The organism is Clostridium sp. LIBA-8553, assembly GCF_057782465.1.
The window spans coordinates 2,249,192-2,364,534 of sequence record NZ_CM173489.1 but is presented as its reverse complement, the minus strand read 5'-3'; the positions used below and the strand labels follow the sequence as shown (position 1 = coordinate 2,364,534).

104 protein-coding genes and 1 other RNA gene (2 of these 105 running past the window's edge) are annotated in these 115,343 nt (G+C 27.8%); 89 read left to right on the top strand and 16 right to left on the bottom strand.

Annotation, left to right across the window (positions count from 1 at the left end; translation table 11 throughout):
- From AC2JAQ_RS10425 to AC2JAQ_RS10325, 21 genes are all read left to right on the top strand, one after another.
- Window positions 1-583: the 3' portion of a hypothetical protein gene (locus AC2JAQ_RS10425; RefSeq protein WP_488456403.1), read on the top strand. 20 nt of this gene lie to the left of the window's left edge; only the last 583 of its 603 coding nucleotides appear in the window; its start codon lies off the left edge, out of view; its stop codon occupies window positions 581-583.
- Entirely contained in the window at window positions 483-2,159 is a 1,677-nt protein-coding gene (locus tag AC2JAQ_RS10420; protein ID WP_488456402.1) for a B12-binding domain-containing radical SAM protein, read from the top strand. The genes AC2JAQ_RS10425 and AC2JAQ_RS10420 overlap by 101 nt, the downstream gene beginning before the upstream one ends.
- Before the next feature lie 258 nt (window positions 2,160-2,417).
- Window positions 2,418-2,744: an ATP synthase archaeal subunit H gene (gene ahaH, locus AC2JAQ_RS10415; protein ID WP_488456401.1), complete on the top strand. Its 327-nt coding sequence runs from the start codon at window positions 2,418-2,420 to the stop codon at window positions 2,742-2,744.
- Window positions 2,731-4,677 (top strand): V-type ATP synthase subunit I, encoded by a 1,947-nt coding sequence (locus AC2JAQ_RS10410; protein WP_488456400.1) that lies wholly within the window; start codon window positions 2,731-2,733, stop codon window positions 4,675-4,677. Before ahaH ends, AC2JAQ_RS10410 begins: the two co-directional genes overlap by 14 nt.
- A 67-nt stretch (window positions 4,678-4,744) precedes the next feature.
- On the top strand, window positions 4,745-5,239 hold the full coding sequence (locus AC2JAQ_RS10405) for a V-type ATP synthase subunit K (RefSeq protein ID WP_011592554.1): 495 nt from the start codon (window positions 4,745-4,747) through the stop codon (window positions 5,237-5,239).
- A 30-nt stretch (window positions 5,240-5,269) separates the two neighbouring features.
- A complete protein-coding gene (locus tag AC2JAQ_RS10400; RefSeq protein ID WP_003449544.1) occupies window positions 5,270-5,866 on the top strand; it encodes a V-type ATP synthase subunit E in 597 nt (198 codons plus the stop codon).
- 12 nt (window positions 5,867-5,878) lie between these two features.
- Window positions 5,879-6,886: a V-type ATP synthase subunit C gene (locus AC2JAQ_RS10395; protein WP_488456399.1), complete on the top strand. Its 1,008-nt coding sequence runs from the start codon at window positions 5,879-5,881 to the stop codon at window positions 6,884-6,886.
- Entirely contained in the window at window positions 6,873-7,190 is a 318-nt protein-coding gene (locus AC2JAQ_RS10390; protein WP_003449642.1) for a V-type ATP synthase subunit F, read from the top strand. Before AC2JAQ_RS10395 ends, AC2JAQ_RS10390 begins: the two co-directional genes overlap by 14 nt.
- 16 nt (window positions 7,191-7,206) lie before the next feature.
- On the top strand, window positions 7,207-8,982 hold the full coding sequence (locus tag AC2JAQ_RS10385; protein ID WP_488456398.1) for a V-type ATP synthase subunit A: 1,776 nt from the start codon (window positions 7,207-7,209) through the stop codon (window positions 8,980-8,982).
- Entirely contained in the window at window positions 8,975-10,357 is a 1,383-nt protein-coding gene (locus AC2JAQ_RS10380; RefSeq protein WP_003449785.1) for a V-type ATP synthase subunit B, read from the top strand. The genes AC2JAQ_RS10385 and AC2JAQ_RS10380 overlap by 8 nt, the downstream gene beginning before the upstream one ends.
- A 2-nt stretch (window positions 10,358-10,359) precedes the next feature.
- On the top strand, window positions 10,360-11,004 hold the full coding sequence (locus AC2JAQ_RS10375) for a V-type ATP synthase subunit D (protein WP_003449608.1): 645 nt from the start codon (window positions 10,360-10,362) through the stop codon (window positions 11,002-11,004).
- Between the two features lie 217 nt (window positions 11,005-11,221).
- Window positions 11,222-11,788: a helix-turn-helix domain-containing protein gene (locus AC2JAQ_RS10370; protein WP_488456397.1), complete on the top strand. Its 567-nt coding sequence runs from the start codon at window positions 11,222-11,224 to the stop codon at window positions 11,786-11,788.
- Between the two features lie 149 nt (window positions 11,789-11,937).
- Complete coding sequence (locus AC2JAQ_RS10365; protein ID WP_322502641.1) at window positions 11,938-12,897, top strand: MraY family glycosyltransferase; 960 nt, start codon at window positions 11,938-11,940, stop codon at window positions 12,895-12,897.
- Between the two features lie 153 nt (window positions 12,898-13,050).
- Window positions 13,051-13,518: a peptide deformylase gene (gene def, locus AC2JAQ_RS10360; RefSeq protein ID WP_488456396.1), complete on the top strand. Its 468-nt coding sequence runs from the start codon at window positions 13,051-13,053 to the stop codon at window positions 13,516-13,518.
- Between the two features lie 139 nt (window positions 13,519-13,657).
- Window positions 13,658-14,590, top strand: a complete 933-nt coding sequence (gene rbsK / locus AC2JAQ_RS10355; protein WP_488456395.1) for a ribokinase — start codon at window positions 13,658-13,660, stop codon at window positions 14,588-14,590.
- Window positions 14,591-14,592: 2 nt separating this feature from the next.
- Window positions 14,593-14,988, top strand: a complete 396-nt coding sequence (gene rbsD / locus AC2JAQ_RS10350; protein WP_488456394.1) for a D-ribose pyranase — start codon at window positions 14,593-14,595, stop codon at window positions 14,986-14,988.
- 88 nt (window positions 14,989-15,076) lie between these two features.
- Window positions 15,077-16,582, top strand: a complete 1,506-nt coding sequence (locus AC2JAQ_RS10345; RefSeq protein WP_488456393.1) for a sugar ABC transporter ATP-binding protein — start codon at window positions 15,077-15,079, stop codon at window positions 16,580-16,582.
- 13 nt (window positions 16,583-16,595) lie between these two features.
- A complete protein-coding gene (locus tag AC2JAQ_RS10340) occupies window positions 16,596-17,531 on the top strand; it encodes an ABC transporter permease (RefSeq protein ID WP_488456392.1) in 936 nt (311 codons plus the stop codon).
- Window positions 17,532-17,552: 21 nt separating this feature from the next.
- Window positions 17,553-18,458, top strand: a complete 906-nt coding sequence (gene rbsB / locus AC2JAQ_RS10335) for a ribose ABC transporter substrate-binding protein RbsB (RefSeq protein ID WP_488456391.1) — start codon at window positions 17,553-17,555, stop codon at window positions 18,456-18,458.
- A gap of 75 nt (window positions 18,459-18,533) precedes the next feature.
- Window positions 18,534-19,535: a LacI family DNA-binding transcriptional regulator gene (locus AC2JAQ_RS10330; RefSeq protein WP_488456390.1), complete on the top strand. Its 1,002-nt coding sequence runs from the start codon at window positions 18,534-18,536 to the stop codon at window positions 19,533-19,535.
- Between the two features lie 197 nt (window positions 19,536-19,732).
- Window positions 19,733-22,987 (top strand): SNF2 helicase associated domain-containing protein, encoded by a 3,255-nt coding sequence (locus AC2JAQ_RS10325; protein WP_488456389.1) that lies wholly within the window; start codon window positions 19,733-19,735, stop codon window positions 22,985-22,987.
- A gap of 46 nt (window positions 22,988-23,033) precedes the next feature.
- Here AC2JAQ_RS10325 and AC2JAQ_RS10320 read toward each other — a convergent pair whose 3' ends face one another.
- A complete protein-coding gene (locus tag AC2JAQ_RS10320; protein ID WP_488456388.1) occupies window positions 23,034-24,191 on the bottom strand; it encodes an FUSC family protein in 1,158 nt (385 codons plus the stop codon).
- A 481-nt stretch (window positions 24,192-24,672) separates the two neighbouring features.
- Between AC2JAQ_RS10320 and AC2JAQ_RS10315 the strand changes: the two genes are divergently transcribed.
- Window positions 24,673-24,834 (top strand): hypothetical protein, encoded by a 162-nt coding sequence (locus AC2JAQ_RS10315; protein ID WP_488456387.1) that lies wholly within the window; start codon window positions 24,673-24,675, stop codon window positions 24,832-24,834.
- A 231-nt stretch (window positions 24,835-25,065) separates the two neighbouring features.
- Here the strand turns inward: AC2JAQ_RS10315 and AC2JAQ_RS10310 are convergent, their stop codons facing one another.
- On the bottom strand, window positions 25,066-25,731 hold the full coding sequence (locus tag AC2JAQ_RS10310; RefSeq protein WP_488456386.1) for a hypothetical protein: 666 nt from the start codon (window positions 25,729-25,731) through the stop codon (window positions 25,066-25,068).
- 144 nt (window positions 25,732-25,875) lie between these two features.
- Here AC2JAQ_RS10310 and AC2JAQ_RS10305 point away from each other — a divergent pair, with 144 nt between their 5' ends.
- Together AC2JAQ_RS10305 and AC2JAQ_RS10300 are read left to right on the top strand one after the other, a co-directional pair.
- On the top strand, window positions 25,876-27,138 hold the full coding sequence (locus AC2JAQ_RS10305) for a hypothetical protein (protein ID WP_488456385.1): 1,263 nt from the start codon (window positions 25,876-25,878) through the stop codon (window positions 27,136-27,138).
- A gap of 238 nt (window positions 27,139-27,376) precedes the next feature.
- On the top strand, window positions 27,377-28,183 hold the full coding sequence (locus AC2JAQ_RS10300; protein WP_488456384.1) for a cation diffusion facilitator family transporter: 807 nt from the start codon (window positions 27,377-27,379) through the stop codon (window positions 28,181-28,183).
- Window positions 28,184-28,225: 42 nt separating this feature from the next.
- Here AC2JAQ_RS10300 and AC2JAQ_RS10295 read toward each other — a convergent pair whose 3' ends face one another.
- Entirely contained in the window at window positions 28,226-28,696 is a 471-nt protein-coding gene (locus AC2JAQ_RS10295; protein WP_488456383.1) for a ferritin-like domain-containing protein, read from the bottom strand.
- A 187-nt stretch (window positions 28,697-28,883) separates the two neighbouring features.
- On the opposite strand from AC2JAQ_RS10295, the gene helD reads away from it, so the two are divergent.
- The 4 genes from helD to ssrS all read left to right on the top strand — a co-directional run bounded on the left by helD (window position 28,884) and on the right by ssrS (window position 32,119).
- A complete protein-coding gene (gene helD, locus AC2JAQ_RS10290) occupies window positions 28,884-31,175 on the top strand; it encodes an RNA polymerase recycling motor HelD (RefSeq protein ID WP_488456382.1) in 2,292 nt (763 codons plus the stop codon).
- A 16-nt stretch (window positions 31,176-31,191) separates the two neighbouring features.
- Window positions 31,192-31,449, top strand: a complete 258-nt coding sequence (locus AC2JAQ_RS10285) for a DUF1292 domain-containing protein (protein ID WP_488456381.1) — start codon at window positions 31,192-31,194, stop codon at window positions 31,447-31,449.
- Window positions 31,450-31,467: 18 nt separating this feature from the next.
- Window positions 31,468-31,863, top strand: a complete 396-nt coding sequence (locus tag AC2JAQ_RS10280) for a hypothetical protein (protein WP_488456380.1) — start codon at window positions 31,468-31,470, stop codon at window positions 31,861-31,863.
- 59 nt (window positions 31,864-31,922) lie between these two features.
- A non-coding RNA gene (gene ssrS / locus AC2JAQ_RS10275) (6S RNA) lies at window positions 31,923-32,119 on the top strand.
- Window positions 32,120-32,245: 126 nt separating this feature from the next.
- Here the strand turns inward: ssrS and AC2JAQ_RS10270 are convergent.
- Window positions 32,246-32,434 carry a hypothetical protein gene (locus tag AC2JAQ_RS10270; RefSeq protein ID WP_488456379.1) on the bottom strand — a complete coding sequence of 63 codons (189 nt, stop codon included), beginning with the start codon at window positions 32,432-32,434 and terminating at the stop codon, window positions 32,246-32,248.
- Window positions 32,435-32,940: 506 nt separating this feature from the next.
- Here AC2JAQ_RS10270 and AC2JAQ_RS10265 point away from each other — a divergent pair.
- The 3 genes from AC2JAQ_RS10265 (at window position 32,941) to AC2JAQ_RS10255 (ending at window position 35,171) form a co-directional block, all read left to right on the top strand.
- Window positions 32,941-33,153, top strand: coding sequence for a hypothetical protein (locus tag AC2JAQ_RS10265; protein WP_488456378.1), 213 nt, complete (start codon window positions 32,941-32,943; stop codon window positions 33,151-33,153).
- Window positions 33,154-33,362: 209 nt separating this feature from the next.
- Window positions 33,363-34,679, top strand: coding sequence for a murein hydrolase activator EnvC family protein (locus tag AC2JAQ_RS10260; RefSeq protein ID WP_488456377.1), 1,317 nt, complete (start codon window positions 33,363-33,365; stop codon window positions 34,677-34,679).
- A gap of 129 nt (window positions 34,680-34,808) precedes the next feature.
- Window positions 34,809-35,171: a hypothetical protein gene (locus AC2JAQ_RS10255; RefSeq protein ID WP_488456376.1), complete on the top strand. Its 363-nt coding sequence runs from the start codon at window positions 34,809-34,811 to the stop codon at window positions 35,169-35,171.
- Between the two features lie 144 nt (window positions 35,172-35,315).
- Here the strand turns inward: AC2JAQ_RS10255 and AC2JAQ_RS10250 are convergent, their stop codons facing one another.
- Entirely contained in the window at window positions 35,316-35,969 is a 654-nt protein-coding gene (locus AC2JAQ_RS10250; protein ID WP_488456375.1) for a TVP38/TMEM64 family protein, read from the bottom strand.
- Between the two features lie 101 nt (window positions 35,970-36,070).
- Here AC2JAQ_RS10250 and AC2JAQ_RS10245 point away from each other — a divergent pair, with 101 nt between their 5' ends.
- Both AC2JAQ_RS10245 and AC2JAQ_RS10240 read left to right on the top strand, forming a co-directional pair.
- The gene (locus AC2JAQ_RS10245) at window positions 36,071-36,340 is read left to right on the top strand and encodes a hypothetical protein (RefSeq protein WP_488456374.1); all 270 of its coding nucleotides are present in this window, start codon (window positions 36,071-36,073) and stop codon (window positions 36,338-36,340) included.
- Between the two features lie 239 nt (window positions 36,341-36,579).
- Window positions 36,580-37,569, top strand: a complete 990-nt coding sequence (locus AC2JAQ_RS10240; RefSeq protein ID WP_488456373.1) for a polysaccharide deacetylase family protein — start codon at window positions 36,580-36,582, stop codon at window positions 37,567-37,569.
- Window positions 37,570-37,622: 53 nt separating this feature from the next.
- Here AC2JAQ_RS10240 and AC2JAQ_RS10235 read toward each other — a convergent pair whose 3' ends face one another.
- A complete protein-coding gene (locus tag AC2JAQ_RS10235; protein WP_488456372.1) occupies window positions 37,623-37,922 on the bottom strand; it encodes a hypothetical protein in 300 nt (99 codons plus the stop codon).
- Window positions 37,923-38,168: 246 nt separating this feature from the next.
- Here AC2JAQ_RS10235 and AC2JAQ_RS10230 point away from each other — a divergent pair, with 246 nt between their 5' ends.
- From AC2JAQ_RS10230 to AC2JAQ_RS10185, 10 genes are all read left to right on the top strand, one after another.
- Entirely contained in the window at window positions 38,169-39,119 is a 951-nt protein-coding gene (locus AC2JAQ_RS10230) for an ABC transporter permease (RefSeq protein WP_488456371.1), read from the top strand.
- Window positions 39,112-40,074 carry an iron chelate uptake ABC transporter family permease subunit gene (locus AC2JAQ_RS10225; RefSeq protein ID WP_488456370.1) on the top strand — a complete coding sequence of 321 codons (963 nt, stop codon included), beginning with the start codon at window positions 39,112-39,114 and terminating at the stop codon, window positions 40,072-40,074. Before AC2JAQ_RS10230 ends, AC2JAQ_RS10225 begins: the two co-directional genes overlap by 8 nt.
- Window positions 40,074-40,829, top strand: coding sequence for an iron ABC transporter ATP-binding protein (locus AC2JAQ_RS10220; RefSeq protein WP_488456369.1), 756 nt, complete (start codon window positions 40,074-40,076; stop codon window positions 40,827-40,829). Before AC2JAQ_RS10225 ends, AC2JAQ_RS10220 begins: the two co-directional genes overlap by 1 nt.
- A gap of 334 nt (window positions 40,830-41,163) precedes the next feature.
- Window positions 41,164-42,123 (top strand): siderophore ABC transporter substrate-binding protein, encoded by a 960-nt coding sequence (locus AC2JAQ_RS10215; protein WP_488456368.1) that lies wholly within the window; start codon window positions 41,164-41,166, stop codon window positions 42,121-42,123.
- Between the two features lie 111 nt (window positions 42,124-42,234).
- Window positions 42,235-42,885, top strand: coding sequence for an alpha/beta hydrolase family protein (locus tag AC2JAQ_RS10210; protein WP_488456367.1), 651 nt, complete (start codon window positions 42,235-42,237; stop codon window positions 42,883-42,885).
- A 35-nt stretch (window positions 42,886-42,920) separates the two neighbouring features.
- The gene (gene msrB / locus AC2JAQ_RS10205; protein ID WP_488456366.1) at window positions 42,921-43,364 is read left to right on the top strand and encodes a peptide-methionine (R)-S-oxide reductase MsrB; all 444 of its coding nucleotides are present in this window, start codon (window positions 42,921-42,923) and stop codon (window positions 43,362-43,364) included.
- Between the two features lie 16 nt (window positions 43,365-43,380).
- Window positions 43,381-43,689 (top strand): DUF6483 family protein, encoded by a 309-nt coding sequence (locus AC2JAQ_RS10200; protein ID WP_488456365.1) that lies wholly within the window; start codon window positions 43,381-43,383, stop codon window positions 43,687-43,689.
- A 43-nt stretch (window positions 43,690-43,732) separates the two neighbouring features.
- A complete protein-coding gene (locus tag AC2JAQ_RS10195; RefSeq protein WP_488456364.1) occupies window positions 43,733-44,539 on the top strand; it encodes a RelA/SpoT domain-containing protein in 807 nt (268 codons plus the stop codon).
- Window positions 44,540-44,806: 267 nt separating this feature from the next.
- Complete coding sequence (locus tag AC2JAQ_RS10190) at window positions 44,807-46,510, top strand: MFS transporter (RefSeq protein ID WP_488456363.1); 1,704 nt, start codon at window positions 44,807-44,809, stop codon at window positions 46,508-46,510.
- 214 nt (window positions 46,511-46,724) lie between these two features.
- Window positions 46,725-47,153: a DUF3783 domain-containing protein gene (locus AC2JAQ_RS10185; protein ID WP_488456362.1), complete on the top strand. Its 429-nt coding sequence runs from the start codon at window positions 46,725-46,727 to the stop codon at window positions 47,151-47,153.
- A 45-nt stretch (window positions 47,154-47,198) separates the two neighbouring features.
- Here AC2JAQ_RS10185 and AC2JAQ_RS10180 read toward each other — a convergent pair whose 3' ends face one another.
- A complete protein-coding gene (locus AC2JAQ_RS10180; RefSeq protein ID WP_488456361.1) occupies window positions 47,199-48,062 on the bottom strand; it encodes a ComEC/Rec2 family competence protein in 864 nt (287 codons plus the stop codon).
- A gap of 426 nt (window positions 48,063-48,488) precedes the next feature.
- Between AC2JAQ_RS10180 and AC2JAQ_RS10175 the strand changes: the two genes are divergently transcribed.
- The 5 genes from AC2JAQ_RS10175 (at window position 48,489) to AC2JAQ_RS10155 (ending at window position 56,446) form a co-directional block, all read left to right on the top strand.
- Window positions 48,489-51,788 carry a M14 family metallopeptidase gene (locus AC2JAQ_RS10175; protein WP_488456360.1) on the top strand — a complete coding sequence of 1,100 codons (3,300 nt, stop codon included), beginning with the start codon at window positions 48,489-48,491 and terminating at the stop codon, window positions 51,786-51,788.
- 278 nt (window positions 51,789-52,066) lie between these two features.
- Window positions 52,067-53,002 carry an acetylxylan esterase gene (locus AC2JAQ_RS10170; protein ID WP_488456359.1) on the top strand — a complete coding sequence of 312 codons (936 nt, stop codon included), beginning with the start codon at window positions 52,067-52,069 and terminating at the stop codon, window positions 53,000-53,002.
- Window positions 53,003-53,095: 93 nt separating this feature from the next.
- Window positions 53,096-53,419 carry a thioredoxin family protein gene (locus AC2JAQ_RS10165; RefSeq protein WP_488456358.1) on the top strand — a complete coding sequence of 108 codons (324 nt, stop codon included), beginning with the start codon at window positions 53,096-53,098 and terminating at the stop codon, window positions 53,417-53,419.
- Window positions 53,420-53,597: 178 nt separating this feature from the next.
- Window positions 53,598-55,307 carry a phosphatidylglycerol lysyltransferase domain-containing protein gene (locus AC2JAQ_RS10160; RefSeq protein ID WP_488456357.1) on the top strand — a complete coding sequence of 570 codons (1,710 nt, stop codon included), beginning with the start codon at window positions 53,598-53,600 and terminating at the stop codon, window positions 55,305-55,307.
- Window positions 55,308-55,678: 371 nt separating this feature from the next.
- Window positions 55,679-56,446, top strand: coding sequence for a hypothetical protein (locus AC2JAQ_RS10155; protein WP_488456356.1), 768 nt, complete (start codon window positions 55,679-55,681; stop codon window positions 56,444-56,446).
- Window positions 56,447-56,537: 91 nt separating this feature from the next.
- Here AC2JAQ_RS10155 and AC2JAQ_RS10150 read toward each other — a convergent pair whose 3' ends face one another.
- The 3 genes from AC2JAQ_RS10150 to AC2JAQ_RS10140 form a co-directional block, all read right to left on the bottom strand.
- On the bottom strand, window positions 56,538-57,023 hold the full coding sequence (locus AC2JAQ_RS10150; protein WP_488456355.1) for a threonine/serine exporter family protein: 486 nt from the start codon (window positions 57,021-57,023) through the stop codon (window positions 56,538-56,540).
- Window positions 57,020-57,790 carry a threonine/serine exporter family protein gene (locus tag AC2JAQ_RS10145; RefSeq protein ID WP_488456354.1) on the bottom strand — a complete coding sequence of 257 codons (771 nt, stop codon included), beginning with the start codon at window positions 57,788-57,790 and terminating at the stop codon, window positions 57,020-57,022. Before AC2JAQ_RS10145 ends, AC2JAQ_RS10150 begins: the two co-directional genes overlap by 4 nt.
- Before the next feature lie 368 nt (window positions 57,791-58,158).
- Window positions 58,159-58,908 (bottom strand): threonine/serine exporter family protein, encoded by a 750-nt coding sequence (locus AC2JAQ_RS10140; RefSeq protein WP_488456353.1) that lies wholly within the window; start codon window positions 58,906-58,908, stop codon window positions 58,159-58,161.
- A 197-nt stretch (window positions 58,909-59,105) separates the two neighbouring features.
- On the opposite strand from AC2JAQ_RS10140, the gene AC2JAQ_RS10135 reads away from it, so the two are divergent.
- The 4 genes from AC2JAQ_RS10135 (at window position 59,106) to AC2JAQ_RS10120 (ending at window position 66,055) form a co-directional block, all read left to right on the top strand.
- On the top strand, window positions 59,106-59,789 hold the full coding sequence (locus tag AC2JAQ_RS10135; RefSeq protein ID WP_488456352.1) for a hypothetical protein: 684 nt from the start codon (window positions 59,106-59,108) through the stop codon (window positions 59,787-59,789).
- A 112-nt stretch (window positions 59,790-59,901) separates the two neighbouring features.
- Window positions 59,902-61,899: a 1,4-alpha-glucan branching protein GlgB gene (glgB, locus tag AC2JAQ_RS10130; RefSeq protein ID WP_488456351.1), complete on the top strand. Its 1,998-nt coding sequence runs from the start codon at window positions 59,902-59,904 to the stop codon at window positions 61,897-61,899.
- A 102-nt stretch (window positions 61,900-62,001) separates the two neighbouring features.
- A complete protein-coding gene (gene pulA / locus AC2JAQ_RS10125; protein WP_488456350.1) occupies window positions 62,002-65,205 on the top strand; it encodes a type I pullulanase in 3,204 nt (1,067 codons plus the stop codon).
- Window positions 65,206-65,731: 526 nt separating this feature from the next.
- On the top strand, window positions 65,732-66,055 hold the full coding sequence (locus AC2JAQ_RS10120) for a hypothetical protein (protein WP_488456349.1): 324 nt from the start codon (window positions 65,732-65,734) through the stop codon (window positions 66,053-66,055).
- Between the two features lie 46 nt (window positions 66,056-66,101).
- On the opposite strand, the gene AC2JAQ_RS10115 is transcribed toward AC2JAQ_RS10120, so the two are convergent.
- Window positions 66,102-66,566 carry a rhodanese-like domain-containing protein gene (locus AC2JAQ_RS10115; protein ID WP_488456348.1) on the bottom strand — a complete coding sequence of 155 codons (465 nt, stop codon included), beginning with the start codon at window positions 66,564-66,566 and terminating at the stop codon, window positions 66,102-66,104.
- Between the two features lie 230 nt (window positions 66,567-66,796).
- Here AC2JAQ_RS10115 and AC2JAQ_RS10110 point away from each other — a divergent pair, with 230 nt between their 5' ends.
- The 14 genes from AC2JAQ_RS10110 to AC2JAQ_RS10045 all read left to right on the top strand — a co-directional run bounded on the left by AC2JAQ_RS10110 (window position 66,797) and on the right by AC2JAQ_RS10045 (window position 84,011).
- Entirely contained in the window at window positions 66,797-67,354 is a 558-nt protein-coding gene (locus AC2JAQ_RS10110) for an ECF-type riboflavin transporter substrate-binding protein (protein WP_488456347.1), read from the top strand.
- Window positions 67,355-67,443: 89 nt separating this feature from the next.
- Window positions 67,444-69,150 (top strand): ABC transporter ATP-binding protein, encoded by a 1,707-nt coding sequence (locus AC2JAQ_RS10105; protein WP_488456346.1) that lies wholly within the window; start codon window positions 67,444-67,446, stop codon window positions 69,148-69,150.
- Window positions 69,150-69,980 (top strand): energy-coupling factor transporter transmembrane component T family protein, encoded by an 831-nt coding sequence (locus tag AC2JAQ_RS10100; protein ID WP_488456345.1) that lies wholly within the window; start codon window positions 69,150-69,152, stop codon window positions 69,978-69,980. Before AC2JAQ_RS10105 ends, AC2JAQ_RS10100 begins: the two co-directional genes overlap by 1 nt.
- A gap of 351 nt (window positions 69,981-70,331) precedes the next feature.
- Entirely contained in the window at window positions 70,332-71,153 is an 822-nt protein-coding gene (locus AC2JAQ_RS10095) for an alpha/beta hydrolase (RefSeq protein ID WP_488456344.1), read from the top strand.
- Window positions 71,154-71,807: 654 nt separating this feature from the next.
- Complete coding sequence (locus AC2JAQ_RS10090; protein ID WP_488456343.1) at window positions 71,808-72,917, top strand: BMP family lipoprotein; 1,110 nt, start codon at window positions 71,808-71,810, stop codon at window positions 72,915-72,917.
- A 155-nt stretch (window positions 72,918-73,072) separates the two neighbouring features.
- Window positions 73,073-74,608, top strand: a complete 1,536-nt coding sequence (locus AC2JAQ_RS10085; RefSeq protein WP_488456342.1) for an ABC transporter ATP-binding protein — start codon at window positions 73,073-73,075, stop codon at window positions 74,606-74,608.
- Window positions 74,598-75,695, top strand: coding sequence for an ABC transporter permease (locus AC2JAQ_RS10080; RefSeq protein WP_488456341.1), 1,098 nt, complete (start codon window positions 74,598-74,600; stop codon window positions 75,693-75,695). The genes AC2JAQ_RS10085 and AC2JAQ_RS10080 overlap by 11 nt, the downstream gene beginning before the upstream one ends.
- A complete protein-coding gene (locus tag AC2JAQ_RS10075) occupies window positions 75,695-76,648 on the top strand; it encodes an ABC transporter permease (RefSeq protein ID WP_488456340.1) in 954 nt (317 codons plus the stop codon). Before AC2JAQ_RS10080 ends, AC2JAQ_RS10075 begins: the two co-directional genes overlap by 1 nt.
- Window positions 76,649-76,823: 175 nt before the next feature.
- A complete protein-coding gene (locus AC2JAQ_RS10070) occupies window positions 76,824-77,192 on the top strand; it encodes a CoA-binding protein (protein ID WP_488456339.1) in 369 nt (122 codons plus the stop codon).
- A gap of 252 nt (window positions 77,193-77,444) precedes the next feature.
- Window positions 77,445-78,734: an NCS2 family permease gene (locus tag AC2JAQ_RS10065; RefSeq protein WP_488456338.1), complete on the top strand. Its 1,290-nt coding sequence runs from the start codon at window positions 77,445-77,447 to the stop codon at window positions 78,732-78,734.
- Window positions 78,735-78,889: 155 nt separating this feature from the next.
- Window positions 78,890-79,813: a patatin-like phospholipase family protein gene (locus tag AC2JAQ_RS10060; protein ID WP_488456337.1), complete on the top strand. Its 924-nt coding sequence runs from the start codon at window positions 78,890-78,892 to the stop codon at window positions 79,811-79,813.
- A 73-nt stretch (window positions 79,814-79,886) separates the two neighbouring features.
- Window positions 79,887-80,888: a PTS sugar transporter subunit IIC gene (locus AC2JAQ_RS10055; protein WP_488456336.1), complete on the top strand. Its 1,002-nt coding sequence runs from the start codon at window positions 79,887-79,889 to the stop codon at window positions 80,886-80,888.
- A 465-nt stretch (window positions 80,889-81,353) separates the two neighbouring features.
- Window positions 81,354-83,690, top strand: coding sequence for a bifunctional glutamate--cysteine ligase GshA/glutathione synthetase GshB (gene gshAB, locus AC2JAQ_RS10050; protein WP_488456335.1), 2,337 nt, complete (start codon window positions 81,354-81,356; stop codon window positions 83,688-83,690).
- A 48-nt stretch (window positions 83,691-83,738) separates the two neighbouring features.
- Window positions 83,739-84,011: an ArsR/SmtB family transcription factor gene (locus AC2JAQ_RS10045; RefSeq protein ID WP_488456334.1), complete on the top strand. Its 273-nt coding sequence runs from the start codon at window positions 83,739-83,741 to the stop codon at window positions 84,009-84,011.
- 60 nt (window positions 84,012-84,071) lie between these two features.
- Here the strand turns inward: AC2JAQ_RS10045 and AC2JAQ_RS10040 are convergent, their stop codons facing one another.
- On the bottom strand, window positions 84,072-84,737 hold the full coding sequence (locus AC2JAQ_RS10040) for a hypothetical protein (protein WP_488456333.1): 666 nt from the start codon (window positions 84,735-84,737) through the stop codon (window positions 84,072-84,074).
- A 144-nt stretch (window positions 84,738-84,881) separates the two neighbouring features.
- Here AC2JAQ_RS10040 and AC2JAQ_RS10035 point away from each other — a divergent pair, with 144 nt between their 5' ends.
- The 14 genes from AC2JAQ_RS10035 (at window position 84,882) to AC2JAQ_RS09970 (ending at window position 96,549) form a co-directional block, all read left to right on the top strand.
- A complete protein-coding gene (locus tag AC2JAQ_RS10035; protein WP_488456332.1) occupies window positions 84,882-85,592 on the top strand; it encodes a hypothetical protein in 711 nt (236 codons plus the stop codon).
- 85 nt (window positions 85,593-85,677) lie between these two features.
- The gene (locus AC2JAQ_RS10030; protein WP_488456331.1) at window positions 85,678-86,391 is read left to right on the top strand and encodes a PspA/IM30 family protein; all 714 of its coding nucleotides are present in this window, start codon (window positions 85,678-85,680) and stop codon (window positions 86,389-86,391) included.
- A gap of 305 nt (window positions 86,392-86,696) precedes the next feature.
- Entirely contained in the window at window positions 86,697-87,527 is an 831-nt protein-coding gene (locus AC2JAQ_RS10025; RefSeq protein WP_488456330.1) for a Cof-type HAD-IIB family hydrolase, read from the top strand.
- Between the two features lie 83 nt (window positions 87,528-87,610).
- Complete coding sequence (locus tag AC2JAQ_RS10020) at window positions 87,611-88,225, top strand: PH domain-containing protein (protein ID WP_488456329.1); 615 nt, start codon at window positions 87,611-87,613, stop codon at window positions 88,223-88,225.
- Window positions 88,226-88,530: 305 nt separating this feature from the next.
- Window positions 88,531-88,935: a DUF3785 family protein gene (locus AC2JAQ_RS10015; RefSeq protein ID WP_488456328.1), complete on the top strand. Its 405-nt coding sequence runs from the start codon at window positions 88,531-88,533 to the stop codon at window positions 88,933-88,935.
- Window positions 88,936-89,122: 187 nt separating this feature from the next.
- Entirely contained in the window at window positions 89,123-89,755 is a 633-nt protein-coding gene (locus AC2JAQ_RS10010; RefSeq protein WP_488456327.1) for a peptidylprolyl isomerase, read from the top strand.
- Window positions 89,756-89,864: 109 nt separating this feature from the next.
- Window positions 89,865-90,944, top strand: coding sequence for a DNA polymerase IV (gene dinB / locus AC2JAQ_RS10005; RefSeq protein WP_488456326.1), 1,080 nt, complete (start codon window positions 89,865-89,867; stop codon window positions 90,942-90,944).
- A 132-nt stretch (window positions 90,945-91,076) separates the two neighbouring features.
- Window positions 91,077-92,072 (top strand): calcium/sodium antiporter, encoded by a 996-nt coding sequence (locus AC2JAQ_RS10000; protein WP_488456325.1) that lies wholly within the window; start codon window positions 91,077-91,079, stop codon window positions 92,070-92,072.
- A 217-nt stretch (window positions 92,073-92,289) separates the two neighbouring features.
- A complete protein-coding gene (locus AC2JAQ_RS09995; protein WP_488456324.1) occupies window positions 92,290-92,778 on the top strand; it encodes a TVP38/TMEM64 family protein in 489 nt (162 codons plus the stop codon).
- Window positions 92,779-92,948: 170 nt separating this feature from the next.
- Window positions 92,949-93,515 (top strand): DUF5317 domain-containing protein, encoded by a 567-nt coding sequence (locus AC2JAQ_RS09990; protein ID WP_488456323.1) that lies wholly within the window; start codon window positions 92,949-92,951, stop codon window positions 93,513-93,515.
- A gap of 16 nt (window positions 93,516-93,531) precedes the next feature.
- Complete coding sequence (locus AC2JAQ_RS09985) at window positions 93,532-93,993, top strand: hypothetical protein (RefSeq protein WP_488456322.1); 462 nt, start codon at window positions 93,532-93,534, stop codon at window positions 93,991-93,993.
- Window position 93,994: 1 nt separating this feature from the next.
- Window positions 93,995-94,639, top strand: coding sequence for an accessory gene regulator ArgB-like protein (locus AC2JAQ_RS09980; RefSeq protein ID WP_488456321.1), 645 nt, complete (start codon window positions 93,995-93,997; stop codon window positions 94,637-94,639).
- Window positions 94,640-94,662: 23 nt separating this feature from the next.
- A complete protein-coding gene (locus tag AC2JAQ_RS09975; RefSeq protein WP_283704608.1) occupies window positions 94,663-94,797 on the top strand; it encodes a cyclic lactone autoinducer peptide in 135 nt (44 codons plus the stop codon).
- Between the two features lie 60 nt (window positions 94,798-94,857).
- Window positions 94,858-96,549: a diguanylate cyclase gene (locus tag AC2JAQ_RS09970; RefSeq protein ID WP_488456320.1), complete on the top strand. Its 1,692-nt coding sequence runs from the start codon at window positions 94,858-94,860 to the stop codon at window positions 96,547-96,549.
- Between the two features lie 217 nt (window positions 96,550-96,766).
- On the opposite strand, the gene AC2JAQ_RS09965 is transcribed toward AC2JAQ_RS09970, so the two are convergent.
- Window positions 96,767-98,263: a phytoene desaturase family protein gene (locus tag AC2JAQ_RS09965; RefSeq protein WP_488456319.1), complete on the bottom strand. Its 1,497-nt coding sequence runs from the start codon at window positions 98,261-98,263 to the stop codon at window positions 96,767-96,769.
- Between the two features lie 33 nt (window positions 98,264-98,296).
- Window positions 98,297-98,938, bottom strand: coding sequence for an undecaprenyl diphosphate synthase family protein (locus AC2JAQ_RS09960; RefSeq protein WP_423238747.1), 642 nt, complete (start codon window positions 98,936-98,938; stop codon window positions 98,297-98,299).
- A 151-nt stretch (window positions 98,939-99,089) separates the two neighbouring features.
- Between AC2JAQ_RS09960 and AC2JAQ_RS09955 the strand changes: the two genes are divergently transcribed.
- The 4 genes from AC2JAQ_RS09955 to AC2JAQ_RS09940 all read left to right on the top strand — a co-directional run bounded on the left by AC2JAQ_RS09955 (window position 99,090) and on the right by AC2JAQ_RS09940 (window position 103,886).
- Window positions 99,090-100,040 carry an aromatic acid exporter family protein gene (locus AC2JAQ_RS09955; RefSeq protein WP_488456318.1) on the top strand — a complete coding sequence of 317 codons (951 nt, stop codon included), beginning with the start codon at window positions 99,090-99,092 and terminating at the stop codon, window positions 100,038-100,040.
- Window positions 100,041-100,516: 476 nt separating this feature from the next.
- On the top strand, window positions 100,517-102,538 hold the full coding sequence (locus tag AC2JAQ_RS09950) for an LTA synthase family protein (protein WP_488456317.1): 2,022 nt from the start codon (window positions 100,517-100,519) through the stop codon (window positions 102,536-102,538).
- Between the two features lie 160 nt (window positions 102,539-102,698).
- Window positions 102,699-102,965, top strand: a complete 267-nt coding sequence (locus AC2JAQ_RS09945; RefSeq protein ID WP_488456316.1) for an ATP cone domain-containing protein — start codon at window positions 102,699-102,701, stop codon at window positions 102,963-102,965.
- Between the two features lie 93 nt (window positions 102,966-103,058).
- Window positions 103,059-103,886, top strand: coding sequence for a hypothetical protein (locus AC2JAQ_RS09940; protein WP_488456315.1), 828 nt, complete (start codon window positions 103,059-103,061; stop codon window positions 103,884-103,886).
- A 207-nt stretch (window positions 103,887-104,093) separates the two neighbouring features.
- Here the strand turns inward: AC2JAQ_RS09940 and lepB are convergent, their stop codons facing one another.
- Window positions 104,094-104,630: a signal peptidase I gene (gene lepB, locus AC2JAQ_RS09935; protein WP_488456314.1), complete on the bottom strand. Its 537-nt coding sequence runs from the start codon at window positions 104,628-104,630 to the stop codon at window positions 104,094-104,096.
- Between the two features lie 181 nt (window positions 104,631-104,811).
- On the opposite strand from lepB, the gene pulA (AC2JAQ_RS09930) reads away from it, so the two are divergent.
- From pulA (AC2JAQ_RS09930) to AC2JAQ_RS09920, 3 genes are all read left to right on the top strand, one after another.
- Entirely contained in the window at window positions 104,812-106,776 is a 1,965-nt protein-coding gene (gene pulA / locus AC2JAQ_RS09930; protein WP_488456313.1) for a type I pullulanase, read from the top strand.
- 184 nt (window positions 106,777-106,960) lie between these two features.
- Window positions 106,961-107,953, top strand: a complete 993-nt coding sequence (locus AC2JAQ_RS09925; RefSeq protein WP_488456312.1) for a polysaccharide deacetylase family protein — start codon at window positions 106,961-106,963, stop codon at window positions 107,951-107,953.
- A gap of 167 nt (window positions 107,954-108,120) precedes the next feature.
- Window positions 108,121-109,182 carry a PRK06851 family protein gene (locus AC2JAQ_RS09920; RefSeq protein WP_488456311.1) on the top strand — a complete coding sequence of 354 codons (1,062 nt, stop codon included), beginning with the start codon at window positions 108,121-108,123 and terminating at the stop codon, window positions 109,180-109,182.
- Between the two features lie 48 nt (window positions 109,183-109,230).
- On the opposite strand, the gene AC2JAQ_RS09915 is transcribed toward AC2JAQ_RS09920, so the two are convergent.
- Entirely contained in the window at window positions 109,231-110,325 is a 1,095-nt protein-coding gene (locus AC2JAQ_RS09915; RefSeq protein WP_488456310.1) for a ribose-phosphate pyrophosphokinase, read from the bottom strand.
- 595 nt (window positions 110,326-110,920) lie between these two features.
- Between AC2JAQ_RS09915 and AC2JAQ_RS09910 the strand changes: the two genes are divergently transcribed.
- Together AC2JAQ_RS09910 and AC2JAQ_RS09905 are read left to right on the top strand one after the other, a co-directional pair.
- Window positions 110,921-112,951: a molybdopterin-dependent oxidoreductase gene (locus AC2JAQ_RS09910; protein ID WP_488456309.1), complete on the top strand. Its 2,031-nt coding sequence runs from the start codon at window positions 110,921-110,923 to the stop codon at window positions 112,949-112,951.
- A gap of 98 nt (window positions 112,952-113,049) precedes the next feature.
- Window positions 113,050-115,343, top strand: the 5' portion of a protein-coding gene (locus tag AC2JAQ_RS09905) for an AAA family ATPase (RefSeq protein ID WP_488456308.1). Its footprint extends 1,108 nt past the window's final position; only the first 2,294 of its 3,402 coding nucleotides appear in the window; it begins with the start codon at window positions 113,050-113,052; its stop codon lies beyond the right edge, outside the window.

The window sequence follows — 115,343 nt, the reverse complement described above, 5'->3', positions numbered from 1 at the left end:
GGATATGAGTAACATAAACTTTAAAGGTAACACTTTAGATGTTGGTATAAATAATTATGGAATCATTTATAATATTTTAAAACAAACAAAAAATGAGATAAGTGTGGATTATTATGTTGAGAATTTTAGTGAGGAGTATAGAAATCAATATGATAATGGTGTTTTATTTTTTTCTCTAAGTCAACTAGATAAAAGTGAAACTGAAAATGTTATAAAAAATATATGGAGTAATGTAAGGTTTGGAGGAAATATTTATATATGGGATAGAGAAAAGAAGAGGAGAGAAACAGTAAATGATAAGATTAAAGTTTTAATGCCAAATGAAAACGAGAAGGAAATTGAATTTATAGATAACAGTATTTCAAGTGAGTTTACGATAAACAGTTCAAAAAAAGTACTTGAAAAATACTTTGAAATACAGGAAACTAAAGTTTGTGATAAAATAATATTTATTAAAGGAATAAAGAGAGGAAGTATAAAGAATGAAGATACTGCTAACAGCAATAAACTCCAAGTACATTCACAGCAATCTAGCAGTGAGGTACCTGAAGGCATTTACAAAGGATTTAGATTTCCAAGGTGATATAAAAGAGTTTTCAATCAATGATAGAGTTGAGAATATTTTAGAAGGTATTATTGAGGAGAAACCAGATGTTGTGGCTTTCTCCTGTTACATATGGAATATGGAGTTCGTAAATAGATTAGCTGAGCTTATAAAACTTGTAGATCCTAAAATAGAAATACTTTATGGGGGACCAGAGGTTTCTTATGAGGGAAAAGAATTTTTAGAAAATCATCCAGGTGAATATGTAATAGTTGGAGAGGGAGAAAAAACTTTTAGAGAATTTGTTCTTTATAAGCTTGGAAAAGGAAAAGTAGAGGACATAAAAGGATTAAATTATAAGAGAGATGGAAAAGTTTTTGAAAATCCACTTAGACCTGAAATGGATATGAATGAATTAATATTCCCTTATACTTATGAAGAGGATATAAACAATAAAATTGTTTATTATGAAGCTTCAAGAGGATGTCCATTTAAATGTAAGTATTGTCTTTCTTCTGTAATGCATGGAGTTAGATTTTTAGATGTGGAAAGAGTAAAAAAGGAACTTAAATACTTCATGGAGAGAGGATTAAAATTAGTTAAATTCGTCGATAGAACATTTAACTGTAATAGAGAGTATACAGTTGAACTTCTTAAGTATTTAAGTGAACAGGATACTGATACAAGATTCCATTTTGAAGTTGCAGCAGACCTTTTAACAGATGAACAAATAGAAATATTGAATAATGCTCCAAAAGGAAGGTTCCAATTAGAGGTAGGAGTTCAAACTACTAATAATGAAGTTCTACATAATATAAATAGATATATTACATATGAAAATATAAAAGAGAAAGTTTTAAAAGTTGCTGCAGGGAAAAATGTAATGCAACATTTAGATTTAATTGCAGGACTACCAGGAGAGGACTTAGAATCATTTAAAAAATCTTTCAACGATGTTCATGCTATAAGACCAGATGAAATTCAATTAGGTTTCTTAAAATTATTAAAAGGATCATCAATGAGAGAAGAAGCAGAAAAATGGGGAATAGTTTATTCACCATATGCTCCATATGAAATAATAAGAAGTAACAATATAAGTTACGAAGAACTTCTATTATTAAAGAAGGTTGAAGCTATGGTTGATAAATATTATAATTCATGCAAATTTAATAATGTAATTAAATTCTTTTTAAATATATATGAGAAGCCTTTTGATTTCTATTATGATTTAGCTATGTTCTTTGAAGAGAAGGGAAATTTTAAGAGAAGTATAGGAAATGTTGAATATTATAAGATATTATTGGATTTTTATATTGAGAAGCTACAAGGTAAGGATGAGAGTCTTTTAAAGGAAGTTTTAAAATTCGATTATTTGTGCTTTAATAAAAAGAGATGGTTACCAGATTTTCTAATTAGAACTATAACTAAGGAAGACGAGCAAAGAATAAAGGATAGTTTTGATAGACAAATGCCATTTAAAAAGTCTCATATAGAAAAATTTGAATTAGATATAATTAATTACATAAAAAATGGGGAAATTAAATCTGGACCAAAGTATATTATATTTGATGAAATGAATTTTGATTATGATTCATACATAGAAGTAGAAAATTAATAAGTATATTAGTCGTATTAATAAACCCCTAAATATATATTAATACGACTTTTTTTACAAATGTAAATAAAATTAAATTTTTGTTCAAAAAAATATAATGTGGATTTTTGAATAAAAACCTGTGAAAATGTATACAGGAGTAAAATTATGTTGAATTAAGTTGATTTTCATGTATAATTAATATTAAGGGTTAATTAATACTATATAAAGTATTAATATATATTTTATAAAAATTCCTTATATAAAGGTGGTGAAACTTTGGCAATAGAAGCAATAAAAGAAATTAAAAAAGTTGAAATGCAAGCTGATGAAATGATTAAAAAAGCTCATGAGCAAAGTAAAAAAATAATTTCAGATGCAACAATCCAAGCTGACGAAAGATATAACTCCATCATAGAAGAAGCTAGAAATGTTGCAAAAGGAATTATTAGCAATGCAGAAGATGCCGGAAGAAAAGAGGCCGAGGTCATACTTTCAGAAGGTGAAAAACAATGTGCTGATGTGTCAAATCTTACAGGTTCTAAGATTGATTCAGCAGTAAATTTAGTTATTGAGAGGATTGTGAAAACTAATGGCAATAGTTAAGATGAATAAATTCACCTTACTTGCCTTTGAATCAGAGAAAGAGAAGCTTCTTAAAAAAATTCAAAGTTCTTCAGAGGTTGAATTCATAAACCTACAGGATGAAGAAAAAGTGGAAAGCAATGAAGTCTTTGAATCTCTTAACAAAGATGATTTAGATTCTGAAACAACTCTTATAGAGGAAAATGTTTCAAAAACAAGATCAGCTTTAGACTTCTTAAAAGAGTTTGTTGCTGAAGTTGGAGGACTCAAGGCTTTAAAAGCTGGTAAAGAAAGCTTAACTTTGGATGAGCTAGAAGTAAAGGTTGAAAATAGCAACTGGGAAGTCGTTTATTCAGAGGTTAAGAAAATGGAGAGAGAGCTTGCTACTCTAGAAAACGAAAAGACAAAACTTTTAGGTGAAATAGAAATCTTAGAGCCATGGCAAAGTTTCGATGCTCCACTAGGTGAATTAAATAATTTTGAAAAAGTAGTTGCATTCTTAGGAGTTATTTCAAGTCAAAATCTTGAAAATATGAAGAATGAAATTGAAAGCGAATTCAAGGAAAGTTATATAGAAGTTATTTCTAACACTGACCAAGATTCATATGTCTTTGTAATGACAATGAAAGAAAGAGCTGAAGAAATGGATGAAGTTTTAAAGAACTTTGGTTTTTCAGCATTTCAAACTAAGTATAAAGAGAAAGCTTCAGTTCTTGTTGAAGAGTTTAAATTACAAATAAAAGAAATAGAAGCTAAAAAAGCAGACTTAAGAGGAATACTTTCAAATTACAGAGAAGAAAAAAGAACTCTAGAATTAGCTTATGAATACTATAGCAACATACTTGTTAGAAAAGAAGCAAGTGAAAACTTCTTAAAAACTGATAGAGTAGTTGTTATTCAAGGATGGGTTCCAAAAGATGAAAACTTTTCTCTAGAGGAAATCATAAAGAGTTCAGTAGGAGATATGTATTATCTTGAGTTTGAAGAAGTTAAAGAAGAAGAGATTGCAGATGTTCCAGTTAAATTACATAACAAGGGTCCAGCATCAGCCTTTGATTCAATAACTGAAATGTATAGTTTACCAAGATATGACGAAATAGACCCTACACCACTTTTAACACCTTTCTACCTAGTATTCTTTGGTATGATGGTTGCAGACTTAGGATACGGACTAGTATTATTTGCAGGATCATTATTAGCTATGAAATTACTTAATTTAGATGAGGCACAAGAAAAGTTTGCTAAATTCTTTATGTATTTAAGTATAGCTACAACTGTAGCAGGAGCAGTATTTGGTACTGCCTTTGGATTTGAATTACCATTTGGACTTATAAATCCAAGTAAAGATACTAATCTATTATTGATTTTATCTGTTGGATTTGGGGTTATACAAATATTCTTTGGATTATTTATAAAAGCTTACATGTTGATAAGAGATAAGCAATATTTATATGCTTTATTTGATGTAGGATCATGGGTAATGCTTTTAATAGGTCTTCCAATGATATTCTTTGGTGGAACTATAAGCTTAATAGGTAAAGTATTAGCTATAGTTGGTTCAATATTAATAATATTTACACAAGGTAGAGATGAAGAAACAAAAGGTGCTCAAATAGGTCAAGGGTTATATGCCTTATACGGTATAACAGGATACGTAGGAGACTTAGTATCATATACAAGACTTATGGCGTTAGGTATTGCAGGTGGATCAATAGCAGCTGCACTTAACTTAATAATAGGTATGTTCCCAGGAATAGCAGTTATAATAGTAGGACCTCTATTCTTTATAGCAGCTCATACATTTAACATGCTTTTATCATTATTAGGAGCATATGTTCATACAGCGAGATTACAGTACGTTGAGTACTTCTCAAAATTCTATGAAGGTGGCGGAAAAGCATTTACACCATTCAGAACAATAAATAAATTTATAACAATAAAAAGAAATAAATAATAAAAATAAATAATAATAGTTAAAATTAAATTAAAATAACATTATATTTTTCAGGAGGAATTAAATTATGGAAAACTGGATTTCATATTTTATGGCAAATTACGGAGGATTAATATTTGGAGCTTTAGGAATCGCTTTAGCTGTAGGTATGTCAGGTATAGGATCAGCTAAAGGTGTTGGTATAGTTGGGGAAGCAGCAGCGGGATTAGTTACTGAAGAACCAGAAAAGTTTGGTAAAGCATTAGTTCTTGAATTATTACCAGGTACACAAGGTCTTTATGGATTCGTTATAGGTTTCTTAGTATTTAACCAAATCAGTAATGGTGATGCATCATTAGCTAAAGGATTATACTTATTATTTGCTTGTTTACCAATAGCTATCGCTGGATTATGGTCAGGTATATCTCAAGGTAAAGCTGCTGCAGCTGGTATTCAAATCTTAGCTAAAAGACCAGAGCACAACACTAAAGGTATCATATTCGCAGCAATGGTTGAAACATATGCATTATTAGGATTCGTTATATCATTCTTATTAGTAAATGGTGCAAGCGTAATAAAATAATAGTAAGCAAAGATTGGAGAAGTGAAGGGAATGTCAAATTTAAACAATTTAACTTCCAAGATTCTAAATGATGCTGAAGAAAAGAAAAAGTATATATTAGCTGATGCTGAAGCCCAAAAAGATAAAATAATATCTAAGAAAACTAATAGAGCAGAAGCGGATAAAGAAGAAATAATAACTAAAGCTAATATAGAAGCAGAAGTTAAAAAAGCAAGAATAATTTCAAATGCTAAATTATCAGTAAGAAATGATATGTTAAGAGCTAAGCAAGACGTTATATCAAAAGTATTTAACGAAGCTATAGAAAAATTACAAAATCTTTCTAATGGAGATTATAAATATTATGTTATCTCAACTTTAGATTCTTTAGAGTTAGAAGGAACAGAAGTTATTATAATCAATGAAAAAGATAAAGATATATTTAGCAATGAGTTCTTGGAAGCATTAAATAAAGAACTTGAATCTAAAGGAAAAAAAGGAAGTATTACATTAAATATGGAAGGCAAATTTAATGGTGGCTTCATATTAGATAGAAATGGAATACAAATAAATAATACCTTTGAAGCTTTAATTAACTCTTTAAGAGGAGAGTTAGAGTTTGAGGTGAATAAAGTATTATTTGATTAAGGAGGATGAAGAATGGATTCAATGCAATTTTTGCAATTAATTCCTAGAATCAGAGTATACGAAAAGAAACTCCTTGATAAAGCTCAAATAGAAAGAATGATAGATGCAAACACTTCAGAAAGTGCATTAAAAGTTCTACAAGAAACAGAGTATGCAGCATTTATGAATGAAGTAAGAAGACCAGATGATTATGAAATACTTTTATCAAATGAACTAGTTAGATTATATAAAACTATGTATGAGGCTAGCCCATTAAAAGAAATCATAGATGTTATGGCTTTAAAATATGACTATCATAACATAAAAGTGTTAGTTAAGGGGAAAATCTTAGATAAAGATTTTTCCCAAATGCTAATACCAGTTGGTATGATAGGAGTAAATGATTTAAAATCTGCAATAAATGGAGAAGATTTTGGTAGACTTCCCAAGAAAATGGAAGAGTGCTTAAGAAAAATATTTGAAAAATTTGAGGAGACTAATGACCCTCAATTTATAGATTTAATTGCAGATCAATACTTATATGCTCATATTCATGAAATTGCAAACAAGAAAAATATAAAAGATAAGGCTTTAGATAGATATCTTACGAATCTTATAGACTTAAATAATGTTAAGACATTATTAAGAGCTAAAAAGCAAGATAAAAATGTTAACTTCTTTTTAGATGCTATAGTACCAGGCGGTAGTATAGATGCAAGTAAGTTTAGAAGTTTATACTTAGATACAATCGAAAATATTCCTAACAACTTAAGTAGTAAGGAATACTCACAAGTATTAAGAGAAGGTATAGCTAGTTACATAGAAACTTCATCAGTTAGTGAATTTGAAAAGCTTATTGATAATCACATAATGAGTATAATGAAGGAAGCTAAAATAGTAACTAAAGGTTTAGAGCCAGTTCTAACATATATGTATGTTAAAGAGAATGAAATAAAGCAAATAAGAACTATCATGGTTGGTAAATTAAACAATATTACTAAGGAAGTAATAAGAGAAAGGCTGCGTGATGGATATGTATAAGAAAATAGGAGTTGTAGGTGATAAAGATTCAGTTTTAGCTTTCAAAGCTCTTGGAATAGATGTATTCCCTGTAGTTGAAGATGAAGAAGCTAGAAAAACAATTGATAAGCTTGCAATGACAGGTTATGCAGTAATCTTTGTTACAGAGCACGTAGCTAAGAATATAGAAGAAACTATCGAAAGATATACAAGACAAGTACTTCCTGCTGTAATATTAATTCCAAGCAATCAAGGAACTCTAAATATAGGAAAACAAAGAATATCAGATAACGTTGAAAAAGCAGTTGGCGTTAACATTTTATAGAAAGTAGGTAGATAACTTGAAAACGGGGAAAATTATCAAGGTTTCAGGTCCTTTAGTAGTTGCTGAAGGTATGGATGAAGCTAATGTATATGACGTTGTAAAAGTTGGAGAAAAAGGTCTTATCGGAGAGATCATTGAAATGAGAGGAGATAAGGCTTCAATCCAGGTATATGAAGAAACATCAGGTATTGGACCTGGGGACCCAGTTATAACTACTGGAGAACCACTTTCAGTAGAGTTAGGACCAGGACTTATAGAGTCAATGTTCGATGGAATACAAAGACCTCTAGACGCTTTCATGAAAGCAGCTAATTCTGCTTTCTTAAGTAAAGGGGTAGAAGTTAAATCTTTAAATAGAGAGAAAAAATGGCCTTTCGTACCAACTGCTAAGGTTGGAGATAAGGTTTCAGCTGGAGATGTAATAGGAACAGTTCAAGAGACTGCTGTTGTTCTTCATAGAATAATGGTTCCTTTCGGCGTTGAAGGTACAATAAAAGAAATTAAAGCTGGAGATTTCAATGTAGAAGAAGTTATCGCTGTAGTAGAAACTGAAAAAGGTGATAAGAACTTAACATTAATGCAAAAATGGCCTGTAAGAAAAGGTAGACCATATGCAAGAAAGTTAAATCCAGTTGAGCCAATGACTACAGGACAAAGAGTTATAGATACTTTCTTCCCAGTAGCTAAAGGTGGAGCTGCTGCCGTTCCAGGACCTTTCGGAGCTGGTAAAACAGTAGTTCAGCACCAAGTTGCTAAATGGGGAGATACTGAGATAGTTGTTTACGTTGGATGTGGAGAACGTGGTAACGAAATGACAGACGTTCTTAACGAATTCCCAGAACTTAAAGACCCTAAAACTGGGGAAAGCTTAATGAAGAGAACAGTTCTTATAGCTAATACATCTAACATGCCAGTTGCTGCCAGAGAAGCATCAATATATACTGGTATAACAATAGCAGAGTATTTCAGAGATATGGGATACTCAGTATCAATCATGGCTGACTCAACTTCACGTTGGGCAGAGGCTCTAAGAGAAATGTCAGGAAGACTTGAAGAAATGCCTGGAGACGAAGGTTACCCAGCATACTTAGGATCAAGACTTGCTGATTACTATGAAAGAGCTGGTAAGGTTGTAGCTTTAGGTAAAGATGGAAGAGAAGGAGCTGTTACAGCTATCGGAGCAGTATCACCTCCAGGAGGAGATATATCTGAGCCAGTTACACAATCAACTTTAAGAATAGTTAAAGTTTTCTGGGGACTAGATGCTCAATTAGCATATAAGAGACACTTCCCATCAATTAACTGGTTAACATCATACTCATTATACTTAGAAAAAATGGGTGAATGGATGGATAATCACGTAGCAGATGACTGGTCAGCATTAAGAACAGAAGCTATGGCACTTCTTCAAGAAGAAGCAAACTTAGAAGAAATAGTAAGACTTGTTGGTATGGATGCACTTTCAGAAGGTGACAGATTAAAACTTGAAGTTGCTAAGTCAATAAGAGAAGACTATTTACAGCAAAATGCATTCCATGAGAATGACACATATACTTCATTAAATAAACAATACAAAATGTTAAATTTAATATTAAGTTTCAGACATGAAGCTGAAAAAGCTTTAGAAGCTGGCGTTTATTTAGATAAAGTATTAAAACTTCCTGTTAGAGATAAAATAGCAAGAAGTAAATACATTTCAGAAGAAGAAATAAGTAAGATGGATGACATCTTAGTTGAATTAAAATCAGAGATGAACAAGTTAATCAGCGAGGGAGGTGTTCTAAATGCTTAAAGAGTACAGAACAGTTACAGAAGTTGTAGGACCCTTAATGGCTGTTGAAGGCGTAGAAGGTGTTAAATACGATGAACTAGTTGAAATAGAAATGCAAACTGGTGAGTTAAGAAGAGGTAAAGTCCTTGAGGTTAACGGAGACAAAGCTATGGTTCAGCTTTTCGAAGGTTCAGCAGGAATCAACCTTAAAAATACAAAAGTAAGATTTTTAGGAAGACCACTTGAAATTGGTGTTTCAGAAGATATGTTAGGAAGAGTATTTGATGGTATGGGAAGACCAAAAGATAATGGTCCAAACATAATACCAGAGAAGAGATTAGATATAAACGGAGAAGCTATAAACCCAGTTGCTAGAAACTATCCATCAGAATTTATTCAAACTGGTATTTCTGCAATAGATGGACTTAACACTCTAGTTAGAGGACAAAAACTTCCTGTTTTCTCAGGATCAGGTCTTCCACACAAAGAGTTAGCTGCTCAAATCGCAAGACAAGCAAAAGTTTTAAACTCAGATTCTAAGTTCGCAGTTGTATTCGCTGCTATAGGTATCACTTTCGAAGAAGCTGAATTCTTCGTAGATGAGTTTACAAAAACTGGAGCTATAGATAGATCAGTTCTATTCATGAACTTAGCATCAGACCCAGCTATCGAGAGAATAGCTACTCCAAGAATGGCATTAACTACTGCTGAGTACTTAGCATATGAAAAAGGAATGCACGTTCTTGTTATAATGACAGATATAACAAACTACTGTGAGGCTTTAAGAGAAGTTTCTGCAGCTAGAAAAGAGGTTCCAGGAAGAAGAGGATACCCAGGATATCTATATACTGACCTTTCAACATTATATGAAAGAGCAGGAAGATTAGTTGGAAAAGAAGGTTCAATAACTCAAATTCCAATATTAACAATGCCTGAAGATGATAAAACTCACCCAATTCCAGACTTAACTGGATACATTACTGAGGGACAAATAATCCTTTCAAGAGAACTTTACAAGAAAGGAATAATGCCACCAATAGATGTTTTACCATCATTATCAAGACTTAAAGATAAAGGTATTGGTAAAGGAAAAACTAGAGAAGATCACGCTGATACAATGAACCAATTATTCTCAGCATATGCACAAGGTAAGCAAGCAAAAGAACTTGCTGCTATCCTAGGAGAATCAGCATTATCAGATGTAGATAAAGCATACGCTAAATTTGCTGAAGCTTTCGAAAATGAATATGTTTCACAAGGTTTCACAACTAACAGAACAATAGAGGAAACTCTAAATCTTGGATGGAAATTACTTAAGATCTTACCTAGAACAGAGCTTAAGAGAATTAGAGATGAATATCTTGAAAAGTATATGCCTGTTGGAGAGGATGAGTAAGAATGGCACAAAGATTAAATGTCAATCCTACTAGAATGGAACTCTCAAAGCTAAAGAAAAGATTAGCAACAGCAACAAGAGGACATAAATTATTAAAAGATAAGCAAGATGAGTTAATGAGACAGTTCATCAACCTTATTAAATATAATAATCAATTAAGAGATGAAGTTGAAAAGGAACTAGGAAGTTCCTTAAAAGACTTCGTTATGGCTAGAGCTGTTATGAGTTCAGAGTTCCTAGAGGAAGCTATAGCATACCCTAAAGAAGAAATTGAGGTTGAAGTGGGAAATAAAAACATAATGAGTGTAAATGTGCCTATAATGAACTTCAAAAGAAAATTAGAAGGTGATGAAGGTAGTATTTATCCTTATGGATTTATGAATACTTCAGCTGAACTTGATGATGCAATTTCTAAATTATATGGAATTTTACCAAAGTTATTAGAACTTGCAGAAGTTGAGAAATCTGGTCAGCTTATGGCAGACGAGATTGAAAAGACAAGAAGAAGAGTTAATGCTCTTGAATATATGACAATTCCTCAATTAAAAGAGACTATCAGATACATCAGAATGAAACTTGATGAAAATGAAAGAAGTGCTTTAACAAGACTTATGAAAGTTAAGTCTATGATAGAGCAAAGAGGATAGTTTATATAAATTAATAAAAAAGGCAATCTTATGTTAATAAAACATCAAGATTTGCCTTTTTTCTTTACTATTTTCCAAATAAAATGTATAATCTTATTAAGAAAAAATAGATATTTTAATATAATAAAAAATTTAATAATATTTTTAAAATATGTAAAATATCTATAAAATATGGTATAATAAGTAAATATTATATTAAATACTAGGGGGGCTTAAAATGAACAGTGTTATGAATTTAACTACTTTAGAACAAATAAAAGCATATTCAGATCCTTATAGGCTAAAGATAATAACTTATCTTAGAAATAATCAAGAATCTGCTACTGTAAAAGAAATTGCTGATTTTTTTGGGGAAGTACCAGCAAAAGTTCATTATCATATTAAAAAATTAGAAAAGGCAGGAATTTTAGAACTTGTAAAAACTAAAGAAATAAAAGGGATAATCGCAAAATATTATTATTTAACTGCAGATAGCTTTAATATAGAAGGTAATCAAATTAAAAAAGAAGCTAAGCAAGTATATAAATCTCAAATATTAAATATTCTAAGCGAATATTATGATAGCTCAAAAGAACAAACTATGAAGAGAATAGCTGAAAAAGTTGATACAGGAAATGCGGAGGATGCTATAGGATTTAATTATAAGAATATATATTTAAATGAGGATGAGTTTAAAGAGGTAAATAAACAAATAAGAGAATTAGTTAAAAGATATGAAAGAAAAGAAGAAGGAAAAATACCTTGTCATGTTTTTTCAGTTTGCTTAAAGCATGAGACAGAGTAATTTTTCTGTAAATGATTAATTTAATTAATTAAGTGATATAATAATAAGTAATAAAAGAATTTTAATTAAAATGTCATCAATATGACTTATTAATCTACTAGAATAATATATGTAAGAAAAAAATGTTTTTTAGTACAGAGGGAGAAAATATGATTAAGTATTTAATTGTAATGCTTATTCCTTTTATTATAGTATATTTATTAATGCCAAAGTTTATTGACTTTGCTAAGGAAAAAGGTTTTGTTGACAAACCTACGGGAAGAAAAAAACATGATAAATTAACGCCTTTAATAGGTGGAGTTGTTATGTATATAGGATTTTTTGCAACATATCTTTTTGGAATAGATTCTACAAGGCAATTATCAGAAACTTTTACTATATTTATAGCATCTACTTTGGTAATTATAATAGGAGTAATAGACGATTATTATAAAGGAAAAGGCAAAGAGTTTCCAATATATCCTAGAGTTATAATACAAATTTTAGCTGCCACTATGGTTTTTAAAGCTGGAATTGTTTTTAGAGGTATAAGCAATCCATTTACAGGTGAATTCGTCCAATTTTCTACATGGGCTCAATATATTCTTACGATAACATGGATTTTTGGAGTTACAACAGTAATAAATTGGTCTGATGGAATGGATGGATTAGCAGGAAGTATATCTATAATATCAGCTATGACTATGTTCGTTGTTGCTCTTGCAAAAGGACAATTTAATTCTGCATATATGTCAATAACTCTAGTAGGATCAATATTAGCTTTTTTAAGATATAATAGGCATCCAGCACGAGTATTTATGGGAGATTCAGGTGCTAATTTCTTAGGCTTTATTTTAGCTATTATAGCTTTAGAAGGAGCATTTAAACAAGCCACTGTATTATCTATACTAGTACCAGTATTAGCTTTAGGCGTACCTATTTTTGATAATATATTTGTTATTTTTAGAAGATTTCAATCAGGAAAGCCTGTTTATGAGGCAGATAGAAGCCAAATACACTATAGACTTCAAGAAAAGGGAATGACTGTAAAGCAAATAGTATCATATATATGTATACTGAGTGGATGTTTAAGCTTAGTGTCATTGTTAATAGTTATGATAATATTATAGTATTGACTGTCTTTAAAGTATAATAAGTTTAAACTTAAATGCTTTAAAGACAGTCAATAATATTTTATAAGAATATTATATATAATTTACTAGTGAAAATTTTATATTTTTATGATTTAATATACATATAAGAGTGTTGAAAGGAGAAATTAAATGGCTGTTAAAAAAATAGTTCAATTAGGGCATGAAGCTTTAAAGAAAGCTTCAGAACCTGTTAAAGATGTTAGAGAAGTTAAAGAATTAATTCAAGATTTAAAGGATACATTAGCAACTGTAGAAGGAATAGGTTTAGCTGCACCACAATTAGCAGTTAATAAAAGAGTTGTTTATATAAATTTTCAAGATGGAGAGAATGAATATGTTCTTATAAATCCAGAAGTAACAGGAGTTTCAAAAGAAACTTATGAGGATTATGAAGGATGTTTAAGCTATGTAATGCATGAGGGATTAGTTGAAAGACCAAGAGCAGTTAGAATACAAGCTTTAAATGAAAAAGGTGAATTAAAAGTTTATGAAGCTCAAGATCTTCTAGCAAGATGTTTCTTACATGAAATAGATCACTTAGAAGGTATTATGTATGTTGATAGAGCTAAAGAAATGTACGAATTAGTAGAAAAGTAAATAACTAATTTAAGAGTATAGATTTTAAAATCTATACTCTTTTTTATATTTTTATAAAAAAAGTCTTGAATATCGTTTACAAAAGTATTATTATATAGTTAATCGGTTTAGTAAAACGGTTAACTAAGGAGGGATATAAATGAATAAGATATGTGTACTTGGAAGTATGAATATGGATTTAGTTTTGAAGGTCAAAGATATGCCTAAAGTTGGAGAAACTATACTTTCAAAATCATTTCAAAAGATAGCTGGTGGTAAAGGGGCAAATCAAGCAGTAGCAGCTAAAAGAAGTGGTGCAGAAGTTTTCATGATTTCAAAAATAGGAAAAGATGAAAATGGAAGAGAGTTAAGAGATAAATTAGTAGAAGATAATATAGATGTTAAATATGTTTTTGAAGATAGAATAGAGCCAACAGGAATGGCTTTAATAATGGTAAATGATAATGGAAATAATTCAATAATTGTTAATGCAGGTTCAAACATGACATTAACAAAAGAGGAAATACATAGTGTTGAAGAGGTAATAAAAGAATCAGATATTATAATTTCACAATTTGAAACACCAGAGGATATTACAATAGAAGCATTTAAAATAGCTAAGGAAAATGGAAAAGTTACAATATTAAATCCAGCTCCAGCTAAAAAAATAAAAGATGAATTATTAAATTATACAGATATAATAGTACCAAATGAAACAGAAGCAGAACTTTTAACTGGAATTAAAATAAAATATATAGAAGATGCTAAGGAAGCTGGTAAGATATTTTTAGATAAAGGTGTTAAATTTGTAATAATCACTTTAGGTGAAAAGGGAGCAGCTTTAATAGGAAAAGATTTTTGTGAAATAGTTCCAGCTTATAGAGTTAATGCAATAGATACTACAGCTGCTGGAGATAGCTTCATTGGAGGCTTAAGTTCAAAGTTAGATACTAAAAATTTAGGAAGAGAGACTTTAAGTAGCTCCATAAGATTTGGAAATAAGGTATCATCAATAGCAGTACAAAGAAAAGGAGCTCAACCATCAATACCATATTTAGAGGAAGTTTTAGAAGTTTATAAGGGAGAAGAGTAATTATGAGAAAAACAAGCTTATTAAATAGTAACATAAGTTCAGTCATATCAAAGATGGGACATACTGATATGATGGCTATAGGGGATTGTGGATTACCTATACCAAAGGAAACTGAGAGAATAGACTTAGCCTTAATAAAAGGTGTACCAGGCTTTATAGAAACTTTAAAAGCTATTTTAGAGGAATTACAAGTAGAAGAGGTGCTTATTGCTAAGGAAACAGAGGAAGTAAGTCCAGAATTATTTAATGAAATAAAAGATGTTATAAAGGGTACTAAAATAACATTTATATCACATGAAGAATTAAAAAAAGAATTAAAAGAATGTAAGGCTGTTGTTAGAACTGGAGAACAAACCCCATATGCAAATATAATCTTAAAATCAGGGGTTGTTTTTTAAAAAAAAGTGTAAAAATGAATATTCTGCTCACTATTTACTGGGTAGAATATTCTTAACAAAATAGGAATTGTTTTGGGAGGTGTAGTAAATGGGTGAAAGAACACCAATGCTAAAAATGGTAGGTGTATCAAAATCCTTTCCAGGAGTCAAAGCTTTAGATAATGTTAGCTTAATGGCTTATGGTGGAGAAGTTACTGCTTTAATGGGAGAAAATGGAGCAGGAAAATCAACTTTAATGAAAATACTAAGTGGAGTATATAAAAAAGATGAAGGTAAAATATTTATTGAAGGAAGAGAAGTTGAGGTAAAGGGAATTAAATCAGCAGAAGAGGCTGGAATTACAATAATTCACCAAGAACTTAGTGTTTTAAATAATTTAACTGTATCAGAAAATATATTTTTAGGGAATGAAAAACATAGTAAATTTACAGGAAGAATAAATAAAAAGTTACTAGATGAAAGAAGCAAAATGTTTTTAGAACAAATAGGTTGTGACATAAATCCAAATAGACTTGTTAGTACTCTTAATGTAGGGGAAAAGCAAATGATAGAAATAGCAAAGGCCTTAACTAAAAATGCTAGAATAATAATTATGGACGAGCCTACTACAGCCTTAACTGATGTAGAAACTGAAAACCTTTTTAAAGTAATAGAAAACTTAAGAAAAAAGGGAATAGCAATAATATACATATCACACAGAATGGAAGAAATATTTAAGATTTGTCACAGAGTAGAAGTATTAAGAGATGGTAAATATGCAGGAAGTGCAGAAATAAAAGACATAGATAATGATAAGCTTATAGCTATGATGGTTGGAAGAACCATAGAGGACCAATTTCCATACAGAGATGTTAAAAAGGGAGATTTAGCTTTAGAAGTTAAAAATCTTAGCTGTAAGGAAGGCGTAAAGGATGCTTCATTTACTCTTAGAAAGGGAGAAATATTAGGAGTTGCAGGACTTATGGGCTCAGGAAGAACAGAGCTTGCAAAAACAATATTTGGAGAGTATAAAAAGACTTCAGGAGAAATTTCTCTAAATGGAACTCCTATTAATATAACTTCTATAAGTGATGCAATAAATAATGGTATATGTTATCTTTCAGAAGATAGAAAGAAAGAAGGATGTATTTTAGGAATGTCTGTAGGAGAAAATATGACCTTATGTAATCTTAAAAAATATGAGAATAAGTTTAAGGCCATTGATAAAAAAGAAGAGACTAAGGATATAGAGTATTATATTAAAAAAATAAAGATTAAAACTCCAAATAAGGAACAACTTATTAAGAATCTAAGTGGAGGTAATCAACAAAAGGTTATACTTGCTAAATGGCTTATGTTATCTCCAGAAGTGTTAATAATTGATGAGCCAACTAGGGGAATAGACGTAGGAGCAAAGAAAGAAATTTATGAGCTTTTAAATGAACTTAAAGCTAGTAGAAAAGCTATAATAATGATTTCTTCAGACTTACCGGAAGTACTAGGTATTAGTGATAGAATTATGGTTATGAGTGAAGGAAGAATCTCAGGAGAATTAAAAAGAGATGAAGCAAACCAAGAAAGTATAATGAAATTAGCAGTTGGAATAAACAATTAGGGAGGATTAAATAATGAAAGCGAATGTTAAAGCAAATATATCTAAATATAAATCTCTTATAGGACTAGTATTATTATGCATAGTTATTACTATAGTTACTCCAAACTTTTTAAGTGTATCGAACATAACTAACGTATTTACACAAGTTTCAGTTAATGCAATCATAGCGATAGGTATGACTTTTGTAATATTAACAGGTGGAATAGACTTATCAGTTGGATCTACTTTAGCTATTAGTGGTGCAGTTGGAGCATCTATTGTTAAGTCAACTGGAAACGTATTCTTAGCGATTATAGTCGCTGCTGTTATAGGTATAGTAGTAGGATTAATAAATGGTTTATTAGTATCAAAGGGAAAGTTACAAGCATTCATAGTTACTTTAGCAACAATGACAATCTTTAGAGGAGCTACTTTAGTATTCACAGATGGTACTCCAATATCAAAATTACCTGAAGCCTTTGTTAAAATAGGAAATGGTAAAATAGGATTTATGCCAATTCCAGTTATAATAACTGTAATAATAGCAATAATAGCAGTATATGTTTTATCACAAACAAGATTTGGAAGATATTTATATGCTTTAGGTGGAAATGAAGATGCTTCAAGATTATCAGGAATAAATACAGATAAAATAAAAACTTTAGTTTACGTAGTATCAGGATTTGCTTCTGCTATAGCAGGTGTAATTATAACAAGTAGAATAGGATCTGCTTCACCTAACGCAGGAACAGGATTTGAATTAGATGCTATCGCAGCTGTAGTAATAGGAGGAACATCCTTAGCTGGTGGAGAAGGAACAATTACAGGTACTTTAATAGGTGCTCTTATTATAGGTGTACTTAATAATGGATTAAATCTTATGAATGTATCACCATTCTATCAATCAATAGTAAAAGGATTAGTTATATTAATAGCAGTACTTTTAGACAAGAAGAGTAGAAAAAATTAAGAAGCTTAAGAGGTGAGTTTTATGCGTATAAATAAAAAGATATTTTCAGTTGGGTTAATACTCATGATGCTTATGACTTCATTTATGGGATGTGCAAAAGATAACAAACCTAAAATAGGTATGGTTGTATCAACATTAAACAACCCATTCTTCGTAAATATGAAAGAGGGAGCAGAAAAAGAGGCAGAAAAGTTAGGGTATGACTTAGTAGTATTAGATTCTCAAAATGATCCGGCTAAGGAAAGAGCGAATGTAGAGGATTTAATACAATTAGGTGTTGTTGCATTACTTATAAATCCAACAGACAGTGATGCTGTGGTTAAAACAGTTGAAGTTGCCAACAAAAGTAATATTCCTGTTATAACATTAGATAGACAAGCTAATGGTGGAAAAATAACAAGTCATATAGCTTCAGATAATATAAAAGGTGGAGAAATGGCTGCTGAGTATGTATTAGATAAATTTAAAGATGAAAAAGGACCAATAAATGTAGTTGAGATACAAGGTATTCCAGGAGCATCAGCTACTAGGGATAGAGGAGAAGGATTCCATAATATAATGGATAAAAATGATAAATTTAACTTTGTTTCAATACAAGCTGCTGATTTTGATAGACAAAAAGGTCTTCAAGTTATGGAAAATATAATTCAAGCTAATCCTAATATACAAGTTGTATTTGCTCACAATGATGAAATGGCTTTAGGGGCAGTTAAAGCAATTAAGGCTAGTGGAATAAATGCATTAGTTATAGGATTCGATGGAAATGATGATGCTAAAGATTCTATAGATGCTAATGAAATGACAGCTACAATAGCTCAACAACCAGATCTAATTGGAGCATTAGGAGTAGAATTAGCTAATAAGATATATAATGGTGAAAGTGTTAAAGATAAAATAGCAGCAGACCTTAAGGTATATACTAAATAATTAGGGTATAAGTAGGCATAATATGGTATAATTACTGTTGTTACAAAACGAAGCGGACAAGAGGTGTTGCGTAAAATGGGAAAAACTACATTACTAGACATAGCTAAAGCAGTAAATGTATCAAAGACCACTGTATCTATGGTGTTAAATAATAAAGAAATAAATGTTTCAAAAGAGACTAGAGAAAAAATATTTAAAGCTGCAAAAGATATGAATTATATACCAAATTCCTTAGCTAGAAGCCTAAGTACTAAAAAGAGTTATACTTTAGGAATGATAATACCAGATATTCAAAACCCCTTTTTCTCAGAAATGGCAAAGGCCATAGAAATTGAAAGTGAAAAGCATGGTTACAGTATTATTTTGTGCAACACTCTCAATGAAAAAAAGAAAGAAGAGGAGTACTTAAAACTTTTAATTAGTAAATTAGTAGATGGTGTTATAATAGCAGCTTGTGGTGATGGTAAAGAGTGGATTAAAATTCTAAAAAATAATAAGATTCCTTTTGTTATGATTGATAGAATGGTTTCAGATGAAAAAAATGCTAATGGTGTATTTTGTGATAATAAGAAAGGAATTGAATTAGGAGTAAATTACTTAGTTAATAAAGGTAAAAAGAATATTGCCTTTGTTACAGGAAAGGCTAATTTAGAAATAGCTAATTTAAGACTAGAAGGTTTCAAAAATACTGCCAAGAGCTTGGGAATATCTAGTGAGACCATAATAGAAGAATCAGATTTCTCTATGGAAGGCGGAATAAATGCCACAGAGAGAATAATTAAAAATAATAAAAAGGTAGATGCAATTTTTTATAGTAGTGATGTTATGGCAATTGGAGGTATGAAATACTTAATAAGAAACGGCTACAAAATACCTGAAGATATAAGCATACTAGGTTATGATAATATCAATATATGTTCTTATATGGAGCCAGAGCTAACTACTATAGCACAACCTATCTATAAAATTGGAGAGTATTCATGTAAGTTGCTTATGGATTTAATAAACAATAAGTCTTTAAAAAGCAAAATAATAAATTTGGAACCTTCTTTAGTTGAAAGAGGAACAGTAGAATAGTCATATAAAAAATATCAGATGTAGTATTTACATCTGATATTTTTTTGTCTATTGAGATTATTAAAATTAAGAGATTTCAGAGTAAAAACTACAAAAAATAAATTTAATATGAAAAAGCAAAGTTCACTTAATTTTTCAGTGAAAATAACTTTATGTTATAATTATAAGATATGAAGCACGGAAATAGAGGAGTAAATATGTTAGTTCAAGATTTATTGTTACAAAGATTTAAAGAAGAAACTACAGGAAGAAACTATAATAAAGGGCAAAGAATTATCAATAATGACCTAGTGGAATCCATAAAAATAGAGAATGAAGAAGATCTAATAGCTGTTAATGGAACAGTAATTTCAGAGCAATTATTTAGTAAATATAATACTAACTTAGAGATAGATATTAGAACGAAGGGAATATTATCAACATATTGTACTTGTACTGATTATGAAAAACATGAATTTAGTAAGGAGAATTACTGTTGTAAGCATTTAGTAGCAACTTTTTATAAAGCTTTAGAAGATTTAGCTAAAAAGAAAGAATTTGGAGAAAATAAAAACTTATTTTGCAAAAAGAGTGAAAATAAAATTTTGGACTTAATTCTTCAAGAAGAATTAGAGAAGGAAGAACTAAAAATAGAAGTATATATAAATAAAAATGAGTGGAGTAATAGTATATTAGCTGAATTTAAAATAGGAACTAAATCAATGAGTTCAAATAAGCTTTATATATTAAAAGATATTGAGCAGTTTTTAGTATCATATTACAATAAAATTCCTATTAGATACAGTAAGACTTTTACTTTTGACATAAGGGAGCAAAGATTAAGTCCTAAGGATAAGGAATTAATAGAGTTTATAGAAACTTTAAAAGAAATAGAAAAACCAATAAAAAGCTTCCTAAGAAATAGAGATACATTTATAGATGGAAAAAGTATAAAAATACCTAATTATTTAGTAAGAGATTTTTTTTGTATAATAAAAAATCACAGAGTTTATTTGAATGAAGGCTTCTTTTATAGAGCAGTTGAGGGAGAAGTGCTTTTTGAAGAGGTACCAATAGATTTTTCTTTAAAGGATTTAAAAAATAATTTTGAATTAAGCTCTCCAAATGGAATGCCTAAAGTTTTAGGAGATAGAGCGGACGTTTTTCTATATGGGACTAATATATATATTCCTAAAAAAGAGTTTTGCTATAAGATAAAAAACTATTTAGATGTTTTTTCAGAGGGGAAGGTTATTAATATTGATAAGTGTGAGGAAGAAAGAGTTTTTAGAAAGCTAATTCCTGCTTTAAGAGATTTAACTGATAATGTATCCCTTTCAAAAGATATAATGAATAAGACAGTGCTGGAGCCAGTAAAATTTAACTTTTATTTTGATAAAGAGGGAAAAGAAGTAAATTTAACTTTAAAAGTAAAATACGGAGCTTATGAATTTAATATATTTGATGACTGTAAGGAAAAAATAATTTATAGAGATATAAAAAAAGAAAAAGAAGTTCTTGCTTTAATTGAAAGATTTAGCTTTGAGGAGATAAATAAAAAGTTTTATTTTTACTTAGGAGATGAATACATATTTAGCTTTTTTAAACATGACATATGTAAGATACAAGAGTATGGAGAAGTCTACTATTCTGAAAATTTTAAGGGAATCAAAAGTCTAGGAAGTAAAGGTATAAAGGGAGATATTAAACCAGGAAGGTATAATTACTTTGAGTTCGATTTTAAAATAGGAGATATATCTAGTGAGGAGACAAAAGGAATACTTAGAGCATTTAGAGATAATTTGAAATTTTATAAGCTTAAAAGTGGAGAATTTCTTGATTTAGAAGAGTTAGAATTAAAGCAGTTTTTAAAACTGGTGGATTCACTTGATACAGATTCTTTAGATAATAATAGCTTAGAGGTTAGCAATAACAGAGCCTTATTTATAGCTAACTATATAGAAGAACAAGGAATTAGATATATAAAGGGAAAGAAGAAATTAAATGAGATAAGAAGTAAGTTTAAAAATATAAACAAACTTTCTTTTGAGGTTCCAAAGGAGCTTAATGCTGAGCTTAGGGAATACCAAAAATTTGGATACAATTGGCTTAAAACCTTAGAACATCTAGGATTAGGTGGAATACTTGGAGATGAGATGGGGCTTGGAAAAACTCTTCAAGCTATTACTTTTATCCTTTCTAATAAAGGAAAGAAAACCTTAATAGTTGCTCCAACTTCATTAATATATAACTGGAAAGATGAGTTTACAAAGTTTGCACCTAATTTAGTTGTGGAAGTATTAAACGAAAGTAAGGATAAAAGAGAGGAAATTTTAGAAGATATAAGTAACAAGGATGTCATAATAACTACTTATAACTTACTAAAGAGAGACTTAGAAGAATATAAAAAGATAAATTTTGATTATTGTTTTATTGATGAAGCACAAGCAATTAAAAATCCGGATTCTCAAAATTCAGAGGCTGTAAAAGAGGTTAACTCTGAATATAAATTTGCTTTAACTGGAACTCCTATGGAGAATTCTCTTATGGAACTTTGGTCAATTTTTGATTTTATAATGCCAGGATATCTTTACGATAGAAAGAGATTTACTGTTAGATATTATAAGAAATTAAATGAAAGCAAAGAAGTTTTAGAAGAAATACATACTCTTATAAAACCTTTTATATTAAGAAGAAAGAAGAAAGATGTTATAAAGGAATTACCAGATAAAATTGAAAAAATGCATTTAGTTGATTTAGGAGAGGAGCAAAAGAAGGTTTATTCTATATATGCTAATAACGCTTTATCAATTATGGAAAAGAAACAAGATGCTGAAGAATTTAATAAGAGTAAGATAGAGATTTTATCATATATAACTAAGCTTAGACAATTAGCCTTAGATCCATCTGTAACAATAAATGACTACATTGGAGAAAGTGCAAAAATAGAAGCCTTAATGGAAATATTAAATCAAGGAATAGAGGAAGGTCACAAAATACTTGTCTTTTCACAATTCACTTCTGTTTTAAAGAACATAAGTAGTAGACTTGAAGATGAAAAAATTTCCTTTAGTTATCTAGATGGAAGTATTTCATCTAAGAAGAGAGTTAAGATGGTTAATGATTTTAATAATGGTGAAAACTCAGTGTTTTTAATAAGTTTAAAAGCAGGAGGAACTGGTTTAAACTTGACTTCAGCAGATATTGTAATTCATTTTGATCCTTGGTGGAATCCAGCTGTGGAAGAACAAGCTACAGATAGAGCACATAGAATAGGGCAAAAGAATGTGGTAGAAGTTATAAAATTAGTAGCTAAGGGAACTATTGAGGAAAAAGTAATAGCTCTTCAAGAGGAAAAAAAGACTTTAATTTCTAAGGTTATTGAAGACGGAGAACTATCAGTAGGAAATACCTTTAATACATTAAGTGAAGAAGAGGTAATGAATTTATTTAAAGTGGATTATTTAGTATAAATTTAAATAAAAGCTATATGAAAATATTCATATAGCTTTTTATAAATTATAGTATTAAACCGTTAGAGGATGGATTATAGTTTACTTTTCTTGAATAAGGACAATTTATTAAAGAATCAAGTGTGTTATTTAAAAGAATTATTATGTCTGTTAAAGAAGCCTTTTCTTCAAGCAAAACCTGTAATTGACTTTGAAATTTTATTAATTCATCTTTATTAATCCCACATACTAATCCTAAATCTCTTTTTAGCAAGGTGTAATAGGTTAAAGAGGCTGTTAAATTTTGAGTTAATGCAATTAATCTAGAAATATTAGAATTCCCTTTTTGGATATTTCTAAGGGAGAGTTTATTGCACATAAGGTTTATATGGATTGTTAAATTTATTATTCTTTCTTGATTTTTAGAAGGATTTTTTATTAATTCCTCAGCTAAGATATTTAAATATCTCATTAGCTTTAGAGTTAATTCTTTAATTCCATTATCTAGTTTATAAGGAAATAGAAATTTATTAGCTAAAAAAGTTATTATTATGCCTAAAGCTAAATAGAAAACTCTGAAAAATGCTAAATTATTTACTTCATAGCTTAAAGAGGCCATACAAATAGCTGACATAGCAGTAAATAAGGAGAGTTTATAATAACTTTTGAAAGCATAGGTTAAATATAAACTTGTAGTTAACACAATAATGTAAACTGCTTGACTTTGAAATAGATTTAGAATAATGGTTACCAGAAAGATTGCCAAGAGATTTCCTTTAAATCTATCTTTGCTTTTGTTTAATGTTTCCTCATAGTAAGGCTGCATTATGGACATTATAGTAATTCCAAGCCAACTCATTTTAGCAAAATCAAATAAAGAGCTAAGCAATAAGACAATACTTAATGTCAATGAAATTCTTAAGGCAAAGTTAAATTTGATTGTTCCAAAATAAAATGAATCTTTAAATTTAAATTGGCTTTTATCAGTGTTTTTCCAAGGCGTGTAGGATTTATATCCCTCTGCTTCTTCGAGAGTATTCATATCAGCTAGATATAAATAAAGATTATTTACTGAAGTAGATATATCATGAATAAATGTAAATTGATCTGGTAAATTCTCATGAAATCTATTTAATTTATTAAGTTGTTTATCTATTTCATAATAAGAGATTTCATCATCTAAATATGATTTTAAAATTAATAAAGATTCTTTTAATTCTTTCAAAAAAGACTCTATTATTGTGCTGTTATAGTTAATCTTAGAATAAAGAATGCTTAAATTAGCTAGGTTTAAATTTAAGTTCTCTAATATTATATATATTTTAAATTGAATACTTCCTAGGTTATTTGTTAAAGTTTTTCTTCTCCTAGTAGTATAAAGGTTATAACAAATATTGTTCATTTCTTTAAAGATAGATTTTTGCAAGTCTAAATTATAATTTTTTAAAAGAATATTATCAATTTGACCTTCTAATAAAAGGATTGATTTGCTTATGCTTTCTTTTATTAGAGATTTATAACTTAACTTATTTATAAAGAGATGGAATATTATTATTAAGCTAAAACCAAATAGAATAGATAAGAGTCTTTTCGGAAGACTTTGAAAATCTATTTTATAGAAGTAGGTAAAAACATATAACATTAAAAATGGCTTATAAAGTAAGGGGGTATAACTAACTGAAAATTTATAAGCAATAAAAAATATAGTGAAAAAATTAATTATAAATCCTAATATAAGGTTGCTTGAAGCTAAAAAAGATAAGAGTACCAAAGATGAATATAAAAATATAAGCTTAAGAGTTTTTTCTAAAGGACTTATTTTAAAATTTTCTTTTAAAAGAACTGATGATGTTAATGCTATGGGATAGGCCAAGATTGCATTATCAATTCCGAAAAATATCCAAGAGGTTAAAAATGTTAAAAAGGCAATGGAACCCTCACGTTTCATTGAGTCTATGTCTAAATTAAATTTTTTTATAGCTTTATCAATCATATAATCACCTAAAAAATATAAATTTAATTTAGTATTTCACTTAATATATAAATTTATGTTTATATAAGAAAAAAAGCTCTAACTATTTTAAAGTTAGAGCTTTTTATTAATTCATATTTGGAAAAATTGCACTAAGTAAAGGAACCGTTCCGCTAAATACAATTATTATCTTATCATTCTCAACTGTTATAGATTTTATTTGAAGATACTTAATTACATCATTAAAAGAAAGTATTATATCACCATTATTTTTATCAAAGGAAAGTAGTGAGTTATCTTGTAGATTTTCAAAAATAACATCTTTAGGAATATCTATAAATCCAATTTTTCCTTCTTTGTAATGAAGTATTCCTTTTCCATTCTTGCTTTGAGCTGTAAAAGTAAGTTTACCTTGAAATGGGATGTTTTTATAATTAACATCTATATAAACATTAATATCATTATTCTCTATATCAACTTTTAATCCAGTAAGATTTTTTATTGCATTAGGGTTTTCTCTTAAAGCAAGTATAAATAAGTCTGTTAATTCAGAATCAGAAAATTCAGTTGTTGATTCAATATTCAGTTCTTTTAAAGAAAGATTTACGTTGTTAGGAAGAAACTTTTTTATTAAATTCCAGTTATCAAGTTCTATGGTAGAGTCTATCGGGGTTACTGCTACTTTAGGAGCAAAGTAGGAATTATAAACTATTTTTACACCTAAAAAAGATACTATTATAACAATTAGTAATGATAATAAAACTATTAAAAGCCTCTTTTTCTTTTTAGTCATGAATTTTATCTCCAATCTATAAGGTTTTGTTAATTCAATTATAAACTAAATTAAGTTAAAGTTCACTTATTTTTATATGAAAGTAACAGATGAGAATGCTTAAGATAAACTATTATTATAATGTAGATATCTATGGAGGTTATTATGGATTTAAATAAATATGATAAAATCATAGATTACGATAGTGGCGATCTTACTGGTGATGGAAATAAAGAGGAAGTTTATATTGTATCATGTTTAGGAGCAGTTTGTGAGCAAAATAATTTTTTATTAGTTAATAATAAGAAAACAGGAAATATCTATGAGCTTCCACTTGAAAAAGATCATTATAAATTTGATATGCAATTGATAAGTTTTAGAGATAGTATAAAAAAAGAGATATTTTTAAGAAGTATTAGCGAATCTTTTGGTGGATATGTCAAATGCCAAATATTTTCTTTTGAAAATAATAGGATTGTAGAAATTTTTAATAGTAATACATTTTTTAAAGAAAATAAGATAATGGCTTTTTATAGAAATAATTATGAGTTAGAAGTATTAAATTATGAAAGGAATAAGAAATATTTTGTTGTATTAAGAGAAAATTATAAATACTATTTAGACTTTGTTTATGATAACTCAGGTAAAGTTAAACATGAAAAAGAAAAAGCTAATATAAGTAGAGTATGGGAATGCTATCCTTTTTATCAAATGGGAAACAAAGTTGCAAGCATAAGCATATTACAAAAAATATTAGGGCAGTCTGATTCAGATAACATATGTTATGTTCAAAGCATAGTTGGTTGGAAAAATAAAGAGTTTAAAATAATAAACCAAACTGTTAATTTGGAAGGAAGATCTATAAATCAGAATTATAGAAATTTAGAAGAATATTATGGCACTAATGAAGGGAAAGTTATAATTGATACAAAAATAAAAAGGTTAAATTTAGTGGAAGTAGTAAAAAGGTTTATAAATAAGGATAGTGAAGTATTATTTGCTAATGAGGTTGATATAAATAATGATGGAAATAAGGAAATTATTGCTGCATATAGATATGCTAAAGGATTATATCTAATTATTCTTGAAGAGGTTAAAGGGGAATGGGGATTAGTAGATATTATAAAAGGACATGGATACAATGCAAATAATAATTTAGTAAATGCAAGAGATCTTTATGAAAAATATTTTGAAAATTTAGTTAAATATTACAGTAGACTAGTAGACAAAAATCCGTCGGTTCCTATATATTGGTACTATTTATCTAATTCACAATTTATTTCAGGGACGTTAGAAGATGCTTTAAAGTCGATAAATATGGATTTAAGTTTTCAATATCCTTATCCTTCAAAAGAAGATGCGTTGTTATTAAAAGAAAAAATTGAAGTAAGGTTAAAAAAGGAAAAAATAAGTAGAAGTTTAAGGTGAAATAGTGATTAAAAGGTTTTATATTAAATTTAAAATAAGGTTATAATAATATATTAGTGTCTTTTATATAACTTATTAGTGAGTGAAATTTACTTTGAAAAATCATAAAATAATATTAGAAGATTTATTTTGAGGTGAATTTATGAAGAAGGAAAGTTATTTGTTAAAGATATCAGCATTAGGAGCATTATTTTTTGCAGTATTAGGTATTGCATGGGGATGAATTGTAAAATCGGAAATGATTTTGTTTGATGGTATGTATTCTTTAGCTAGTGTAGGTTTATCTTTGCTGGCTATATTAGGAAGTGTCTATATAAGTAAAAAAGATTATGAAAAATATCCATTTGGTAAAAGGATGATAGAACCTTTAATAGTCATAATTATGTCTTTGGCAATATTTATGATGTGTATATATTCTTTGAGTGGAGCAATTAGAGATTTGTTAAATGGTGGGAATAAGGTTGAATATGGTTATGCATTAATATATGCTATAATATCGACAGTAGGATGTGTGGTTGCATATATTTTCTTAAAAAGAAAAGGGAAGACAATCAATTCAAGCTTATTAATAGTGGAAAGTAACCAGTGGCTTATGGACACTCTTTTAAGTACGGGAGTTTTAATAGGATTTTTAATAGCAAACATACTTCAACATACAGAATTTGTTTGGGTTAATAGATATGTAGATCCACTAATGGTTATTATATGTTCATCAATTTTCATAAAGATGCCAGTAAAAGCATTTATAGAAGGACTAAAAGAACTATTAGAATTTAAAGCTGATGATAGTATAACTTCAGAAATAAGTAAACTTGTAAAAGGAATAGAAGAAGAATATAACTTTGAAGAGGCTATTACAAGAGTTTCGAAAACTGGACGAGATTTAAGAATAGAAATAGATTTTATATGTAGTGAAGAATCTAACATTAAAGCATTAGATGAAATGGATAAATTAAGAGAAAAAATCTTTAATTCATTAAATCATATAAACTATGAAAAATGGCTCAACGTTTCTTTTACAAAGGATAAAAAGTGGGCAATATAAAAAGGGTGTGTATTAAAACAAAATTTTAATACACACCCTTTTTTAGAAGAAATCAGCTTGGTGAGGACTTGAATATTCATTTAGTTTTTTACTAAGTTCTTCATTTTCTTTTATTATATTTTTCAACAAATTTACAGCATCTGAATCTAATTGATCACCTTTATCTTCTAAAACTTTTTGAAACGCAATTATTCCGGTTTTAAAAGCTTTTATACTTTCTTCAAGAATCTCACTATCTGTATCCGCAGTAAGGGTTTTAATACTATAGAGAGTTTCGGAAATTTTACCTGAAATACCAATACTAGATGCAGGAGAACCTCCTAATGATGAAATTTTACTAGAAAGCTCTGTAGCTTCTTTCTTATAAAGATTTATAACATCTCCAAGCAAATTTTTTAGTTCATTAGATTTACACTTTTTATAGTAATGATTAAAAATATCAATACCCATATAAAGTTCTTTGAGATTATCATTTAGAGCTTCGCTTGGAGTTCTATCTGTAACTTTTTCCATGAATATCACCTCTCTATTATTTTGTCCTTTTATCAAAAAAATAATGTTGTTTTAAAGAATTTCCCTTTTTATTTATAATTTTTATTATAAAATTTGTATAGTTACCTTTAAGATAGTATAATTAAATTCATTGATGATTTTTATGGGAAAAATTTAATAAAGTTGCTTAGTGAAGGAGGTATTTATTATGAGTGATAATACGGTTTTAAGTTATGAAAGAGAAGTACTTTCAGAAACTAAAACATGGATTGCGAGTGAACAAGAAAGATTAAAAAATGAAAAATCTAAAACAGATGAAAAACTAGATACTTTGAATAAAAGATCTAAAGGAGCATATGACCCTGAAATAGAGATAATTAAGAAATCTGTTGATTTTTTATCAAAAGAATTAGATAAATTTAAAGAAGCTTATGATAAGCCATACTTTGCAAGAATTGATTTTAGAGAATATAGAAAAGATTTTGAAAGTTTTTATATAGGCAAATGTGGTCTTGGAGATATAATGGAGGGAGAAGAGAAGGTAATAGATTGGAGAGCCCCTTTAGCAGATCTTTATTATAGTGGAACTCAAGGAGAAGCATATTACAGAGCACCTATGGGCGTAATTGAAGGAGAGCTTAGTTTAAAAAGAAAATTCCTTTTTGATGATGACCATAACCTTAAAGAATGTTTTGATGAAGGAATAAATGAAATAATCTTAAAATCTGGTCTCGATGAAGAGGGAGATGGTTTAATAGATGAATTCCTTAGAATAAACTTAGAAAATAGTACAGGAACAAAATTAAAAGATGTAGTAGCTACAATACAAAAGGAGCAAAATGATATAATAAGAGCACCTAAGAATTCGCCTTTAATAATACAAGGGTCAGCAGGTTCTGGTAAAACTACTGTAGCACTTCATAGATTGGCATATCTTCTATATAGATACAAAGGAAATATAACAGGTGAGGATATATTGGTTATAGCACCGAACAAAATATTCTTAGACTATATTTCAGAGGTATTACCTAATCTTGGTGTTGAAAAGGTTGAGCAGAAGACTTTTGAAGAATTAGCTTTAAAGAAGCTAGGGAAAAAAGGAAAAGTCATAACTAAAGATAAAAAATTAGTAGAAATTTTAGAGAACGATTTAGAGAAAAATAAATACATAATGAGTGATAGTAAAATAAAAGGTTCTATACTTTTTAAAGAAATGTTAGATAGATATATTCAAGTTCTTGAAAGAGAAGACAGTAATATAGATAATATAAAAGTTTGTGGTTACTCGATTTTTGATTCTAAAGAAATCAAGAGATTGTTTTTAAAGGATTTAATAAAGTATCCTGTAAATAAGAGAAAAGATGAAATAAAAAATTATTTTTCTAAAAAATTAGGAGAAAAGATAAGTAAGGTTTTAGATAAGGTTGATTTCCAATATGAGTACAGAATAGCTAGGCTTAAAAAGGAAATGGAAGATTCTAAAGAAAGAAGACAAAAACTTATTGAGCTTTATGACGAGAGGGATAATCATAAAAAAGAAATAAAAAAATCAGCTAAGAAAGAGTTTAATGAATATTTCAAGCAATGGAAAGGCATAGATACAACTAATGTCTATAGAAATTTTTTTGAAAATAAAGAGATCTTTGATGAGGTAACTGCAGGAAAAATCCCTGAAAAGTTAGCTGTATATATGAAAGAAAATTTGGCTAATAATATAGATAAAAAAATAATAGATGCAGATGATTTAGCTGCTATGCTTTATTTAAAATTTAGAATAGAAGGAATTGAAGAAAGTAGTCTATTAAAACACATAGTAATTGATGAAGCACAAGATTACTCTATGCTACAATTATATGTTATGTCTATGATGGCCTCAGGAAATTCTCTAACAATAGTTGGAGATATTGGGCAAGGAATATATTCATTTAAAGGTATTAATGATTGGAAGGAAGCTATTAAGTTAGTATATGATGGGAATGCAGAATATAGGCATTTAAGCCAAAGTTATAGAAGTACAGTTGAAATAATAAATTATGCAAATAAGGTTTTAGTTAAACAAAATACTTATGAAGAGCCAGCAAAGCCAGTTCTAAGACATGGAATGGTTCCAGAGGAAATTCAATTTAATAATGCAAAAGATTTTTGTGAAAGTTTAGATAAGATAGTTGAAAAAATAAAGAGTGAAGGAAAAAATTCAATAGCTATAGTTGGAAAAACTCTTGATGAGTGTAAAAAAATAAAAACTGCAGTTAAAAAATACTCCAAGTATGACTTTGAACTAATTAAAGATGATCAAAATGAATTTGATTTGAATTTAATAATTATACCTTCATATCTTACTAAGGGATTAGAATTTGATTGCACTATAGTTTATAATTTAAGTAAAGAGAATTATAATGATAATGAAATAGATAAAAAACTTTTATACGTTGTTTTAACTAGAGCATTACATTATGAATATATATTTTATAAAGATGAAAAATCAACTTTAATAGGTTGATTTAGGAGGAGTAATAATGGAAGAAAAACAAATAATGGCCTTTAGAGACGAAGAGGGAAATAAAGTTGAATTTGAGGTTGTTGCTAAAATATACCTAGGTGAAAAGAATAAGAAAGAATATATAGTTCTTTCACCATTAGAAGGTGGTGGAGATGAAGCTGATGACTTTGTTTTCAGAGTTGATAAAGTAAATGATTCAGTTGAGTATAACTTAGTTGAAGATGATGAAGAATTTAGATTAGTAAAAAAAGAATATAAGAAATTATTATACTAAAATAAAAAGGGGGATATTATGGATAAGTACAGAATAATAAATTATTTATCTACCAATGGATTAACAGAAGTAGAAGAGGTTTCTTCTGAAGATAACAGATTGGCCCTTAAGTTTTATTATGATTTTGAAGATGTAGAAATACAGGGTGCTAAAGCTTGTGCAAATGATGAGACAGATTATGAAGAGGATAGCAATCCATGGATTGTAGAAGGAGTTATTCCATATTTAGATGATATAGCAACAGATAGTGTTGAAGAGATTCTAGAAGAGGTTATGGAGGATTTTGAAATTATAGCTAAGGCCGAGGGATATGAAATTGATGCTACTAATTACTCAGGTAAGCAATTCATAGCTGTATTTTTACCAGAAGATGAAGAATTAGAAATAGATGATATATTAGATGAATTAAAGTAAAAAAATTATAAAAGATCAAGGTTGATTTTTTATAATCTTATGTTATAATAAAAACATAATCAATCCTGAGATGTACGCGAAGCTTATTAATTTTAACCTACATGATAAATACGGGATTTGCAAAAAAGCTAAGGAGATCGGGCTTCAAGTTTTAACTTCACTTTTGTGACAGAAGATGATCGAGTTAGTTTGAGTGGAACCCACCTGCGAGAGGCAGGTATAAAATTATAAGTGTGACGGCATATTTGGGAATATTAATTGAGTTTGTTTAAAGGTTCAACTTTTGAAGTTGAACCTTTTTTTCTTATAAATAGGTATAATTTACGAGTAGCTTTAATTTAAAACAAAGCATAATTAAAAAAGTAGCTTAAAACAAGCTACTTTAAAGAATGAATGTATTTTTTAATTTTTCTTTCATAGTGAAAAGCTTACTTTCTAAAGCATCTATTTTTCTAGAATATATTTCTCTATCCTTAGGATTTAAATTTTTACTTAGTAAATCATTATAATAATCAATATCTCCCATTAAGGATAAAATTTCTAAGGTATAATCCCATGCTGATTTGCTCATAAAAAACCTCCTAAAATTAAAATACTAGTAATAGTATAGAAAAAATAGGAGATTTGGTGAATTAAATCAAGAATCTTTATGTTTTTTTGAAACTAAAAAGTACAATAGCTCTACTGATAAAAACAAACTTAAAATAACAAATAATAATCTTTCAAGTATATTTAATATTGCATATATTTGAAAAAGAGCTAATAAGCATATTAGACCAACATAAAGATAAAAAGACAATACTCTTATTTTAGAATCAACACTAATGCCTAATAATTCACTTATCTTATTTCTTTCAAAACCAAAGAAAAATTTAAATTTATCAATGATATTTATATTAGAATTTCTAATTTTAATCAACCCTTTCTATATTAATTAAAGTAAAATAATTATAACATTAAACAATAAAAAAAATTAGAAAACTATAAATATATTTTAATAATTACTTTAATATATTAAGTCCTATGTGTATAATATATTTATGAATAAATTATTAAATTGAATAAGGAGAGAAACATATGAGCAAGGAAATAAGCGTTAAAGATAAAGAAAATATAATAAGAAGAATATATGAAAGAATGAAACATGATTTTAAAGAGGAAGAATTTTATACTGAGGTTTCATTATCTGAAATGAAAGACAGTATAAAAAAACATTACTTAAAAGAGGGTAGTAAGTTCAAAACATTAGAGGAACTTATTGATGATGAAATTTCAAATGAAAGATTCTAATTTTTAAATGGGACTATATAAAAACATGCTTTAAAATATAAGAAAGCTGATTTTTATATAGTCTTTTTGAAGTTAAGATTAAATAAATGTTAACAATGTTTATAGTGTATACTGGCTATATTAACAAATTTATCTTTATAGTGTATAATATTTTGGTATGTAGTGTTTTAGCAAAATAATATATATAAAGAGATAGGTGAAGAAATATTATGAACAGAAGAAGACTAACAGCTGTTATACTTAGCGTAACAATGATTTTTGCTGTTTCAATAAACAGTAGTAATATTGTACAAGCTAAAACAAAAGAAGAGGCACAACAAGAAATCGATAATAATAATAGCAAGATAAATGACCTTAAAGATAAAAAGAGTGACTTAAATTCTGAAAAAGATAAAACTCAAAGTAAGTTAGATGAAATACAAAATCAAATAGCTGAAAAAAATCAAATGTTACTTAGTTCACAAAAGAAGGTAGATGAATATAAAAGTGATATTGATTCTTTAAAAACTAGCATAGATAAATTAGAAGGACAAATTAGTGATGTTCAAAAGAGCATAGATAAGAAGAAAAAAGAAGAAGCAGCAAAAGAAGAAATACTTGCTAGTAGGATAAGAAGTGCATATAAGTCAAATTTAAGTAACCAATTTTTATACATAATACTTGAATCAAAAGATGTAGGGGATTTCATAAGTAACGTATCAAATATAAAATATATTGTTGATACTGACAATAAGTTAATAGATGACATAAAGAAAGTTCAAGATGAACTAAAAAATGAAGAGGCTCAATTAGAAAGTCAAAAAACAGACCTATCAAATCAAAAGTCTAAATTAGAAACTGATAAGAAAGAATATGACACTTTAGTAAGTCAATATGAATCTCAATTAAAGGAGTTAAATTCATTAGAGGCACAAAAACAAGCAGAAATAGATAGTTTAAGTCAAAAAGAAAAAGATATATTAAATGAAATAAATAGTTATCAAGAAGATAATGCAAATCTTAAAGATTATATAAATAATTTAATAAATCAAAATAATAGTAGTAAAACAAATAATAATACTACTAATAAAAACAATAGTAATTCAGGCTCAGGTTCAAGTTCAGGAAGTAGTGAAAGCTCAGGTGGAAACAAAAATACTTCAGGTGGATTTATGAGACCAGCTCCAGGTGGAGTTACAGATCCATTTGGTCCTAGAACACATCCAGTAACAGGAAAACAAAGTGTTCATACAGGAGCAGATTTAGGTGCACCTTATGGAACTCCTATATTGGCTTCAAAGTCAGGTACTGTAGTTGAAGCAGGATGGAATACGGCTTATGGTAATATGGTTATAATAGACCATGGTGATGGTACAAGCACTTTATATGGACATTCATCTAGTCTTGCTGTACAAGCAGGTCAACATGTAACACAAGGACAAGTAATAGCTTACGTAGGATCAACTGGATATAGTACAGGTCCACACCTTCATTTTGGAATAATGATAAATGGGGAATGGGTAAATCCTATGAATTATATAAGTTAATTTAAAGGGAGTGTATTAAAATTATATTAGCAAAGAAAACTATAAAAGACTTTCTTTGGAGTTAATTTTTAATATACTCCTTTTGTATCTAATGGACTTTATATAATATTTTATTTTGGAGGTGATAAAATGAAGGCTTTAATTGTAGTAGGAATAGTAATATTAGCAATAGGATTATTATTTGAATCATTACTTAATGTAAAGGCTGCTTTTAAGTGGTTCTCAAAAAATTCAAATGGGCAAGCCGGAAAAGATTTTAATACTGATTTTAAAAATCAATTCAATAATATGCCTTTAGATAAAAAAGAAGATTTCATAGAATCTTTACAAGAAGGTGAGAAAGCTTTATTTAAAGAATATTTATCTTGCAGTAAAGATGAGGAAAAGGAATTGAGAGATAAATTGGATGAAAAGCATGTTTTTAATATGTTTAATAGATGGGCAAGACTAAATAACATACCTACAATAAATATGAGCAGTTATAAAAATTAAAATTTATTCTAATTATTTTTATTTGAGGATATTAAGATAATAAAATTAAAAAGATAAAATTTTCAAATAAAAAATAGCTATATCAAAGTAAATATTAAACTTTGATATAGCTATTTTTATTATATACGAACGAAATCTTAAATATTAATTTTCTTTAGATAGATGTTTGTTGATATAAATTTTCTTTAGAAATAAAGATACTATTATAAATAAAATTAGTAAGCTTACTGATAAATAGATGCTTTCTTTATTAAAGCTAATCCATTGAGCTCCTAAATTTACGAATACAAGTATGCCAGGAATTGTTCCTATCAAAGTTCCTAAAAGAAAATCTTTATATGATATTTTAGTAAGACCAGCACCATAACTTATTAAATCAAATGGAAATAAAGGTATTAGCCTTAAAAGTAAAATCATAAGAAATCCATTATCTTTTAATAGGTTTTGAATATTTTTTAATTTATCATTTTCTAGCTTTTCTACAAAAGATTGCCCTAATATTCTAGAAATGAAAAAAGAAATACTTCCACCTATTAAAGCTCCTATACTTGTATATAAAAAACCTCTACTCAACCCAAATATGGTTCCCCCAAAGATAGCTAATAGAGAGTCTGGGAAAAATGTTAATGGGACCAGAGAAAAAGCTATTATATATATTAATGGAGCAAAATAGCCAGAATCTAAAATTAAGTTTTTTAAGGTATCTACGTTCATTATATCTTTATTCATAAAGTAGAACATGATTAATATAAGTGCAATTATGAATAGAGAAATAAAAATTTTATAAAATTTCTTCATTATTAACCATCCTTTATATTTATTAAGCACTTTTTATTGTAAAATAAAATTGTAGGATTGTAAAACTCAATTAAAATATAGTTTGGGTAAGGAGTGAGAGAATGCTAGATGGAGATTTTTTTATAAGTTTAATAGTCGTTGCATGTCTTATATATATTTTATACATATGCTATTGCAAATATTTAGAAAAGAAACAAATATACCTTAAAACTTTAACTATATTTTTGATGGTAGAAGTAGTGAGAAGAACTTTTATTTATGGAAATGTCAATAGCCGTTTAATAAGTGGTATTTCTTTAATTCAATTAATACTTTTACTAACTTCAACAATAATGTATGGAATTATGTATTTTAAAAATAATTTAAGCTAGCTAATAAAAAGAGAGGATAAACATTATTATTTTAAGTTTATTCTCGTTTTTTTTATTGGAAAATCTATTCAAGAATGATATATAATAGAGTTTGAGTTTGATTTTAAAATATTAATATTTATTTAAAAAAATGTAACTATTTTGAAATGATAAAAATTAAGTTTTAAAAGATAATTATATAAGTGGACAAGTGGACTTATTCTAATGATATTTAAATGAAGTTAACATAGGAGGAAATGATGAGTAAAGGAATATTTTCAAAAAAAAGAAGAAATTCTAATAAAAATGGTTTTTTTAAAATATTTTTTGGGATTTTAGTAATTATAATTTTATTATTGGTTGGAACAAAAGTTGTTACAATGATAGGTAATAACTCAGCTAAGAGCAATGCTTTAAGTAAGCAAGAAGAAACAGAAAAGGTTAAGGAAACAAAACCTAATCCAGATGATATAATGCCAGGAATGAATATTACATATGAAGCTGATAAATATGCTGTAGATGCTAAAGATGTTCAAGAAATGGCTAATGATACATATAAAGGTGATGGAAAATATGTGTTTTTAACATTTGACGATGGACCATCAAACTCTACAGAAAAGATATTGAATATTTTAAAGGAAAAAGATGTACATGCAACTTTTTTTGTTTTAGGTAGTAGTATAGAAAAAGATTCAAAAAGACAAGAGTATTTAAAAGAAGAAATAAAAGGTGGAAATGCAATTGCAAATCATAGCTATAGTCATGATTTTAAAAAGCTATATCCAAATAATAAATTAAATATAGATACTTTTATGAATGAGTTTAATAAGACTAATAATATAATGAAGAGTATTTTAGGGGAAGAATTTGATTGTAGAGTATTAAGAATGCCAGGAGGTTATGGTACAAGAAAATACTATAAAGATCCTTCTCTTCAGCAATTTGATAATACATTACAAGAAAATGGAATAGTAAATGTTGACTGGAATGCATTAGATGGGGATGCAGAAGGGAAACCATATACTACAGAAGAAATGCTTAATTACGTTAAGAAGACATCAAAAGGAAAAAATCATGTAGTTATCCTTATGCATGATGCAGCAGGAAAAGAAAAAACTATAGAAATATTACCACAAATAATAGATTACTATAAGAGTGAAGGTTATGAATTTAAAGTTATAAAAAACACTTCAAAAACAGAAAGTGATAATAATCAAGCTCAAAATAATACAGATAAAACAAATAAATAACAAAGCAAATAAAAATAATAAAGCATCATTAGAAAAATACTAATGATGCTTTATTATTTTTTTGTTATGTTAAATTTCCATTTCCAAAAAGCTTCATTAGTTAGTTCATATATGTGTTTCTTTTCTTTACTTGTAAATTCTTTACTTGAAAAAATATCTTTAATTTCTTTTTCAACTAATTCTAAATAAGTTTTTTTCGCTTGAAAATCATCATAAATTTCTTTTGAAAAATCTTCTTCTAAGTTTTTTTTCTTTTTTGAATTTCTAAGCCAACTACATTGTTCTTTAAAATGAATTTCAGAAATCATTTTATTATTTTTTACTTGAACTTCTTTTAAATCGTCAATATTCATAATTAACTCCTTACTAAAAATAGAGGTTATAGTATATATTCTTCTATTTACTATAAATTCCTTTTAAATAAAACAATAATACAAAATTTTCCTTAGTTGTGTACAAAAGATTACTAATGATAATAAATGGTTAAGGAAAATAATTATATATTGACTTTGATAATTATTCTCATTAAACTGATGGAGTAGAAGAAATTAAAGATTAATTTTGACATAGAAAATTTAATTGTTTAAGGAGTTTAAATTATGAAAAAGAGATACTTAATATTAGCTTTAATCATATTATCATTTGTATCAATTTTCATAGGAGTTTATGATATAGGGTTTAAAGATATATTAGCTGGAAATACAGATAAGATAGAAGTACTTTTAATAAGTAGATTACCAAGACTTTTAAGTATAATATTTGCTGGGGTAGGCTTAAGTGTATCAGGAGTTATAATGCAACAAATAAGCAATAATAAATTTGTATCACCAACAACAGCGGCTACAATAGACTCAGCAAAGCTAGGAATCTTATTTACTACTTTACTATTTGGATCTGTAACTCTAATGCAAAAAATGATATGGGCTTTTGTGTTTGCAATAATAGGAACCTTTATTTTTATGAAAATTTTAAAAAAGATAAAGTATAAGAATGCAGTTTTTATACCTTTGATAGGTATTATGCTTGGAAATGTAATAGGAGCGATAACAGACTTTTTAGCTTATAAGTTTGATATGGTTCAAAATATGAGCTCATTTATGCAAGGAAGTTTTTCGGGGGTGTTAAAAGGCAATTATGAGCTTATGTATTTAACAGTACCATTAATGATAATTGCATTATTATATGCCAATAAATTTACCATTATAGGTATGGGAGAGGATATATCAAAAAACTTAGGTTTAGATTTTAATAAGGTAGCTAATATAGGTATTTCAATAGTAGCTATGGTATCAGCTTTAGTTGTAATAACTGTTGGGAGTATTCCCTTTGTAGGATTAATAGTACCTAATATTGTTTCTCTAAGGATGGGGGATAATTTAAGTAAAAATATTTGGCATACAGCTTTATTTGGAGCAATATTTGTTCTTGTATGTGATATTGTTGGAAGACTTATAATATATCCTTATGAGATTCCTATAAGTGTAACTGTAGGAACTATTGGAAGTATAGTATTCCTTTATCTTATTTTTAGGAGGAACAAAAATGAATAGGACAATCTTAAAAAGTGATAGAAAAAAATTAATATTATTAGGAGTTATAGCCTTAGCAGTTGTACTATTATTTTTATTTCAAGGATTAAACAAGAACAATTGGGATTACAATATTTCCAAAAGAGTACCAAAGGTTATAGCAATAATAATAACAGGAGGGGCAATAGCATATTCCTCCATGATATTCCAAACAGTTACTAACAATAGAATTTTAACTCCAAGCGTATTAGGGTTAGATTCTTTATATGGATTTGTACAAACATTATCCGTATTTATATTTGGTACAAGCAGCGTTGTAATGTTAAATCATAAAGTTAATTTTGGAGTATCAGTTTTATGTATGATATTTGCAAGCTTGATTCTTTATAAATTTATGTTTAAGAAGAGCAATAATATTTATTTCTTGTTATTGGTGGGAACAGTACTTGGAACCTTATTTAAGACATTATCAACTTTTATGCAAGTATTAATAGATCCAAATGAGTTTGAAGCTTTGCAAACTAGCTTATATGCAAGCTTTAACAATGTAAATACGGATATATTGTTTATAACAATAGTTATCGTATTATTGATATTTGCTTTTATGTATGACGATATAAAGAAATTAGATGTTTTACTTTTAGGAAGAGAAAACGCTATAAACTTAGGAATAAATTATGATAAATTATCTAAAAAGATTTTAGTGGTTGTTGCCATATTAGTGTCAGTATCTACAGCTTTAGTAGGTCCAATAACATTCTTAGGAATATTAATAGTTAATTTATCCTATGAGTTCTTTAGTACTTACAAACACAGTGTGCTCATAGCTGGAGCTTCTCTAATGGGGGTAATAGCTTTGGTAGGTGGACAATTTATAGTAGAAAGAATATTAAACTACACAAGTACAGTTAGTATAATTATAAACTTTATAGGTGGAGCATATTTCTTATATTTATTGTTAAAGGAGAATAAGTAATGATAGAGATAAAAAATTTAAGTAAAAAGTATGGTAATAAATTTGTTGTTGATGATGTGTCCTTTAATATAAATAAAGGAAAAATAACATCTTTTATAGGACCAAATGGAGCAGGAAAAAGTACTGTTTTATCCATGATTTCTAGAATAATGAGTAAGGATGAAGGAGAAGTAATTATTGATGGCGTTCCTTTAGAAAAGTGGAATGATAAGGAATTAGCAAAAAAAGTAGCCATACTAAGACAGTCTAACAACATAAATGTTAGGCTTACAATTAGAGAATTGGTTAGTTTTGGAAGATTCCCACATAATGAAGGAAGACTGACAAAAGAGGATGATAAATATATTGATGATGCAATAGAGTATATGCAACTTAAAGATATAGAAAACAGATATTTAGATGAACTTTCAGGTGGACAAAGACAAAGGGCATATATAGCAATGGTAATAGCTCAAAATACAGAATATATTTTGCTAGATGAACCATTAAATAACTTAGATATGAAGCATTCAGTTAAGATGATGAAAGTTTTAAGAGGCTTAGTAAATGATTTGAATAAAACTGTAGTAATAGTTATGCATGATATAAATTTTGCTTCATTTTATTCAGATAGCATAGTTGTATTGAAGGATGGTAAAATTGCTAGAAATGATGATACATCTAAGATAATTAGCAAAGAATTCTTAGAAGATATATATGAAATAGATTTTGAAATTAAAAACTTTAATGGCAATAAATTATGTGTTTATTTTTAATAAAAGCTATGTTTCAGATGAATGTTAATTTTAGATATTACTTAAGACCTAGCTTAATTTCGCAAAGTATTGCTATTATCTACTTCAGAATAATAGCTAAAGGTTAAGTGAAAGTCCAAATTTTCAATTTGGCAACTTGAACTTATGCAATCGAATGAAATGAGATTGTATTCCTTTTTTAACTACGCTCAAACAGAAAAAGCTTCTTAACGCTATTATTCTTACGTATATAATGCAATACTAACTGCTCATTAAGATGGTCTTACAGTTCTATCTAGAAATCAACACTAGTTTAAAACATAATCTTAATAAAAAGATTTAGGAGGATATATATATGAATAAAAAAGTTTTAGCTATAGTAGGGATAAGTATAGCCTTAGTGGCAGGAGGATTTGCTCTTTTTGGAGGAGAAAAGAACAAAAATACAGCATTGGCTGCAAAAGAAATGGTTAAGGTATCAGATAGAAAAGGGGAAATTGAAGTACCTAAAAATCCAGAAAAAGTAGTTGTTTTAGATTATTCATCATTAGACATAATTGACGAAATGGATAAGGAAAGCACAGTTGTAGGTTTACCTAAAGGTAGTTTGCCAGAATACTTAGATGAGTATAAGGGCGATAATTATAAAGACTTAGGTTCTTTAAAAGAGTTTAATATGGAAACTATAAATGAATTAAAACCAGATCTTATAATAATAGAAGGAAGACAAGAAAAACAATATGATGAGTTATCTAAAATAGCACCTACATTATTTTTGGGTGGAAATGGTAATAATCATTTTGAGTCATTAGAAAATAATGCAAAGACATTAGGCGCAGTTTTTGGTATGGAAGATTTTGTGGAAAATAAAATAAAAGATATAAACACTAGAATAGAAAATATAAATGCAAAAACTTCTAACATGGATGAGAAAGCTTTAATTACAATGGTTTATGATGGCGAAATAAGTGCTTTTGGTAAAGATTCAAGATTTAGTATGATTCACAAAGAGTTTGGCTTTAAAGAAGCTGATGAAAATATAACAACTGAAAATCATGGACAAACAGTTTCAAATGAATATATAGTAAATACTAATCCAGGATATTTATTTGTAATAGATAAGGGAGTAGTGGCAAGTAGTAAGCAAGAGCCTGCTAAGGGTATAATTGAAAATGAATTAGTACAAAGAACAGATGCATATAAGAATGGGAAAATAGTTTATTTAGACACGAAGGCTTGGTATTTAGGTGGGCCAGGGTTACAATCAACAGATGTAATGTTAACAGAAATAGAAAATTCAATAAAGGACATTTAATAGAAGAGAGTGATGTTTTATTAAGGTTTTACTTAATAAAACATCATTTTTCTTTCTTGAAAAAATTTCATATATAATTATATAATAGAGTTTAAAAAGAAGGTGCGTAAAATGAAGAATTTTAATATAGAGAAACAATCCATGTGGAAATGTAGGACTAACAATAAATTGATTTGTAATGATAGCGAAAACTTAGTTATAATCCTACCTGGTCTTGGATACACCTTAGATAAGGCCCTTTTGGATTATTCTAAGCAATTAGCATTAGATTTAAAATTTGACTGCTTAGGGATAGAATATGGTTTTCAAGTTAGTAGAGAAACTTTTGATAGACATGATGAAAATGACATTAGAGAATTATTTCTTGAGAGTTTAGATGTTATTCTTAGTGCTTTAGAATTTAAAAGAGAGAAATATAAAAATATAGTTATCATAGGAAAAAGTTTAGGAACGGTATTACAGAATAAAATAGGTGAGGAAATTAAAAAGGTTCATAATATAGATGTAAGAAATATTTATTTAACTCCTATAAATGAGACTTTAAAAAGGGAGTTAAACAAAGGAAGTTTAATAATAACAGGAACAAAAGATGCTTTAATATCTTCAGATAATTTGGAAAAAATAAGAGAATCTGAAGATTATACTATTCTTGAAATAGAGGATGCAGGACATTCTCTATGTATAAAGGGAAATGTATTAAAAAGTATTGAAGCCTTAGAGCTAACAATTGAAACTATAAAAAGTTATCTTGAAAAAATTTAAGTAATGAAATTAAATTTTTAAATGGAGTGATTATTTTGAAATATACAAAGAAGGAAAAAGAAGAATTAAAGAAACTTTTAACAGAGGAAGAGTATTATGTTACTCAAGAGAATGGTACTGAAAGACCTTTTACTAATGAGTATTGGGATTTTGATAGAGAAGGAATATATGTGGATATAACTACTGGAGAACCACTATTTACTTCAAAGGATAAATTTTTCTCATCTTGTGGATGGCCTGCTTTTTCAAAACCAATAAATAGAAGTATAATAAAGGAGAAGGTAGATAAAAGTCATGGAATGATTAGAACTGAAGTTAGAAGTAAATTAGGTGATTCACATCTAGGACATGTATTTTGTGATGGACCAGAAGAATTAGGTGGGTTAAGATATTGTATAAACTCAGCTTCACTAAATTTTATTCCGAAGGAAGAACTAAAAGAAAAAGGATATGAAGAATATTTAGAGATATTTAAATAGAAAAGTAGGTGTTAAAATGGGATTTTTATTAAATAAAGATGGAGAAAATGATTTTCTTTTAGCTGATACTTATTCAAAAGATGATATATTTTGGATAACTTTAAGAGGCTTAATATCTAAAGGGAAAATTGATGAAGCAGAAGATATGCTTTTTAGAGAGGCTGAAAAAAATCCTTCTATGGAAGTATATGAAATAGGAGAGAAAATGTATAACTTATTATATAAGAAAAGTGAAGAAGAGCTTGAAAAATATAATTTCTCTAAAGAAGAAATTGATTTAGGTTTAAAAGATTTGAAAAAATTAATAGAAAACAAGAGTTTATAATCTATTTATATATAATAATAAACCAAACCAAGGGGAGATAATTATGAGAAGTTTAAATAAAGAAGTTTTTCTTCAAAAATATCCTCATGTAGAGGAGGAGATAGAAAAAAATAATATTAAGTTTGAAGATTTAAAAAATATATATAATGATTTTGTAAAGTATGAGGGATCATACTATAATCAAGCTGATTTTATAGCAAACATACTGCGTTCAAATGAAAATGTTCATTCTGTCAAATCAAGAATAAAAAATCCAGAGAGACTAATAGAAAAGATAGTGCGAAAAACAGAAGACAGAAAAGAAAAATATGGTGAACATTTTTATTTTAATGTTGATAATTATAAGAATGAAATAACAGACTTAATCGGAATAAGAGTATTACATATATTTAAGGATCAATGGAAAGCAATACATGATTTTATAATAAGGACTTGGAATGTAATTGAGATAACAGCTAATGTAAGAGATGGAGATGATAGAACTATATTTGATAACTTAGGCATTGAAGTTATATCAAGACAATCAGGATATAGATCTGTTCACTATCTTGTGGAGTGTTATCCAACGAATCAAAAGGTTATTGCAGAGATTCAAGTAAGAACTATTTTTGAGGAAGGATATGGAGAAATAGACCATAGGCTTAGATATTCTCATAATGAAATTCCAGAAATACTAAAATCTAATCTTTTACTTTTTAATAGAATTGTAGGAAGTGCAGATGAAATGGCCTCATTAATAAATATGCTAAATAATAATCTAGATGATAAAGATGCTTACTATGAAAGTAAACTAAAAGAAAAAGATGAGGAAATAAGAAAATTAAAGGAACAAATTAAGCAGTTAAAATAATTGAGAGCTATCTTGATGAAAAATCAAGGTAGCTTTATTTAAAAAATATATGTGAACAAAATATTAACTAATTGTTAATAAAGTTAAGGAAAATGATGAATTTTTAAGAATTTTAGAAGAATTTGAGAGAATATACCCTTTGATTTTATAGGCTTTGAGGAGTAAGATGAACAAGTTCACTATGTTTTTTATTAATAATATTTAAAGTAATAATATTAATAAAATGCATAATTAGAACGAGTTAAAATTTAAGAAAGGGTGACAATGATGAAAAAAAAATCAGTTGGAATTACCATGGCCGTCTTTTTATTAGGAATATTCATGGGGGCTATTGATTCTGGGATTGTTTCACCAGCAAGAGATATAATAGCTGATGGATTAAAAGTTTCTCAGGATGCTAGTGTATGGGTTATAACAATATATACCTTAGCATATGCAGTATCAATGCCTATCATGGGAAAACTTTCTGATAAGTTTGGAAGAAAAAAAGTGTACATGGTCTCAATAACTTTATTTGGACTAGGTTCTTTATTATGTGGAGTATCAGATTATGTAAATAGTTATGCATTCTTATTATTTGCAAGAGTAATAGAAGCTATAGGTGGTGGTGGAATAATGCCAATAGCTACAGCTTATATAGGAACATCATTCCCAGTTGAAAAAAGAGGTTCAGCTTTAGGAATGATTGGTGGAATATATGGAATCGCAACAGTAATTGGACCAACTTTAGGTTCAGGAATACTTTCTATTTTTGGTGATAAAAACTGGGGATTTTTATTCTTAGTAAATGTTCCAATAAGTATAATAATATTACTTATGGCAACTAAATTAGAAGAAAATACTTCTGCAAAAGAAGTTAAGAAGTTAGATATATTAGGTTCAGGAGTATTAACTGTATTAATTTTATCTTTAATGTATGGGGCTACAAACTTAAAATTCTACGATTTTATGAATTCAATAAAATCATTAGATGTTTGGCCATATCTTTTAATATTTGTAATATCAATTCCAATATTAGTAGCAGTAGAAAAAAAGGCAGAAGATCCAGTAATAAACTTATCCTATTTTACTAATAAGGAAATAGCAATAACTTTAATATTAAGTTTCGTTGTAGGATGTGGATTAATGGCAACAGTATTCATTCCTCAATTTAGTGAAAATATATTAAGAACACCAATAGGCAGTGGTGGATATATAGTTACAATATTTGCAATATTTGTAGGTATAGCAGCGCCTTTAGGCGGTAAGTTTATTGATAAAATAGGGGTTAAAAAAGTCTTAATAATAGGTATGGTTTTAGTTATAATAGGAAACCTTTATCAAGGATATATAACTACTAAATATCCAGGTATGGTTAACTTAGTAATAGGACTAGCTATTATGGGATTTGGTTTAGGATTTTCTATGGGAACACCAATAAATTACTTAATGCTTAGTTTAGTACCTGATAATGAAGCTACAGTTGGACAATCAGCGGTATCATTAGTTAAATCTATAGGTATTGCAGTATCACCAAATATACTTATTAACTTTATATCAGATGCTGGTAGAAGAGTACCAGACGCCTTACAAAAAGTTATGCCACATGTAGATGGTATGTCAAACTTTATGGCTTCAAATGGAGGTGCTTCTTCAAATTTTGCAAACTCAATGGGGAATGCTAGTGTTACTAATATATTTACTCTTATAAAGAAAATAGTTCAATCACAATTTGTATCATTAGGCGATAAGTTTGCTAATAATCCTCATATAAATATAGATATGATTCAAAAATCATATATGCAAAGATTAGACGGAGCTAAAAACGCTATAGAAACTACATTCCAACAAGTGATGAATACAGGATATACTAAATTATTCTTAACATGTGCTATTATTGCTTTAGTAGGACTAATATTAACACTTATGTTAAATAATAAATTAATAACTATGAAAAATGAAAAATTACAAACTAAGGAAAAAACTAGTTAATAAAAAGTATTATTATTAATTATAGAATATATTTAAAAAGGTTTAGCAATTTGCTAAACCTTTTTTGTTAGTATAAATTATATTTTTTAGTATAAATTATATTTTAAAGAAAAGAGATAGAAAAATAATTCTTAAATTATAGGAGTATTAGTTTGTTTGTGGTATAATCGATATTAATTAATAATTATAATTTTTTATTAAAGGAGATTTAATTATGTCATTTGAGAAAATAGATATTTCAGATAGAAGCGAACAAGAAGGAAGAAGTTGTGTTATCTTATATAACTTCGGAAATAAGGAATTAAAAAAGATACAAAACTTTTCTAGAATAATGGGGATAAAAGATCAAATAGTTTTAAATTCTAAAAATGGAGAAGAAACTATAAAGAATATATTAGAAGACAAAATTGAAAAAATAGAAGGTGAAGGAGTTAAAGAAAGAGCAATAATATTTAATGCCATAGCTCCTGGAAAAGTTCATATATTTTTAGAAAACTTAAAAAAGGTAGGAATACAAAGACCATTAGTTGCAATGGTCACAGAAACATCTATTAATTGGACTATTGATGTTTTAGTTAAAAATTTAATAGCTGAAAGAAGAGCTTTAAAATCAGGTGATATGACTACTCATGAGGAAGCTTAAATTATAAGAAATTAAAAGACACTAGATATTATCTAGTGTCTTTTTTTACTTATTAAATGCTATATTCTTTCCGTCTGAAGTTAATATTATTTCGCCATCTGTATCAGTTCTAAAAGTTTTTATATTATACTTTTTGATTATATCTAAAGTTTCTCTATGAGGATGTCCATATTTATTATCTTTAGCACAGCTGATTATTCCATACTTTGGAGAAACAGCTTCAATGAAGGCAGGGCTTGATGAACTACTTGAACCATGATGACCAAATTTAATCACATCAGAATCAAGAGAAGCTTTATATTTAGTTAGAGCTTCATTTTCAGCAATTTTTTCTGCATCACCAGTAAATAAATAAGATGTTTTATCAAAGTTTAATTTCATTATAGGTGAATAGTCATTAAGTTCTTCATAATTTGAGTTTTGAGGAGTAAATACTTCAAAATTAGCTTCATTTCCTAAGTCTATAACCATGCCACCTTTTAGTTCATTTATTTTTAATCCTTCATCTTTTACTGCTTTAACAAGATTTTCATATGTTTTAGTTGTATGTGTAACTTTAGGAGAATAAAAGCTTTTAACTTTATATTCTTTAAATACGTCAACCATTCCTCCTATATGATCTTCATGTGGATGAGTTGCAATAACTAGTTCAAAGTCATCAATATTCTTAGCTTTTAATTGTTCAAGAAGTTCTTTAGAATTGCTTCTTGGGCCAGCGTCTATTAAAATATCATTTCCATTTACATTTATGTAAGCTGCATCCCCTTGTCCAACATCCATGTATGAAATCATAAGCTTTTCATCATCAGGTGACTTAGAGTTTTGTGTTAAATCTATTCCAAAATATCCACCAATAAGAACAATTATAATTCCAATAATTGAGCTGATTATTTTTTTCTTTTTATCCATGTACTAATCTCCTTAATTTTATATATTGATGAGAAAGAAAATCATCAATAAGAATTATAATTTAATATGTATTTTAATAGATGTACATTATTTATATTAAGAGTAAATTTTTTAATAAAATTAAAATTATTTTTACTGAATTTGGAATTTTCTGAAGAAGATGATTGATTTGAAAAGCACATTTTACTGTATATTTATATATAATGTTCATCATATATAAATATACAGTATCTAGTGAATAATTATTCATTATTTAGTGATATGAAATTTTAAATGTTCTATTAAATACAATCAATATGATATTTTATTTTAAATGATATAAAAAGTTTATGTTATATTTATACAAAATTTTCTTGATAAGTGAATAAATATACAATATAATAAATTTTATAAAAGCAATAAGCAATAAATAAAGGGGGCAAAAAAATGAAAAATAATAAGTTGAAGACTATTTTAGCAGGGGCAATATCTTTTAGTCTTTTACTAAATAATTTCATGGTTAGTGTTTCAGCAGAAGAAGTTTTGGAAGGAAAAAATGTAGTCATTTCAGAAGAAATTAGAAGTAATAATGGGGATTATGATTCTAATGAAATTTTAAATAAAAATGAGGAAAAAGAACTTCTAGTAGAGGAAGAGGAAAATAAAAACATTGCTGAGGGGATAATCTTAAGTAATAACTTAATATCCATGACTGATGAGAGAGAGATTGAAGTAGAGGTTGAGTTTAAAAATAACATTCAAGTTGAGAATTTAGTATGGACTCTTGGGGGCAAAGAGTTTGAGGAGTGGAAAATTTGGAATATAGAAGATGGAACTTATACAGGTGAAAATTATATAGAATTTCTTGAAGAACCAGTAGTTGAAGGAAATAAGCTTAAAGCTACTTTAAAGTTTAATTTATTATATGGAACAGAAGATGCTTCAAAATATAGAAGAGAATTTCCAAAGTTAATAGGAGATTATGAGCTTGAAATTAAGGATTCAGTTTCAGATGAGAGTAAAAAAACTTCAATGAAGTTAAATGTGTATGATAGCTATAAAAAATATGATGAATTAAAGCCAGCGGTAGATGAAATATTTAAAAATGCTAGAAAAGATATATATTTAGAATATGAAGTTTTGGGACAATCTGTAGAAGGAAGAGATATGCACTTTGTTATTATGGCAAAGGATAAAGCTTCAGTTGATAAGTATTTAAATGAAATTGTACCACTTATGAATGATAATCCTGAGAAACTTCAAAATATGATAAAAGATGGAAGTTTAGAGGAATATAAGGTTCCAATATTTATAAATAATATTCATGCAGATGAAACTCCAGGAGTTGATGCTCAGATAGAAACCTTAAAAAAACTAACCACAGAGGAAAATATAACTTATAATGTGGCAATTGATGATAAAAATCTTCAAGGTGGAACTAAGGAAGAAACATTAAATGTTGATAAGCTTTTAGAGGATGTTATAATTCTTATGAATTTAACAGAAAACCCAGATGGAAGATACTATAATAAAAGACAGAATGCAAATGGATTTGATTTAAATAGAGATAATGGGTATCAAACACAAAAAGAAACTAGAATAGTTGTAGAAGAAATTGCTAAGTGGAATCCTATAAGCTTTTTAGAATTACATGGCTTTGTATCAGGATTTTTAATAGAACCTTGTACTCCACCTCATGATCCAAATTATGAGTATGATTTATTAGTAGATAAAATGTTAGAACAAGCCAATGTATTTGGTAAAAGTGGAATTGCTAATAGTAAATATGATAGTTATTTAATTCCCTATGAGGACTATGAAACAGGATGGGATGATGGCGGTCCATCATATACACCAGTTTTTGCAATGCATCATGGTTCTTTAGGACATACAATAGAAATACCAGAATTAAATCAAGAGAGTGTTAATGCTTTAGTTTATGGACTTTTGGGTTTAATGAATTATATCCAAAACAATAAAGATGAATTATTTTTAAATCAGTTAGAATATCTTGATCGTGGTATTAAGGGAATAGATGCAAAGGAAACAGTGGACAAATATCTTGTTAATCAAGCAGGAGAATCAGTTGGAAGGCCAAGAGGAGAAAATGAAAACTTCTTCCCAGAGTATTATGTTTTACCAGTAGATGATGGGTTACAAAAAAATGTATTAGAAGTTTATAACATGGTTGAACATCTTTTAAGAAATGGAGTTAAAGTTGGAGTGACCACTGAGGATGTTGAAATTAATGGAATAAAATATCCAAAGGGAAGTTATATTGTGGACATGTATCAAGCTAAGAGAGGATTAGCTAATATGCTTTTATATGATGGATATGATGTTTCAGATTTTGATGAAATGTATGCAGAAATAGTTGTTAATTTCCCAGCGCTTAGAGGATTTGATGAATATGAAATTAGACAAGCTGATGCTTTTAAAAACAAATATACTAATGTAAAAGATGTGAAAAAACCTATAACTATTTTTGAAGATGGGGATGAGGTTGTTTTAGAGAATATAAGTACAGATACTATAAAGGCTATAAATAAACTTCTTGAAAATGGAGAAGAAGTAGAAGTTATTTTAAATTCAGGAGATGATTTTTCTAAGGGAGATTTTTTAGTCGAAGTTAATGACCTTAAAAAATTATGCAATGAATATTATTTAGAAGTGGAAAAAGCTAATGAGGAAATTAAGAGTGAGACTTTAGAGAAACCTAAGGTTGCTAATATAGGATCAGCTGAAAGTACATGGATTTTAAAGGAGCTTGGATTTGAATTAGTTTCTGTTGATGATGCGACTATAATAGTAGATGATTATGGAAATGCTACTTTAGATTATCTAAATAAAGATAAGGATTATTTAGGAATAGGAATGTGGTCCTTGGATGCTGTTAAAAGTAGTAATATAATACCAGAATTTGATTATGATACAACAGACCCGTATGGATATCATGAAGGATTGGTAAAAGGAATTTATAACTTAGATAGTGTAATAACATCTAGATATGATGAGGAAGAATTAATATATACAGCTAATGGTGCTTGGATATCAAGTGTTTCAGAGGATGCTAAAGTGCTTGGTAAAATAAGTGATGAAGAGGACTTCTTTATTGCTGGATGGTGGCCTAACAATGAAAAGGCAAAGGGAAAGATAATGGCTTTTACAGAAGAGGTAAATGGGAAAAACGTAACTTTATTTGCTGATAATTTAATGAACAAAGCGCATCCTCAGCATAAATATAGATTAATTTCTAATACAATATACGCTTCAACTTATGATGAAAATAAGGACATAACACCTCCAGAAATAAAAATAGAAGGTGTTGAAGATAGAAAGACTTATGACAAGCCTGTAACTCCAATAGTTACAGCAGAAGAAGGTGCTAAACTTTATATAGAATTAAATGGAGAAGAATGGGATGGAAAACCTATAGAGAAATCCGGAGAATATATTTTAAGTGTAGAGGCTGAAGATGGGGTTGGAAATAAAAATCAAATTAAGATTTCATTTAAAATAAATATACCAGGGAATGATTCAGATGATGAAGATGACGATAATTTAAATGATGATGAAAATAATGGTGGAAATGACGACAGTATTGAGGATGAGGACAAAGAGGAGGATAAAAATAATTCTTTGCCACAAACAGGAGTAGAACTTGGTAGAGAGAGTATAATATTTTTAGGGTTTATATCAACTCTTGGAGGATGTTTCTTAAAATTTTCTAAAAAAAGAGAAGAATAGGTAGATTAAAATTAGGTTTTTATTTTATGTTAGTTAGGAAATTCTATTCCTAACTAATATTTTTTTGTAATTTTAAGAGAAGAAGTATTTATTGTAATATAGAAAATAGAGTTTATTATGTAATATTTGAAAAAAATATAATTTAATGGTAAAATTTAAATGTAAGTTAAACGTTTAAACAGAATAATTAAAAGTTTAGATGTAAAATAGTTATTTATAGGGGAAAATAATTATTTTTTTATATTATAGGTTTATATGATTGTAGGGGGAATATTATTATGCCTATGTTAGATATGTCTTTAGAAAAGCTTTATGAGTATAAAGGACTTAGTCCTTTACCTAAGGATTTTGATGAATTTTGGGATGAACAGTTAAAAGAATTGGATAACTTAGATGTTAAGATTGAAATGAAAAAGGCTGATTTTCAAAGTCCTATAGCTGAATGTTATGATTTGTACTTTAATAGTATAGGTGGAGCTAAGATATATGCTAAATTTATGAAGCCTAGAGGGGTTAAAGGAAAAATACCAGCATTACTAGAATTTCATGGTTATCAGGGAAGAAATACTGATTGGAGTAATAAACTTCATTATGTAGCGAGTGGAATGTGTGTAGTAGCTATGGATTGTAGGGAACAATCAGGTTTATCAGAGGATAAAGGACACATAGTAAGAGGATTAGTTGAAGGAAGAGAAAAATTGTTATTTAAAAATATATTCTTAGATACTGTGGTTCTTGCTAGAATTATAATGAATATGGAATGTGTAGATGAAGAGAGGGTTATTACTACAGGAGGTTCTCAAGGAGGAGCATTATCTTTAGCCTGTGCAGCTTTAGAAAATAGAATTAAAAGTGTTTATGCATATTATCCATTTTTATGTGATTATAAAAGAGTGTGGTTTATGGATTTAGGTGGAGAAGTTTATGATGAGTTAAAAAGATATTTTAAATTTATAGATCCAAATCATGAAAATGAGGAGTATGTCTTTAACACTTTGGGATATATTGATATAAAAAATATGGTTCATAGAATAAAAGGAAAGGTAAATATGGCAATAGGTTTAATGGATGATATATGTCCTCCATCAACTCAGTTTGCAGCATATAACAATATACTTTGTGAAAAAGAATTAGTTGTATACCCTGATTATGGACATGAGTCTTATTTTCCAAAATTAAATGATAGAATATATAAATGGGCCATAAATGTTTAAATTGAATATTATTTTATTACTGATATAATTATATTTAAAGGGATGAATTTTAGTTAAATTCATCCCTTTATACATAAGAAAGAAGATGAAATTATGAGGATTATTGATAATGAGAAGGATTTTAAAGGATTTTGTGAAGAAAAAGGAATAAGATTAGCGTATTTAAGTACTAATACCTGTTGTGCTTGTGGAGTTTTAAAACCTAAAATTGAAGAATTAATAAAAAAATATGGAAACGCAAAAATGGCTGAAGTTGAGGCTGATAAAAGCTTAGATATAGTGGCACAATTAAGTATTTTTATGTTTCCAGCAATTATACTTTATATAGATGGCAAAGAGGTTTTAAGGGAAGCTAAGTATATAAGTGTTGTTGAACTGGAAAAGGTTATAGATAGATATTTTAGACTTTATCAATAGAAATAAGTAAATATATTTAGAAAGTAGGGAATATTAATTTTAGGCCCTACTTTTATTTTTATAAGTAAGTGTATGAAGAGTAATTTGCTTTATAAAGTAAAATTTTATATACTATATACAAGTTAAATATGAATAATTTGACAATAAGTTAATATATTTTTAAAAGAAAGGAGATAGTATGTGGGATTCACTAAAAAAGAGTTATAATCATGTAAAAAATGCCATTAGGTTTTTAAGAGATAAAAAGAATTATGAAAATATAAAGAAATTACTAAAGAATTATAAAATACTAAGTGATATATCAAATATAATAGTATCCGCTTTAGTATTTTTAAGTGGTATTCTTTTAATAATTTCAGGAGTTTATCCTACAATATTTTATAAAATAAAATTTTTAGATACTATATATAGTTTATCATTCTTAAGATTTTCACATAGAGCTTCAGTTTTAATTGGATTGATGTTGATAATGACTTCAAAGGAAGTTTTCTTTAAAGTTAAAAGAGCTTATTATGTTACACTAACATTACTTATAATTGGAGGAGTCTTTGCATTTATAAAAGATTTAGATTATGCAGAGGGGATGTTTATTTTAGGAGTTATAATCCTATTAAGATTATCGAAGAAAAGCTTTTATAGAGAAAGTATTCCAATTAAAATAACTAAATTAAGCACAATATTAATTATTTTTTCATTTATAATAATTATATTTGCGAACTTTATACATAAATTTAATATACATTTTAGTAGAAACTATAGATATTATGTAGACTTTTTCCAAAGTACTAGAGGTTATTTAAGAATAGCTTTATATACTTATGTAGCATTCATAATATTCGTTATAATATGGTATTTGACTATGCCTAAAATAGAAAATGATGAGAGATATGTTGATGCAGATTTAGATAAAATATCAAAGTTTTATAGTGAAATAGATTATGGAACTATATTTTCTCATTTAGTTTATTTAAAAGACAAAAAAGTATTTTGGGCTAATGAAGGTAAGTCCTTAATAATGTATAGCAAATATAAGGATAAAATAATAGTTTTAGGAGACCCTATAGCTACTAGAGAAAATTTATATAGTAGTATAGAAGAGTTTCAGGAATTTACAGATTTATATGGATATGATGTTGTTTTTTATGAAATAGAGGAAAGAAACTTCTCTACGTATCATGATGCGGGGTATTATTTCTTTAAATTAGGAGAAGAAGCAGTAGTAAATTTAGAGGAATTTAATTTAGTTGGTTCTAAAAAAAGTGCATTTAGAAATACTTTAAGAAGAGTTGAAAGAGAAGGCTATAGTTTTCAGATTATAGAACCACCTTTTAATAAAGAAGTAATAGATCAATTAAAAGAAATATCTGATAAATGGTTAGGAAGTAGAAAGGAAAAGGGATTTTCTTTAGGGTGGTTTAGTGAAGACTATATACAAAGATCACCTATAGCCATTTTAAAGAATGAGGAAGAAAATAAGATTATGGGTTTTGTAACATTAATGGATGCTAATGATGGAGGAAGGACTATAGCAATAGATCTAATGAGAATAGATAAAGATGCTCCTAATGCCTCTATGGATTATTTAATGCTTAATTTATTCATAACTTTTAAAGAAAAAAGATATAAATATTTTAGTTTAGGAGAAGCACCATTGTCTAATGTAGGTTTTAATATGCACTCACATTTACAAGAAAAGCTAGCAAGATTAGTTTATAATAGCGGAAATATATTTTATAGCTTTGATGGCCTTAGAAGATATAAATCAAAGTTTTCACCTGTTTGGCAACCGAGATATTTAGCATATCCTAAATTTATGTCTTTACCAGAAGTGTTTATTAACCTATGCTCATTAATAGCTAATTCAAAAGAAAGAATAGAAAAAAAGTAATTTAAAGATAGTTTTCTATAATTTAAGAAAAAAGAGTCAGAGATAATTTTTATTATCTTTGACTCTTTTTATATTATACAGTATGCAAACTTTATTTATTATTTGTAAATTATATAGCAGCAATAAAAAGCTAGTTGAAAATCAGTAGTAAATTAAAAAAGATATATATTGAAGTTTTTTAAAAAAATAAGAGGAATATTTTTTTTTATACAGAATAAACAATAAGTTTTTAAATAGATATGAAAAATCTAAGGTTTTAGGTTAATATTTATCAAATGAAAATATTTTAAAGTGATTTTTAAGAGGTGTATAATAAGAATAAATATTTAATAAAATAAACTTTAAGATGTTTTATTAAGGAGGGTATAAATATGGGAAACTTTTTTTTAGAAAGTGATTTTAGAGCTTTTGATATAGACAAATCAAGAAGTAGAGATAAATTTATATTAGAAGGAAGACGAGTTACAGCTGATAAGTTAAGAGAATTAAATAATGCTGGACTTTTAGAATTTATGAATTCTAGAGGATTAAGTTCTCATTGGGAAAAGCAATATATAACAAGCATAACTTGGCCATTAAAGAGAGTTAACGATGAATATGTTGATAGAATATATTTATCTTACGGAAAAAATAGGGCTGATATTAGAAAGCTTATAAAAATGCTAAATCTTTTTCATGATATTGATGGAAATAGAATAGAAGATGATATGGTATTTAATTATATTCCTCAAATTCAATTAGGAATAGATGCTAATTCTTGGAATACAGCTTTATATTTAGATAAATACAGTACTATAGAACAAAGAAATCTTGTGAATAAAATAAGAAAAAATTATGAGCTTAAAGAAAACTTTAAAAATATCCTTATGGCTTTAGAAGATAAGGGTTATAAACTATACCTAATTAAGGATAATAACTCTAGAATTTATGAAAACGAATCAGACTATGTAGAGGATATAATAAGATATACAGATAGTGGAGAAAAATATGGTTTAACTATAAGAAAAGACTACGATAAAAAACACAATAGTAATTCGAGAAGTAAAATAATGGATTTTGTTAAAGGTGAATTTGATAACTTAATGGATGTTTATTATTTTGTTTCATGGGATTCATCTGAAAATGATTATTTAAGATAGTGAAAAAGACTAAATCTAAGATTTAATATCAACTTAGATTTAGTCTTTTTATATAGGTTATTGATTAAAAGTATAAGAATATTTAAGTAAATTAAATGTTTTTATTTAAATAGTTATTATTTTGATTAACTTTATTCTGAATAAGTCTTTTTATAGAAAAGAATAGCTTAGTAAATGATGAAATTAAAACAATTCCAGTGGCTAAAGAACCAGCTAACATTAATGTATTGCAACCAAGAGATAAAGCTTTATCTGTATTTCCTTTTAAAGTTTCTAGCATTGTATAAAACATACCTCCTCCAGGAACTAAAGGAATTATCCCACATACTAAGAATACTAATACAGGAACTTTTAATACTCTAGCTGAAATCTCAGAGAATAGAGATATAAAAACAGCTGCTAAAAAATAATTAAAATTTTCATTTGTGCTTATAAATTTTGAAGAAAAAAGATAAACAAACCATCCTAAACCACCACATAGAGAAGAAAAAATTAAATTCTTACCTTTTATATTAAAGATTATCCCAAAACCTAAAGCACTGAAAAAAGCATAAATTGAGTTGATTATTAGGTTCATAGAGTCATACCTCCATATTGATTTATTAATATAGATAAAATACTAGCGCTTCCAATAGCAATTCCGACAGCTATTAAAAATGCTTCAATAAATTTTGCACTTCCAGCAACTAATTCTCCATCTATGATATCACGAAGTGAGTTAGTTATAGCAAGTCCAGGGACTAAAGGCATTAAAGAACCTATTATTATTTCATTTAGATTAGGAGCAATATTTAATTTTACTGCAAGAAAGGCTAATAATGATGCTAAAGCTCCAGATATTATATTAATAAAAAAATTGTTTGTCTTTAAAATATTTAAAAAATATGAAAGAATGCAAAGTACTATTCCTATAAAACCAGAGGCAAGAGCATCTTTTATGTTTCCTCCAAAGAGCAGAGTAAATGAAGAAGCTGTAATTAAATAGCCTAATATCTTTATTTTAAGAGAATACTCTTTTTCATTAGCTATATTAATTAGTTTATTTTCAGCATCTTCAATAGAAACTTTGTTAAAGGCTACTTCTCTTGAAAGATTATTTAATTTATGTATTTTATCTAAATTAGTACTTCTACTTGTTACTCTACTAGTCCTTGAAATGGCACTTTCACCAACTTTTATTGTTATTATTATGTTTGTAGGAATTACAAAAACATCAACTTTTTCTATTCCATAAGCTAAACAGATTCTGTTCATGGTTTCTTCAACTCTATATGTTTCAGCTCCATTTTCAAGCATTAATGTACCAAGTTCAGTTGAAAAATTGATAATTCTGTTAAAATCCATAGGTACCTCCAATAAGCATATAAGATTAATATGAAATTATTAGATTATTTCAATATTTCATTTCTATTATACCTTATTATAAAGGCTTTAAATTAAAAAAAATGAAAAAACAACATGATTTTCAATGAAAAGTGTCTAATGAATTTATATTTATAATTTAGAACTTTTTAGATTGTCTCGAAACTCTAATTGCTTATTAAGATGCTCTTACAGTTATATATAAAAATCAATACTAGTTTAATTATTGCACCCTAAGCATAAGGTGGTATGTATATTTCCTTTTATATTAAATATTATTCTAAATCCTAATGCACTAAAGAATACATAAAGTGGGTCTAAAAATAAATTCATAGAGACATAACTCCATACTAATTTATTAATATAGATAAAATTCCAGAGCTTCCAATGGCTATGCCTACAGCTATTAAGAATGCTTCAATAAACTTAGCACTTCCAGCAACTAAATCTCCAGCTATTATGTCACGAAGGGAATTAGTTATGGCAAGTCCAGGCACTAAAGGCATTAATGAACCTATTATTATTTCATTTAAGTTATTAGCTAGATTTAATTTTATGGAGAAAAGGGCTAGTAATGAGGCTAAAGCACCTGACAATATATTTATGAAAAAATTATTTGTCCTTAAAATATTTAAAAAGTATGAAAGAAGACATAATATTATTCCAATAAATCCTGAAGCTAGGGCATCTTTTACATTCCCTCCAAAGAGTAAAGTGAAGGAAGAGGCTGTGATTAAAAATCCTAGCATTTTTACTTTAAGAGAATATTCATTTTCAGAAGTTATTTCATTTAAAGTAATTTCTGCAGCCTCAATAGATACATTATTAAAAGCTATATCTCTTGAAAGATTATTAAGCTTTGAAATTTTATCTAAATTAATAGTTCTATTTTTAACTCTTTTAGTTCTTGAAATAGCATCATCATCAATTTTTATTGTTATTATTATATTTGTAGGTATTACAAATACATCAACCTTATTTATTCCATAGGCTAAGCAGATTCTACTCATGGTTTCCTCAACTCTATAAGTTTCAGCTCCATTTTCAAGCATTAAGGTTCCAATATCTGTGGATAAATTTATAATTCTATTAAAATCCATATTTCCTCCTATAAGTATGTAAATGCCAATATAAGATTAATAGTAAAATATTGTTTTAAGATGTATATTAAGTTAAAATATTGTGAATTTATGTGAAATGAGTAATTTTATAAATTTATTCATATTAATTTTATTAATTAACAGATACTTAAGAGTATGAATATACTATATGGGTAATTTTTTATTGGAGGATTTTTATGGCTATTTTGGATGCTAAAACAGGTAATATAAAAAGTAAGTTTTCAAATGATAGAGTTATACTTAAGGGAAAATATCCAGTAGAAAAAGGTCAATTTGCAGATGAATTAGAATTAAATGTTTATTTAGAAGGAAATGTGGGAAGTATAGTAAAAAAAATACCTTATGGTGGGTATTATATGCAATTATTTTTAGGAGATTTTTTAGGAAATGGAAGAGATAGTATATTAGTTCAAGGGAGGTTTCCGGGATCAGGAGGAATAGCTATTTTACTATTATACGATTATTATAATGGAGAAATACGAGAACTAACTAATCAGTGGGAAATAAGCAATAGGAATAAAGCTAGTATAAAGTACTTACCTAATTATAAAATAGAAATTTTTTTTAGTGAACAAGAAAAATACCTTTTAGACATTTCTTACAAAGAAAAGTCATATTTAAATCTTATATATGATGATAAAGGGAATGTAAAAACACAGGTAAATGCAGAAGTATCAGATATTAATAATTATTATGTAATTAAAGAAATAGAAGAGGATAAATATGATCTATTAATACGTCAAAATATTATAGGAATAGTATTAGTTGATATTATAGGCATAGTACAAAGTAAAGTTATATTTAGTAATGATGGAAAGTTTGATATTAAAGATAGAGAATTAGTTATAAGTATAAAATAGAATTTTAAGGAATAATATGATTAATTGTAACTTAATGTATAAAATGGTATAATAGAGATAAAATATTATATTTATAAGAAATTACAATATCTTTTAGGATGAGGGGATTACTATGGTAGTTAAAGAGAAAAAGAAAAATTGTAAAAAACTTGCGGTAAAGAATAATGGTAACGTTACCGAGAAAAGGGAGAAAGAGGATAAAAAAAGTAGAAATGACAAGAATAAGGATGCTTTAATGGATTTAGATTTGTTTTTAAATGGAAAAGAACATTCTGCATATAATTTTATGGGAGCACATTTTGTCACAGAAAATAGAAGAAAAGGTGTAAGATTCACTACATGGGCTCCTAGAGCAAGTAAGATGTATATTATAGGTGATTTTTCTAATTGGGAAATTAAAGAAGAGTATTCCATGAAAAAGATAAATGAGAGAGGAATATGGAGTTTATTTGTACCTAAATTAGAAGAAGGGATTAAATATAAGTTCGCAGTAATTAATGAGTGTGGAAACAATACAGTTTATAAAGCAGATCCATATGCTTTTAAATCAGAATTAAGACCAGATACAGCTTCCGTATTAACTAAAATAAAGAATTTTAGATGGGGAGATAAAAGATGGCTTAACAAGAGAGAAAAAGAAAACTTAGATAATAGACCTATGAATATATATGAGCTTCATTTAGGTTCTTGGAAAACAAAAGATGGAGAATTTATGACCTATGAAGAAATAAGTGAAGTCTTGCCAAGTTATATAAAGGAAATGGGATATACTCATGTTGAATTCATGCCAATAAATGAACATCCTTTAGATGCTTCATGGGGCTATCAAGGTGTTGGATATTATTCAGTAACAAGTAGGTATGGTGATTTAAATGGTTTAAAAATACTTATAAATACACTACATAAAAATAATATAGGGGTTCTACTAGACTGGGTACCTAGTCACTTTTGTAAGGATGAACATGGGTTATTTATGTTTGATGGTTCGCCGACTTATGAATATCAAGCCTGGTGGAAGGCAAACAATGAAGGCTGGGGAACTTGTAATTTTGATTTAGGGAGACCAGAAGTTAAGTCATTTTTATTTTCCAATGCTATGTACTGGATAAATGAATTTCATATAGATGGTTTAAGAGTAGATGCAGTTTCAAATATGCTTTATTTAGATTATGGAAGAGGATATGGTGAATGGGAGGAAAATATTTATGGTGGAAATGGAAATCTTGAAGCTATATCCTTCTTAAAGGAATTAAATACAATAATAAAATCAGAAGGAAAAGGAGCTATTACAATAGCTGAAGAATCAACTTCATGGGAAGGAATAACTAAGCCCGTTGAAGAAGGTGGATTAGGTTTTAATTATAAGTGGAATATGGGATGGATGAATGACACTTTAAGCTATATAGAACTTGATCCTATATATAGAAAATATCATCACAATAAGATGAATTTTTCTATGATGTACAATTATTCAGAAAAGTTTATATTACCAATATCTCATGATGAAGTTGTTCATGGGAAAAAATCTCTTATAAATAAAATGTGGGGAGATGATTGGAAAAAGTATGCAGGCTTAAGATTGTACTCTTTATTTATGATTGGACATCCGGGTAAGAAGTTAATGTTTATGGGATGTGAATTTGGCCAGTTTGTTGAATGGAGAGAATGGGAGGAGCTTCAATGGAATGTTATTGAAGAATTTGATATACACAGAAAAACTCAAGAATACTTTAAAATTTTAAATCATTTTTATTTAGAAAATAAATCTTTATGGGAACTTGATTATGAAGAAAAGGGTTTTAGGTGGATTGATGCTGATAATTCAGAACAGAGTGTATTTTCATTCATAAGAAATGGAAAAAATAAAAATGAAAAATTAATATTTATATGTAATTTTACTCCAGAGGTTTATTATGATTTTAAGGTAGGAGTACCTGAATTAGGAGAATATATAGAAGTTTTAAATTCAGATGCTTCAGAATTTGGTGGTGCAGGTAATATTATGGGAAGTACTATCATAAAAGCTAAGGAAGAAAAATTTAAGGATTTTGATTATTCAATAAAGGTTAAAGTACCACCATTAGGAACTTTAGTCTTAAAATTAAAATAAAAAGCAGGAAAAGCTACTATAAATCTATTGACATAATATTATTTTGCTTTGGATAAATAGTAGCTTTTGGTACATAAAAGATTATATAGAGGAGTATCCAAAATGTTTAATTCTGTAAAGAAAAAACTTGTTTATTATAATGATAATGAATATTATATAGAGATTAGTCCTTTAACTAACACATTAAGAGTGGCCTTAAGTTGTAAAGGGGTTATTGAGGCATATCTAGTTGGAGATTTTAATAACTGGGAGAAAAATAATGACTTTAAATTAAATTGGGGATTAGATACCAATGATGGAAGAGTAAAAATGATGAAAGATATAACTTTTCCTCATGGCTTAAAAAAAGGTGAATATAAATATGGATATATAATAATTACTTTAGATGGTAAAGAGATCAACATAAATAATTGGAATAATAAACAAAATAATTTTTCTTTTTTTTGGTGTCCTTTCGAGGAATTATTAGAGATAAAAAGTTCTATGGATTTTGTATCAAAAGAATATCCAGTCGAATTGGTAGTAGTTAAAAATTCATTTTATGGAAATATAACAATTGAAGATGCAATTTTATCTTTAGAGAATAACCCAAAAGGAGTAAAAATAGAGAATGGCTATTTAAAAGTTTATGGAGATGTAGAAAGTGGAACGAAGATTTTAATAAAAGCTTATGATACATCAAGTAATATGACTGCATATAAAGAAATAGAGGTTAGAGCTGAGGGAGAAAAGAAGACTTTTGTTCAATTTATAAAAGATGATGGTTTATATTATGGAGAAAATTTTAGTTGGAATCTTTGGGCTTTTGGAGAAAATAATTTAGGCAAGGAACTTAATTTAAATATAAAGACGGATTTAGGTGTAGGTACTTTTATAGATGAGGAAAAGTTTATAATAAGAAAAAGAACATGGGGATATGGTTGGGTTAATGACTGGGATGAACAAACATATACCTTTAATTTAAATAAAGAAGAATGTAGCTTATTCTGTATATATGAAAATAATAAAATATTAACATCATTAAAAGAGGCTATAGAAGAAACAACACCTAAAATACAAGTGGCTTTAATGGATCATAGAAATACTATAAAAGCATATCTTTCTCATAAACCTTTAATAGGAATAAAATATGCATTATATATAAATGGAATAAAGGCTAGTGGTATATCAACTATAGTGAGAGAAAATGAAAAAGAGCTGTTAATAACCAATTTACCTAATGATATACACCCTTCAGACCTTTTGGAAATAAGAGCTTCAAGCATGTTTTCAAGTTGCAAAGTGATCGCAAGAGATTATTTAAATGATTTTTATTATGGGGGAAATGATTTAGGTATAAGGTTTAGTGAGGATAATATAAATTTAAGGCTATGGGCTCCAACAGCTAAGCGAGTTGAGGTATTAGTATATGATAATTATAAAGATCTAAATGAAGAGCCTTTAAGAAAATATGAAATGAATAAAGAAAAGGAAAATGGAACTCACCTAATAGCAATTCCTAGAGAAGAAAATGAAGGTAAGTATTATTTATATAAACTATACTTCAATGACTTAAGTATTAGTGGAGAACATATAAGTAAAAATACCTATGCTGTAGATCCATATGCCATAGCTGTTGGTGTAAATGGAGAAAAGGGAGTTTTAATTGATTTATCTAGCAAAGAATGTGTACCAGAAGAGTGGAACAAATACAATAAACCTAAATTAATTAATAAAGAGGATTCCATATTGTATGAAATGCATGTTAGAGATTTCACCATAAATGAAAATTCTGGAGTTTCTAAAAAGTTTAGAGGAAAATTTTTAGGAATTGTGGAAGAAGGAACTTCCTATACTAATGAAGAAAGTGGAATTAGAGTTAAAACGGGTTTAGATCATTTAAAAGAGTTGGGAGTAACTCATGTTCATATGCTTCCGGTTTTTGATTTTGCTTCTGTTGATGAAGAAATAATTAATGATGAAAATAATAGAAATTGGGGCTACGATCCTAAGAATTTTAATGCAATAGAAGGAAGTTATTCAACAGATCCATATACTCCATCAGTAAGAATAAGAGAGTTTAGAGAGATGGTTAAAAAGCTTCATGATAATGGGATAAGAGTAGTATTAGATATGGTATATAATCATATGTATGAAACTAGGAATATGGATAATATTGTGCCTGGTTATTATTTTAGAAGTGATAAATTTGGAAAATATACCAATGGATCAGGGTGTGGAAATGAGATGGCCTCTGAGAAGCCAATGGTTAGAAAATTTATTGTAGATTCGATACTACATTGGATTAAAAATTATCACATAGATGGCTTAAGATTTGATTTAATGGAGCTCATAGACTTAGATACAATAAAAGAAATAGTAAAAAGAAGTAAAGAGATTGATGATAAAATACTCATTTATGGAGAGCCTTGGAAAGGAGGAAATTCACCTTTGACTAATGGCACATATAAAGGAAGTCAGAAGGGGTTAGGATTTTCTATATTTAATGATGAATTTAGAAATGCATTAAGAGGTAATAATAATCCATCAAATGGTTTCATAAATGGAGAACAACACAATAAGAATAAAGCATGGCAAGTAATAGAGGGAATAAAAGGGTCTATAAATTCTATTACCTATAAGCCTATAGAAAGTATAAACTATTTAGAAGCTCATGATAACTATACATTATGGGATCAAATAGTTAAAAGTCAAAACTATAGTGTAGAAAAAGGACATTATAGAGATTTGTATGATAAAAATTTATTAGATAATTTTTATGTTAAAGAAGATTTGCTTGGAGCTGGCATAATTTTTACTTCTCAAGGACTACCTTTTATTCAATCTGGAGCAGAATTTTTAAGAACAAAGGATGGAGATCACAATAGTTATAAGAGCCCAGATAAAATAAATGCTTTAAATTGGGAAGATAAAGAAAAGTATATTGATGTTTTTAACTACTACAAAAACCTAATAAGTCTAAGAAAAAGGCATAGTGCTTTTAGAATGAAGGAACCTGAAGAGGTAAGAAAAGATTTAGATGTTTATTTTTATGAAGGAAATGATACAAGTGGTGTTATAATAGCTCACTTTAAAAATTATGCTAATGGAGATATTTGGAGAAATATAGTTGTTATATATAATGGAACAACTATTGACGATTATAATGTTAACTCCTCAATGCCAAAATCAGCTAATGGTTTTTGGAATATCATAGCTAAGAATGGGGTTATAAATGAAGATATTATAGAACAGGTTAGGGATTGTGAGATTCCTAAGATAAAATCACATTCTATGATGATACTATATGATGAAGAAGAGATTTAAGATAAAATAACATTTTATAAATAATTTAGACAAGATTGCACAAAATAAATTTGTGTGGTCTTTTTTATTGGCTATGTTTTAGGTGATTGTTGATTTTTAGCTAGTCCTTTAGACCTAGCTTAATTTCGCAAAGTATTGCTATCATCTACTTCAGAATAATAGCTAAAGGTTAAGTGAAAGTCCAAATTTTCAATTTGGCATCTTGAACTTATACAATCGAACTATAGTGAGATTGTATTCCTTTTTAGAGTACGCTTAAACAGAAAAAGCTTCTTAACGCTATTATTCTTGCGTAGATAAAATGAGACTTAATTCAGAGATAGCTAATGCGAACTCTGAATTTTAGCTATAGGAAATGCAATACTAGATGCTCATTAATATGGTCGTACAGTTCTATCTAAAAATTAACAATAGTTTAAAATAGAGTTGTTATTGGAAATAATAGTAACAATCAAGAGTATTAGTAATATAATTAAATATAGAAGAGCTTATAATTATGTAAAGCGATGGTTAAAAGGAGAAAGTTATGAAACGAACTTTAAATATACTAAATATATGTGAGAAAAGTTTAGCTTATAGAGATTATCATGAAAGTATTTTGAGATTCATAAAAAAATATACTGAAAATGAACTAGAGACTGAGGAAAGAAGAAATGTAGAGAAGTTAAGAAAGATAAATAATATAAATTATTTATTAGAACAAAAGAAGCTAGATTTTTTTTGGAGAATGAATAGAATTTTTCAAGAACTAGATTATGAGGAACTAAAGGAATTAAGAAAAGATGTTGAAAGTTATGAAATAAAAAGAAATATTAATGAAGTTATAAAAAGAAGAAGTGATGAAAAATAATAAAGTGAAATACTTTTTGTAGTATTTCACTTTATTATTTGAAAGATTATTTTACAACCTCTCCATCCCATTTAGATATTCCATCCTTCATGTGAACAAGATTAGTAAAACCATTTTCTTTTAATATATCCATAGCATCAGCACTTCTATTTCCTGTTTTACAGTAAACTAAAACTAATTCGTCTTTAAATTTTTCTATATCGCCTAAACTCTCTTTTAGCTCATCAACTGGTATTTGAATAGAATTTTTTAAATGACCTTCTGCAAATTCATCTTCATTTCTTACATCTAATATTAAAGTAACTTCACCCTCGTTTATAAGTTTTTTAGATTCTTCTATAGAAATATCTTTCGCAACAGGCTCAGCTGGTGTTTCCTTTGGAGAGTCTGAATTCTCTTGTGATGTAGTTGAATTATTAGCTTCTTTTTTCTCAGTATTATTAGCACCACAACCTATAAATAAACTTGCTGTTAAAGTTAAACTAAGTAATAATAATGATAATTTTTTCATAAAATCCTCCCTAATTTCAAATATTTATATATAAAATTTAACATATTATTACAAAATAAGGAAATTAAAAAACTGTTAATATTTAAAGATGAAGTTAAGGTTGTTGACAATTACTTTAATAGTCTTTATAGTTAACTATGTGAAATTATGTTTATAATAGAGTGATTAAATAGAATTTAATCAAAAATTTTAATATCTAAAGATAGATTTTTCTAAAATGGAGATGAACAATGAGAAAAAACAAACTATCAATTAAAACAATTGTGGCTATAGGAATAGGCTCAGCAGTTTTTATGATATTGGGTAGATTCGGATCTTTACCTACAGGGATTCCTAATACAAATATAGAGACTGCTTATGCATTTTTAGCATTAATGGCTTTATTATATGGACCTTTAGCTGGTTTTTTAATAGGATTCATAGGACATGCTTTAAAGGATATAGTATTTTTTGGATCGCCTTGGATAAGTTGGGTTTTTGCTTCGGGTATAGTAGGTTTAATAATTGGTTTAGGAGCTAGAGTTATAAAGATTGATCAAGGAGTATTTAAGTTAAAACAAATAGTTATATTTAATTTAATACAAATAACTGCAAATGCAGTGGCTTGGTTTTTAGTAGCGCCAACTTTAGATATATTAATTTATTCAGAACCAGCAAATAAGGTTTACTTACAAGGGGCAATAGGTGGAATTTCTAATATGGTTACTGTTGGAGTTTTAGGAACTATTCTAATAGCTAATTATGCTAAAACAAGAATACAAAAAGGTAGCTTAAGAAAAGAATATTAGAAATACATAAGGTTGTCGGAAATATATTTTCAGACAACCTTTTTTATGAGTTCCATTTATTTTAGATTACTAATATAAAGGAGATTGATATGGAAAGAAAAGCAATAATAGAGTTTAAAAATTTTACTGCTCATTATACAGTTCAATCAAAAGCAACTTTAAACAATATAAATTTAACTATATATGAAGGAGAGAAAGTTCTTATTGCTGGTCCTTCAGGATCAGGAAAAAGTACGCTGGCTAACTGTATAAATGGATTAATACCTTTTTCAAGTGATGTTGAAATTTCAGGAAGTTTAAAAATAATGGGAAAAGAGACTAAGGATTTAAGTGTCTTTGAAATATCTAAGATGGTTGGAACAGTTCTTCAAGATCCTGATAGTCAGTTTATTGGATTAACTGTAGCCGAGGATATAGCATTTAAATTAGAAAATAACTGTACATCACAAGAAGAAATGAAGAAAAAGGTTAAGGATGTATCAGAAATAGTTGATATAGAAAATAGTTTGGATGTGGCTCCATATAGTCTTTCTGGTGGACAAAAACAGAGAGTTACTTTAGCTGGTACTATAGTTGATGATGTAGATATACTTCTTTTTGATGAACCTTTAGCAAGTCTAGATCCAGCAGCAGGTAAAGCTTCTATAGAACTTATAGATAAAATACAAAAAGAAGAAAATAAAACAGTTATAATAATAGAGCATAGATTAGAAGAGGTTTTAAGTTGCGATGTAGATCGAATAATACTTATGAATGAAGGAGAGATTATTGCAGATACAACTCCTAATGAAATCTTAGCTTCTAATAAATTAAAAGAGTGCGGAATAAGAGAGCCTTTATACTTAACAGCTCTTAAATATAGTGGATATGAGTTATCCCCTGAAATGAAACTTGAGCATGTAAATAAGTTAAAGCTTGATGATGATGGAGAAAAGTTAAAAGAGTGGTATAAAGGATTAAAAGCTAATTCTTCAATAAAAGAAAATGATACATTATTAGAATTTAAGAATCTATATTTTTCTTATGATAAGAAGAGAGATATATTAAAAGATATCAACTTTAAGGTTAATAGGGGAGAAATAGTAAGCATAGTTGGTAAAAATGGTGCTGGAAAATCTACTATATCTAAACTTATATGTGGTTTCTTTAAACAGTCAAAGGGAGATATAATCTTTGATGGAGAAAGTTTAGAGGGAAAAACAATTAAGGAAAGAGGAGAAGAAATTGGCGTTGTTCTTCAAAATCCAAATCAAATGATTTCTAAAACAATGATTTTTGATGAAGTTGCTTTAGGATTAAGAGTTAGAGGAATAAGTGAAGAAGAAGTTAAGGAGAGAGTAATTGAAACTTTAAAAATCTGTGGATTATATCCTTATAGAAATTGGCCAATTTCTGCATTAAGTTTTGGACAGAAAAAGAGAGTTACTATAGCATCTATATTAGTTTTAAACCCTAAAGTTATAATACTTGATGAACCAACAGCAGGACAAGACTACAGACATTATAATGAAATAATGGAATTCCTTCTTAAACTTAATAAAAAAGGAGTTACAATAATTTTAATAACTCATGACATGCACTTAATGCTTGAATATACAGATAAGGCTATTGTAATTTCTAATGGAGAAAAAATAGCTGATACGACATCAGCAGAAATACTTACGGATAAAGAAGTCATAGAAAAGGCTAGTTTAAAAGAGACCTCACTATATGATTTAGCCTTAAAATTTGAAATAGAAAATCCTAAAGACTTTGTTTGTAAATTTATTGACTTTGATAGGGAGGAGAGAAAATAGTGGATGCAATGCTTACTTATATAAAGAAAGATTCACCTATTGATAGACTAACAGGTGCAACTAAACTAATTTGCTTTATACTTTGGACTTTAGCAGCCATGCTTACATATGATACTAGAATATTAATCGGTATGCTTATATTTAGTTTAATTATATTCAAAGTATCAAAAATACAATTTAAAGAAGTAGCATTTATAGTGTATTTTATATTATTCTTTTTACTTTTAAATGACTTAGCTATTTTTATATTTTCTCCTTATGAGGGAGTACATATATACGGGACAAGACATGATATATTTCATATAGCTGGACCATATACGTTAACATGGGAACAATTATTTTATGAGTTTAATGTAACATTAAAATATTTATCAGTTATACCTATGGCACTTTTATTTATACTTGCAACAAATCCAAGTGAATTTGCAGCATCTTTAAATAAGATAGGAGTTAGCTATAAAATTGCTTATTCTGTATCAATAGCTTTAAGATACATACCAGATATTCAAAGAGAGTATCATGATATATCATTTGCTCAGCAAGCTAGAGGAATAGATATGTCTAAGAAAGAAAAACTTGGCAAGAGAATTAAAAATATGTCATCAATTCTAATGCCACTTATTTTCTCAAGCTTAGATAGAATAGAGAACATAAGTACAGCTATGGAGCTTAGAGCCTTTGGAAAGAAGAAAAAAAGAACTTGGTACAATACAAGAAAATTTTCTAAGGGAGATTATATAGCTATTATTGTTGTTGCTTTAATATTTGTGGCATCATTATGGTGTACATTTAATAACGGAAGTAGATTTTATAATCCTTTTATAGGATAAAAAAGAGAAGAGGTAATCTTCTCTTTTTTTTATTAAATAAAATAGAGTACGTAATAAGTAAGGATGATGTATCTAAAGTAAATTTAAAAAGAAGAATTACTTAAATAAACTGTCTCTTAAAGTTAAAGGAGGTATATTATTAATAAATTATAAATAAAAAATAGTTGAATAAATTTTAAAAGGTATTTGTTTGAAATAAATACCTTTTTTCTTGTATGTTTTTAGAGTGAATGTAAAATAATTAGTTAAATATTAATAAATATTAAATAAAGTGTTGAAATTGTTAATAATTATAGGTATATTTGTAGGAGAGAAGTTTAGATGGAATTTTCAAATTTAAGGAGAGTATAAATGTATGAGAATCAGAAAGAAGAGAAGAAATTAAGAAGAAAATTATTTTTTAAATTTTTTAACTACAATTTCTTAAAAGATAGAAATATAGAATATAAGGAATTTAGATATGGAGATAATAAGAAGGACTATTACAGATTATATAAAGGATATGATAAAAGAAAGCCTACTATATTTTTTGTACATAGTGATGGAGCTTGGAACGGAAGTCCAAAAGGATGCGCTGCCATAGGAAAGTTTTTTTATAAATATGGATTTAGTGTAGTCATTCCTTCTTATGAATTAGCTCCAGAGCATAAGTATCCAGTTCAAGTGGAGAACATATTTTCAGCCTTTAAACATTACATAGAAAATAGCAAACCAAACAGAGTAGTTGTTATGGCATACTATTCAGGAGCTGAATTGGCTGCAAATCTAGTTTATAATGAGGATATGAAAGAAAAATATAATATAGATAATAATATTTTATCTTCATTCATAACCTTAGGAGGTACATTAGATTTTAGTCAATGTAATTCAAAAGAGTATGAAAAGTACATAAAAAGATATTTGCACAGTAAAGAACAAATTTTTGAGGTTAATCCAATAAATTTGGTAACAGCATATTCTCCTAAAATGCCAGTATTGTGTGTACATGGTTCTAAAGATTGTATAGTTAGCGCTGAAAACTCTAAAAGATTTGTGGAAAAAGTAAACAAATTAAAAGGAAATGGACAGTTTTTAGAATTAGAAGGATATCATCATGCAGATTTGCAGAATTTGTTTATAGGTCTAGGAACTAAAAAAACTGGAGATATAATGAGTTTTATTAATAGATGTTAATTTGTTATTTAGATCATAGTAATAATTTTTACTATGATCTTTTTTATTTGGATTTATTTTGAGTAAATGTTAATTTTTAGCTAGCTCTTTAGACTTAGCTGAAAATAAACAATATTTTAAAACAGAGCCTTTTATTTAAAGAAGAGTTTTATGTTAAATTAATAATTTGAATAAGCTTCTATTTACTAAGAATAAACATTAGTAATTGAAAGTATACATTATTATATAGATTAAAGTGATTTAACTATGGAAACTATAAAAAAATAATAAAAATATGAAAGCGCTTTCTTATATAATTTTATAATTATTAATAAACTAAAAATAACTTGTATATAAGATGTTAATAAATGAAAAAACGAAAGGTAAAAAAATACATAAATCGATAAAAAAGTATATAATATATAAATTGCAAGTTATATAAAATAACAAATTATGTCTAATTATTATAAAATGAAAATAAAATATTAAAATAAAAAAAACATCATAGAAGGACATCGCTTTCACAGTTTAATATAATCTTGTAAATTCGAACATTGAGTTTAAAATAGCTTATGAATATTAGCTTATTACATTTTAATTATTAACTTAACTTACAAGTCAATATATAAGCTTTTAAATAAGAATTTTTTTACAGGTATTAAGGAGGAGTATTAAATGAAAAAGAAATTTCTTTCTGCTGTGTTAGCAGTACTTACAACGGCTACTTTACTTGCTGGATGCGGTAGTTCAAGTGATGGACAGGCGTCAGGTGATGCTGGAGCTAAGGGGAATAAAATGAAGGTTGGAATGGTTACAGATGCTGGTACTATAGATGATAAATCATTCAACCAAGGAACTTGGGAAGGAATTGAAAAGGCTAAGGCTGATTTAGGAATAGAAAATAAGTACTTAAAACCAAGTGGTACAACAGAGGCTGATTACTTAAAAGAAATAGGAAATCTTTATGATGCAGGATTTAAGTTTGTAGTAACTCCAGGATTTAAATTTGAAACAGCTATATATAAAGCACAATCAAAATACCAAGATTCTAAGTTTGTAATATTAGATGGTGCACCTCACTCAGGTGAAAAAGATGCTAAGCCAGAAGTTGCAGAAAATACAGTAGCTATATTCTTCGCAGAGGAGCAAGCTGGATTTATGGCAGGAGTTGCTACAGCTCTTGAACTTAAAGAAGGAGAATTAGGATTCATAGGTGGTATGGAAATCCCACCAGTACAAAAGTTTAACTGGGGATTCCAACAAGGGGTAGCATTTGCTAATGAAAAATTAGGAACTAAGATGTCACTTCAAGAAAAAAATGTTATATATCAAGGAACATTTGATGATGCTGCTGCTGGTGGTCAAATAGCTGCTCAAATGTATGACAGAGGAGTTAAAGCTATATTCTGTTCTGCTGGTGGAGTTGGTGTAGGAGCTATACAAGAAGCTAAAAACAGAACTGCTTCAGGAGATGAAGCTTGGATAATAGGTGTTGACGTTGACCAATATGAAGATGGTATATATGAAGGGGATAAATCAGTAATACTTACTTCAGCTGTTAAGAGAATTGATCACGCTTCATACGATATGATAAAGAAAGAATTAGATGGAGAGTTCCCAGGTGGACAAACTTTAACGTATGATGCATCAAATAATGGGGTTGGCTTACCAGATAAGAATCCAAACTTAAGTGAAGAAACAATGACTGAAGTAAATAAAATATTTGAACAGTTAAAGAATGGAGAAATAAAGGTTTCTAATGAGCAAGGAGACTTAATAAAGTAATTTAAAACTCAAGGAAGTTTTTATTAAGGAGATGGGGCTTCCCTCTCCTTTTATTTATATCAAAATAATAATAAAAATTTTAATTGGGTAATTGAGAGATAGGGTAAGGTTAATTATTAAAAGTATAGAGTTTTTAGTATTAAGGAGGATAACTTATGGAATATGTAGTAGAGATGCTGAATATCCGTAAAGAGTTTCCTGGTATAGTAGCAAATGATAATATAACTTTGCAACTAAGAAAAGGAGAGATACATGCTTTGCTTGGAGAAAATGGAGCAGGTAAATCTACTTTGATGGGAATTCTTTTCGGAATGAATCAGCCTGATAAAGGAATTATAAAGGTTAAAGGTAAAGAAGTTAAAATTACAAATCCTAATGTTGCTAACGATTTAGGGATTGGTATGGTTCATCAACATTTTAAACTAGTTGAGAATTTTACAGTAACTCAAAATATAGTTTTAGGATGCGAGCCTAAAATTCTATTTGGCTTAGGAATGGACTTAAATAAGGCGGCTAAGAGAATCGAAGAACTATCAAAGCAATATGGTCTAAATGTTGATCCTTATGCAAAGATAGAGGATATATCTGTTGGTATGCAACAAAGAGTTGAAATATTAAAAATGCTTTATAGGGATGCGGATGTTCTTATATTAGACGAGCCTACAGCAGTCTTAACTCCACAGGAAATAGATGAACTTATAAAGATAATGAAAAATCTTATAAATGAAGGTAAATCAATAATAATCATAACTCATAAGCTTAAGGAAATAAAAGCAGCTGCAGATAGATGTACTGTTATAAGAAGAGGAAGATATATTGGTACTGTAGATGTTAAAACTACTAGTGAAGCTGAAATGGCTAAAATGATGGTAGGAAGAGAAGTTTCATTTAAAGTTGATAAAAAACCAGCGAATCCAGGTGAAGTAGTATTAGATATAAAAAATCTTTCAGTTAAAAATAATAAAAAAGTTTTAGGATTAAAAGATTTTTCTATTGATGTTAGAGCAGGAGAAATTGTAGGGATAGCTGGAGTAGAAGGTAATGGGCAAAGTGAACTTATTGAAGCTATAACTGGTTTAAGAAAGAGTGAAAGTGGAACTATAAACTTTAAAAATGGTGATATAACTGGAGAATCTATAAGAAATAGGATTAATTCAGGTATTGCACACATTCCAGAGGATAGACATAAGAGAGGCTTAGTTCTAGATTACACAATTGAAGATAATATGGTTCTAGAGGTTTATAACAAGAAACCATTCTCTAGCAAGGGGCTATTAAACAGAAAAGAAATAAAAAAATACGCAGAAAAAATAATAAACGAGTTTGATGTAAGATCTGGAGAAGGAGCAGATTCTATTGCTAGATCTTTATCAGGAGGAAATCAACAGAAGGCAATTATAGGACGTGAAATAGAGTTGAATCCTGAACTTTTAATAGCGGCACAGCCAACTAGAGGACTTGATGTAGGTTCTATAGAATACATTCATAAGAGACTTGTAGAGCAAAGGGATAAAGGAAAAGCAGTACTTTTAATATCTCTTGAATTAGATGAAATATTAAATGTTTCAGATAGAATTGCAATAATAAATAATGGTGAACTTATAGGTATTGTAAATGCAGATGAAACTAATGAAAATGAAGTAGGTCTTATGATGGCTGGTATAAAAGGAGGACAAAAGCATGAAGTTTAAACAGTTAATTATATCTTTAATGGCTATTGTTTTAGGACTAATTGCTGGGGCTGTTTTAATGGCTATTATGGGTCATAATCCAATAGAAGGATATTCTTTCTTATTCCAAGGTGGACTTATGAACATAGAAAGAATAGGAAATACCTTAGCCACAGCTACACCTCTTATACTAACGGGACTATCATTAGCATTTGCTTTTAAAACAGGATTATTTAACATAGGTGCTCCAGGACAAATGCTTATGGGTGGATTTTTCGCTACAGCAGTAGGATTAACAGTGGAATTACCAACTCCAATATTACTTCCATTAATGATTATTGCAGGTATACTTGGAGGCGCTTTATGGGCATTTATTCCAGGTGCTTTAAAAGCTAAGTTTAATGTTCATGAGGTTGTTTCAACAATCATGATGAACTGGATAGCATATTGGATAATTTATTATATGGTTCCTATGTATTTTAAAGGAGAGTTTTTAGAAACTGAGTCAGCACAGCTTCCAGCTTCAGCTACTTTGAGAATACAAGCTCTTACAGATTTCTTCCAAGGATCATTTATAAATATGGGTATATTAATCGCTATTGTTTCTGTATTTGCTATTTGGTTTATATTAAATAAAACAGTTTTAGGGTATGAATTAAAGGCTGTTGGATTCAATAGAGATGCCGCAGAATATGCAGGTATTTCAGTAAATAGAAACATAGTATTATCAATGATGATAGCTGGTGCTTTAGCAGGACTTGCAGGTGTTGTTCAATACACAGGAAATGCTACAAGCATACAAATAGGGGTTATGCCAACACAAGGATTTGATGGAATAGCAGTTGCTTTACTTGGTGCAAGTAACCCTATAGGAGTTTTATTCTCAGCTTTATTCTTTGGTATTTTATATACAGGAAAAGGATTTATGAATGCTATGACAAGCATACCTCCAGAAATAGCAGATACTATAATGGCTACAATTATTTACTTTGCTGCTACAAGTGTAATAATGGAGAGAGTATTTAATAAATTACAAAAAAGAAAGAAAGATAAATTAAATAAAAATGCAAATCAGGAAACAACTAAAGAAAGGGTGGTGAGCAAGTAATGTGGGAAACAATTCAACAAATATTTCCGTATGCTATAGCCTTTACTATACCTCTTTTAATAACCGCATTAGGTGCTTTATTTTCTGAAAGAAGTGGTGTAGTAAATATAGGACTTGATGGACTTATGATTGTAGGATCTTTTACTGGAGCCTTTACAGTTTCAAAACTTCAAGAAGCTATGCCAGGAAGCTCACTTCCTTTATGGATTGGTTTAGGAGTTGCAATGTTAGTTGGAGTACTATTCTCATTACTTCATGCCTTTGCAAGTATAAACTTAAATGCAAACCAGGTAATAAGTGGTACAGCTATAAATATGATAGCTGGGGCATTAACAGTATTCTTAGCTAGAAATATGACAGGGAGTGGTAATATCAGAATAATTCAAGGTTTTATACAACAGGATATTCCGGTTTTATCTTCAATACCTATAATAGGGGATTTATTCTTTACAAAAACTTATGCAACTACATGGTTAGTGATTATAATACTTGTAATAAGTACATTCTTTTTATATAAAACAAGTTTTGGTTTAAGACTTAGAGCTTGTGGTGAACATCCTCAAGCTGCAGATGCTGCAGGGATAAATGTTTATAAAATGAGATATCTAGGAGTTATGATATCAGGGGCATTCGCATCTCTTGGTGGAGCTGTAATTCTTGTGACTTATGGAGGAGAGTTTACAGGAAGTGTTGCTGGCTTAGGATTCTTAGCATTAGCAGCTTTAATATTTGGTCAATGGAAACCATGGGGAATATTGGGAGCAACTTTATTCTTTGGATTCGCAACAACTATAGCTAACGTATCTCAAATAGTACCATCACTTTCAACTATACCTCCAGTAATACTTAAGGTATTCCCTTATGTTGTTACTTTAATAGCATTAATAGTATTTTCTAAGTCTTCTCAAGCACCTAAGGCTTCTGGAGAGCCATATCAAAAGGATAAGAGATAATACAAAGATTAAGACCTTATCTATGAATATGATTTTAGTTATATTCATAGATATAAGGTCTTTTTTTATTCATATAAAACATAATATGAATCTATATTGATTTGATCGCAATATTTATATTATTAAAGTAATGAGCCATAATATATTTAAGAAAAATTTGAATGGAGGAATTTTTATGTTAGCTAAAAATTTTTTGGAATTTAAAAATTGGTGTGTTATTGGTGATGTTGGGAATGAAAAAAAGTATGCATACAGAATTTTAAATAAACTTAAAGAAAATGGATATAATGTGGGTGGAGTTAATTCAAGAGGAGGAGAGGGCATATATAAAAGTTTATCAGAAGTGCCTTATGATATTGAAGTTATAGATTTATGTATAAATCCTATTAGAGGAATAGAGTTTATTAAAGAAGTTAAAGAGTTATCAATAAATAAGGTTTTAATTCAACCAGGAGCTGAAAGTGAAGAGATTTTAAAGTTTTGTAGTGAAAATAACATAGAAGCTATTGAAGGATGTGCACTAGTTGAATTAAGTAAAAGGTAAGATGTTAAAAAGTTCGTATGATAAAGAAAAAAATATTTATTGGATAAATTTCTAGAGAAATAATATGTTTTTATACGTATTATTTTATCGCTATAAACTATCAATATACGTATATTATTAGAAAAATGACAAAAAAACTTATTAATTTCATTTTTTCGACAAAAATATTCGGGAAAAGTATTGAAAAATACAAAAAATCTGATAATATATTAAAGGTGCTTTAGAAAAACAGATGAAAGAAAGAGTGAGATTATGGAAAAATTCTTCAAGCTTAAGGAAAATAATACTGACGTAAAAACGGAATTTATTGCTGGATTAACTACTTTTATGACAATGGCTTATATACTTATAGTAAATCCATCAATATTATCAGCGGCAGGAATGGATCAAGGAGCTGTGTTTACGGCAACTGCCTTATCAGCAATAATAGCAACTTTAATAATGGGACTTTATGCTAAGTTACCATTTGCACAAGCTCCAGGAATGGGGTTAAATGCTTTCTTTGCTTATACAATAGTTATTCAAATGGGATATTCATTTGAATTTGCTTTAACAGCAGTTTTATTAGAAGGAATAATATTTATACTTTTAACTATATTTAATGTGCGTGAAGCCATAGTAGATTCAATACCAAAAGGAATAAAAAATGCTATATCAGTTGGTATAGGATTACTTATTTCTTTAATAGGTTTAGAGGGTGCAGGAATAGTAGTGCATACAGATGGAGGAACTATAGTTTCTTTAGGAAACATAGTTTCAGGACCAGGACTTTTAGCAATAATAGGGTTATTAATAACAAGCGTTTTAATAGCTAAAAATGTTAAAGGTGCTTTATTCATAGGTATGATAGTTACAGCTATTATAGGAATACCTATGGGAATAACTCCAATGCCAAGTAGTATTGTTAGTATGCCACCATCACTTGCGCCTACTTTCTTCAAATTTGATTTCCACAATATATTTTCAATTGATATGGTAATAGCATTATTTACATTACTATTCATGGATATGTTTGATACAATAGGAACTTTAGTAGGGGTTGCTACAAAGGCTAAAATGGTAGATAAGGATGGAAAAGTTCCAAATATGAAGAAAGCATTATTTTCAGATGCTATAGGAACAACAATAGGAGCTTGCTTAGGAACAAGTACAGTTAGTACTTTTGTAGAGAGTGCTTCAGGGGTAGCAGAAGGAGGAAGAACTGGATTAACAGCTGTTTCAACAGCATTTATGTTCTTCTTAGCATTATTCTTTGCACCTTTATTTACAGTCATAACTCCAGCAGTTACAGCATCAGCATTAATATTAGTTGGATTATTTATGATAGAACCAATAAAGGAAATAGATTTACATGACTTTACAGAGGCTATACCAGCATTTTTAACAATAATCATGATGCCATTTGCTTATTCAATATCAGATGGTATAGTATTTGGTGTTATATCATACATAGTGTTAAAATTATTCACAGGAAAAAGAAAAGAAATAAGTTTAACCACTGTGATTTTAGGATTAATATTCCTACTTAAGTTTGCAATATAATAATTATTTACTTTATGGACTATATGAATTTATCATATAGTCCATTTTTATATAATGATTTTATTACCAATTTTCTATATAATGTAGTAAAATAATATAATGAATATCTTTATGGATATGAAACGATTCATTTAATAATGAATGGAGGAAATATTATGAAAGTTGGATTAGTATTATCAGGCGGAGGAGGAAAAGGTGCATATGAACTAGGAGTTTGGAGAGCCTTAGTTGAAATGAACTTAGATAAATATATAAAAGTTATTTCAGGTACCTCTATAGGGGCGTTTAATGCAGCCTTATTTGCTCAAGGAGACATGGATAATGCTCAAGCTTTATGGGATGAAGTTACCATGGAGAAGTTAGTTCCTATGACTAAAATTGACTTATTAAAAAAGGGAGTAGCTTTAGCCCTAGGAGTAAAGAGTCTTAATTTTGTAAAAAAGCACATGTCAGATAAATTAGAAAATGGTGATTTCCCTAAGGATGGGGCTTATGAGGTTGTAAATAAATTTATAGATATAAACAAGGTTAAGGAATCAGGGAAAATATGCTATGCAGCATGTACAGAATTACCAGATTGTAAGGTTAAATATTTTAGAATTAACGATTATGATGAAGAAGTAGGAAGAGAAATAATAATGGCATCTGCTTCATTGCCTCTAATATATGATAGTTCAGAAGTTGAGGGTAAAAAATACTTAGATGGGGGAATGGTTGATAATACACCTATACAGCCTGTTTATGGTGAAGGGTGTGATTTGATTATTGTAGTGCACCTGTCTAAAGAAGGAGAGGTTGATAGAAGTCTTTATCCAAATGCCCAAATAATAGAAATTGTTCCTAAGAGTTTAGATGATAGTATGATAAATGGAACTTTAAACCTAGATATAGATGCAAAGAGGTTAAGGGCTCAACAAGGATATGAAGATACAATGAATCTTCTAAGACCTATAATAACTTTAGCTAAAAATAGCTTTGAATTTGAAATGAATGAAAGGAATCCTATACTATATAGATTGTTTAATAGCTTTAGAGATTTTAAAGGGAAATTTTCATCAAGGAATATAGTAAATAAATAATGTTAAAATGTTGACAATGTTTTGGTATGTAAATAAAATGAAATAAAAAATATATATGAAATGAGGGCAATTAATGAAAAATTCTTTGGTGAAATCATTAAATGGTATGGGAATTGGACTATTTGCAACCCTTGTAGTTGGCACAATAATAGTTCAATTAGGTACATTAATGGACTTTGACTTGTTCATAAGCTTAGGTAACTTCGCAAAGGTATTTATGGGAGGGGCTATTGGAGCGGCAGTTGCTTACTTTTTAGAAGCATCTCCCTTAGTTATATTTTCTTGCATAGTTACTGGGAGTATAGGAGCCGGAGCCATAAAGTCTGTTGATGGAGCAATGATTTTAGGAGTTGGAGATCCTGCTGGGGCATATATAGCAGCTATTTTGACAGTATTATTAGGAAAGTTAGTTGCAGGAAAAACTAAAGTAGACATACTATTAACTCCAATAGTATGTATAATATTTGGAGGAGTAGTTGGTCTTGGAATATCTCCTACTATATCACAGTTCGTAGGAATTATTGGAGATTTAATTAATAGGGCAACAGAGATGCAACCTATATATATGGGAGCAATAATATCAACGATTATGGGGATTGTCTTAGTTTCGCCTATAAGCTCAGCAGCTTTAGCCACTAGCTTAGGTTTAAATGGATTAGCAGCAGGAGCTGCTGTTGTAGGATGCTCTTGTCAAATGATAGGGTTTGCAGTTATTTCGTTTAAAGAAAATGGAATAGAAGGACTTATAGCTCAAGGAATTGGTACCGCTAAAATACAATTTGGGAATGTTGTAAAAAATCCGTACATAGTAATACCTACTGTTGTTTCAAGTTTTATTATAGGAATATTATCAACAACAGTATTTAAAATAGTCTCTAATAGCATTGGAGCAGGGATGGGAACTAGTGGATTAGTTGGACAAATACAAACAATTGCTGTTATGGGACAACAAGCAATTCTATTAATACTTATATCTCAAATTGTTTTACCAGCATTAATATCTTTAATTGTTGCTAAATTTTTAAGAAAAAATAATTTAATAAAAGATGGAGATATGTTATTAGAAAAAATATAGTAAAATACAGCATAGCAAATAAAAGTCTATGCTGTATTTTTTATTTTGTATAAAAAATAATTATAAAGTAAAAGAAAGAGGTTATTATAAAAATAAATGTTATTTATATATATTAATAAAAAATATTAGATGATAAATATTATTTGAGGTGTTAGAGAAGTGAAGATAATAGAAGTATTTAAAAGTATTGTAAAGAAAAAATAACAATAAAAGCTTTGACTATATAAGGAATTTCTTATATAGTTATATTTAAGAATAAAGTTAATGATGAATATCTATACAATATAATATTTTGTTTAGTAATTAATTTTATATTTTTAAACTTAAAATACTTTTTAATGGTAATCAAGTTATATAAAAATAAAATTTTTTAGTTCATAAATAATACATAAATAGATGTTTTATTTATATAGAACTAAATTTAAATTAGTAAGTATAGATATGTGTGGTCCTAGGAGGAGAGAAATGATAGATTTAGATGAAGATTTATTGAAAATTATAAAAGATGAAAAACTAGAAGATTATTTTATAAAAGCTAATTTTGGCTTAGAAAAAGAGAATGTTAGAGTTACTGAGGACGGAAAATTAGCTTTAACACCTCACCCAAAAGCCTTTGGTAATAAAGATAGAAATCCATATATAAAGACGGATTTTTCAGAGAGCCAATTAGAAATGGTTACACCGGTTTGTAATACAATAGATGATGTTTATAGCTTTATATCTAATTTAAATAAAGTTGTAGCTTTAGAACTTATTAAAAATGGAGAATATTTATGGCCGCAAAGTAATCCACCTATTTTACCAAAAGAAGATGAAATACCAATAGCTAAGCTTGAAAATAAAGAAGATGAAGTATATAGAGAAAATCTTAGTAAAAAGTATGGAAAGAAAAAACAAGTAATAAGTGGAATACATTATAACTTTTCATTTAAAGAAGAATTTATGCAATTGCTTTATAAAGAGCTTAAAATAAAAGAAGATTTTAGAACTTTTAAGGATAAGATATATCTTAGAATGACTAGAAACTTTCAGAAATATCATTGGTTATTAATATATTTAACAGGGGCTAGTCCGGTTTTCCATGAAAGTTATACAGATGAAATTAAAGAAGATGGAGAGAAACTAGGTACTGATTCGTATTACTTAAAAGGAGATACTTCTTTAAGAAATAGCTCTTATGGATATAAGAACAAAAAAGACTTATATGTTTCTTATAACAGTATAGAGGAATATGCTAATGATATAAGAAGTTTAGTCAATGATAAAGAAATCCAAAGTGTAAAAGAATATTATAATCCTATAAGATTAAAATCTTTAGGAAATGCTGATATGCTTGAAAACTTATTGACTAAAGGTATTGATTATTTAGAAGTAAGACTTTTAGATTTAAATCCACTAAGTCATCAAGGAATAAGTAAAGAGACTCTTTATTTAGTTCATTTATTTATGATATATACTTTATTAAAAGAAAATAAGGGTGTTACTTATAAAGAACAAGAAGAGTTCTTTACAAATCATGAAATAGTAGCTCTTAGTGGAAGAAGTGAGAATGCCACTATATATGAAAATGAAGTTCCTATCTTATTAAAAGATAAAGCAAAAGAAATTATAGGTGAGATAAGTGAAATTGTAGATGTATTATTTGCTAATAATAGTGAGTTTAAAAAAGTAATAGAGGATTCTTTAGAAAAAATAAATAATTCTAAGAATGCAATTTCAGCAGAACTTATTCAAGATATAAAGAAAGAAGGATATATAGCATTTCATATGAGAAAAACTAGAGAATATCTAGAAGACTTTAAGAAAAAGGAATTTAATTTAATTGGATATGAAGATTTAGAACTATCAACACAAATTTTAATCTTAGATGCTATAAAAAGAGGAATTGAATTCAATGTAATGGATAGATTAGAGAATTTTATTTCTCTTAGTAATGGGGAAAAGATTGAATATGTTAAACAGGCTACAAAGACTTCTAAGGATTCATATATAACTGCTTTAATAATGGAAAATAAGCTAGTAACTAAAGAAATACTTAAAGAAAATAATATAAGAGTTCCTAAGGGAAAAAATTATGATGATATAGAGGAAGCTAAAAGAGATTTTAGACTTTTTAAAGATGAAAAAATAGTTATAAAACCTAAATCAACTAATTTTGGGTTAGGAATAAGCATATTTACAGGAACTTATTCTAAGGAGGATTATGAGAAGGCTATTGATATAGCTTTTAGAGAAGACAGTTCAATTCTCATAGAGGAATTCATGACAGGAAAAGAATATAGATTCCTTGTAATAGGCGGAGAAGTAGTTGGGATACTTCATAGAGAGCCTGCTAATGTAATTGGAGATGGAGAAAGAAGCATAAGAGAGCTTGTTTATGAAAAAAATAAAGATCCACTAAGAGGAAAAGGATATAAAACTCCTTTAGAAAAAATAAAATTAGGCGAAATAGAAAAAATGTTCTTAAAAAATCAAGGATTAAGCTTTGATTATGTGCCTAAAAGCGGAGAAAAGGTATATCTAAGGGAAAATTCTAATATTAGCACTGGTGGAGATAGTATAGATTTTACTGATAAAATACATGATAGTTATAAGGATGTTGCCTTAAAATCAGCAGATGCTGTAAGAGCGGTAATAACTGGTGTAGATATGGTTATAGATGATATAAATGAAGAGGCGAGAAAGAATAATCATGGAATAATAGAGTTAAATTTTAATCCTGCAATACATATTCATTGTTTTCCTTATAAAGGGAAAAATAGAAAAGCAGGTGGAAAAATATTAGATTTACTATTTAATTAATTCTTTAATTTTGTAAATGCCTTAGTTTAGGAGGTAGGTTAGTCTTTTATGAAAAACAAAAGTTTAGAGATATTCAAAGCTTTATCAAGCCCAATTAGAGTGAAGATAATAGAAGAATTATATGATGGACCAGTATGCGTTTGTAGACTAAATAGTGAAATTGATTTTTCACAAGCAAATTTATCGCAGCATTTAAAGATATTAAAGGATTCTGGAATTGTGGTTTCTGAAAAGAGAGGCTTATATCAATACTATAGCTTGAAGAATGATAAGATAAAAAAAATAATAAATCTAGCAGATAGTATGTGTAAAAATGATTAGATAGAACACAGTATTAAAAAGAAACTCTACATATTTAACATATATGTAGAGTTTCTTTTGTTATATTTTATTGCTTTCATATATTTCTATTATTTCATTAAATAAATCAACGTCTTCAATTGAGTTATATAAATCACCATCTTTTATGTCATAAGTATATTCAAGAACGAATTGTTGTCCACTTAGTACTTCTTTTATGATTCTAAAACGCTTGTCTATATCTAACATTTCTACTTCACAAAGTATTTCAAGAGGTTCATTTTTTCTAGTTTCATTATTGTATTGCTGTTTTATAAAGTTTTTAAATACTATTAAGTTAGTATTTTTTTTGTCACAATAATTAACTTTACCAGTTTTATTACATGATACACATGGGTTAAAGCCACATTCTCTTATGCATTTTACACACAAGCATTCTGAACATACAAATATTTTATCAAGAGAATCTTTATATGTTTTTTTGAAATCCTCACATTCTTTTATAATTTCATTTTCTTTGGATTTATTAAGAAATGATAGGAGAGATTTTTTTTCAGGCAATTCTCTAGAAAGTTTATCTAGTAAATCATTATATTTTTTTAATATTTTAATATTTTTATAATAAGCTCTTTCTTTTAAAGTGGAATCTTCACTTAAGTCTTCAATATCATCTAAAACAAAGACTAATTGACTATATAGATTACCATAGGTATTTTTTTCTTTATCTAAAAATTCTTTTGCATTCATCTGTTATACTCCTTCCCCATATACAATATACATTTATAATATCATAAATTATCAAAGAATTATGAATTTGTAATATTAAAATATACAAATTTTAATAATTAATTTATAATAATGATATATGTTGAGTTTAAGGAGGGTAAGAGGGTGAATAAACATAAGAGGTATAAACAATTAATTGTATTTTTTATATCCCTTTTCTTTTTAGTTGGATGTTTTAATATTTCTCCAATTAAAAAAGTTAAAGCTGATACTTTTGGTATAGAAAATGCCATTGCAAAGGGTAGCAAATCATCAGGTAGTAGATCATCAGGGAGTAGATCGAGAAGTTCAAGTAAGAGCAGTTCTTATAATTCAACTAAGAAATATTCTAAACCAAATAGTTCATCAAGTGACAAGAAAAAGAGTCAAGGAAATAGCAATTATTCAACTACAGATAAGTTTAATAATTCCTCATCAGGAAGTGGTTCAAACTCTGGAAGTAATTCAGGCTCCGGAAATGTAGAAAGTGGACAAGGCTCAAAAGATTCTAAGGAAAATAATACACAAGGAAATAGTAATTATTCAACTACTGATAAATTTAATAGCAAAGCACCCAATGATTCCTCAGAAAGTTCTTCAGAAAGCAATAAATCAAAAAGTAATAGTGACGAATCAAATAGCAGTAGTTATAATAAAAATTATAAAGGAAACAGCTCAAGGGGATTTGACTTTTTTGATATGATTATGTTAAATAATATATTAAATATGTTTGGAAACATGTTTAGCTTTATGTTTATAAGAAGACCATTTGTAGGTATTGGAACAATATTATTAATAGTACTATTAATAATATTAATAAGAAGAAAAAGAAGATAATTAAAATTAATAATTATGACATGAAATTGTAAAGAAGAGAGAGTATAATAAATTTCAATACAAAGTCGGAAAAGGTGGTAATAATATGGGAATATTTAATAGAATTTCAAACATGATTAAGGCTAAAACTAATTCAACACTAGATGAAATGGAGAATCCAATAGAATTATTAGATCAAAAAATAAGAGATATGGAGAAATCTTTTAATGAAGCAAAGAGATCTTCAGCCCAAATATTTGGTAATTTAAAAGATACTGAAAAGAAAATGAATCAAGCGAAAGAAGATTCAGCTCAATATGATGAGAAAGTAAGACTAGCTATGAGTAAGGGAAATGAAGAATTAGCTAAAAAAGCTTTAAGACTTAAGTTAGATAGTGATAAAAAGTTTGCTTCTTTAAAGGAAAGTTATGAAGGTCAAAAAGCTAAGGCTGAAGTTCTAAAAAATAAGCTAACAGAATTAGAAAAAGAATTAGATAAAACAAGAAGTTATAGAGACGAAGCTGTTGCAAGATTAAACAATGCTGAGGCTTCAAAACAAATCAATGAAGTAATTGCAAATGTTCAAAGTAAGAGCAATTCAATTAATGTTGATGATATAGAAAGAAGTATTTCAAGAAAAGAAAGTTATGCAGCAGGATTAGAAGAATTAAAAGGTGAAAGTCTAGATGATGAGTTTGCTAAGTTAGAAGAGTTAAGTTTAGATGATGAGTTAAATAAATACAGAACTTCAAGCTCAGAATCAAATAAATCAGCAGATGTAGAGTTAGATTCAGAATTAGAAAAATATAAAAATCAATAGAATTAGAATTAATCAGGGAAAGGAGTATCTTTCTCTGATTTTTTATTAGTTTTAAAGTTAATAATAAATTTTTAGTGAAGTATAGGAAAAGAATACTTAAGTTCTTTAGAGCTTTTATTTAAGTCAATGGTTTCAGGATATTGATTACAAGTAGTTAAAAAATAAAAGATGAGAAAAAGTTATAAAGTAAGAGCAAATTATATTAGTTTGTAGCTATTTTTATTTAATGGCATTATATTAAGCTGTAAATGATTGATTAAAGAATAAAGGCTATATAAAATTTAATTTAGAAAGGGGAGATGTAAATGAATTACAAGTTAGTTTGTATAGATATGGATGGTACGCTTTTAAATTCAAAGCATGAAGTAAGCGAAAGAAACAGAGAAGCTTTAAAGAAGGCTATTGAAAAAGGGGTACATATTGCTATATCAACAGGAAGGGTTTTTCCTTCTGCAAGGATATATGGAAATATAATCGGAGTTAATGCACCATTAATATGTTCCAATGGTTCATATATAAAAGACAAGAATACAGATGAAGTTATCTTTAAATCAACTTTAGATAGAGAAACTTATTTTAAAATATGTGATATCATAAAAAAATATAAATTTTTAGCGTATGTAGATTCTACTGATGGATTAATAGCAGATACTGAAATTCCAGAAGATGATAGTCATAGACTTATGAATAGTTGGGTGGATGAAGAAGACCAGATAAAATTTTATAAATATGATGATTTAAAAGAAGCTTATGATGAACATGGAGAAAATATATTGAAGTTCATAATAATAAAGCAAGAAAATGGCCTTGGAATAGAGGCTGCAAAAGATGAGTTTGAAAGTTTAGAGGGAGTAGATTTAGTTTATGCTTCTTGGGGAGGATGTATAGAGATAATGAAGAAAGGAACCTCTAAAGGAAGTGCAGTTAAGGTCCTTGCAGATAAGTTAGGAATAAAAATTGAAGAAGTAATATGCATGGGAGACAGTGGAAATGATGTATCTATGTTAGAGGAGGCAGGAGTAGCTGTAGTCATGGGAAATGCCCCAGATTTTATAAAGAAATATGGAGATTATATAACGGATACAAATGAGAATGACGGTGTTGCCAAAGCTATAGAAAAGTTTATTTTAAATTAAGTTTTATAGAATATTAAAATTTTTTAAGAATTGGCTTAGGCTAAATATGTTATAATTTAATAAAAAATAAAAGGGGTGTTAGGATGTTTAAAAAAATAGCATCAGATGCATTAGGATTAAGTGATATAGGTAAGGTTATAAGTCCTAAAGATTATGATAAGGTTGATTCAGATGATTATATAATGCATGAGGATGGAGAAGAAATATACTTCTTAATAAAATCTAAATCAGATGAATATTGTTTTACTAATAAGGCACTTATACATGTAGATGGAGCTAACGCTGTTAGTAAGAAGAGAAATTTATATAGATATGAATACTATTTAAATAATATAGGAAATGTGTCTTTAGAAACAGCTGGAACTGTAGATTTAGATGTTGAAATTAAGTTTTCTATAGGAGAAAAATATTTTTCAATAGATGTTGATAAAAAGCAATTAGAGCAATTAAAAGATTTATATAAGGCTTTAATAAAAATATCACAGATTAAAGCAGAAAATGCTATAAAATTAGAGCATAGCACTCAAACTCTTCAAATTGCTGCACAAGTAATGGGAAGTAATAGAGTTGAAAATAGTAATATAGGTAGTGATTTTAAACAAATTAATGAATATGCTTTCGATTGGATATCAAAGGCTAGAGAATCTTTTATAGTTAAAGACTTTGGTGAGATTTTTCAAAAGTATATTAATAATTAAAAGCTTTGAATTATAATATAGTTTTTAAAGGTTATTCTAATTAAAAATATTGGAATAACCTTTTTAATTTAGGATATTATTTTGTAGTAGATGATAGCAATACTTTGAGAAAGTAAGCCAGGTATTAAGAGCTAGCTAAAAATCAATATTCACCTAAAACAGAGCCTTTATTTAAATTACTTAATAAAGAAAATAAATCTCTTATAAAAGTAGAAAAATTTGATTTGACATATTATATTTAAAGTTATTAAATAAATTTATAGGCAATAATATAATTAAAAATATATATAGGAAAGGATGATAATATGTTTAATTTTACTTTTGATGAAAAAGAGTATAATTTATCAGAGGATAAGTTAATTTATTTCTTTAATGAAGATGTAGATGATTTTGATATAGATAAACTTTTTGAAATTTTAAATAACAGTGAGAAAGTTAGTTTTGGAAAGGCTTATTATGATGGACCTTGTGAAGAGTGTAAATTTGGATTGGATGAAAAAAGAAAGAGTTTTCCTTTTTTAGAGTTTAATATGTTTATTTATACTAAAAAAGGTAAGTTTGTAATAAGCAACATAGAAAAATCTTATGAAGGACTTACATATAACAAATTATTAAGAGCGAAAAAGGTTGATAAGAGTTATTTAGTTAACATAAATGTTTGTAAAAACTGTGGAAACTTTGCTGTTGAAGTTGAAGAACTTGATGTGTAAGAAGTAATATTGTTGGTATGTATTTTTAAGTTATAAAAAAAGCTTAAGAATACATACCAATTTTTGTTTTGGAAAATTTAATTATATAGAAACAAATTAATAGCTTATTTGACATAAAATAAAAGGCTTTAGATGGTATAATTTAATGCATATGATTAATAAAAAAACAAGAAAGGGGTATAACAAAATGAGTTTATTAAAAAAGGTTAGTAAAATAGCTCTAGGTATTACAATGACATCTTTACTTTTAATTGGATGTGGAGGAGAAGGGAAAAAAGCACAGGAGCCTATATCAGAAGATAAGCTACCAGTTGCAACTATAGAGGTTAAAAACTTTGGGACTATAGAGGCTGAATTATATCCTAATAAAGCACCTAATACTGTAAACAACTTCATAAGTTTAGCAAACAGTGGTTTTTATGATGGATTAACTATTCATAGAATCGTTAAGGGCTTTGTTCTTCAAGGAGGAGATCCAAATGGAACAGGAACAGGAGGGCCTGGATATTCAATAAAGGGAGAGTTTTCTTCTAATGGAGTAGAAAATGACATAAAACATGAAGAGGGAGTTTTATCTATGGCAAGATCTCAAAATCCGGATAGTGCAGGAAGTCAATTCTTTATTGTTACTAAAGATGCGCCTCATTTAGATGAGCAATATGCTGCTTTTGGAAAGGTTACTAAAGGCTTAGATGTTGTACATGAAATAGAGAAGGTATCAGTAGGTTCAAATGATAAACCAATAGAGGATGTTGTTATAGAGTCAATTAAAGTAGATACAAAGGGAATAGAATACAAAGAGCCAGAGAAAATCAAATAATTAAGTTAAAACAGAGCTAATAATTAATTAAAAGGAGCTTTTATCATATTGGAATTTATAAAATCTTAGTGTAAAATTATGTGTGAACATATGTTTGCATGGAGGCTTTATGAAGGAAGAGAGAAAGATAATTCATATAGATATGGATGCTTTTTATGCATCTATTGAACAAAGAGATAATCCTAAGTTTAAAGGTAGACCATTAATCGTAGGAGGAGATCCAAATAGAAGAGGGGTAGTTGCAACTTGTTCCTATGAAGCGAGAAAATATGGAATACATTCAGCTATGCCCTCTTTAACTGCATATAAGTTGTGTCCTAAGGCTATTTTTATAAAACCTAGAATGGATGTTTATAAGAAAGTTTCTAGAGAAGTTATGAATATTTTACATCAGTATTCAGAACTGGTTGAACCTTTATCTTTTGATGAGGCTTTTATAGATGTTACGAACACCAAAAAATGCAAGGGGTCAGCAACATTAATAGCTCTTGAAATAAAGGAGAGAATATTTAAAGAGGTGGGACTTACAGCCTCTGCAGGAGTTTCTTTTAATAAATTTTTAGCTAAAATGGCATCAGATTATAATAAGCCTAATGGTATAACAGTTATAACTAAAGATAAAGCAGATGAGTTTATAAGGAACTTACCTATAGGGAAGTTTTTTGGAGTTGGAAGAGTTACTAGAAATAAATTGAATAATATAGGTGTTTTTAAGGGAGAGGACTTGCTAAAATTTTCAGAAGAAGAGTTAATTGAAATATTCAGTGAGAGAGGAAAATTATTATATGAATTTGCAAGAGGAGTAGATAATAGGACTGTAAATCCATATAGAATTAGAAAATCTATTGGGAAAGAAATCACCTTAAGAGAAGACCTTGAAGATGAAGAGGAAATGATAGAAGTTTTAGAAGGAATAGCAGAGCGAGTTGAAGATAATTTAAGTCTATTAAATAGAAAAGGAAAGACAGTAACTTTAAAAGTTAAGTTTAGTGATTTTAAACATATAACAAGAAGTGTTACTTTAGAATATTTTATAAAAGAAAAAGAAGAAATAATGAGCTCTATTAAAGAACTTATGGGTTTAGTGGATTTTAAAAATAAGAAGGTAAGACTATTAGGAATAACAATATCATCCTTAGAAGAAAATATTCTAGTGGAAGAAAGTGAACAGTTAAGCTTCGATGTTTAGATAAATTATTAATTAGATGAAAACAAACTTTGATAATATAGAAATTTTTGAAATAACTAGTATAATAATATTTATGATTTATATTAATAATATCTATATTTAAGGATATTAAATTGAAATGGAGAGGAATTAATGAACTATATACTTCTAATAATCGGATTCGTTTTACTTATTAAAGGCGCAGATCTTTTTGTTGATGGAGCTTCTGGTATAGCCAAAAAGTTAGGTGTTCCATCAGTTATTATTGGACTTACCATTGTGTCTTTAGGGACTAGTGCACCAGAGCTTGCAGTAAGTATATCTGCTGCATTGAAAGGTAGTAATGATATTACTATGGGAAATGTTTTAGGTTCTAATATATTTAATCTTTTAGCAGCACTAGGATGTACTGCAATTGTGGCACCTCTAGTAATAAAGAAGTGTGTAATAAAAAATGATTTTATTGTAAACATAATATCAGCATTTGTTCTGTATGTATTTGCTTTCACTGGATTGGGAGGAAGTAAGGGGAATTTATCTAGAATGGATGGAGTCATACTAGTTTTAATGTGTATAGCGTATATACTGTACTTGATTTATACTGTTAAGAGATGTAATGATAAAACAAACGAAGCAGCTATTACTGCAGAAATAGAAGAGTTTGAAGAAGAAAATATAAAATCAGCTAATAGTACAGGAAAAAATATTGCCTTATCAATAATAGGTGTTGTTGGTATAGTACTAGGAGGAAAAGTAGTTGTCGATTCAGCTACTGCTATTGCTTTAGGCTTAGGATTAAGCGAAAAATTAGTAGGTCTTACTATTGTGGCCATAGGTACTTCGCTTCCAGAGCTTGTGACTTCATTAGTTGCGGCTAAAAAAGGAGAGAATGATATAGCTCTTGGGAATATATTAGGATCTAATACTTTTAATATATTATTAATATTAGGATTATCATCTTTAATAAGTCCTATAACTATAGCAGCAAGTTTATCAGTGGATTTAATATTCCTTATATGTGTAACATTATTTATAGGAACTTTAATTTTCTTAAATAAGAAGAAAGAAAAAATACTAACTAGATATGAAGGGGTATTGCTTTTAGCTCTTTATGTTGGTTATACTGTGTATATCATAATGAGAAATTAATTTTAATAACTGTCTTTATATAAGACAGTTATTTTTATATGAGTTTTAAGGAGAGTATAGAAAGATAATATAGATTTTAAATTTACGAGGGAATTAGATTAGGGTGGAGAAAATGTAATGGAGTTAAGGCTATAAGTAGTAATCAAAGGAGGAAAAGAAAATAGATAGTTTAATAAATATTTTTAGTAATTATAGTGGAATAGCTATATTTATAAGTTTGTTTATAAGTGTAATTATAGCTCTACTTGGAATAGTTCCATCTGTATTTGTTACTGGAGCTAATATAGTGTTTTTTGGTCCTGTAAATGGATTCTTGATTTCTTTATTGGGAGAAGTCATAGGAGGATGGATAAGCTTTAAGATATATAGAAAAGGTGTCAATAAATTCGTAGGTAGTATTGAAGGAAAATATAAATTAATAGATAGAATACTAGAGAGTGAAGGCAAAAGAGTTGGTTTGTTGATATTTGAAGGAAGACTACTCCCATTTGTACCTTCTGGATTTGTGACTTTAGCGGCAGCTATGAGTAAGGTTAATAGTTTAACATTTATAATAGCTACATTTTTAGGGAAAATACCATCAATTTTATTAGAGGTTTTAGTTAGTTATGGGATTATAGAGGCTTCGCATAAAGATATAAAAATTTTTATAGTTATTATAAGTTTAATTTTGATATATTTAACAATAAGAAAAAGAGAAGAATAACAAAGATAGAAAAAGGATATTTTTAGCATTAAAAAAGAGAAAAATGGTATTTTTTTTGTTAAAAAATAGATTTATATTGTTGATTTAATATAAATTATGTGATTTAATTTATATGAAAAGAATTTTAACAATTAATTAAAAGCTTTACAGTAAATTCAAGGAGTAAAATAATGATTGAAGCAGTAGTCTTAGCACTAATACTTGCAAAAATAAAAGGATATAGTTTAAAGCCATTTTTTAAAAGTTGGACAATTTATCCCATATTAATATCAGAGGCTATGTATGTAGTTCTCCAAATAAATATATTTATGGGGAATTATGAAGTTGTAAAATGGTCTCCGTGGTTTAAGGGTATATATATGTATTTATTTTTAATACCTATTTTTTGGTACAGAGAGTACATAAGTGCTTTAATTGGTTCGATATTTTTATTTGCTGGAACATTTCTAAATCATTTTGTAATGGCTGCAAATGGAGGAGAGATGCCAGTTTTTCCTAGCCTAACATATTTAACTGGATATGTTAAACCAGATACTTTATCTAAGATAAATGATATACATACGTTAGGAAATAGCACAGTAAACTATAAATTTTTAAGTGATATAATAGATATTGGATATAGTGTACTTAGTATAGGAGACATACTTATAAGAGTATTTGTGGTTATAATAATATATGTAACTGTTAAAAAAACAAATGAAGAATGCAAAAATAGACAGACTAGAATATTTAGTTAAGACAACGGAGGAAGAAATGCTAAAAGTAACTTTTTTTGAAACATTAGTAAGGGGGATACCAGAGGCGCTCACAATGATGTTAGCTATGTATGCTTTTGCTGATAGAAAAGTAGAAAAAAAAGAATATTTAACATCAAGTTTAATATTAAGTTTAGTGGTTTATTTAATACGACTACTACCTATAAATTATGGTGTACATACTATATTAAACATTTTTGTTTTAATATTTTTAGCATTTAATATAAATAAAATAGATTTAATAGTTAGCATAAAAGCATCCATATTAATTTTAATGATTTTGTTTTTATGTGAGGGATTAAACTTATGGATTATAGAAAATGTTCTAAATAAGAATGTAGATATTCTATTTCAAAGTATATTAAATAAAGTAATATATGGAATTCCATCAACTATAATGTTTTCTGTTACAGTTGTTTCTTATTATTTAATAGCATTAAAAAAAGGAAAGTTGAGATAAAATGATTGAGAACATATCAAAGGCAGTAGCTGAAAAAGTTTCTAATGAATTAAATTATGATAATGAAAGAAAAGAAGTTATACAATATGGGACATATGCCTTAATACAAACATTAATATCAATAATTTCTGTTTTAATATTAGGTTTAATATTTAATATAGCTTTAGAAGCTTTAATATTTTTATTTACAGCAAGTATATTAAGAAAATATTCAGGAGGCGCACACTCAGAATCATCTAATGTGTGTACTTTATTAGGAATAATAATTTCAATTGGTGTTGGATTTTTAATTAAAAGCAGTTTTTTTGTAAATATGGATTTTGAGTTTATTATCTTTGCTGGAATAGTAGTATTTGTTTTTGCATACTTTATAATTTTTAAGTATGCGCCAGTAGATACACCAAATAAACCAATAAAAACTGAAAAAAAGAAAAAGCGTATGAAAAAAGGATCTTTAAAGATTTTAACTATATATTTATTTATTGTCTTATTAAATACAATTTTATATTATAATTCAGATGTAGTCTTTGCTAAGCAAGTTATACTGAGTATTTTATTTGGAATAGCATGGCAGTGCATGACTCTTACAGCATTAGGAAATATATTGTTAAAAACTATAGATTCTTTTACAAATAAAATATTATAAATTTTTAGAGGGGATGAGTTTAAATGAAAAAATTAAACAAAAACTTATTAACAGTATTTGCTGCATTAACAACAGTGATAGCAACAACAGTTGCTACTTCAGCGTGTCTTTGGTTTACACACCAACCAGAAGAACCAAAATCTTTAAGAGATGAATAGAATTTATAAATAAGGTCGGTTTAAGCCGACCTTATTTTATGATTAATAGTGAGGCAGAATATGATTAGAGATGTAAATGACAATAAAAAGAAAAAAGTTGATGAAATATTATCAATAGTAAAGATATCATCATTATTATTTTCAGCTATAGCTTTTTTACAATATACTTTTAATCTTATAAAGCATACTGATAATTTTTTAGCAGATTATAGTATTTTATCAATTCTAATAAGTATATTTTTGTTATCAACAATTTACATGCTTTGGAGTTTAGCATCTTTAAGTAAATACAAAGATTATTTAAATGAGATACAGTGGATTGAAATAATTTTATTTATGATTATATTTGTAATTGCTATATTAGTTTCAGGTGCAAACTCTAGCAATAATAAATTTTTATTTTTATTTATTATAATAACATCTACAATACAAGGCGGAATGCATAGAGGGTGTATAGTGGCTGTATTATCATCAGCTATTATTCTAGTCATGGATTTGATTTTTGTTGGTAACAATGGGGTAAATATGTACTTCCAAAATGATTTAATACTGGCAGGAGTATTTATTTTAACAGCATGGACTTTGGGTTTTTATGTAAGAACTGAAAATGATCACATAAAAAAATTACAAAAGTTAGTTAATGAAGATGGATTAACAGGGGTTTATAATCATAGATATTTTTATGATAAATTAAGAGAGAAAATGCATATTAGTGAAGTTGAAAATAAACAACTTTCTCTAATATTTATGGATATAGATTATTTTAAGCACTACAACGATTTATATGGTCATCAAAGAGGGGATGAAGCATTAAGAAGAATAGGAGCTATACTTAAGAGCGTAGCAAGAGAGCAAGATTTGGTAGCGAGATATGGAGGAGAAGAATTTGCAATAATATTACCTAATACATCTGAAAGTGAAGCTACTAAAATTGCGGAAACTATAAGGAATAAAATAGAAAAAACATATTTTGAAGGACAAGAAAATCAACCTAATTCTAATTTAACCGTATCAGTTGGAATAGCTGTGTTCCCAGATAAGGCTGAAAATGAATTGGATCTTGTTAAATATGCTGATGATGCATTATATAGAGCTAAGTTTTTCCATAAAAATAGAGTTGAGACCTATATATCTGTTTTAGATGAGCTTAAAAAAGATTTAAATGAAGAAGAAAATGCGCTAGTAACTTCTATAAAAACTTTAATAGGTATTATAAATGCAAAAGATAAATATACATATAGTCATGTTGAAAGAGTGGTTGTATATAGTAGGCTTATGGCTAAAAAATTAGGTCTTTCAGAAGAAGAAAAGAAACAGTTAATATATGGTGCCTATATGCATGATATAGGTAAAATAAATATACCTAATGAAATATTAACTAAGAAGATGAAACTTACTAAAGATGAATGGGAAATTTTAAAACAACATCCAAGGGATGGAGTAGAAATAATAAAATCGGTAAATTCTTTAAAAAAAGTGGCTCCTCTTATATTATATCACCATGAAAGATATGATGGTCGTGGATATCCAGAAGAATTAAAGGGAGAAAATATACCATATTTAGCTAGAGTTTTAACTGTTATAGATAGTTTTGATGCAATGACTTCTAATAGACCGTACAATAAGAGAAAAACTTATGAGGAAGGATTAGAGGAACTTAATAGATGTAGTGGTACTCAGTTTGATCCTAAAATAGTTGAAATTTTTACTGAAGTGGTTAGAGAAAATATAAATGAAATACAAGATTTTTAAGGAGATGTAATTTTACATCTCTTTTTTGTTTGATTAATTTCAATTAAGACATTGTTAAGCAAAAAATAAAATTAGATGATTTAGAATGACTTTATGTTTTGAACTAAGATGTAAATTTAAAAAGCATGAGACTTTATCAAAACTTAAAATAAAACTTATAATATTATTTATAAGTTTTATTTTAAGTTGCTTTTGATATATCCTTATGCTTTTTATATTATTTAAAATCAGATAATATTTTTTCAGTACATAATTTGCTTGAAATTAAGGTCATTGAAATGCCTGAACCGGGATGAACTGAATCTCCTACGAAATATATGTTTTTGAGGTTTTTAATTTTTGATTGAGGTCTAAATGCAGTAGTTTGTAATAGGTTATGGTTAAGTCCAAAGGAAGCGCCAAAAAAGCAATTAAAATCATTTTTAAAAGTTATAGGAGTAGTGTAACTTTCATAAATTATATTTTCTCTTAAGTCTTCTAATCCTTTAATTTTACTTATATCATATAAAACCTTATTTCTTAAAGCTTTAACTTCATCTTCTGTCCATTTAGATTTATATTTATTTAGATTTGGAACACGCAAAGTTATATTAAGACACTCACAATCACTAGGAACTAATGAGGAATCTATTGAACTTGGACAATAAATATAATATATAAATTCTTTAGGAAGTCTTCCACCCATAAAAGGAACTAAAAGGGCCTCTTTTTTGTTCAATGTTAGAATAATATTATGTACATTCAGATTTCTATATCTCTTTTTTAAAAAAAGATGAATTATAAATGTTGAACAAGAGAATGATAGTTTTTCCTGTTTTCTTTTAGAAAATTTATTTCTAATAACACTTCTAGGAATCAAGTTTTGAATGCTATAAGTAAAGTCTGCATTGCAGACTATTAAGTCAGAAAATATATTTTCATGATTAGTATTTATTCCTATTGCACGATTTTTTTTCATTAATATAGTATTAACATGGGAGCTTAGGTGTATTTTTCCTCCTAATTCTAAGATTAATTTCTCTAAGGCACTTATATAGGAATACATTCCACCTTTAATATAATACAATCCATATACTTGAGAGGTTGATGGAATCAAATTAAAAACATTAGAGCTTTTTATAGGTGATTCACCAATATACATACATTGAAAGGCTAAAAAAAATCTTAAATATTCATTACGTATATATTTTTCAATAGTTTTATAACAATTCTTGAAGGGATGTATTCTAAATAATTGAGGGATAGCTTTGAAATTTTCTACACCACTTAAATTAAAAAAACTTCTATTGAGAAAATATTTATCAACTAGAAGATATCTTTTGTAAGAGTCAGATATGTATTTATAATAGTTTGAACTATCATCTTTAAATAGTTTTTCTAAAGATTCTGTCGTTCTTAAAAAGTCAGAATAAATATCAAAGTTATCTTTATTACCAGTGAAAACTCTATAAAGAGTTTTTAATTCTATTAATTCTATATAATCCTTATAATCTTTTCCTGCATATTTAAATATATCTAAGTAAGGCTTAGGAATCATAAATATTGATGCTGAAGAGTCTATTTTAAAGTCTTTATATTTAATTAAGTTTATTTTTCCCCCTATACTTGAATTTTTTTCGAAGATATCAACCTTAAATCCATTAATAAGAAGGCGAATTGCAGTAGCTAATCCGCCTATTCCAGCCCCTATTATTATGGCTTTTTTCTTCTTCATAAGTAACACTCCTAGTATGTTTGATTTTATATTTTAGCCACCTAAGGTAACATCTTGGTCATTATACCAATTAAGAGCATTTAAAAAATGACTTTCATTGAAATTAGGCCATAAATCATCAATTATATACATATCTGAATAAACTGATTGAACTGGTAGAAAACCACTTAATCTGCGTCTACCACCCCATCTTATTAGTAAGTCTATTCTTGAAATATCTTTTGATTGAATATTATCATATATGTTTTTTCGTTTAGCATCACAAGATTTAAGTTGGTTTAAATCCCATTCCCAACCATAATTAACAAGGAAGTTAACTAGGATTCCACCTTTACCTAATTTAGTTCTTTTAGTATATTTCTTTAACTCTTCAGGGAACACTGGAGAATCAGAATTTCCCATTACAAGTATTTCACAATCTTCATTTGCAATTAATTCTACTGATTTTATACAAGCATCTATAAAGGCCTCCTTTTGATAGGCTGGTCTTTTAGTATTATCCACTGTAAATCCATAATAGGTTATTTCTTTAACGCCTAGTTTTTGACAAAGTTTAAAAAGTTCAAGTCCAGGGTCAATTCCGTGTAAGTATCCTTGATCCTTTTCAAGGCCATTTTCAACAGCCCAACGTCTATTACCGTCTGGGATAACCCCTATATGTTTTGGAATTCTCATAATATATTTCAACCCTTTCTTTAAAAGTAAATTCAAGTAAGAGTATACCCATTTTGATAAATAAAATGCATAAATTTGATTATTCTAAAGATTAATTATATTATTAAGCTATAAAAATTTTTATAAGATTTGATTATATGGAGTTGAAAAGATGAGATTTATAGGTGTTAGAACTTGGAAAACCAGTATAGGGGCTATAATAGCTATGATTATAGCAAATAAGATAGGATTAAGTTACTGGGTTTCAGCAGGAATTATTACTATATTAAGTATTCAAAGTACTAAGAGAGAGTCTTTAACAATAGCTTTTAAAAGAATTGAATCGGTAATTGTAGCACTTCTAGTTTCTTCAATCTTATTCTTAACATTAGGCTTTAATTCAGTTGTTTTTGGAATATATCTTTTAATCTTTATTCCTCTAACTGTGAGACTAAAGGTTACTGATGGAATAGTGGTGAGTTCTGTTTTGGTAACTCATCTATTGGTAGAAAAACAGGTTACTGCTTATTGGATACTAAATGAATTAGGACTTATGTTAGTAGGAGTTTTAGTTGCTTTAATATTAAATAGCTATATGCCCAAAAATGAAGAAAAAATAAGAGAAGATATAAATTATATATCAGAAAAAATAAAAGAAATTTTTATGGATATGGCGGATTCTTTAAGAACTCATAGTGTTTCTATAAATCAACAAAGACTTTTTAATGAGCTTGAAAATAGAATAGACATTGCTAAGAAAAGAGCCAATGATAATTTTAATAACTACTTATTTTCTGATGTTAGATATTATGTCTATTACATAGAGATGAGGGGAGTGCAATTTCAAATATTAAAATATATGAGAGAGCATTTTTCAAGAATATCTATTACAGTTAAGCAAACAGAACTTGTAGCTAATTTTACTGAAGAAGTAGCATCAGTTATTGGGAAAGAGGTTAATGTAAACATACTAATAAACAGATTAAATAGATTGAGAAGAGAATTGAGTGAGCAAGAGCTTCCAGTTTCAAGGGAAGAGTTTGAAAATAGAGCTATGTTATACCAATTTTTAAATGATTTAGAAATTTTCATAGAAACTAAAAAACAATGCTATATAAAATAATTTAAAAAATTAGAATTATTAGTTTCAATTTTGATGAAATAATAACAAGTATTTGTCATAGAATTCTTTTGAAAATTTTAAGAGAAAAATATTACAATAGAGTTAAATGCGGAACAAATAAATTGCAATAAAATACTTAATATGAATAAATATGTAATAAATGAAATATATTAACCAATAAGAATAATATTCATTTAATGAATATTAACAAATTTTAAATAGCATAAAAAGCTTAAATAAGTTAGAATAATCAATATAATGTTTTATAAATTTTAAGTTTAAAAATTTATTTTTAGAGATAATTGACAAGGAAAGTTTTTAATTGATATGATGATTTAATAGTTTATAATTTTAAAATTGTAGAAATAAGAACTAATTGACTATAAGCTTCAGATTAAAATGAATTAGATGTTAGGAAAGTAAATTTAATTCTGAATTAAGTCTCAATTTATTACACTTACTAAGGGAGGAATTAAATGAATAAGAAATACTTTAAAGAGCTTTTAGGAAATAAAAAAACTCTGAAGAATTTAGGAATTAACCTATTTCTTTGGATTACTTTATCTTTTCTTTTAGTTCTTTTAGGAGAATCATTTTATAGAGGATCTATTGAAAATGGAAAAAGCTTTTTAGCTAATAGTAGGGAGCCATTTATATTAAATTACTTAATATTTTTAGTAATTACTTCAGTATCCTTTTTATTTAAAAAGACTAGAATGGTTTATGGAATCATAAGTATAATACTTATGGGATTTTATGTAGCAAGCGGAGTAATAGTAGGTTTTAGAGGATCGCCACTTATATGGGCTGATATGTTCTCTATAAAAGATGGTATAGCAATAGCAGAAAATTATATAGACTTAGGAGTTTTAAAATATGTTGCTATAGCTTTAATAGTAATAGTAGCAATAATAACAGCATTATGGTTTAGTGAAAGATATAAGAGTAGAAATAAAGTCTTTAATCCTTATGGATTAATAGTTGTTCCTTTAGTTGTTATTGTTACAGGTAGTTTCTATGGAAGTAAAAAGGATGGAATAGAAATATATAGGTGGGATCTACCAGCTTCATATCATCAAAATGGATTTATCTATTCATTTTTAGATACAGCGGCGGGGTTTGAAGTGAAAAAACCAGCTAATTATAGTAAAGTATCAATTGAGAATATAAAGGATAATATAATTGAAGAAGAACAGGTAGCTAGTGCTGATGAAGCTAAGATGGCTTCTACTAAGCCAGTGGAAATGCCTAATATTATAATTGTTCAATTAGAATCATTTATGGATTTAAATAGAATAGAGGGTTTAAATTTTACGGAAGATCCAACACCTAATTTTAGAAGAATTGCAGAAGAATCAACTCATGGATTTTTAAAGGTTCCTACTTATGGTGGAGGGACTGTTAGAAGTGAGTTTGAAGTATTAACTGGATTAAGTACAGATTATTTACCAGTTGGAGAAATACCTAATAATAACATATTAAAAAAACAACCGGTAGAAAGTATGGCTTACATATTACATGATTATGGATATGATACAAGTGTTATACATAACTATGAAGGTAACTTCTATAATAGAGATACAGTATTTCCAAACTTAGGATTTGATACATATGTTCCTATGGAGTATATGGACAAGCCTAATAACGATGAATGGCAATATCCAGAGGATATTTTAAATATTAAGCCTATAGAACAAATAATAGGTGATAATGAAACACCTCAGTTCATTTATAATATAACAGTAGAAAGCCATGGCGGATATTCATCTTCAGATTTTGATAATTACACTGTAGATGGAAATTTAACTCAAGACGAGAAAAATGAAATTCAATGCTATGTTAACAAGTTAAGAGGTGTTGATGAATATATAAAAGATCTTGTTGATTATGTAGAAGCTTCAGGAGAGCCTACTGTAATAGCAATGTTTGGAGATCATTTACCATCCTTAAAAGTAATAAATGAAGATGCTAGTGTATTAAAAGATGGCAATAAATATTTAACTGATTTCTTTATATGGGATAATATAGGTCTACCAAAGGAAAATATAAATATTGAGGCTGAGGAACTTACAACATATATATTAGAAAACTTAAATATGGTTTCAGGAATTATGCCTACATTCCATGAGGCGTATAAAGGAAATCCTGACTACAATAATGCATTTGAATTGCTTCAGTATGATATGTTGTTTGGAAATAAATATGCTTTAAACAAAGAGAAAAATAAATATGAAAAAACTAATATGAAGTTTGGTATAAATGAGATAGTTTTAAATAATTATGATATAAGTAACAATACATTAACAGTAACAGGAGATAATTTTAATTATAAAAGTAAAATTATCATAAATGGTAAAATTGTTGAAACTAATTTTGTAGATGACCATACCTTAACAACAACTGATATTAATTCAAATATTAAGAAGATTTCAGTTGGTCAAATAGGAAAGTATGATAAGATATTAACCTCTACTAATGAGTTAGAAATAAAACAGTAATTTATATTATATTTAAATGGTTAGACTTATAAATAATAGTCTAGCCATTTTTTTACTAAATCTTAAGTATAAAATTTATCTTTTAAGAGGAAAATGTAAATGTTATACTTAATTTGAGGATTAATAAAATTAGATTAATTTTAATGGGAGGGTTTTACTAATGAACATAATAAAAAAAGATGGTAGAATTGAAGAATTCAAAATTGAAAAATTATCAACAAGCTTATCAAATGCGGCTAATGATTTAAATCTAACTCTTAACAAATCAGATATAAAGATAATAACGGAAGATATTGAGAAAACAATAAAATCAATAAGATCAAATGAGGCAACTTCAAGTTATGAGGTTGTTGGAATTTTAATTAGTACCTTAAAAAATGAAAAATTTAGTGAGATATTAAAGGCATATATAGAATATAAAAAATAATGTTTATTAAATAAATTAGGTAGGGAGGTCTGCCTAATTTATTTTGTAATAATTAAATTAATTTAAAAGTATATAGGGGAGAGTAATAAAGGGATGAGAAAAAAATTAGGTGTAGCATTTGTTTTAACAATTATTATAAGCTTTTTAGTTGGATGTGGAGGAAAAAATTTAATAAACCAAGGGAAAGAAGAAATTAAAAAAGGAAATTATGAGAATGCTACAGCAATTTTTAAAGCTGCAAGTGAAGAAGATTCAAAGAATACAGATGAAGCTGAGAGTTTGTATGAATTAACATATAATTATGTAATTGCAAACAAAGCTTATGATGAGTTTAAATTAGATGTGGCTTTAGAAAGTTTAAACAAGGTAGAAGAAAATAAAAATGCAGATTTAATTAAAGAGGATATATCTAAATTAAATGAAGAAATAAGCAAAGATAAAAATGCTATAGATGATTTTAAATTAAATATGGACAAGGTTACAACTTTAGAGAGTGAAGGAAGCATAGTTGAAGCTAAGGATCTATTGAGTAAATCTGTTGAAAGTATTTCTTATTTAGGTGATAATGCTAAAGCGCTAATTGATAGTGGAAATTCTAAAATGAAGATTTTAGATGAAAAGATAGAAAAAAATGAGGAAAAGAACAAAGAAATAGCTGAAAAAAATAAAAAAGCAAAAGAAGAAAAAGAAAAGGCTTTAGAAGTAGTGAAAGATCTTGGCGTTGTAAAAAAAGATCAGTATTTAGAAATTAAGTCTGATGAAGTGTATGATTTAGGCGATGGAAGTTATGGATTTATTATAAATAAATTCTATTATCCAGAAGGAAAACCAGAACCAGCATTAATCAGTCAATATCTTGTTGATAAGGAATCTTGGAAAGTTAAAGAAGTAAAGGATGGTATTACTACAAATATTAATTAAAAATAAAAAAAGTTTATTTTAATAATAAGTTAGGGTTTTAATGATGATTAATATATTTATTAAATATTAGAGTATAAAGAGACTGTATCAAAACTTTAAACAATAAAGCTTATAAATTTTTAGTGGAATCTAGTAATTCTCATAATATATTTATAAGTTTTATTTTACTTTACTTTTGATACAGTTTCCTTGTTATAAAATAACTGTTTAGAATAATTTTAATTTATGATTTTTACGACAGTATTTTAATATTACCTTACCTTGAATATCTTGAGTTTGTATTAAACCAAAATATCTGGAATCTAAACTTATATTTCTATTGTCTCCCATAACAAAAAATTTATCTTTAGGTATATTTAGCTTTAAATAGTAGGGTATATTCATTTCTTCTTTTATATAAGGTTCACAAATTTTTTCTCCATTTATATAGAGTGTGGAATCATTTATTTCTATAACATCTCCAGGAAGTCCGATAATTCTTTTTACTAAAAAATTATCATATTTATATGGTGCATATATATTAATTATGTCATATCTTTGAGGAGAAGAAATAGAATATGCTTTTTTGTTTACGACTAGTATATCACTATCATGTATGGTATTTTCCATGGAAGAACCATCAACAATGGCTATAAAAATGTTATTCAAGAAAAATGTTAGAATCAAAATTACGGATATTAATATTGTTAGTATAATCTTAAAAAAACTATCAGGTGGGTCTAGAATATAATGAAAATATTTCATGGATTAGTACCTCGTATAGATTAAGAATATATTATTAGAATATTTTTTTCGCTTATAAATAAGAACTAATATTTAAGTTTTAGTTGAAATTTAATTAGTGCTTTAATATAATTAAATTAAATGAATTGTAATTTATATACAATCTATTGGAAACGTTACCGAGAAAAAGGGAGAGTGTTTTATGAGAAAAAATTTTAATTCTAAAGAATTCAATGATAAATTTTATTATAGTGGTGAACTTGGAACAATATATAGTAAAGACAAAACAATTTTTAGAGTATGGTCACCTGAGGCTAAAAGTTTAGAGTTATTGCTTTATAAAGATGGTAATACAGATAGTTTAATAGAAAAAGATTCACTTATTAAGAAAGAAAATGGGGTTTGGGAAGTTGTAAAGAATGGAGACTTAAATGGAGTTTACTACAAATATCATATTTCAGGAGAAGATTTTGAACATGATTTTGTTGATCCATACTGCAAAGCCTTGGGGGTAAATGGATATAGAGGAATGGTTATAGATTTAGAAGAAACTAATCCTATAGGATGGAAAGAAGAGCATAAGCCAAAGCTAAAAGAAGCTACAGATTCAATTTTATATGAAATGCATATAAGAGATTTCTCAATTGATGAAAGTTCGGGAGTCTCCATAGAAAATAGAGGTAAATTTTTAGGAGTAGTAGAAGGGGAAACTACAATTCCAGGAACTAAGGTTAAAACAACCCTAGATCATCTAAAAGAATTAGGAGTTACTCATGTGCACCTTTTACCTTCATTTGATTTTGGATCTGTTGATGAAGAGAGATTAGATGAACCTCAATATAATTGGGGATATGATCCTGTAAATTATAATGTACCAGAAGGATCATATTCAAAGAATCCTTACAATGGAGAAGTGAGGATAAAAGAATTTAAAGAAATGGTACTTAAGCTTCATAAGAGTGGAATAAGAGTTGTTATGGATGTTGTATATAATCATACTTATTCAGGAGAAAATTCTAATTTGAATCTTTCATATCCAGGGTATTATCATAGGCAGGATAAAAAGGGGGAATTTTCTAATGGATCTGGTTGTGGAAATGAGTTAGCTTCAGAAAGATTAATGGTTAGAAAATATATGGTAGATTCTTTAAAGTATTGGGCTAAAGAGTATCATATAGATGGCTTTAGATTTGATTTAATGGCATTACATGATATAGGAACATTAAAAGAAATAAGAAAAGAAATGGATAAAATAGATGAATCTATTTTAATATATGGTGAAGGATGGAATGGTGGAGAATCCCCTTTACCTAAGGAAGAAGCATGCTTTAAATGTAATGTAGATAAGTTTGGAAAGTTACAAATAGCTGCATTTAGTGATGATATGAGAGATGGAATAAAAGGACATGTTTCGAAGCTTAAAGAGGGCGGTTTTGTAAATGGTGGAAGTAATTTTGAAGAAAGCATAAGGTTTGGAATTGTTGCATCTACTTATCACAAAGAAATAAATTATAACAAAATAAATTATTCCGAAGAGCCTTGGGCAAATGAGCCTTATCAAACAATAAATTATTGCTCAGCTCATGATAATAATACATTACATGATAAATTAAGAATTGTATGTGAAAATGCTTCAGAGGAAGAAATCATAGCTATGAATAAGCTAAGTGCAGCTATAGTTTTAACTTCTCAAGGCATACCATTTATTCATTCAGGAGAAGAACTTCTTAGAAGTAAGGTTAATGAAAAAGGAGAATTTGTTGAAAATAGTTATAAATCTAATGATTTTGTCAATAGAATTGATTGGACAAGAAAAATAAAGTATAAAAGTCTCTTTGAATATTACAGAGGATTAATCAATTTAAGAAAAGAATATGAATTATTTAGATTAAATAGTAGTAAAGAAATAAGAGAAAAACTTTCATTTATAGAAAAAGAATTAGGAATAAAAGAAAAAGATGTAGTTGCATACAGATTAAAAGATGATAATGATGAATTCATAGTAATTTTCAATGGCAGTGACAATAAAATTAATTTAACTCTTCCAAAGGGAGAATGGGGGGAATTAGTTAATAAAAAAATTGCTGGTAAAGAGGTAATAGATGAACTTTCTAATAATCATAAAATAGAAGGCAAATCAGCTTATGTACTAAAAAAAATTAAATAATAGAAGCATCTTAATGATTAAAAATACTGAAAAAAGGAACTTAAGATAAGTAAATTATTTTAAGTTTCTTTTTAAATTGAATTTGATATTAAGTAAATTTAAACAATTTGTAACAAAAAAGAGTTTTAAAAGTTTTAATATAAATATTGAGAGACTTTAATATTTAATTTATATAGACATGGAGATGAATTTTGTGAACAAAAGAACAAGGCATAAAAAATATGTTAAAAGAAGAATAGCGGTTGTTGTGGCTGGTATTATTATAGTAGTTGGTTTAGGTTTTGGTATTAAAGCTTTAGAAAATCACAATTCCAGTAAGAAGGCATTAGCTTCAACTAAGACGAATGTAGAAGAAGCTAAAAAAGAGGAAAAACCAAAACCAACAGATATAATGCCAAATCAAAATATAATTTATGCTGCTGATTCATATGCAGTTAGTGCAGATGAAGTTGAAAAAATGCTTGAAGGAAAATCAAATAATACTGAAAAAGAAATATTTTTAACTTTTGATGATGGACCAAGTGAAAATACAAGAGAGATATTAAAAATTTTAAAAGAAGAGGATGTACATGCTACATTTTTTGATTTAGGGTCAGCTTTAAAAGATAATAAGGAAAATCAAGAGTTATTAAAGGAAGAAATAGATCAGGGTAATGCTGTGGCAACTCATAGTTATTCTCATGATTATAAGATTTTATATCCAGGTAACTCAGTAGATGTAAATAAGTTTATGAGTGAATTAAATGAAACTAATGATATAATGAAAAGTATATTAGGAGATAATTTTAATGCTAGAGTAGTCAGAATGCCAGGTGGATATATGTCAAGAAGATATTATAGAGACCCTAATTTAAAAGCATTAGACGAAGCTTTTGCAAAGGATAATATAGTTAGTATAGATTGGGATGCTGAAACTGGAGATGCAACTGGAAAACATTATACAATAGATCAATATGTTCAAAACTCAGCAAAAAATATTAATTCTTTAAATCATGTAATTTTATTAATGCATGATGCTGCAGCAAAGAAAGAAACTGTACAAGCACTACCTGCAATAATAAAATTCTACAAAGATCATGGTTATGCATTTAAGGTAATAAAAAATTCACCTGCAAATGATTCTAATTCTTCAAATACAAATAGCAATGTACAAAGTAGCAGTACAAAAACTAATTAATTAAAGATAAATATTAATTGTAGAATATTATAAGTTAAGATACTCCTTATTTAAAAAGTTGATTTTATTTTTGTAAAAATAAAATCAACTTTTTTTAGACTGTAACTTATTTACAGTTGGTAAAATATAATAAGTTAAGAGTGATATATTAGATATAAGGAGAAAAAATGAAGAATATAATTTATTATTATGGCGCAGCAAATACATCAAAAGGATTTAAACCACTTTATAATTCTATTTTTCAAGGGTTAAAAAAAATCTATTCATTAAATGGAGGAAGCAATATATTTAAGACTGCTATTATAAAAGAGCTTATAGATGAATACAGTAACAAGTTTAACTTAGACGTTATTGTCAGTTCTATAGATAATAACGAAATGGAGGGAATAATATTAAAAGATAAGGAAATTGCTGTAATAAATGGTACGCCTCTTCATGGGTTCATGAATTTAATAGGAGATAATGTTGAAGTAATAGACTTAGATGTATTTCTAGAAAAAGACAAGATTAGTGAAAATGAAGAAACAATAAAAGATTTAAAAGGGGAATTTTCTCAATGTATGATTAATGCTAATATGGAATATAAAAAGGCTTTAAAGATACACGATTACTGGGAAGACATTTATTTCCCTTATATAAATATTAATAAAGCTAATAAGTTTACGAAGCATGTAATTGCACTGTTAACAGAAAATGCTATTAAGAAAGAAAAGCCAGGTAAAATTGTAGAGAGATATTTAGGTGCAGCAACACCTACTGGTTCAAAAGATTTCGTACCTAACATAACAGAAGGTGTTAAGAGATATTTTTTAAAAGGCAGACCAGGAACAGGAAAATCAACTATGCTTAAAAAAATAGCAAAAGAAGTATCTGACTTAGGTTATGATGTAGAATTTTATTCTTGTGCATTTGATCCAGATAGTAAGGATATGGTTATAAGTAGAGAACTAAATTTTGCAATCTTTGATAGTACAGCACCTCACGAATATTTCCCAAGTAAAGAAGAGGATGAAATTATAGATGTTTATACTGCATATCTTGAGGGCGATGTTGATAAGATTCACAAGGAAGAAATTGCAAAACTTGCTGTGAATTATAAGAATCAAGTTGGAAAGGGAAATGCTTTCTTAGCAAAAGGTGAGGAAGTTAAAAATAAGTTAGATGAAATTTACAATGATGCTTTTAATGATAAAGAAGCAAAGAAAGTTGTAGAATTTTTATTTAAATAAATAAAATAAAGGCTCTGCTAAAAAAGCAGAGCCTTTAAATTTAAAAGACTATTTTTCGTTTAATAATCTTTGGATTATATGAGTAGCATCCATATATGATGCAACAGATTTATCGTAATTTAATCTGTTTATTATTCTTGATATAAAGTCAGATAAATCAACAGCTTTAAACCAAGGAGCGTCTTTTAATTCATCAGGAATATAAGTTAAGTTAGTTGAATAAACACTCTTAATTATTCCATCATTGAAGAATTTGTTGAATTTTTCTAAACCTTCAGTAAAGAATGAGAAAGTAGTAGCAACATATACATTTCTAGCATTTCTTCCTTTTAATTCTTGAGCAATATCAAGTACAGATTCTCCAGATGCTATCATATCATCAACGATTAAAACATCTTTGCCAGCAACATCTCTTCCCATATATTCATGTTTAACTATTGGGTTTTTACCATTAACTATACGTGAATGGTCTCTTCTTTTGTAGAATAAACCAACGTCAACTCCTAATACGCTTGAGTAGTAAATTGCTCTATCCATTGCTCCAGTATCTGGACTTATTACAAGTAATTTTTCCTTATCAAGCTCTAAATCTTTCTCATTGTGAATTAAAGATTTAACTATATCATAAGTTGGGTAGAAGTTTTCAAATGACATTAGTGGGATAGCATTTTGAACGTTAGGGTCGTGAACGTCAAAAGTTAAAACTTCATCAACACCTAATCTTTCAAGTTCTTGAAGTGCTAAGGCACAATCTAAAGACTCTCTTCCTTTACGTCTATGTTGTCTTGATTCATATAAAAGAGGCATTATTACAGTAATTCTTCTAGCTTTTCCTCTTATTGCAGAAACAGTTCTTTTTATATCTTGGAAATGCTCGTCTGGTCCTTTATGATTTTCAAAACCAAACATTTTATATGTACAACTATAGTTACCTATGTCACAAAGGATGTATATATCTCTTCCTCTTACAGATTCAGGTATTTTAACTTTTCCTTCACCATTAGAGAATCTTATCTCATCAGTTTTGATTAAAAAAGAATCCTTGCAATTTCTTTTTTCTTGTATAAGCTTGTCTATAGCGTTGCCAAGTTCTGTACAGCTTTCTAAAGCTATAATTCCTAATCCATGATTTTGTTCGTTCATTCGTCTATCTCCTTCTCAATGCATATTTAAAATATTTTACAATCGTAAATACTAAAGATATTGTCACTTATATTATATACGAATAATCTGCTTTTAAAAATAGAAATTTATCATAAATTTTGACTAAATTTAAGAAATTACGCTAATTTTCCTTGTCAGATAATTTAGATTTTTTAGAAAATATGAATATTATTCAAAATTTGATTTATAAATAATATGTTTTGTTAAGATATTAGGAACAATAATACTTTGATTTTATGTCTTTAATAAAGGGGGAGAGATAGGACTAATTTTTAGGACTTTAGAATTTTAGAAAAAACAAATTTTATTAGACTTAAAATATATTGAAAGATATATGGATTAAAATGAGAGTGTTAAGAAATTTGAAAAAAATTATAAGAAATTTTTAGTTTATATGAATTAAATTTCATTTTATGGTTGTTAGTAGCTTGTCCTTCGTATAAAATTAGACTAAATTAAAAGTAAACTTTATTTATTTTATATTCATAGTTTTTTATGAATATAGAAAGTTTAATGAGGGAGTTTAATAATTAATTGGTAGAATAGGAATAAAAAGCTATGGGGAGGCATGTTTGTGGAAATATTAAGTCATGGATGTACTTTAGATTGTTTTGATTGTTGCAAATTTAGTGTTTATAAAGAAAAGGATAAAATAATAAAAATAGAAGGGGATAAGGATCATCCTTTTACTAAGGGAATTATATGTAAAAAGGGAATGGCACACTTAAAAAGATTAAATCATAAGGATAGAATTTATACACCTCTTTTAAAGATTGATGGTAAGTGGAAGAAAATTACCTTTGAAGATGCATTAAACATAATGAAGGAAAAACTTGAATTTTTAAAGAAAGAGCATTCTTCAAAATCTATACTATATTATAATCAATATGGAAGTGGAGGAATTCTTAAGGGAATAGAGGATGTATTTTTCAACTTTTATGGAGGCGTTAGTAAAGCTATAGGAGGACCTTGTTGGAGTGCTGGTATGAGAGCACAAAAATATGATTTTGGAGATTCTATTTCTAATTCTTTAGATGATATGGTAAATAGTAAAAATATATTTTTATGGGGAAAAAATCCCGCTTATACAACCGTACATACAATGTCTATGTTAAATAAGGCTAAGAAAAATGGAAGTAGAATAATAGTTATAGATCCTATAAATACCCAAAGTGCAAAGCTTGGAGATCTCCATGTAAAAGTTAAGCCAGGAACAGATGGAGCTTTAGCAATGGCAATGGCTAAGGTCATTATATCTAAAAACCTTCAAGATAATGAGTTTATAAGTAAGTATGTTTTAGGATTTGAAGAGTATAAGGAGCATTTAGAGGAGTTTGATTTAGAGTATTTAAGCGAAGAATGTGGAATATCTATAAAGGAAATAAATAAACTTACTGAGATATATTGTGAAAAAAATTCAAGTATATATTTAGGATATGGAATGCAAAAATATAAAAATGGAGGAAATACCATAAGAGCTATTGATGCATTAGGCACTTTAACTGGCCAGGTTGGAGTTAAAGGTGGAGGAGTAAATTATGCCAATAAGGTTTTAACTAGAATATTGGATTTAGATCCTTTTAAAAGTGAGAGCTTTGGGGAAAATAGAGAATTTTATGTTTCGAAGATAAATGAGTTTATAGAATTGCCTGGAAAATATTCTTTAAATAAAGAAGATTATATAGCTCCGATAAAAATGATGATTATAGCTAATAGCAATCTTATGAATCAACTTCCTAATTTAAATAGGTTAAATGAAACCTTGGATAAAGTAGATTTTAAAGTTTGTTTTGATATGTTTATGACAGATACAGCTTCAAAATGTGATTTATTCATACCTTGTACCAATACTTTAGAAAGTGAGGACATGGTATTTAGTTCAATGACTAATCCATATTTAATTTATAATGAGAAAGTTGTAGAGCCTAAAGAAGAACTTATGGATGAGTATTTCTTTTTCATGGAATTAGCAAAAAGAATGAATTTAAAAGGATATCCATTGGTTTCAAAAAAAGAGTATTTAAACAAAGTTATTGATCCATTAAGAAGATATAATAAAGATATAAATTTAGATATAATTAAGAAGGAACCATTTACAGTTTATAATGATATAGCTTGGAAAGATAAAAAGTTTAAAACACCTTCTGGAAAGGTTGAGATTGCTTCTGAAAGAGCCTTAAAGGAATGTGGAAGTTTAATTCCAACATATATACCTAATGTAGTTAAATTAGAAGATGAATTTTTAGATGAGGATAAAAATAAGTTTAGGCTGCTTACTAATCATTCTAAGGATTCCTTGTCAAGTCAACATTATATGGACATAGAGGGAATGTCAAAGGCATATTTAAATGAAAAGATGATGAAAAATCTTAATTTAAACGATGGAGAGAAATTTAGGCTAAAATCGTCAAATGGAGAAATAATAGTAAAGTGTTCTTTAGATAATGGAGTTCAAGATTATGTGGTGCTTATGTATGTTGGATGGTGGAAAAAGCATGGCAATCCAAATTTTTTAACTGAATCAGGCATTTCTGATATTGGTGGACAAATAACATACAATGATACATTTGTTGAGATTGAAAAGATAACTTTAAATAATAAATAAAATAACAAAAGGAAAAGGTTGGTATTTGAAGAGGATAAACATTATAGAAAAAGGAGGAATTACTTCATTAAAAAATTAGTTTGTGAAGTGAGTAAAATATGGTGAATGAAGAGATTTTAGAAAATGGATTTTTTAAAATAGAGAAAAAACTTAATGAGGAACTTATAGGGCAAAGAATCTTTAATAAGGAATTATGCAATTATTTTAAAGAAAAAATTGAAGAAAATAGCAAAGGTATATTACTTATAGTAGAAGAAAGAGATGTATTTAAAAATAGTGTATTAAGTTTGTTTTTTAAAGAGCTTAGTAAGCACGAATTTGTTAAAAATAGTAAGATAGATGAGATTGATTTAGCTGCATATGAATTTAATTTGGGATATAATGCTTTCTTAACAGATTTATATGAAAAACTAAATAATGATTCTCAATGTTTAATATTTAAAAATACAGAAAAAGCAAGTGAAGATATATTAAATATACTTTCAGGTATAAGTCCTAATTCTTGTATAGAGTTAAAAGATAATTATGTAATAAAGAATAAGTTTTTAGTTGAAGCAGAGGAAGTTGATGAAGAAATCATAAATAGAATTATTTGCAATAATAAGTTCTTTATATTCCTTTATAACAAAGAAAAGGATGAAGATTTTGAAACAATATCTAAGGAGTTTTTAGTTAATAAGGACAAAGCATTGTATAGAAAGGCACTAAGTGAAAAGGATAAAAATAAGGTCATAAAGAAAAAATTATTAAAAGAGATAAAAAAGGTTAAAGAACTTTTTGAGGTTGACATAATAATAGGTGTAGATGAAGACCCAGAAATAGAAGAAAAAGCAGGGGTTTGTCCTTATATAGGGGATAACTTTAGAGAAAAAGGAAGTCTGAGTTTAGATCAATATATATCCTATAAAATATGTAAGCCAATAACTAATATTATTAGAAAAGAAGGAATTGAAGCAAATAGTAGATTGCTTATATATGTAAAAGATGATGGTATCTACTGTAAGTCAAATGATGAAATATATGATTTAAGTAAGTACACAACTCCAACTTTAGAAGAGGTTAGATATAAGCTAGAGTCTATTATTGGAATGAAAGAGCTTAAGGATTTTATAGATAAAATAGAGAATAACTTTAAGGTACAAAAGATAAGAGAAAAACTTGGACTAAAGCCAACTCAAATATCTTTAAATATGATATTCGCAGGAAATGCAGGTACAGGAAAAACTAATGCTGCAAGAATAACTTTTGAATACTTACATGCTTTAGGGATGATAAAAGAGAACATATTTAAAGAAGTTAGTAAGGCAGATTTCATAGGCGAGGGAGTTAGTGATACTGCCAAAAGAACAAATGAAATAATAGAGTCTGCTTTAGGAGGAGTATTGTTTATAGATGAAGCTTATTCCTTATGTAAAGATGAAAATGATAAAGTAGGACTTGAAATTGTAGATGCTTTATTAAAAGGAATAGAAGATAATAGAGACAATATAACTGTTATTTTAGCTGGCTATGAAAAAGATATGGAAAACTTTTTAAGTTTTAACCAAGGGTTAAAATCAAGATTTCCAAATGTAATAAAATTTGAAGATTATAATCCATCAGAAATGTATGAAATAGCCGTTAATATTGCTAAATCTAAGGGATACAGAATAGCGAATAATGCAAAGGCTGGACTTATTGAATTATTTACTAAGAACCAACTTGTTGGAAAGAGTGATTTAGGAAATGCTAGATTTGTTAGAAATATTGTAGAAAATGCAATAATGGATGCTTCAAAAAAATACTTAGTAAATAAAGAAAGAGCTATAGATCTTTTAGAAAAAGATAATTTCAACTTTAAAGTTAGTGCTAAATTTGATTTGGAAGAAAAGCTTAAGGAAATAATTGGACTTGAAGAGGTTAAAGAATTCTTAAGAAGTCAATATAAACTTATAGTGGCTCAAGAAAAGAGAAAGTCTGTTGGAGTAAACACTAAAATAGAACAGAACTTAAATATGATATTTGCAGGAAATCCTGGAATAGGAAAGACTAGCATAGCAAGATTAGTTGCTGAAATGTTAAATAGTATGGGGCTTTTAAAGGTTGGTCAATTAGTTGAAACTGATAGATCAAGTTTTGTTTCAGATATCCCAGGAGAAACATCAAAGAAAACTGAAGAGAAGTTTAAGGAAGCCTTAGGTGGTGTTCTATTTATAGATGAAGCATATACCTTAGCTAATGATTCTTTAGGAAGGGAAGCTATAGAAACTCTTCTTAAATTAATTGAAGATTATTCAAAAGAAGTAATAGTTATTTTAGCTGGTTACGAAGAAGAGATGGAAAACTTCTTCGATGTTAACATAGGATTAAGGTCAAGATTCCCTCTTTGGACTAAGTTTGAAGATTATAATCC

Coding starts and splice junctions, on each gene's coding strand:
- AC2JAQ_RS10420 (WP_488456402.1), top strand. CDS start 483: ATGAAGATACTGCTAACAGCAATAAACTCCAAGTACATTCACAGCAAT.
- AC2JAQ_RS10410 (WP_488456400.1), top strand. CDS start 2,731: ATGGCAATAGTTAAGATGAATAAATTCACCTTACTTGCCTTTGAATCA.
- AC2JAQ_RS10405 (WP_011592554.1), top strand. CDS start 4,745: ATGGAAAACTGGATTTCATATTTTATGGCAAATTACGGAGGATTAATA.
- AC2JAQ_RS10400 (WP_003449544.1), top strand. CDS start 5,270: ATGTCAAATTTAAACAATTTAACTTCCAAGATTCTAAATGATGCTGAA.
- AC2JAQ_RS10395 (WP_488456399.1), top strand. CDS start 5,879: ATGGATTCAATGCAATTTTTGCAATTAATTCCTAGAATCAGAGTATAC.
- AC2JAQ_RS10390 (WP_003449642.1), top strand. CDS start 6,873: ATGGATATGTATAAGAAAATAGGAGTTGTAGGTGATAAAGATTCAGTT.
- AC2JAQ_RS10380 (WP_003449785.1), top strand. CDS start 8,975: ATGCTTAAAGAGTACAGAACAGTTACAGAAGTTGTAGGACCCTTAATG.
- AC2JAQ_RS10375 (WP_003449608.1), top strand. CDS start 10,360: ATGGCACAAAGATTAAATGTCAATCCTACTAGAATGGAACTCTCAAAG.
- AC2JAQ_RS10370 (WP_488456397.1), top strand. CDS start 11,222: ATGAACAGTGTTATGAATTTAACTACTTTAGAACAAATAAAAGCATAT.
- AC2JAQ_RS10365 (WP_322502641.1), top strand. CDS start 11,938: ATGATTAAGTATTTAATTGTAATGCTTATTCCTTTTATTATAGTATAT.
- def (WP_488456396.1), top strand. CDS start 13,051: ATGGCTGTTAAAAAAATAGTTCAATTAGGGCATGAAGCTTTAAAGAAA.
- rbsK (WP_488456395.1), top strand. CDS start 13,658: ATGAATAAGATATGTGTACTTGGAAGTATGAATATGGATTTAGTTTTG.
- rbsD (WP_488456394.1), top strand. CDS start 14,593: ATGAGAAAAACAAGCTTATTAAATAGTAACATAAGTTCAGTCATATCA.
- AC2JAQ_RS10345 (WP_488456393.1), top strand. CDS start 15,077: ATGGGTGAAAGAACACCAATGCTAAAAATGGTAGGTGTATCAAAATCC.
- AC2JAQ_RS10340 (WP_488456392.1), top strand. CDS start 16,596: ATGAAAGCGAATGTTAAAGCAAATATATCTAAATATAAATCTCTTATA.
- rbsB (WP_488456391.1), top strand. CDS start 17,553: ATGCGTATAAATAAAAAGATATTTTCAGTTGGGTTAATACTCATGATG.
- AC2JAQ_RS10330 (WP_488456390.1), top strand. CDS start 18,534: ATGGGAAAAACTACATTACTAGACATAGCTAAAGCAGTAAATGTATCA.
- AC2JAQ_RS10325 (WP_488456389.1), top strand. CDS start 19,733: ATGTTAGTTCAAGATTTATTGTTACAAAGATTTAAAGAAGAAACTACA.
- AC2JAQ_RS10310 (WP_488456386.1), bottom strand. CDS start 25,731: ATGACTAAAAAGAAAAAGAGGCTTTTAATAGTTTTATTATCATTACTA.
- AC2JAQ_RS10305 (WP_488456385.1), top strand. CDS start 25,876: ATGGATTTAAATAAATATGATAAAATCATAGATTACGATAGTGGCGAT.
- AC2JAQ_RS10300 (WP_488456384.1), top strand. CDS start 27,377: ATGATTTTGTTTGATGGTATGTATTCTTTAGCTAGTGTAGGTTTATCT.
- AC2JAQ_RS10295 (WP_488456383.1), bottom strand. CDS start 28,696: ATGGAAAAAGTTACAGATAGAACTCCAAGCGAAGCTCTAAATGATAAT.
- helD (WP_488456382.1), top strand. CDS start 28,884: ATGAGTGATAATACGGTTTTAAGTTATGAAAGAGAAGTACTTTCAGAA.
- AC2JAQ_RS10285 (WP_488456381.1), top strand. CDS start 31,192: ATGGAAGAAAAACAAATAATGGCCTTTAGAGACGAAGAGGGAAATAAA.
- AC2JAQ_RS10280 (WP_488456380.1), top strand. CDS start 31,468: ATGGATAAGTACAGAATAATAAATTATTTATCTACCAATGGATTAACA.
- AC2JAQ_RS10270 (WP_488456379.1), bottom strand. CDS start 32,434: ATGAGCAAATCAGCATGGGATTATACCTTAGAAATTTTATCCTTAATG.
- AC2JAQ_RS10265 (WP_488456378.1), top strand. CDS start 32,941: ATGAGCAAGGAAATAAGCGTTAAAGATAAAGAAAATATAATAAGAAGA.
- AC2JAQ_RS10260 (WP_488456377.1), top strand. CDS start 33,363: ATGAACAGAAGAAGACTAACAGCTGTTATACTTAGCGTAACAATGATT.
- AC2JAQ_RS10255 (WP_488456376.1), top strand. CDS start 34,809: ATGAAGGCTTTAATTGTAGTAGGAATAGTAATATTAGCAATAGGATTA.
- AC2JAQ_RS10250 (WP_488456375.1), bottom strand. CDS start 35,969: ATGAAGAAATTTTATAAAATTTTTATTTCTCTATTCATAATTGCACTT.
- AC2JAQ_RS10245 (WP_488456374.1), top strand. CDS start 36,071: ATGCTAGATGGAGATTTTTTTATAAGTTTAATAGTCGTTGCATGTCTT.
- AC2JAQ_RS10240 (WP_488456373.1), top strand. CDS start 36,580: ATGAGTAAAGGAATATTTTCAAAAAAAAGAAGAAATTCTAATAAAAAT.
- AC2JAQ_RS10235 (WP_488456372.1), bottom strand. CDS start 37,922: ATGAATATTGACGATTTAAAAGAAGTTCAAGTAAAAAATAATAAAATG.
- AC2JAQ_RS10230 (WP_488456371.1), top strand. CDS start 38,169: ATGAAAAAGAGATACTTAATATTAGCTTTAATCATATTATCATTTGTA.
- AC2JAQ_RS10225 (WP_488456370.1), top strand. CDS start 39,112: ATGAATAGGACAATCTTAAAAAGTGATAGAAAAAAATTAATATTATTA.
- AC2JAQ_RS10220 (WP_488456369.1), top strand. CDS start 40,074: ATGATAGAGATAAAAAATTTAAGTAAAAAGTATGGTAATAAATTTGTT.
- AC2JAQ_RS10215 (WP_488456368.1), top strand. CDS start 41,164: ATGAATAAAAAAGTTTTAGCTATAGTAGGGATAAGTATAGCCTTAGTG.
- AC2JAQ_RS10210 (WP_488456367.1), top strand. CDS start 42,235: ATGAAGAATTTTAATATAGAGAAACAATCCATGTGGAAATGTAGGACT.
- AC2JAQ_RS10200 (WP_488456365.1), top strand. CDS start 43,381: ATGGGATTTTTATTAAATAAAGATGGAGAAAATGATTTTCTTTTAGCT.
- AC2JAQ_RS10195 (WP_488456364.1), top strand. CDS start 43,733: ATGAGAAGTTTAAATAAAGAAGTTTTTCTTCAAAAATATCCTCATGTA.
- AC2JAQ_RS10190 (WP_488456363.1), top strand. CDS start 44,807: ATGAAAAAAAAATCAGTTGGAATTACCATGGCCGTCTTTTTATTAGGA.
- AC2JAQ_RS10185 (WP_488456362.1), top strand. CDS start 46,725: ATGTCATTTGAGAAAATAGATATTTCAGATAGAAGCGAACAAGAAGGA.
- AC2JAQ_RS10180 (WP_488456361.1), bottom strand. CDS start 48,062: ATGGATAAAAAGAAAAAAATAATCAGCTCAATTATTGGAATTATAATT.
- AC2JAQ_RS10175 (WP_488456360.1), top strand. CDS start 48,489: ATGAAAAATAATAAGTTGAAGACTATTTTAGCAGGGGCAATATCTTTT.
- AC2JAQ_RS10170 (WP_488456359.1), top strand. CDS start 52,067: ATGCCTATGTTAGATATGTCTTTAGAAAAGCTTTATGAGTATAAAGGA.
- AC2JAQ_RS10165 (WP_488456358.1), top strand. CDS start 53,096: ATGAGGATTATTGATAATGAGAAGGATTTTAAAGGATTTTGTGAAGAA.
- AC2JAQ_RS10160 (WP_488456357.1), top strand. CDS start 53,598: ATGTGGGATTCACTAAAAAAGAGTTATAATCATGTAAAAAATGCCATT.
- AC2JAQ_RS10155 (WP_488456356.1), top strand. CDS start 55,679: ATGGGAAACTTTTTTTTAGAAAGTGATTTTAGAGCTTTTGATATAGAC.
- AC2JAQ_RS10150 (WP_488456355.1), bottom strand. CDS start 57,023: ATGAACCTAATAATCAACTCAATTTATGCTTTTTTCAGTGCTTTAGGT.
- AC2JAQ_RS10145 (WP_488456354.1), bottom strand. CDS start 57,790: ATGGATTTTAACAGAATTATCAATTTTTCAACTGAACTTGGTACATTA.
- AC2JAQ_RS10140 (WP_488456353.1), bottom strand. CDS start 58,908: ATGGATTTTAATAGAATTATAAATTTATCCACAGATATTGGAACCTTA.
- AC2JAQ_RS10135 (WP_488456352.1), top strand. CDS start 59,106: ATGGCTATTTTGGATGCTAAAACAGGTAATATAAAAAGTAAGTTTTCA.
- glgB (WP_488456351.1), top strand. CDS start 59,902: ATGGTAGTTAAAGAGAAAAAGAAAAATTGTAAAAAACTTGCGGTAAAG.
- pulA (WP_488456350.1), top strand. CDS start 62,002: ATGTTTAATTCTGTAAAGAAAAAACTTGTTTATTATAATGATAATGAA.
- AC2JAQ_RS10120 (WP_488456349.1), top strand. CDS start 65,732: ATGAAACGAACTTTAAATATACTAAATATATGTGAGAAAAGTTTAGCT.
- AC2JAQ_RS10115 (WP_488456348.1), bottom strand. CDS start 66,566: ATGAAAAAATTATCATTATTATTACTTAGTTTAACTTTAACAGCAAGT.
- AC2JAQ_RS10110 (WP_488456347.1), top strand. CDS start 66,797: ATGAGAAAAAACAAACTATCAATTAAAACAATTGTGGCTATAGGAATA.
- AC2JAQ_RS10105 (WP_488456346.1), top strand. CDS start 67,444: ATGGAAAGAAAAGCAATAATAGAGTTTAAAAATTTTACTGCTCATTAT.
- AC2JAQ_RS10095 (WP_488456344.1), top strand. CDS start 70,332: ATGTATGAGAATCAGAAAGAAGAGAAGAAATTAAGAAGAAAATTATTT.
- AC2JAQ_RS10090 (WP_488456343.1), top strand. CDS start 71,808: ATGAAAAAGAAATTTCTTTCTGCTGTGTTAGCAGTACTTACAACGGCT.
- AC2JAQ_RS10085 (WP_488456342.1), top strand. CDS start 73,073: ATGGAATATGTAGTAGAGATGCTGAATATCCGTAAAGAGTTTCCTGGT.
- AC2JAQ_RS10080 (WP_488456341.1), top strand. CDS start 74,598: ATGAAGTTTAAACAGTTAATTATATCTTTAATGGCTATTGTTTTAGGA.
- AC2JAQ_RS10075 (WP_488456340.1), top strand. CDS start 75,695: ATGTGGGAAACAATTCAACAAATATTTCCGTATGCTATAGCCTTTACT.
- AC2JAQ_RS10070 (WP_488456339.1), top strand. CDS start 76,824: ATGTTAGCTAAAAATTTTTTGGAATTTAAAAATTGGTGTGTTATTGGT.
- AC2JAQ_RS10065 (WP_488456338.1), top strand. CDS start 77,445: ATGGAAAAATTCTTCAAGCTTAAGGAAAATAATACTGACGTAAAAACG.
- AC2JAQ_RS10060 (WP_488456337.1), top strand. CDS start 78,890: ATGAAAGTTGGATTAGTATTATCAGGCGGAGGAGGAAAAGGTGCATAT.
- AC2JAQ_RS10055 (WP_488456336.1), top strand. CDS start 79,887: ATGAAAAATTCTTTGGTGAAATCATTAAATGGTATGGGAATTGGACTA.
- gshAB (WP_488456335.1), top strand. CDS start 81,354: ATGATAGATTTAGATGAAGATTTATTGAAAATTATAAAAGATGAAAAA.
- AC2JAQ_RS10045 (WP_488456334.1), top strand. CDS start 83,739: ATGAAAAACAAAAGTTTAGAGATATTCAAAGCTTTATCAAGCCCAATT.
- AC2JAQ_RS10040 (WP_488456333.1), bottom strand. CDS start 84,737: ATGAATGCAAAAGAATTTTTAGATAAAGAAAAAAATACCTATGGTAAT.
- AC2JAQ_RS10030 (WP_488456331.1), top strand. CDS start 85,678: ATGGGAATATTTAATAGAATTTCAAACATGATTAAGGCTAAAACTAAT.
- AC2JAQ_RS10025 (WP_488456330.1), top strand. CDS start 86,697: ATGAATTACAAGTTAGTTTGTATAGATATGGATGGTACGCTTTTAAAT.
- AC2JAQ_RS10020 (WP_488456329.1), top strand. CDS start 87,611: ATGTTTAAAAAAATAGCATCAGATGCATTAGGATTAAGTGATATAGGT.
- AC2JAQ_RS10015 (WP_488456328.1), top strand. CDS start 88,531: ATGTTTAATTTTACTTTTGATGAAAAAGAGTATAATTTATCAGAGGAT.
- AC2JAQ_RS10010 (WP_488456327.1), top strand. CDS start 89,123: ATGAGTTTATTAAAAAAGGTTAGTAAAATAGCTCTAGGTATTACAATG.
- dinB (WP_488456326.1), top strand. CDS start 89,865: ATGAAGGAAGAGAGAAAGATAATTCATATAGATATGGATGCTTTTTAT.
- AC2JAQ_RS10000 (WP_488456325.1), top strand. CDS start 91,077: ATGAACTATATACTTCTAATAATCGGATTCGTTTTACTTATTAAAGGC.
- AC2JAQ_RS09990 (WP_488456323.1), top strand. CDS start 92,949: ATGATTGAAGCAGTAGTCTTAGCACTAATACTTGCAAAAATAAAAGGA.
- AC2JAQ_RS09985 (WP_488456322.1), top strand. CDS start 93,532: ATGCTAAAAGTAACTTTTTTTGAAACATTAGTAAGGGGGATACCAGAG.
- AC2JAQ_RS09980 (WP_488456321.1), top strand. CDS start 93,995: ATGATTGAGAACATATCAAAGGCAGTAGCTGAAAAAGTTTCTAATGAA.
- AC2JAQ_RS09975 (WP_283704608.1), top strand. CDS start 94,663: ATGAAAAAATTAAACAAAAACTTATTAACAGTATTTGCTGCATTAACA.
- AC2JAQ_RS09970 (WP_488456320.1), top strand. CDS start 94,858: ATGATTAGAGATGTAAATGACAATAAAAAGAAAAAAGTTGATGAAATA.
- AC2JAQ_RS09965 (WP_488456319.1), bottom strand. CDS start 98,263: ATGAAGAAGAAAAAAGCCATAATAATAGGGGCTGGAATAGGCGGATTA.
- AC2JAQ_RS09960 (WP_423238747.1), bottom strand. CDS start 98,938: ATGAGAATTCCAAAACATATAGGGGTTATCCCAGACGGTAATAGACGT.
- AC2JAQ_RS09955 (WP_488456318.1), top strand. CDS start 99,090: ATGAGATTTATAGGTGTTAGAACTTGGAAAACCAGTATAGGGGCTATA.
- AC2JAQ_RS09950 (WP_488456317.1), top strand. CDS start 100,517: ATGAATAAGAAATACTTTAAAGAGCTTTTAGGAAATAAAAAAACTCTG.
- AC2JAQ_RS09945 (WP_488456316.1), top strand. CDS start 102,699: ATGAACATAATAAAAAAAGATGGTAGAATTGAAGAATTCAAAATTGAA.
- AC2JAQ_RS09940 (WP_488456315.1), top strand. CDS start 103,059: ATGAGAAAAAAATTAGGTGTAGCATTTGTTTTAACAATTATTATAAGC.
- lepB (WP_488456314.1), bottom strand. CDS start 104,630: ATGAAATATTTTCATTATATTCTAGACCCACCTGATAGTTTTTTTAAG.
- pulA (WP_488456313.1), top strand. CDS start 104,812: ATGAGAAAAAATTTTAATTCTAAAGAATTCAATGATAAATTTTATTAT.
- AC2JAQ_RS09925 (WP_488456312.1), top strand. CDS start 106,961: ATGAATTTTGTGAACAAAAGAACAAGGCATAAAAAATATGTTAAAAGA.
- AC2JAQ_RS09920 (WP_488456311.1), top strand. CDS start 108,121: ATGAAGAATATAATTTATTATTATGGCGCAGCAAATACATCAAAAGGA.
- AC2JAQ_RS09915 (WP_488456310.1), bottom strand. CDS start 110,325: ATGAACGAACAAAATCATGGATTAGGAATTATAGCTTTAGAAAGCTGT.